The organism is Mesorhizobium sp. CA5, from assembly GCF_020165105.1.
Taxonomy (GTDB): Bacteria; Pseudomonadota; Alphaproteobacteria; order Rhizobiales; family Rhizobiaceae; genus Mesorhizobium.
On record NZ_JAIUHJ010000015.1, the window covers coordinates 57,672 to 162,804 of the forward strand.

General features: G+C 63.4%; 88 protein-coding genes and 1 pseudogene (1 of these 89 running past the window's edge). 40 read left to right on the forward strand and 49 right to left on the reverse strand.

Features of this window, described 5'->3' with window-relative positions; all coding sequences use genetic code 11:
• The 3 genes in view from tdh to LB529_RS19665 are tightly spaced (at most 46 nt apart) and all read right to left on the reverse strand, a layout consistent with a single transcriptional unit that may run on beyond the window.
• Positions 1-62: the beginning of an L-threonine 3-dehydrogenase gene (gene tdh / locus LB529_RS19655; protein WP_140840991.1), read on the reverse strand. Its footprint begins 973 nt before the window's first position; 62 of the gene's 1,035 nt are visible here — the first part of the coding sequence; the start codon lies at positions 60-62; its stop codon lies off the left edge, out of view.
• A gap of 46 nt (positions 63-108) precedes the next feature.
• A complete protein-coding gene (locus LB529_RS19660; RefSeq protein WP_224610922.1) occupies positions 109-552 on the reverse strand; it encodes an SRPBCC family protein in 444 nt (147 codons plus the stop codon).
• 28 nt (positions 553-580) lie between these two features.
• Entirely contained in the window at positions 581-1,768 is a 1,188-nt protein-coding gene (locus LB529_RS19665) for a glycine C-acetyltransferase (RefSeq protein ID WP_224712051.1), read from the reverse strand.
• A 287-nt stretch (positions 1,769-2,055) separates the two neighbouring features.
• Between LB529_RS19665 and LB529_RS19670 the strand changes: the two genes are divergently transcribed.
• Positions 2,056-4,125 (forward strand): putative bifunctional diguanylate cyclase/phosphodiesterase, encoded by a 2,070-nt coding sequence (locus tag LB529_RS19670; protein WP_224712052.1) that lies wholly within the window; start codon positions 2,056-2,058, stop codon positions 4,123-4,125.
• A gap of 169 nt (positions 4,126-4,294) precedes the next feature.
• Here LB529_RS19670 and LB529_RS19675 read toward each other — a convergent pair whose 3' ends face one another.
• Positions 4,295-4,732, reverse strand: coding sequence for a MarR family winged helix-turn-helix transcriptional regulator (locus LB529_RS19675; RefSeq protein ID WP_224712053.1), 438 nt, complete (start codon positions 4,730-4,732; stop codon positions 4,295-4,297).
• Positions 4,733-4,871: 139 nt separating this feature from the next.
• Here LB529_RS19675 and LB529_RS19680 point away from each other — a divergent pair, with 139 nt between their 5' ends.
• A complete protein-coding gene (locus LB529_RS19680; protein ID WP_224712054.1) occupies positions 4,872-5,279 on the forward strand; it encodes a hypothetical protein in 408 nt (135 codons plus the stop codon).
• Positions 5,280-5,374: 95 nt separating this feature from the next.
• Here LB529_RS19680 and LB529_RS19685 read toward each other — a convergent pair whose 3' ends face one another.
• Positions 5,375-7,420, reverse strand: a complete 2,046-nt coding sequence (locus LB529_RS19685) for an FAD-dependent oxidoreductase (RefSeq protein WP_224712055.1) — start codon at positions 7,418-7,420, stop codon at positions 5,375-5,377.
• On the opposite strand from LB529_RS19685, the gene LB529_RS19690 reads away from it, so the two are divergent.
• The gene (locus LB529_RS19690) at positions 7,410-7,613 is read left to right on the forward strand and encodes a hypothetical protein (RefSeq protein WP_140840977.1); all 204 of its coding nucleotides are present in this window, start codon (positions 7,410-7,412) and stop codon (positions 7,611-7,613) included. The two genes, LB529_RS19685 and LB529_RS19690, sit on opposite strands and share 11 nt — an antisense overlap.
• A 24-nt stretch (positions 7,614-7,637) precedes the next feature.
• Positions 7,638-8,099, forward strand: a complete 462-nt coding sequence (gene queF, locus LB529_RS19695; RefSeq protein WP_224712056.1) for a preQ(1) synthase — start codon at positions 7,638-7,640, stop codon at positions 8,097-8,099.
• Positions 8,100-8,167: 68 nt separating this feature from the next.
• On the opposite strand, the gene LB529_RS19700 is transcribed toward queF, so the two are convergent.
• The 4 genes from LB529_RS19700 to LB529_RS19715 all read right to left on the reverse strand — a co-directional run bounded on the left by LB529_RS19700 (position 8,168) and on the right by LB529_RS19715 (position 12,605).
• The gene (locus LB529_RS19700) at positions 8,168-8,776 is read right to left on the reverse strand and encodes a hypothetical protein (RefSeq protein ID WP_224709353.1); all 609 of its coding nucleotides are present in this window, start codon (positions 8,774-8,776) and stop codon (positions 8,168-8,170) included.
• A gap of 4 nt (positions 8,777-8,780) precedes the next feature.
• The gene (locus tag LB529_RS19705; RefSeq protein WP_224712057.1) at positions 8,781-9,254 is read right to left on the reverse strand and encodes a DUF3828 domain-containing protein; all 474 of its coding nucleotides are present in this window, start codon (positions 9,252-9,254) and stop codon (positions 8,781-8,783) included.
• Between the two features lie 92 nt (positions 9,255-9,346).
• Entirely contained in the window at positions 9,347-10,996 is a 1,650-nt protein-coding gene (locus LB529_RS19710) for an ABC transporter substrate-binding protein (protein ID WP_224712058.1), read from the reverse strand.
• A 58-nt stretch (positions 10,997-11,054) separates the two neighbouring features.
• Positions 11,055-12,605, reverse strand: a complete 1,551-nt coding sequence (locus LB529_RS19715; protein ID WP_140840959.1) for a trimethylamine methyltransferase family protein — start codon at positions 12,603-12,605, stop codon at positions 11,055-11,057.
• An 89-nt stretch (positions 12,606-12,694) separates the two neighbouring features.
• Between LB529_RS19715 and LB529_RS19720 the strand changes: the two genes are divergently transcribed.
• Positions 12,695-13,597 (forward strand): LysR substrate-binding domain-containing protein, encoded by a 903-nt coding sequence (locus tag LB529_RS19720; protein WP_095767813.1) that lies wholly within the window; start codon positions 12,695-12,697, stop codon positions 13,595-13,597.
• Positions 13,598-13,867: 270 nt separating this feature from the next.
• Positions 13,868-15,736: a DNA mismatch repair endonuclease MutL gene (gene mutL, locus LB529_RS19725; RefSeq protein ID WP_224712059.1), complete on the forward strand. Its 1,869-nt coding sequence runs from the start codon at positions 13,868-13,870 to the stop codon at positions 15,734-15,736.
• A 50-nt stretch (positions 15,737-15,786) separates the two neighbouring features.
• On the opposite strand, the gene LB529_RS19730 is transcribed toward mutL, so the two are convergent.
• Both LB529_RS19730 and LB529_RS19735 read right to left on the reverse strand, forming a co-directional pair.
• A complete protein-coding gene (locus LB529_RS19730) occupies positions 15,787-16,545 on the reverse strand; it encodes a hypothetical protein (RefSeq protein WP_224712060.1) in 759 nt (252 codons plus the stop codon).
• A 119-nt stretch (positions 16,546-16,664) separates the two neighbouring features.
• Positions 16,665-17,558, reverse strand: a complete 894-nt coding sequence (locus tag LB529_RS19735; RefSeq protein ID WP_224712061.1) for a DMT family transporter — start codon at positions 17,556-17,558, stop codon at positions 16,665-16,667.
• Positions 17,559-17,648: 90 nt separating this feature from the next.
• Between LB529_RS19735 and LB529_RS19740 the strand changes: the two genes are divergently transcribed.
• Positions 17,649-18,575 (forward strand): LysR substrate-binding domain-containing protein, encoded by a 927-nt coding sequence (locus tag LB529_RS19740; RefSeq protein ID WP_224712062.1) that lies wholly within the window; start codon positions 17,649-17,651, stop codon positions 18,573-18,575.
• Between the two features lie 38 nt (positions 18,576-18,613).
• Here the strand turns inward: LB529_RS19740 and LB529_RS19745 are convergent, their stop codons facing one another.
• Positions 18,614-19,183 carry a hypothetical protein gene (locus LB529_RS19745; protein ID WP_224712063.1) on the reverse strand — a complete coding sequence of 190 codons (570 nt, stop codon included), beginning with the start codon at positions 19,181-19,183 and terminating at the stop codon, positions 18,614-18,616.
• Between the two features lie 112 nt (positions 19,184-19,295).
• Between LB529_RS19745 and LB529_RS19750 the strand changes: the two genes are divergently transcribed.
• The 3 genes from LB529_RS19750 to LB529_RS19760 all read left to right on the forward strand — a co-directional run bounded on the left by LB529_RS19750 (position 19,296) and on the right by LB529_RS19760 (position 21,478).
• A complete protein-coding gene (locus LB529_RS19750; protein WP_040986608.1) occupies positions 19,296-19,529 on the forward strand; it encodes a DUF2093 domain-containing protein in 234 nt (77 codons plus the stop codon).
• 132 nt (positions 19,530-19,661) lie between these two features.
• Positions 19,662-20,426, forward strand: a complete 765-nt coding sequence (locus tag LB529_RS19755; protein ID WP_224712064.1) for a glycosyltransferase family 92 protein — start codon at positions 19,662-19,664, stop codon at positions 20,424-20,426.
• Between the two features lie 113 nt (positions 20,427-20,539).
• Positions 20,540-21,478, forward strand: a complete 939-nt coding sequence (locus LB529_RS19760) for a UDP-glucuronic acid decarboxylase family protein (RefSeq protein ID WP_224712065.1) — start codon at positions 20,540-20,542, stop codon at positions 21,476-21,478.
• An 80-nt stretch (positions 21,479-21,558) separates the two neighbouring features.
• Here LB529_RS19760 and lpxK read toward each other — a convergent pair whose 3' ends face one another.
• The 6 genes from lpxK to LB529_RS19790 all read right to left on the reverse strand — a co-directional run bounded on the left by lpxK (position 21,559) and on the right by LB529_RS19790 (position 27,223).
• Complete coding sequence (gene lpxK, locus LB529_RS19765; protein ID WP_224712109.1) at positions 21,559-22,587, reverse strand: tetraacyldisaccharide 4'-kinase; 1,029 nt, start codon at positions 22,585-22,587, stop codon at positions 21,559-21,561.
• 74 nt (positions 22,588-22,661) lie between these two features.
• Positions 22,662-23,978 (reverse strand): lipid IV(A) 3-deoxy-D-manno-octulosonic acid transferase, encoded by a 1,317-nt coding sequence (gene waaA, locus LB529_RS19770; protein ID WP_224712066.1) that lies wholly within the window; start codon positions 23,976-23,978, stop codon positions 22,662-22,664.
• A complete protein-coding gene (locus LB529_RS19775; RefSeq protein WP_095767821.1) occupies positions 23,975-24,754 on the reverse strand; it encodes a lysophospholipid acyltransferase family protein in 780 nt (259 codons plus the stop codon). The genes waaA and LB529_RS19775 overlap by 4 nt, the downstream gene beginning before the upstream one ends.
• 5 nt (positions 24,755-24,759) lie before the next feature.
• Entirely contained in the window at positions 24,760-25,005 is a 246-nt protein-coding gene (locus LB529_RS19780; RefSeq protein ID WP_041002569.1) for a DUF4170 domain-containing protein, read from the reverse strand.
• Positions 25,006-25,080: 75 nt separating this feature from the next.
• Positions 25,081-25,890, reverse strand: coding sequence for a 3'(2'),5'-bisphosphate nucleotidase CysQ (locus LB529_RS19785; RefSeq protein WP_224712067.1), 810 nt, complete (start codon positions 25,888-25,890; stop codon positions 25,081-25,083).
• Positions 25,877-27,223: a TldD/PmbA family protein gene (locus LB529_RS19790; RefSeq protein WP_224712068.1), complete on the reverse strand. Its 1,347-nt coding sequence runs from the start codon at positions 27,221-27,223 to the stop codon at positions 25,877-25,879. The genes LB529_RS19785 and LB529_RS19790 overlap by 14 nt, the downstream gene beginning before the upstream one ends.
• A 284-nt stretch (positions 27,224-27,507) precedes the next feature.
• Between LB529_RS19790 and LB529_RS19795 the strand changes: the two genes are divergently transcribed.
• Positions 27,508-29,328, forward strand: coding sequence for a glycosyltransferase (locus tag LB529_RS19795; protein WP_224712069.1), 1,821 nt, complete (start codon positions 27,508-27,510; stop codon positions 29,326-29,328).
• Positions 29,325-30,431 (forward strand): glycosyltransferase family 2 protein, encoded by a 1,107-nt coding sequence (locus tag LB529_RS19800; protein ID WP_224712070.1) that lies wholly within the window; start codon positions 29,325-29,327, stop codon positions 30,429-30,431. The genes LB529_RS19795 and LB529_RS19800 overlap by 4 nt, the downstream gene beginning before the upstream one ends.
• Before the next feature lie 2 nt (positions 30,432-30,433).
• On the opposite strand, the gene epmA is transcribed toward LB529_RS19800, so the two are convergent.
• The gene (epmA, locus tag LB529_RS19805; RefSeq protein WP_224544754.1) at positions 30,434-31,474 is read right to left on the reverse strand and encodes an EF-P lysine aminoacylase EpmA; all 1,041 of its coding nucleotides are present in this window, start codon (positions 31,472-31,474) and stop codon (positions 30,434-30,436) included.
• Positions 31,475-31,603: 129 nt separating this feature from the next.
• Here epmA and efp point away from each other — a divergent pair, with 129 nt between their 5' ends.
• The 8 genes and pseudogenes from efp to LB529_RS19845 form a co-directional block, all read left to right on the forward strand.
• Entirely contained in the window at positions 31,604-32,173 is a 570-nt protein-coding gene (gene efp, locus LB529_RS19810; RefSeq protein WP_095767917.1) for an elongation factor P, read from the forward strand.
• A 413-nt stretch (positions 32,174-32,586) separates the two neighbouring features.
• Positions 32,587-34,290, forward strand: coding sequence for a type I secretion system permease/ATPase (locus tag LB529_RS19815; RefSeq protein ID WP_224712071.1), 1,704 nt, complete (start codon positions 32,587-32,589; stop codon positions 34,288-34,290).
• Positions 34,291-34,316: 26 nt separating this feature from the next.
• Positions 34,317-35,648, forward strand: a complete 1,332-nt coding sequence (locus LB529_RS19820) for an HlyD family type I secretion periplasmic adaptor subunit (protein WP_224712110.1) — start codon at positions 34,317-34,319, stop codon at positions 35,646-35,648.
• 151 nt (positions 35,649-35,799) lie between these two features.
• Complete coding sequence (locus LB529_RS19825) at positions 35,800-37,068, forward strand: calcium-binding protein (RefSeq protein ID WP_224712072.1); 1,269 nt, start codon at positions 35,800-35,802, stop codon at positions 37,066-37,068.
• Between the two features lie 447 nt (positions 37,069-37,515).
• Positions 37,516-38,724 carry a calcium-binding protein gene (locus LB529_RS19830; protein ID WP_224712073.1) on the forward strand — a complete coding sequence of 403 codons (1,209 nt, stop codon included), beginning with the start codon at positions 37,516-37,518 and terminating at the stop codon, positions 38,722-38,724.
• Positions 38,725-39,101: 377 nt separating this feature from the next.
• Positions 39,102-40,556: a winged helix-turn-helix domain-containing protein gene (locus LB529_RS19835; RefSeq protein WP_224712074.1), complete on the forward strand. Its 1,455-nt coding sequence runs from the start codon at positions 39,102-39,104 to the stop codon at positions 40,554-40,556.
• A gap of 228 nt (positions 40,557-40,784) precedes the next feature.
• On the forward strand, positions 40,785-41,168 hold the full coding sequence (locus tag LB529_RS19840; RefSeq protein WP_224529348.1) for a VOC family protein: 384 nt from the start codon (positions 40,785-40,787) through the stop codon (positions 41,166-41,168).
• A gap of 37 nt (positions 41,169-41,205) precedes the next feature.
• Positions 41,206-41,331 (forward strand): annotated as a pseudogene (locus LB529_RS19845) (DUF899 domain-containing protein); the annotation flags it as partial.
• A 145-nt stretch (positions 41,332-41,476) separates the two neighbouring features.
• Here the strand turns inward: LB529_RS19845 and LB529_RS19850 are convergent.
• Positions 41,477-42,142, reverse strand: coding sequence for an ArsR/SmtB family transcription factor (locus LB529_RS19850; RefSeq protein ID WP_224712075.1), 666 nt, complete (start codon positions 42,140-42,142; stop codon positions 41,477-41,479).
• Between the two features lie 108 nt (positions 42,143-42,250).
• On the opposite strand from LB529_RS19850, the gene LB529_RS19855 reads away from it, so the two are divergent.
• The 3 genes from LB529_RS19855 (at position 42,251) to LB529_RS19865 (ending at position 45,437) form a co-directional block, all read left to right on the forward strand.
• Positions 42,251-42,982 (forward strand): MBL fold metallo-hydrolase, encoded by a 732-nt coding sequence (locus tag LB529_RS19855; protein WP_224712076.1) that lies wholly within the window; start codon positions 42,251-42,253, stop codon positions 42,980-42,982.
• Positions 42,979-44,241, forward strand: coding sequence for an MFS transporter (locus LB529_RS19860; RefSeq protein ID WP_224712077.1), 1,263 nt, complete (start codon positions 42,979-42,981; stop codon positions 44,239-44,241). Before LB529_RS19855 ends, LB529_RS19860 begins: the two co-directional genes overlap by 4 nt.
• A gap of 107 nt (positions 44,242-44,348) precedes the next feature.
• Positions 44,349-45,437 carry an acyltransferase family protein gene (locus tag LB529_RS19865; protein ID WP_224712078.1) on the forward strand — a complete coding sequence of 363 codons (1,089 nt, stop codon included), beginning with the start codon at positions 44,349-44,351 and terminating at the stop codon, positions 45,435-45,437.
• Positions 45,438-45,462: 25 nt separating this feature from the next.
• Here LB529_RS19865 and LB529_RS19870 read toward each other — a convergent pair whose 3' ends face one another.
• From LB529_RS19870 to LB529_RS19880, 3 genes are all read right to left on the reverse strand, one after another.
• Complete coding sequence (locus LB529_RS19870) at positions 45,463-46,104, reverse strand: DUF5074 domain-containing protein (protein ID WP_140840907.1); 642 nt, start codon at positions 46,102-46,104, stop codon at positions 45,463-45,465.
• Positions 46,105-46,200: 96 nt separating this feature from the next.
• A complete protein-coding gene (locus tag LB529_RS19875; protein ID WP_224712079.1) occupies positions 46,201-47,205 on the reverse strand; it encodes a zinc-dependent alcohol dehydrogenase family protein in 1,005 nt (334 codons plus the stop codon).
• A gap of 33 nt (positions 47,206-47,238) precedes the next feature.
• Entirely contained in the window at positions 47,239-48,459 is a 1,221-nt protein-coding gene (locus tag LB529_RS19880) for a helix-turn-helix domain-containing protein (RefSeq protein ID WP_224712080.1), read from the reverse strand.
• A 120-nt stretch (positions 48,460-48,579) separates the two neighbouring features.
• On the opposite strand from LB529_RS19880, the gene LB529_RS19885 reads away from it, so the two are divergent.
• From LB529_RS19885 to LB529_RS19910, 6 genes are all read left to right on the forward strand, one after another.
• On the forward strand, positions 48,580-49,329 hold the full coding sequence (locus tag LB529_RS19885; protein ID WP_224712081.1) for a DUF899 domain-containing protein: 750 nt from the start codon (positions 48,580-48,582) through the stop codon (positions 49,327-49,329).
• A gap of 103 nt (positions 49,330-49,432) precedes the next feature.
• Positions 49,433-49,675 carry a hypothetical protein gene (locus tag LB529_RS19890; RefSeq protein ID WP_411962551.1) on the forward strand — a complete coding sequence of 81 codons (243 nt, stop codon included), beginning with the start codon at positions 49,433-49,435 and terminating at the stop codon, positions 49,673-49,675.
• A gap of 119 nt (positions 49,676-49,794) precedes the next feature.
• Positions 49,795-50,853, forward strand: a complete 1,059-nt coding sequence (locus LB529_RS19895) for an aminopeptidase (protein ID WP_224712082.1) — start codon at positions 49,795-49,797, stop codon at positions 50,851-50,853.
• 38 nt (positions 50,854-50,891) lie between these two features.
• Positions 50,892-51,539: a class I SAM-dependent methyltransferase gene (locus tag LB529_RS19900; protein ID WP_224712083.1), complete on the forward strand. Its 648-nt coding sequence runs from the start codon at positions 50,892-50,894 to the stop codon at positions 51,537-51,539.
• 149 nt (positions 51,540-51,688) lie between these two features.
• The gene (locus LB529_RS19905) at positions 51,689-53,149 is read left to right on the forward strand and encodes a phospholipase D-like domain-containing protein (RefSeq protein WP_224712084.1); all 1,461 of its coding nucleotides are present in this window, start codon (positions 51,689-51,691) and stop codon (positions 53,147-53,149) included.
• A gap of 24 nt (positions 53,150-53,173) precedes the next feature.
• Complete coding sequence (locus tag LB529_RS19910; RefSeq protein WP_181170758.1) at positions 53,174-53,980, forward strand: endonuclease/exonuclease/phosphatase family protein; 807 nt, start codon at positions 53,174-53,176, stop codon at positions 53,978-53,980.
• A 12-nt stretch (positions 53,981-53,992) separates the two neighbouring features.
• Here LB529_RS19910 and LB529_RS19915 read toward each other — a convergent pair whose 3' ends face one another.
• The 8 genes from LB529_RS19915 to LB529_RS19950 form a co-directional block, all read right to left on the reverse strand.
• A complete protein-coding gene (locus LB529_RS19915) occupies positions 53,993-55,972 on the reverse strand; it encodes a glycoside hydrolase family 127 protein (protein ID WP_224712085.1) in 1,980 nt (659 codons plus the stop codon).
• Positions 55,973-55,990: 18 nt separating this feature from the next.
• Positions 55,991-56,848 carry a carbohydrate ABC transporter permease gene (locus tag LB529_RS19920; RefSeq protein ID WP_140840884.1) on the reverse strand — a complete coding sequence of 286 codons (858 nt, stop codon included), beginning with the start codon at positions 56,846-56,848 and terminating at the stop codon, positions 55,991-55,993.
• On the reverse strand, positions 56,848-57,768 hold the full coding sequence (locus LB529_RS19925) for a carbohydrate ABC transporter permease (RefSeq protein ID WP_224544736.1): 921 nt from the start codon (positions 57,766-57,768) through the stop codon (positions 56,848-56,850). The genes LB529_RS19920 and LB529_RS19925 overlap by 1 nt, the downstream gene beginning before the upstream one ends.
• 330 nt (positions 57,769-58,098) lie before the next feature.
• Entirely contained in the window at positions 58,099-59,346 is a 1,248-nt protein-coding gene (locus LB529_RS19930) for an ABC transporter substrate-binding protein (protein WP_140840878.1), read from the reverse strand.
• 74 nt (positions 59,347-59,420) lie between these two features.
• On the reverse strand, positions 59,421-60,470 hold the full coding sequence (locus tag LB529_RS19935; protein ID WP_224712086.1) for a LacI family DNA-binding transcriptional regulator: 1,050 nt from the start codon (positions 60,468-60,470) through the stop codon (positions 59,421-59,423).
• Between the two features lie 210 nt (positions 60,471-60,680).
• The gene (locus LB529_RS19940; protein WP_140840874.1) at positions 60,681-61,568 is read right to left on the reverse strand and encodes a restriction endonuclease; all 888 of its coding nucleotides are present in this window, start codon (positions 61,566-61,568) and stop codon (positions 60,681-60,683) included.
• 108 nt (positions 61,569-61,676) lie between these two features.
• Positions 61,677-62,561, reverse strand: a complete 885-nt coding sequence (locus LB529_RS19945; protein WP_224712087.1) for an HNH endonuclease — start codon at positions 62,559-62,561, stop codon at positions 61,677-61,679.
• A 126-nt stretch (positions 62,562-62,687) separates the two neighbouring features.
• Entirely contained in the window at positions 62,688-63,893 is a 1,206-nt protein-coding gene (locus LB529_RS19950) for a DUF6161 domain-containing protein (RefSeq protein WP_140841082.1), read from the reverse strand.
• A 617-nt stretch (positions 63,894-64,510) separates the two neighbouring features.
• On the opposite strand from LB529_RS19950, the gene LB529_RS19955 reads away from it, so the two are divergent.
• Both LB529_RS19955 and LB529_RS19960 read left to right on the forward strand, forming a co-directional pair.
• On the forward strand, positions 64,511-65,818 hold the full coding sequence (locus LB529_RS19955) for an outer membrane protein (RefSeq protein ID WP_224712088.1): 1,308 nt from the start codon (positions 64,511-64,513) through the stop codon (positions 65,816-65,818).
• A 118-nt stretch (positions 65,819-65,936) separates the two neighbouring features.
• The gene (locus LB529_RS19960; protein WP_224712089.1) at positions 65,937-66,476 is read left to right on the forward strand and encodes a dihydrofolate reductase family protein; all 540 of its coding nucleotides are present in this window, start codon (positions 65,937-65,939) and stop codon (positions 66,474-66,476) included.
• A 192-nt stretch (positions 66,477-66,668) separates the two neighbouring features.
• Here LB529_RS19960 and LB529_RS19965 read toward each other — a convergent pair whose 3' ends face one another.
• From LB529_RS19965 to LB529_RS20000, 8 genes are all read right to left on the reverse strand, one after another.
• Entirely contained in the window at positions 66,669-67,970 is a 1,302-nt protein-coding gene (locus LB529_RS19965) for an HlyD family type I secretion periplasmic adaptor subunit (RefSeq protein ID WP_095767855.1), read from the reverse strand.
• A 1-nt stretch (position 67,971) separates the two neighbouring features.
• The gene (locus tag LB529_RS19970) at positions 67,972-69,984 is read right to left on the reverse strand and encodes a type I secretion system permease/ATPase (protein WP_224712090.1); all 2,013 of its coding nucleotides are present in this window, start codon (positions 69,982-69,984) and stop codon (positions 67,972-67,974) included.
• Positions 69,985-70,015: 31 nt separating this feature from the next.
• The gene (locus tag LB529_RS19975) at positions 70,016-73,924 is read right to left on the reverse strand and encodes a beta strand repeat-containing protein (protein WP_224712091.1); all 3,909 of its coding nucleotides are present in this window, start codon (positions 73,922-73,924) and stop codon (positions 70,016-70,018) included.
• A 527-nt stretch (positions 73,925-74,451) separates the two neighbouring features.
• Positions 74,452-75,309, reverse strand: coding sequence for a patatin-like phospholipase family protein (locus LB529_RS19980; protein ID WP_224712092.1), 858 nt, complete (start codon positions 75,307-75,309; stop codon positions 74,452-74,454).
• Entirely contained in the window at positions 75,306-76,706 is a 1,401-nt protein-coding gene (locus LB529_RS19985; RefSeq protein WP_140840860.1) for a M16 family metallopeptidase, read from the reverse strand. The genes LB529_RS19980 and LB529_RS19985 overlap by 4 nt, the downstream gene beginning before the upstream one ends.
• Positions 76,706-78,067: a M16 family metallopeptidase gene (locus tag LB529_RS19990; protein ID WP_224712093.1), complete on the reverse strand. Its 1,362-nt coding sequence runs from the start codon at positions 78,065-78,067 to the stop codon at positions 76,706-76,708. The genes LB529_RS19985 and LB529_RS19990 overlap by 1 nt, the downstream gene beginning before the upstream one ends.
• A gap of 84 nt (positions 78,068-78,151) precedes the next feature.
• A complete protein-coding gene (gene rsmD, locus LB529_RS19995) occupies positions 78,152-78,706 on the reverse strand; it encodes a 16S rRNA (guanine(966)-N(2))-methyltransferase RsmD (protein ID WP_224712094.1) in 555 nt (184 codons plus the stop codon).
• Positions 78,687-80,669, reverse strand: coding sequence for a pseudouridine synthase (locus tag LB529_RS20000; protein WP_224712095.1), 1,983 nt, complete (start codon positions 80,667-80,669; stop codon positions 78,687-78,689). The genes rsmD and LB529_RS20000 overlap by 20 nt, the downstream gene beginning before the upstream one ends.
• A 181-nt stretch (positions 80,670-80,850) precedes the next feature.
• Here LB529_RS20000 and LB529_RS20005 point away from each other — a divergent pair, with 181 nt between their 5' ends.
• Positions 80,851-81,306, forward strand: coding sequence for a nucleoside deaminase (locus LB529_RS20005; RefSeq protein WP_224712096.1), 456 nt, complete (start codon positions 80,851-80,853; stop codon positions 81,304-81,306).
• A gap of 85 nt (positions 81,307-81,391) precedes the next feature.
• Here the strand turns inward: LB529_RS20005 and LB529_RS20010 are convergent, their stop codons facing one another.
• The 4 genes from LB529_RS20010 to LB529_RS20025 form a co-directional block, all read right to left on the reverse strand.
• Positions 81,392-82,066, reverse strand: coding sequence for a hypothetical protein (locus tag LB529_RS20010; RefSeq protein ID WP_224712097.1), 675 nt, complete (start codon positions 82,064-82,066; stop codon positions 81,392-81,394).
• Between the two features lie 191 nt (positions 82,067-82,257).
• Complete coding sequence (gene ileS / locus LB529_RS20015; protein ID WP_224712098.1) at positions 82,258-85,221, reverse strand: isoleucine--tRNA ligase; 2,964 nt, start codon at positions 85,219-85,221, stop codon at positions 82,258-82,260.
• 307 nt (positions 85,222-85,528) lie between these two features.
• Positions 85,529-86,326 (reverse strand): MipA/OmpV family protein, encoded by a 798-nt coding sequence (locus LB529_RS20020; protein ID WP_224610669.1) that lies wholly within the window; start codon positions 86,324-86,326, stop codon positions 85,529-85,531.
• 120 nt (positions 86,327-86,446) lie between these two features.
• A complete protein-coding gene (locus tag LB529_RS20025; RefSeq protein WP_411962553.1) occupies positions 86,447-87,637 on the reverse strand; it encodes a glycosyltransferase family 4 protein in 1,191 nt (396 codons plus the stop codon).
• Positions 87,638-87,721: 84 nt separating this feature from the next.
• Between LB529_RS20025 and LB529_RS20030 the strand changes: the two genes are divergently transcribed.
• The 4 genes from LB529_RS20030 (at position 87,722) to LB529_RS20045 (ending at position 91,966) form a co-directional block, all read left to right on the forward strand.
• The gene (locus LB529_RS20030; protein ID WP_224712100.1) at positions 87,722-88,723 is read left to right on the forward strand and encodes a hypothetical protein; all 1,002 of its coding nucleotides are present in this window, start codon (positions 87,722-87,724) and stop codon (positions 88,721-88,723) included.
• Between the two features lie 110 nt (positions 88,724-88,833).
• The gene (locus LB529_RS20035; protein ID WP_224712101.1) at positions 88,834-89,799 is read left to right on the forward strand and encodes a glycosyltransferase; all 966 of its coding nucleotides are present in this window, start codon (positions 88,834-88,836) and stop codon (positions 89,797-89,799) included.
• The gene (locus tag LB529_RS20040) at positions 89,799-91,226 is read left to right on the forward strand and encodes a glycosyltransferase family 4 protein (protein ID WP_224712102.1); all 1,428 of its coding nucleotides are present in this window, start codon (positions 89,799-89,801) and stop codon (positions 91,224-91,226) included. The genes LB529_RS20035 and LB529_RS20040 overlap by 1 nt, the downstream gene beginning before the upstream one ends.
• Positions 91,227-91,411: 185 nt before the next feature.
• Positions 91,412-91,966, forward strand: a complete 555-nt coding sequence (locus tag LB529_RS20045; RefSeq protein WP_224544708.1) for an HdeD family acid-resistance protein — start codon at positions 91,412-91,414, stop codon at positions 91,964-91,966.
• A gap of 158 nt (positions 91,967-92,124) precedes the next feature.
• On the opposite strand, the gene LB529_RS20050 is transcribed toward LB529_RS20045, so the two are convergent.
• Both LB529_RS20050 and LB529_RS20055 read right to left on the reverse strand, forming a co-directional pair.
• Complete coding sequence (locus LB529_RS20050; RefSeq protein ID WP_224712103.1) at positions 92,125-93,108, reverse strand: bifunctional riboflavin kinase/FAD synthetase; 984 nt, start codon at positions 93,106-93,108, stop codon at positions 92,125-92,127.
• Positions 93,109-93,140: 32 nt separating this feature from the next.
• The gene (locus LB529_RS20055) at positions 93,141-94,001 is read right to left on the reverse strand and encodes a TIGR01459 family HAD-type hydrolase (RefSeq protein WP_224712104.1); all 861 of its coding nucleotides are present in this window, start codon (positions 93,999-94,001) and stop codon (positions 93,141-93,143) included.
• Positions 94,002-94,307: 306 nt separating this feature from the next.
• Here LB529_RS20055 and LB529_RS20060 point away from each other — a divergent pair, with 306 nt between their 5' ends.
• From LB529_RS20060 to LB529_RS20070, 3 genes are all read left to right on the forward strand, one after another.
• Complete coding sequence (locus LB529_RS20060) at positions 94,308-96,203, forward strand: pilus assembly protein TadG-related protein (RefSeq protein ID WP_411962555.1); 1,896 nt, start codon at positions 94,308-94,310, stop codon at positions 96,201-96,203.
• A gap of 198 nt (positions 96,204-96,401) precedes the next feature.
• The gene (locus LB529_RS20065; RefSeq protein ID WP_224712105.1) at positions 96,402-98,375 is read left to right on the forward strand and encodes a TadE/TadG family type IV pilus assembly protein; all 1,974 of its coding nucleotides are present in this window, start codon (positions 96,402-96,404) and stop codon (positions 98,373-98,375) included.
• Between the two features lie 299 nt (positions 98,376-98,674).
• On the forward strand, positions 98,675-99,307 hold the full coding sequence (locus LB529_RS20070; RefSeq protein WP_140656967.1) for a LysE family translocator: 633 nt from the start codon (positions 98,675-98,677) through the stop codon (positions 99,305-99,307).
• A 224-nt stretch (positions 99,308-99,531) separates the two neighbouring features.
• Here the strand turns inward: LB529_RS20070 and LB529_RS20075 are convergent, their stop codons facing one another.
• Complete coding sequence (locus LB529_RS20075; RefSeq protein WP_095767874.1) at positions 99,532-100,356, reverse strand: DUF2189 domain-containing protein; 825 nt, start codon at positions 100,354-100,356, stop codon at positions 99,532-99,534.
• Between the two features lie 168 nt (positions 100,357-100,524).
• On the opposite strand from LB529_RS20075, the gene LB529_RS20080 reads away from it, so the two are divergent.
• Positions 100,525-101,031 (forward strand): CAP domain-containing protein, encoded by a 507-nt coding sequence (locus tag LB529_RS20080; RefSeq protein WP_224712112.1) that lies wholly within the window; start codon positions 100,525-100,527, stop codon positions 101,029-101,031.
• Between the two features lie 30 nt (positions 101,032-101,061).
• Here LB529_RS20080 and LB529_RS20085 read toward each other — a convergent pair whose 3' ends face one another.
• The 3 genes from LB529_RS20085 to LB529_RS20095 all read right to left on the reverse strand — a co-directional run bounded on the left by LB529_RS20085 (position 101,062) and on the right by LB529_RS20095 (position 104,672).
• Positions 101,062-102,594, reverse strand: coding sequence for a DHA2 family efflux MFS transporter permease subunit (locus LB529_RS20085; protein ID WP_224544701.1), 1,533 nt, complete (start codon positions 102,592-102,594; stop codon positions 101,062-101,064).
• Between the two features lie 384 nt (positions 102,595-102,978).
• Positions 102,979-104,199 carry an HlyD family secretion protein gene (locus LB529_RS20090; RefSeq protein WP_224712106.1) on the reverse strand — a complete coding sequence of 407 codons (1,221 nt, stop codon included), beginning with the start codon at positions 104,197-104,199 and terminating at the stop codon, positions 102,979-102,981.
• Positions 104,196-104,672, reverse strand: coding sequence for a MarR family winged helix-turn-helix transcriptional regulator (locus tag LB529_RS20095; RefSeq protein ID WP_095767923.1), 477 nt, complete (start codon positions 104,670-104,672; stop codon positions 104,196-104,198). The genes LB529_RS20090 and LB529_RS20095 overlap by 4 nt, the downstream gene beginning before the upstream one ends.
• Between the last annotated feature and the right edge of the window lie 461 nt (positions 104,673-105,133).

Consider the following 105,133-nt stretch of genomic DNA (forward strand, 5'->3'; position numbering starts at 1 on the left):
TCTTCCATCCAGATGCCCGGCTCGGCCTTGGCCTTCACCAGCGCCTTCATCATGTTCGACATCAGACGCTCCTCAAAAATCTTGCCTGTCTCGATGGGATCGGTTTCATCAGTGCGCCGCCTCCAGAATGTTCTTCAGCCGGAGCAAGTCTCGATCGGTCGAACGCCGAACGGCCAGGGCGATAAACGGCGCCACAAGACGGGAAAAGCCTGTCGGGGTACCGCGGTTCCGGAGCGCCATATGGGTAGCGCCTTCTCGGGTATCGCGCCATGCATAACTCGTTTCCATGGGAAACGGTCCTTCGGCGGTTCGCATCACCAGCCGCTCGCCCTGCACGAGATCTACAATTTCGTAGGTGTAAACAAGCCGCCGTCCGAGGAACTGCGCTACGAACGCAATTCTCGATCCTACCTGGACCGGTCGGGGCGTCTTCCATTCGACCGATTTGATATTGACGTACCAGCGGGGCACGTTGTCCGGATCGGCGGAAAAGGCGGCGACGACCGCGCGGGGCCTGGCGATCTCGATCCTGCTCGTGACATCGATCGTCATGGCCGACTTCTGTTTTCCTCGGCGTGGGTCAAGCGATTACACCCAGTTCTTTTCCCACGTCGCCGAAGGCCGCGACGGCCCTGTCGATGTCGGCGCTGGAATGGGCGGCAGACATCTGCGTGCGGATGCGCGCCTGGCCCTTCGGCACCACCGGAAAGGAGAAACCGATGACATAGATGCCGCGCTTCAGCATGCGCGCGGCCATCTCCTGCGCCAGCGCCGCGTCGCCCAGCATCACCGGAATGATCGGATGATCGGCGCCAGCCAGCGTGAAGCCGAGCTTGCCCATCCTGGAGCGGAACCTGTCCGCATTGGCATATAGGCGCTCGCGCAGCGCGTCGCCATGGCGGATCAGGTCGAAGACCTTGATCGAGGCGCCGGCGATCGCCGGCATCAGCGTGTTGGAGAAGAGATAGGGGCGCGAGCGCTGGCGCAGCCAGTCGACCACCTGGCTTTTGCCCGACGTGTAACCGCCCGAGGCGCCGCCCAGCGCCTTGCCAAGCGTGCCGGTAATGATGTCCACCCTGCCCTCGACGCCGCAATGCTCGGCCGAGCCACGGCCGTTCTTGCCGACGAAGCCGACCGCATGGCTGTCGTCGACCATGACCATGGCGTCGTATTTCTCGGCGAGGTCGCAGACGCCCTTGAGATTGGCAATGATGCCGTCCATCGAGAACACGCCGTCGGTGGCGATCAGCCGAAAGCGGCAGTCCTTGGCCTCCTTCAGCCGGACCTCGAGATCGGCCATGTCGTTGTTGGCGTAGCGGAAACGTTTGGCCTTCGAGAGCCGGACACCATCGATGATCGAGGCGTGGTTCAGCGCATCCGAGATGATGGCGTCCTCCTCGCCGAGCAGCGTTTCGAACAGGCCGCCATTGGCGTCGAAGCAGGAAGAATAGAGGATGGTATCGTCCATGCCCAGAAATGAGGAGACGGTCGCCTCGAGCTGCTTGTGTTCCTCCTGCGTGCCGCAAATGAAGCGCACGGAGGCCATGCCGTAGCCGTAGCGGTCGAGCGCGTGCTTTGCCGCATCGCGCAGATCCGGGCTGTCGGCGAGCCCGAGATAGTTGTTGGCGCAGAAGTTCAGCACCTTTTCGCCGCCGACCTCGATCTCGGCGGATTGCATCGAGGAGATCACCCGCTCGGACTTGTAGAGTCCGGCCGATTTCAGCCCTTGAAGCTCGCTGTCGATATGGGAAAGGAATGCTTTGCTCATGGTCGGCCCTGTTCGGTTCGAGGCCGGACTGTCGCGCTACGGGCACGAAAAATCCATCGCAAAAGCGACCGCTTCGGTGGCGCTGCGAAAGCCCGGTCGCAATCCCTGCGATGGCGTGGCGGCAATAGGATCAAAAAAGAGATGTGCGAGAAAGGACGTGATAACCATCTTGCGAGCTTTTCCGCGCTGCCGCGATCACCTTGCCGACCCGTTAACCCTTTCAAGTTAATCGTTTTCCCGCCACGAATCCTTGGCAGGTATCCGTCGACCGGAGGGGTCACCCAGTTATGTCGCAGCAGCCAGTGCAGAGCGTTTCGCGCAAGCTGATCCTGCTCATCAAGACCGGCTACTGGCTGGCGCTGACGATCATCGCCGCCATGGTGATCGCCTCCTTCATCCTTCTGCAGCAGTTGATGGCGCAGCAACAGCACAATGATGCGCTGCTCGACATCGTCCAGACGCAGAAGGCGCTGTCGCAGCGCATCGTCTTCCTGGCCAGCGCCACGGGTGCTGCCGCGCGCGACAAGCAGCCGGCGCTGGTCACTGCGCTCAAGCAAGCGACGGGCGAGTTCGAGACCAATTACGACCGGCTGCTCACCGAGACCGGCGCCGATCCGCTGTCGCCGGCGCGCAACGATCCCAGGTCGATCGAATACGTGCTGTTCAGCAAGCCGTTCCATCTCGACTATTTCTCAGTCGGCCTGGTGGCCAACGGAGAGCGACTGGCCTCGTCCTTCGGATCCCAACTCGGCATGCAGAGCGACGGCTATAAGGGCGGCGGCGACCGCGTCGGCCTCGACGCTTCCGTCGCCAACGCCACCATGTCCGGCTATGCCGCGCTCGGCCAGCGCATCAGCGCCTTCGCCGACGAAAAATCCAGCAACATCCTCGACTTGCACCGCACGCTGTTTTTCGCCACGCTCGGGGTAATCGTTCTGGTGGCGCTGTTCATCTTCCGGCCGATGTCCAACGCCATCCTGCGCAAGACGCGCGAGCTCGTCGACGCGCGCAATTCGATGGCTTTCATCGCGGTGCATGACGGCCTGACGGGGCTGCACAACCGCACCTTCCTCACCGACCATTTCGATACGCTGATCAAGGGAGCGCATCGCCGCCGCGAGCGCCTGGCGGTGATCCAGCTCGATCTCGACCGCTTCAAGCAGATCAACGACACGCTTGGCCATGCCGCCGGCGACTACGTGCTGGTGGTGACCGCGCAGCGCATGCGCGATTCCTGCCGCGCGTCGGATCTGTGCGCGCGGCTCGGCGGCGACGAGTTCGTCATGATTCTCAACGGCGCCGGCAGCACCGAGGACATCCATGCGCTGGCCACGCGCATCCTCGGCGAGATCAACGAGCCGATCACCTTCCAGGGCACGACCATCATGCCCGGCGCCAGCGCCGGCATCGCCGTCTATCCGGTCGACGCCGACAACGCGCAGGACCTGCTCGTCCATGCCGATCTCGCGCTCTATTCCGCCAAGAAGCTCGGCGGCGGCAACTTCTCCTTCTTCTCCGAGGAACTGCGCCGCGAGCTCGACTACCGCAAGCAGCTCGAACAGGACATCCGCACGGCGATCGCCAACAAGAGTTTTGAGGTCTATTTCCAGCCGCAGGTATCGCTGACCAGCGGCAAGATCAGCGGCATCGAGGCGCTGGTGCGCTGGAAGCACGCCACACGCGGCATGATCTCGCCCGGCGAATTCATTCCCGTCGCCGAAAAATGCGGATTCATGCCGGATGTCGGCCGCATCGTCATCGCCAAAGCGATCGAGGAAGCCGCCGAATGGAACCGCGCCGGCATCGATTTCGGGCGCATCGCCGTCAATGTCTCGGGCACGGAGCTGCGCGAGCTCGATTTCGACGCCTTCCTGTTCGGCACGCTGGAGCGGGCCGGGCTGCCCCCACAGAAGCTGGCGCTGGAGATCGTGGAATCCGTCATCCTCGACGACGAGAAGACCGGGATCGCCGCCAAGCTGCGCCACATCCGCGCCGCCGGCGTGCATCTCGAGCTTGACGACTTCGGCACCGGCTATGCCTCGCTCAGCCACGTCAACCCCAACGAGATCGACCGCCTCAAGATCGACCGCCGCTTCGTCCAGAACATCAACGAGAACGGCGACAACTCCAAGATCGTGCGCGCCATCACCGAGCTTGCCCGCGGGCTCGGCATCTCGATCGTCGCCGAGGGAGCCGAAACCGAGGCCGAGCTCGACTCGCTGATGGCGATCGGCTGCGACCAGGTGCAAGGCTATTCGATCGCCTTCCCGATGCCGCAGGACAAGGCGCGCGAATGGCTTTTGGCGCGTAGCCCGAAGAAGACGAAGCTGAAGGTGCTGCAGGGCAGCTTGGCCTAAGGTCAGTTGCTATTCGGGTGAGTCCGGCCCGTGAACAGCGGCCTTCTGCGCTTCCGGTGCTCACGTACGTTAAGCACGCTCCGCTCCGGTTCTCGCCGGCCGAAGCCCTCATAAGTGTCTCCGCCCTATGAAGGGTACGGCGACGCTACACCTTCGGCGCGATAGCCGGTTACGACTGAGGCGGCTCGGCGTTGCGCCTAAGGGCCGCAAGCACCTCGGTGAATTCGGCGAGCTGGTCATCGGGGATACCAGCCCGCAGACGCTTGTCGAAGGCGACCGCCGCGAGGCGCAACTTTTCGAACAGCGCTTCGCCGGCCTCGGTCAGCGCCACCTGATGGACCCTGCGGTTTTCGGGATCGCGGCGGCGCGTCAGCAATCCTTGCGCCTCCATGCCGTTGAGGTGGTGGGTGAGAGTCGCGCCCTGGATACCGATCATCCCGGCAAGCTCGCGCTGGTTCGCCAGTTCCTTCGACTTGACCGAGAGCAAGGTCACCCAGACCGGCAGCGTGCCGCCGGCCTCAACCATCGCGGCATCGAAAGCCTGCGCCACCACTTTCGAGGTGCGGGCGAGATTCATGCCGACGGGCGGACGGTCAAACGGTGTCATGACCTGACAGTAGAGCAAAGCGATTGAAACATGAAACCTGGCTTCATGATTGACATCTAACCGTTAGATATCTAACTTTGTCTTATTGATGGCGTCGACAGGCTGCGACGCGCGGCGGGCGGCAGAGAGGAATGCGGTCATGCAATATATCTATATCGTCACCATCGGCCTGCATGTCATGGCCGGCGTGTTTTGGGCGGGCACAACCATTGCGGTTGCCCGCGATCCTGAGATCAAGGCGGAGCGCTTCATCCGACCGCAGCTCGGCGCCTCCGGCCTGGCGTTCCTGACCGGCATACTGCTCTGGTATTTCTTCCACGAAGGTGCTTTCGGCTCAATGGAGAAGGTGCTGGCGCTGGGCATTTTGACGGCGCTGGTCGCCGCCGGCGTGCAGGGTGCGCTTGTCGCCTCCGCCAGCAGACAGCTGGCCGGCGCAGATCAAGCGAGGCAAACCCAGCTGCGGGCGAAAATGACCAGAGGCGAACGCATTGCCGGCGGGCTGCTGGTTATCACCGTGTTTTGCATGGCGTCTGCCAAGCTGTTTTGAAATCGCACGGCCGGCAAAACCGACCGGGCGCGGCGCGCAACGGACCAAAGCGGCAGGTGGCTCTCCTTGCAAAGGTCCGTTGCGCGTCACAACCCTCAGATCCTGATCCCAAACCGGATCCCGTCATAGATGGCGGCGTGGATGTTGCGCGAGGCGACAGCGTCGCCGATGCGAAACATCACGAAGCCGCCTTCGGCATTGCGAGCGGGGAAGATGTCGCCGCCGCTCACCAGCCGCTCATAATCGACCGCGCCGCCGTTCTTCGACAGAGGTCTGAGCGACAGATAAAGATCGTCGAGCGGCGCGGTGCCGTGCTCGACCACCACCTGGTCGATGCGCCGCTCGCCGCGCCAGCCGTCGGCGAAGTCCGACGCCAGCTCGGCGACGAGCTGGTTGCCCTCGCGGCGAACCGAACGCAGGCGGGTGTTGATGGTGACGGTGACGCCTTTCTCATGGAAGGCGCGCATATAGGGCACGTGGTTCAGGCCGCCCATTTCCGGCGCGAAGAAGCGCTCGGGCGAAACCAATTCCAGCTTCGAGCCACTGTTGGCGATCAGCTCGGCGGCGCCCATGCCCTGATGGCCGCCATTGTCGTCGTAAAGCAGCACGTTCTCGGCCGGCTTGACGCTCCCGGCCATGATGTCCCAGCTCGAGGTGACAAGATTGTCGCCGGCCGTCAGCGGCGGGTTCTGCGGCATGCCGCCGGTCGCCACGATCACCACATCCGGCGCCAACGCCAGCACGTCATCCTTCTCGGCCCAGGTGTCGTAGCGGATCTCGACGCCAAGACGGTCGAGCTCGGCCAATCGCCAGTCGATGATGCCGATCAGTTCCTTGCGGCGCGGGTTCTGGGTTGCGAGCCTCACCTGGCCGCCTGCCTGGCTGGAGGCTTCGAGCACAGTCACCTGATGGCCACGCTCGGCCGCCACGCGGGCGGCCTCCAGGCCGCCGGCGCCAGCGCCCACCACCACGACTTTCTTCTTCGGTCCCTCGCTCTTGGCGATGACGTGCGGAATGGTCGCCTCGCGGCCGGTCGCGGCGTTGTGGACGCACAGCGCCTCGCCGCCTTCATAGATGCGGTCGAGACAATAGGTGGCGCCGACGCAAGGCCGGATCTCGTGCTCGCGGCCCTCCATCACTTTGCGGACGATATGCGGATCGGCGATATGCGCGCGGGTCATGCCGACCATGTCGAGCTTGCCGGTGGCGATGGCGTGGCGGGCCGTTGCGACATCGGAAATGCGCGCCGCATGGAAGGTCGGGAATTTCGTCGCCGCCCTCACCTCACCGGCGAAATCGAGATGCGGCGAGGATCGCATGCCGGCCACCGGGATGACCTTGGTCAGCGACGCATCGGTCTCGATCGTGCCGCGGATGATGTTGAGAAAATCGACCTTGCCGGATGAGGCCAAGCGCCTGGCGATCTCGACCCCAACTTCCTGCGAGATGCCCTTTTCGACATCCTCGTCGGCGACCATGCGGATGCCGACGATGAATTCTTTACCGACCGCGGCGCGCACGGCGTCGAGCACCATGTCGGTGAAGCGCAGCCGGTTGTCGAGCGAGCCGCCGAACTCGTCGTCGCGATGGTTGGTGAGCGGCGACCAGAAGCCGTCCATCAGATGGCCATAGGATTCGAACTCGATGCCGTCGAGGCCGGCTGCCTGGCAGCGCTGCGCGGCGGAAGCATAGTCGGCGACAATGCGCTCGATATCCCACTCCTCGATGGTCTTCGGGAACGCGCGGTGCGCCGGCTCGCGCACCGGCGAGGCCGACAGCACCGGCAGCCAGTCGGCCTTGTTCCAGCCGGTGCGGCGGCCGAGATGAGTGATCTGGATCATCACCTTGCAGTCATGCTCATGGCAAGCATCGGCGAGTTCGGCCAACCACGGCACGATCCTGTCGTCATAGACATGTAGATTGCCGAAGGCAGCCGGACTGTCGCGCGAGACGATCGCCGAGCCCGCCGTCATGGTCAGCGCCATGCCGCCCTTGGCTTTCTCGGCATGGTAGAGCCGGTAGCGCTCCTTCGGCATGCCGTCCTCGGAATAGGCCGGCTCATGGCTCGTCGACATCACCCGGTTCTTCAGCGTCAGGTGCTTGAGCTGATAGGGTTGGAGAAGCGGGTCGTTGCTGGTCATTGTCTTCCTGCCGTTTCAAATTGTGCGGGAGCGGAGCGCTCCCGCTTCCATTTCACGCATCGGATTCATCCGAAAACCGCTGCGCACTTTTCGGTCCGATGCTAATGAGCGGTCAAACGCGCTGCGCCCGAGAGGACTGCAACGCTTCTTTCAACCTTCGTTTCGCGCCCGCCGCATTGAACTGCGCTTCTAACGGCCGGGAGCAAGGAGCCCGCCCATGACCGACGCCAAAAACCTCACCCAGCTCGGCAAGCACGTCGAGACGCCACAGAGCCCCGAACAGGCGGTCCTGGAGACCGTGCCGTTCAATCGCGGCGACGGCCCGTCGGCGATCGTGCGCTTCACCTGCCCCGAATTCACCTCGCTGTGCCCGGTCACCGGCCAGCCGGATTTCGCCCACATCGTCATCGACTACGCGCCTGACCGGACGCTGGTGGAATCGAAGTCGCTGAAATTGTTCATGACCTCGTTCCGCAACCACGGCGCCTTCCATGAGGAGTGCACCGTGATGATCGGCCGCCGCATCGTGGAGGCCACGAAACCGCTCTGGCTGCGCGTGGGCGGCTACTGGTTCCCGCGCGGCGGCATTCCGATCGACGTCTTCTGGCAGACCGGCGCGCCGCCCAAGGACGCCTGGCTGCCGGATACTGGCGTTGCGCCCTATCGCGGAAGGGGTTGAGATTTGTTGCGAAAGGCTGGCGGGACAGCGCGCGAAGGAACGCCAGCCCTGATCTTCAATCACCATTATCATTCGCACTGATACTGGCTGAGCGCCCACTCGCCGGTGACCGACAGAAGGTCGGAGACCTTCCAGGCGCCGCCGACCTTCTTCAGCTTCCATTCCAGCCGGTGCTGGTGGCCTTCGACGACGAAGGCGACGACCACCTTGGCCTCGTCGCCATTGACGGCTTCGATGGTGCGCAGGCTCCGGTCGATGGCGAGCTTGTCATAATCTACATTGTCGAGCGCCATGTTGGGGTCGAGGCACTCGCCCTGCCCCGAGACGCGTAGCGCATCGCTCTTGTCGAGCACGGTTTTCGCCGGATCGATGAAGTTCTTGCGCTGAGAAGGGTCGAGTTCCAACCCGACATGTTCGTAGAACGGCTTCACCACCGCGGTCGGCGATCCGGGCAGGACAGGTGCGACGGGCGCCGGTTCGGTCGGCTTGATTTCCGGCGCCGCGGCAGGCGGCGACTTGTCGACCGCTGGCGGCGACTTGTCGATCTCGGGCGCTTTGTCGCCTGAAGACGCGTTCGGGGGCGGCGAGCCGAAGAGCGCCTGCGCCGAGGCTCCGCCGCTCAGCCCCGCGGCCAGCATCGACAAGCTCGACAGCACGAGGACGGACCAGCGAAGCACGGCGTCACTCCGTCGAGGCGCCGCATTCCAGCGCGCTGAGCTTCCAGTCGCTGGTCTTGGAGGTGATATCGGCGATCTTCCACTTGCCGTCCACTTTCTTCAGCGACCACACCATTTCGCGTTTGGAGTCATCGCCTTCCGGGAAAAGATTGAAGCTTGCCGTCACCTCGGCGGTGTCGCCGTTGACGGCTTCGGTGAGCTTCAGCGTCTTCGACAGGGTCTTCTGGTCGAAATCCTGGGCGTCGAGGCCCGGGTCGAAGTCGATACAGGATACCTCGTCGGGCTTCTCCTTCTGCGCCTTGTCGTTGGCTTCGAACAGCTTGGTCACCGGCTCGGTGAAGCGGTCGCGGTATTTGGCGTCCGCCTCGAACCTCACCTCCGGCACGTAGAAGAACTTCACGGTGTTGGAAGCCGGCCCGGCAAGCGCGGCGCCGGGCAAGGCTATCGACATGGCAGCGGCAAGCATTGTCGGCTTCATGCAGGATCTCCGAGGTTCGGTGCGTGGCGGCAAGCTCGCTGCCACGCATCCTGCATACCGGCTTTTTTGCGGCTCATGAAGTCCAGTCGCGCTCAGGCATCCAGCCAGACGTTCTGGAAGTCCATTTCGTAGGTCTGGTGCATCGAATAGTTCTTCACCTTCTTGTTCATGTGGCAGTAGAGCTTCTGCCAGAAGGGCTGGATGATGACGCCGGAATCCTGCAGGATCGCCTCGACATCCTTCATCACCTCCTTGCGCTTGGCGACGTCGATCTGCGACAGCGCATCCTTGAGCTTGGCGTCGAACTCCGGGTTGGAATAGGCTGTCTCGTTCCAGGCCTCGCCGGTGCGGTAGCCGAGCGCCAGCACCTGCACGCCGAGCGGGCGCATGTACCAGATGGTCATGGAATAAGGATATTTCGTCCAGTCGTTCCAGAAGGTCGAGCCGGGCAGCACCGTGCGCTTCACCTTGATGCCGGCGTCGCGCAGCTGGCCGGCAATCGCATCGCCGGTGTTCTTCTGCCATTCGTCCTCGACCGTGATCAGCTCATGCTCGAAATCGGCCTGACCTGCCTCCGCCATCAGCTTCTTGGCGCCGGCGGCGTCGCGCTCCTTCTTGGGCAGCGGGTAGTATTCGGGATGGATCGGGGCGACATGGTGGTTCTCGCCGACCGTGCCGCGGCCATTATAGCCGAGCTGCATCACCTGGTTGTTGTCGACCGCCATCTGCAGCGCGTTGCGCACCCGCTTGTCGTCGTAGGGCTTATGCGTGATGTTGGTGCGGGCAACGAGCGTGGTCGCCGTCGCGACCTCCGACTTCACCAGATCCATCTTGTCTAGCGGGTCGATGTAGTCGGCCGGCGTTTCGAAGTCGAGGTCGATCTCGCCGGAATCGAAGGCATTCAGCGTGGCGTTGAAGTCGGTGCCGTAGTCGATGAACTCCACGCCGTCGAGCGGCGCTTCGCCGCCCCACCACTTGCCGTTCTCGCGGCGCTTGACGACCGCCTTCTGACCAACCGAATAGGACACCAGCTCGAAAGCTCCGGTGCCGATCGGCTTCTTGATCGGGTCGGCGCCGTCCTTGTCGAAGTCGCGGTGCACGACCAGGGCCGGATAGTCGGTGAGGCCGGGGATGATGGCGATGTCGGCTTCGTTGAGCTTCAGCTTGACCGTGTGGTCATCGACCTTGGTGATCGCGCCGTCCTTGGCCTTGCCAGTCTTGGCATCGATAAGCGCGCCGACACGAGCCGCCATGGAATTGCCGGACGCCCCCTTCTCGCACCAGCGGTTCAGATTGAAAACCACATCATCGGCGTTGAAGGCATCGCCATTGTTCCAGGTCACGCCCTTGCGCAGATGCAGCGTGTATTCGGTGGCGTCGTCATTGACGTCCCAGCTTTCAAGCAGCACCGGCTCGAAAGTGAACTGATGCGTGTAGCGCACCAGCGGCTCCAGCCACGTGCGGGTGACGTTCGCCATCTCCGTCCAGTCGTAGGTGCGCGGATCCTTCTGCGCCTTGACCGACATCGCGACATGCAGCGTACCGCCCTTCTTGGGCTCGTCGGCTAGAGCCTTGGTCGGCGCGGCAAGGCCGAGCATGCCATAGGCGAAAGCCGTCGATGCACCGAAGGCGCTTGCCAGAGCCAGGAATTCGCGCCGGTCGACACGCCCTGCCCGCGCCTCCTCGGCCATCGCTTCGATAGCGGCCGGAACCCGGTCGCCATTGCTTCTGAACAGTGTCATTCTCTTTCTCCCATTGGTTTGAGCGGGTCTTTTGCCCTTTTGCTTGAACTTTCGTCTATTAACTAACGCTGTCCGGCAGCTTTTCCTCACGCCGTGCGATCAAATCCCTGAGACCTTCGGCGATGCCTTCGTCGAGCTTCGGCTCCTGGTAGTCGGCGAGCATGGCGCGCGCCTTTTCTCGGCCGCGCGTGTCATGATCCTTGGCGCCTTCGGCGCTCCACTGCTCGAAGGAATTGAAGTCCATGATGTTGGGCATGAAGAAGGCGCTCTCGAAATGCTCGAGCGTGTGCTGCGTGCCGAGGAAATGCCCTTGCGGACCGACCTCGCGGATTGCCGCCATCGCTTCCTTGAAATCGTCGAAGGGAACGCCGCCGGCATATTTGTACCAGCCGACGAGCTGCTCGCAGTCGGTGGCGAATTTCGAATAGCCGCAGGTGAGTCCCGCCTCCAGCCAACCGGCGGAATGCCAGATGTAGTTGGCGCCGGAAAGGATCGCGGCATGCATCAGCATGTTCGCTTCGTAGCCGGCTTGGGCGTCGTTGAGCTTGGAGCCGACATGGAAGCCGGAGGTGCGCCAGGGCAGCTTGTATTTCCTGGCCAGGGCACCCATCAGATACATCATCTGTGCCGCTTCCGGCGTGCCGCCCATCGGCGCGCCGGTCTTCATGTCGACTGTGACCATGAATTGGCCGTAGAGCTGCGGCGAGCCGGGCCGGATGAGCTGAGTGAGCGCCACGCCGGCGAGCGCCTCGGCATTGACCTGCGCCACCGCGCCTACGGCGGAGGCCGAGGTCGAGGCGCCGCATAGCGCGAAAGGCGCCAGGATCAGCGGCTGGTTATGGCTCGCATAGACCCGCATGGCGTCGATCATGGTGGCGTCCCAGACCAGCGGCGAATTGCAGTTGGTGATCGCCACGAGCACCGGGTTGTCGCGCACGAAGTCCTCGCCGAAGACGATGCCAGCCATCGCCATCGTGTCCTCGGCGCGCTCCTTGGACGTGACGATGCCCATGAACGGCTTGTCGGAATGTTTCAGCGCCGAATGGATGATGTGGAGATGCCGCTTCGGCACGGCGATTTCCATCGGCTCGCAGATGACCGAGCTCGAGGAATGCAGCGCCGGCGCCATGTAGGCCATCTTGTGGAAATTGTTGAGGTCGGCCAGCGTGCCGTAACGGCGCTTGTTGTCGAGGTCGCGGATATAGGGAGCGCCATACATCGGCACGAAGATCGAGTTCTTGCCGCCGACGCGCACCGTGCGCTCCGGATTGCGCGCGTTGAGCGTGAACTCAGGCGGAACCTTCGAGACAAGTTCCATCAGGAGTGCGCGGTCGATGCGGACGCGGGTTTGCCTGACATCGGCGCCGGCCGCTTTCCAGAGCTCTATCGCCCCGTCGTCGCGGAATTCGCAGCCCACCTCCTCAAGGATCTTGAGCGATTCCTCGTGGATCAGCTCCACCGCCTCGTCGGGCACGATCTCATAGGCGGGGATCTTGCGCACAAGGGTCGGGAAAGACGCGATCGGCGCGCTTCTCAGCGCCTTGCGGCCAAGACGGCCGCCGCCGCGGCGGTGGGTCTGTTCGGTCAATTCAACGGCCGGTGCGTTCATGGAGGCTCCTTCTTCCCGCCACTCACGTTAGCGAGGCAAAATATGGCTGTGACGCTGGAAAATCCTGATCTTCTGTATAAGTTCACCTTATGCGAAGCCTGCGCCACCTCCTGCCCTCGGCCGGCAGCCTCATCGTCTTCGAAGCCGCCGGCCGGCTGTCGAGCTTCACCGCCGCCGGGCGCGAGCTCGGCATGACGCAGGCCGCCGTTTCTTATGCCGTGCGCGGGCTGGAGGAGCAGCTCGGCGCCAAGCTCTTCCAGCGGCGCCATCGCCAGGTGCTTCTGACGGAAGCCGGCGAGCGCTTCCATGCCGACGTCTCGCTCGGCCTGTCGCATATCCGCAAGTCGGCAGAGGACCTGCGCCTGCAGGCAACCGGCGGGCATGTGACTTTGGCCGCCTCGACGGCTTTCGGCTCGTTCTGGATGATGCCGCGCCTGCAGCAGTTCCGCGACGAACTGCCGGGTATCGACCTGCGCATCCAGACCGCCGACCGCGACCTCGACATCATCGCCGAAGGGATTCCGCTCGGCGTGCGCGGCGGGGTGCCGCGCGACTGGCCGGACTACCACTCGCTGTCGCTCTCCGACGAGGAGATCTTCCCGGTCGCGGGGCCGAACTACCTCGCCAAATTCGGCAAGCCGAAGACGGTCGAGGAACTGGCAACGCACCGGCTGATCCATCTCGAGGAACCCTATCGCGAGGCGCCGAACTGGGACGAATGGTTCGCGTCGGCCGGAACCAGCCTGCGCAATGCGGAGCGCGGGTTGCGCATCAACGATTATGCGCTGGTGATCCAGGCGGTGATGGAGGGACAAGGCATCTCGCTCGGCTGGCGGCATCTGGTCGAGCGGCTGGTCGCATCAGGGCTGCTGGTGCCGGTGACCGATCATGTGATGCGGACCGGCATCGGCTTCCACGTCATCTGGCCGAAGAACCGCGACCTCAGCGAGAATGCGCGCAGGGTCAGGGACTGGCTGGTGGCGCAGGCTTAGATTTGCATCATCGTCGGGCAATCGCCGTCGTAGCGATCCTTCACACCCCTCTCTGTCCTGCCGGACATCTCCCCCGCAAGGGGGGAGATCAGACTTGACGCAGGCCCTCGCCAATCTCGTACGTTGCAGAAGAGCAAGGCGATGACACAGCCAATCTCCCCCCTTGCGGGGGAGATGGCCGGCAGGCCAGAGGCGGGTGCTGTCCCGCTAGCCTCTCCATAATACGCGCAGCTTTTGCCCACGCCGGTCGAATCCGCCTATAATCGCCTCATGCCCATCCGCCAGCTTTCCGAAACGATGATCAACCAGATCGCCGCCGGCGAGGTCATCGAGCGTCCGGCGAGCGTGGTGAAGGAGTTGGTCGAGAATGCGCTCGACGCAGGAGCCTCGCGCGTGGAGATCGTCACCGCCGGCGGCGGGCTCAATCTCATCCGCGTCACCGATGACGGCTCGGGCATTCCGGAACAGGAACTGGCGCTGGCGGTCGCGCGCCACTGCACCTCCAAGCTTTCCGACAGCATCCACGACATCCGTTCGCTCGGCTTCCGCGGCGAGGCGCTGCCTTCGATCGGCTCGGTGGCGCGGCTGTCGATCCGCTCGCGCACGGCTGGCGGCGACAGCGCGGCCGAGATCGGCATCGACGGCGGGCGCGTCTCGGCGGTGAAGCCGGCGGCGGCAAACCGGGGCACCACGGTCGAGGTGCGCGACCTTTTCTTCGCCACCCCGGCCAGGCTGAAATTCATGAAGGGCGAGCGCGCCGAAAGCTCGGCCACCAGCGACGTGGTGAAGCGTATCGCCATCGCCTTTCCCGCTGTCCGCTTCACGCTGGCCGGCGCCGACCGCTCGACGCTGGAACTGCCCGCAACCAGCGACACGCCGGAGGGCCGGCTTGCCCGCGTCGCGCAAGTGATGGGCAAGGATTTCCCGGACAATGCCATTGCCATCGATGCCGCGCGGGAGGGAGTTCACCTTGCCGGCCACGTCTCGATCCCGTCCTACACGCGTGCCAATGCGCTGCAGCAATATGCCTATGTCAATGGACGGCCGGTTCGCGACAAGCTGATCGCCGGCGCGATCCGCGGCGCCTTCGCCGACGTGCTGCCGCGAGATCGGCATGCGGTGACAGTGCTCTTCCTGTCGCTCGATCCCTCGACGGTCGACGTCAACGTCCATCCCGCCAAGGCCGATGTGCGCTTCCGGGATCCCGGCCTGGTGCGCGGGCTGATCGTCGGCGCCATCCGCGAGGCGCTGGCCGGCGCCGGCATCCGCACGGCGACAACGGGCGCCGCCGGCATGATGGCGGCATTCCGGCCGGGCGCGGCGCCCTACTCGCATCCCGGCCCGGCCAACGGCCATCGCAGCTACGAGGCCGCTTATCACGCTTCCGCCTCCGGAGGCTTCGACCCGTTGCGCTCGGCGCAGCGGCCGCTCGACATGGGCGAAGCACGGGTGCCACGAAACGGCTTCGCCGAGAACGAGCAGGCGGCCTTCGACACCGGGCCCCTCGCCAGTGCCGATGTCCGCGCCGGCATGGCCGAGCCGACCGAAGCGCTGCTCGGCATGGTGCTGGGCGCGGCGCGCGCGCAGGTGCATGAGAACTATATCGTCGCCCAAACCAGGGATTCGCTCGTCATCGTCGACCAGCATGCCGCGCATGAGCGGCTGGTCTACGAGGCGCTCAAGAATGCGCTGCATTCTCGCGCCGTGCCGTCGCAGATGCTGCTCCTGCCCGAGATCGTTGACCTGCCGGAAGAGGATGCCGAGCGGCTGGCGATGCATTCCGAGACGCTCGCCAAATTTGGCCTAGGCCTCGAGCGCTTCGGCCCAGGCGCGGTGGCGGTGCGCGAGACGCCGTCGATGCTGGGCGAAACCAATGTGCAGCAGCTGGTGCGCGACCTTGCCGACGAGATCGCCGACAACGACACGGTCGAAACGCTGAAGGAGCGGCTGGACAGAATAGCCGCGACCATGGCCTGCCACGGCTCGGTGCGGTCAGGGCGCCTGCTCAAGGCCGAGGAGATGAACGCGCTGCTGCGCCAGATGGAGGCGACACCCGGCTCCGGCACCTGCAATCATGGCCGCCCGACCTATATCGAGCTCAAGCTCGCCGATATCGAAAGGCTGTTCGGGCGGCGGTGAGCGTCCCCTGGCTCGTTGCAACAGCAAGGGTCGGCGCCATACGCTAAATATCATTTCTTGAGGTGGTATTTTCCTGTCTTCGGGTTGAGAACATAGTCGTTCGCGCCTGCGAATTTGCCGCCTCCAAATTCCACCGAAATGATGTCCTTGCCTGCCTCCACCCATTTTTGCACGTTCATATAAATGGGGGTCGTCGACATACCGGCGTTGCAGTCCTCATCGTCGAAGCCGATCTCCTGAACGGCCTTCTTTTTCTTCTTGTTGATCACCAGCATTTTCGTCATGCAGATGCCGGCGTCGGACTTCGTGTAAATCCCCGCAAATCTGTCGCGGGTCGTCTCAGCCCAAAAGGGAATTTCGACGGTCCCGTCGATCTTCAGGTCGCCTGTATTGTCAAGACTCGCGACCTTCCTGAGCGTAACGGGAAATTTGTCCACGCCTTTGCTCCAGCTTCCCGCCGCGCCGCTTTCACTGATCTCGATAGAGAAAGGACATCCGGTGGTGTCGACGGGTGTTTTCGACCCCATGACGAGGACGCGTTGAAATTCCTGGTCGTCCGCAATCTCGCACAGCGTGAGCTTTGAGCCCTCCGCCTTGCCGTAGATCGCGATTGGGCTTTGCCTGGCGTCGTAGAAATAGCTTCCCTTGACACTGATGCCGCTGCCGAAGCTGGCATAGCGCTGCAGGGAGACGTGAACCGGGTTCGGTCCGATGGAGCCTTCGTAGTTTTCCACCTGGTACCAGCCCGCCAAGGCTTTCCCGCTCAGCATCAGCAGGCAGAAAACCGTGGCAATGAAGCCTCTTCCCATCCCGATCCCCTCCATCAAAGGCGGATCAGATAGCTTGCCTCACGTCCGCATCACAGGGGGCGCCCGGTTACCGAGTGCAACTTGTCAATTTGAGTCTGGAAACGATCGCAACCCTTGATTTACCGCTTCAAATTCACAACCATCACGCCGCTCAGCGCCAGCGCGCCGCCGAGGATGCCGAGCAGCGACGGCACTTCGCCCAGCCAGAAGAAGCCGATCAGAGCGGAGGTCGGTGAGACGAGATAGAGAAAGTTCGAGGCGCGCGCGGCAGGCAGGCGGGACAGTGCGGTCGCCCAGGCGGCATAGGCGATCAGCGAGGGAACGATGCCGAGATAGATGACGGCGCCGAGACCGGCGCTGTCGGCGACCGCTGCCTGCGAAAGGGCCTCCGGCAGGAAGGGCGACAGGCAGAGCGCGCCGAGCACCATGTTGGAAGCGGATATCGTCAGAGGATGATGACGGGCAAAGAGCGGCTTCTGCACAATGGTATTCACGGCGGAGCAGAGCGCGGAGCCCAGCACCAGCAGCGCGCCGGCGTTGAAATGAAGGCCGTGCCCGTCGGCCACCGCGATGATGCCGATGCCGGCGAAGGAAATGACAGTGCCCAGCCAGGCAAGCCCCGAGAAGCGCTCGCCGAGCAGCGCCATCGCCATGATGGCGGTGAAGATCGGGCTGACATTGATGATGAAGCCGGCCGCACCCGCCGAGACGGTCAGCTCGCCGAAATTGAGCATGGCGGTGTAGAGCGCGACGAAGATGGCGCCTCCGAAGCCGAAGCGCCACAGCTCGTCCACCCGGGGCAGTGCCGGGCGTTTCACCGCGAGGAAGATGGCGGCCGGAACCGCCGCGATGGCAAAGCGCAGCGCGCCGAGTTCCAGCGGCTGGAAGGCGGCAAGGCCGGCGCGGATCGCCGGGAAAGCCGAAGCCCAGCCGATGACCGTCAGCGTCACCGCGATTGCGGCCGCGGTGTCCATGCGCTGTGCCTCATTCAACGTGCCGGTGTAAGCGCTCATTGCCGTAGCCTCGTCTTTCTGCGTCATGGATGCAGAGAACGCCATTGCCGGCCAATTGACAAACGACCAATTCGAGGGTCAGCTGTGAGCATGGATCACAGCTCTGACCAGATACTGCCGCTTGAAACCCTGCGCGCCTTCGATGCGGCGGCGCGCATGGGGAGTTTTTCCGCGGCGGCTGAAAAGCTCAACCTCACCCATGGCGCGGTGAGCCGCCAGATCGCCAAGCTGGAGGACTGGCTTGGCTTGAAAGTGTTCGAGCGCAACGCGCGTGGCGTGACGCTGACGATCGAGGGCAACCGGCTGCATTTGAGGACCGCCGAGGCCTTCGCGCTGATCTCGTTCAACTCCGATCGCTGGGTCGAGCCGCGCGGTACCGCCGTGGTGCGGCTGGCCTCGATCCCGTCGGTGAGCGGGCTATGGCTGATGCCGCGCATGGCCGCGCTGGAGAACCATCCGACCAAGCTGCGCATCGTGCTTGACGTCGACAACCGCCAGGCCGATCTCGCCGACGAAGGCATCGACCTTTCGGTGCGCTGCGGGCGCGGCCGCATTCCGGGCCGCGTCTCGGTGCAGCTGTTCGAGGAGCATATTTTCCCGATCGCCTCGCCGGAGCTGGCGAAGGAGATCGGACGAGGCGACCCTGCCCGGCTGCTGAAATTCCCGCTGATCAACGATTCCGACGCATCCGCCTGGCGCGCATGGCTCGCGGCGCAGGACATGGACTATCGCCCGCGTCCGCAGGACCGGCGTTTCGAGGACTACAATCTGGTGCTCGATGCGGCCGCGCATGGGTTGGGCATCGCGCTGGCGCGGCCGCCGCTGACGGCGGACCAGCTCCAATCCGGCCGCATCGTTGCCGTCGACGATCGCGTTGCGCTCAATCCGGTATCTTATTGGATGGACCGCCCGGTCGGCCGGCCGCGCGCGGCGGCGGCGGACCTTGCCAGGCGCATTGCCGAACAGGCAGGGCTTGCTCCGGATAAGCTCGAAGCTTTCCTTCAGGACGACGTCTGAGCGCGATCAGCGAAGCAAGAGCACCATAATCGTTGCCGTCATCGCCGAGACGATGGCCGTGACGACCGAGATCGTCCAAAGGGATATCGGCGCGGATTCCGATCGCGGGGCATGACCAGCCGGACCGACTGCGGCACCGCGCGGCCGCGGCGCGTTGGCGTTGGCCGCGACCAGCATCGCGGCGGAACGACGGCCGGCGAAAATGTGGACAATGCAGGCGCAACCGGGGCCCTGGGCGCATTGTCGGCGACCGCTGCCGATGGCGGGGCGAAGCCGCGCGGTGCCTGATCGGTATCCGTCGCCGCCCTGCCCGTCGAAGGTCTTGCCGGCGCATCGCCTAAGGCGGCATCGGGCTCCATGACGGCCCGGTAAGCGTCCTCGGCCTCGGAGGACGACAGGCGTGGCGATGCCTGAGCTGCAGGGCGCGGCAGCGCGTTTTGCAGCGACTGGGCCGCGATTTGCGCCGCCTGCACCATTGATGGCACCGGCGGCTGGACCAGCGTCTTGATTAAAGCCGCCGTCGCCGGATCGGCCTTGGGCGAAGGCACCGCCTGCGGGGTGAGCGCCTCATTGATCAGCGTGTTCAAGCGCGTCGAGGTGATGTCCATGCCGGGTTCCCGGAACCATTTGCCGCTCAGCCATACTGCATGAGCATTGCGTCAAGCTTGACGTTGCTTGCGATTTGTGGCGATTGAACCCGATGAACTCAAGCGTCCTTTCATGATGAACCGTTTCGAAGGCCCGGGCGGCAGGGAAGCCCGGATCCGCTATCTCGACGGCGACTTCCAGGTCACCAGTCCCGGCTCTTTCGTGCGCTGTGCGGTGACGGGCGAGAACATTCCGCTCGACGAGCTCAAATATTGGAGCGTCGCCCGGCAGGAGCCCTATGTGAACGCCGCGGTGTCGCTTGCCCGCGAGATCGAGATGCACCCGGAATTGCGCAAGCGGGGATAAGCCTGGCGTGCCCATGGTGCCGCGGCCATCAACCTCGACCGCTTACGGACTGCAATGAAAAACTTCTGGAAATCTCTCAAAACTGTTCTTCGCATGCCGCTTGTCATGCGTGCGAGATGGCGCGATCGGGCGGTGTCGAGGGCGCCCCGATTCAAGCTGACGGCCTGCGCCATCTTCCGCCAGGAAGCGCCGTTCCTGGCCGAATGGATCAGGTTCCATCAGAATGTGGGATTCGAGCATTTCTATCTCTACAACAACTTCTCTACCGACGACTTCAAAGCCGTATTGAACCCGTTCATCCAGGAAGGCCTGGTTACGCTGGTCGACTGGCCGCGGCCGGTGGGACAGCTGTCGGCTTATAGGGACTGCATCCGCAGGCGCTGGCGCGAAGCGTTGTGGATCGGATTCTTCGACATCGATGAGTTTCTTTTCGCGCCCGACGGACGTGACGTACCCTCGGTTCTGAGGGACTATCGCGACCTGCCAGGCGTTTGCGTCTGGCAAGCTTTCTATGGCTCCTCCGGCCAAGTCGAGCGACCGGGACGGCCGGTGGTCGAGGCCTATACGATGCGAGCCGGGCCAGACATCACGACGGTCAAGACAATCCTCAACCCGCGCATGGTCTACAGAGTGGGCGTCCATCAATCGAAATTCCTGTCCGGTGAAGGAATGGACACCCGTCGACGGACCATCGCGCCTGGCATGCCTCCCCAGTTCGATATCCTGAGGATCAATCACTATTGGTCGCGATCACTTGCCGACCTCGACCAGAAAATCCGGCGCGGCGACGCCTCGACTTCCGCGCTGCGCGACAGGGATTGGCATTTCGACTTCGAAAGCAAGCTCAATGTCGAGCGCGACGAGGCGATCCTGCAGGCGATGCGGCGCGCAGGATAGCCGTAGCCACTTCTTCCCTTCCCATCGATGGTCCCACTCCGTCGTTTCAGTGCTGACACTTTCGCCTTTCTGGGGCTATAGACAGCAAAGGGCGACGGGTACGGGGGTTTGTTGTGAAGGTTCTTGTGACGGGTGGGGCCGGCTTTATCGGCTCGCATCTTTGCGACCTGCTGCTGGCACAAGACCGGCAGGTACTATGTGCCGATAATTTTTCCACCGGCTCGGCAGAAAATATCGGTCATCTTCTGGGCAATCCACATTTCGAGTTTCTGAGGCACGACGTTACCGTGCCTCTCAAAGTCGAAACGGATGAAATCTTCAACCTCGCCTGCCCGGCCTCGCCTGTTCACTATCAGCGCATTCCGATCGAGACCACCAGGACCTGCGTCTATGGGGCGATCAACATGCTCGATCTTGCACGCGCTTCCGGGGCCAGGATCCTTCAGGCATCGACATCCGAGGTCTATGGCGATCCGCAAGTCCATCCCCAGACCGAGGCCTATTGGGGCCACGTCAATCCGATCGGGCCGCGCAGTTGCTACGACGAAGGCAAGAGATGCGCCGAGGCGCTGTTCTTCGACTACCGGCGTCAGTCGAAATTACCCATCAAGGTGGTGCGCATATTCAATACATACGGGCCTCGCATGCACCCGTCGGACGGACGGGTGGTCAGCAATTTCATCGTCCAGGCCTTGCAGAACGATCCCATAACCATCTACGGCGACGGTAGCCACACCCGCAGCTTCTGCTATGTCGACGATCTCGTCGATGCGATGGTTCGGATGATGGCTACGCCCGACGATTTCGTGGGCCCCCTCAACGTCGGCAACCCGACGGAAGTCACGATCCTGGAACTGGCCGAACTTGTATTGAGCCTTGTGGGCGGCAAGTCCAAAATCGAGTTCAAGCCCCTGCCGCAGGACGATCCCCGCCAGCGCCAACCCGACATAGGTCTGGCGCGGTCGACGCTGGATTGGTCTCCTCGCGTCGCTCTCGAGGATGGGCTCGGCGAGCCGGTTCGCTACTTCCGCCGCCTCATCAACGGCAATTGACGGTGGGCGCGCCGCTTTAAGTCTTTGTCTTCATGCATGTCGTTATCGCAAAACCGCTGCACACTTTTGCGCGACATGCATTAGCCCCGCATCTTGCGCAGGCGCCAGGCGTCGAGCGTCTCGTCGACGATGCGTTCGGGCACATGATCGAGCTCGAACACGGCCTCGATGTCGAGCACGTCCAGCTGGGCGAGGAAACCGGCAGGCGTCTCGCCATGGCGCAGCCGCGCGGCGTCCTTTGCGGTGGTGACGAGGCGCAGCCCCTCCTGCCGCGCTAGCGCCAGCAGGTCGGCAAGCTCGTCCTGGGCGTAGAAATGATGATCCGGAAAAGCGCGCGACTGAGCCACTTCGCCGCCCGCGCCGCGCACCGTGTCGAAGAATTTCTCCGGATGGCCGATGCCGGCAAAGGCCAGGAAGCGGCCGCCGGCGAAGCGCGACGGATCGGCCGGCTCGACATGCGCCAGGAAGATCGGCCGGCCGGCGCGCGCCGCCTGGCGCACGACGCCGTCGGCGGCGGTCCCCTCGCCCATCTTCAGCAAGCCGCTGGTGAAGACCAGCTGGTCGACGACCTTGGCGCGGAGCGGCCCGCCCGGGATGACGCGGCCGTTGCCGATGCCGAAGCGGGCGTCGACCACGACCAGCGCATAGTCGATATGGACGCGCGCCGACTGGAACCCGTCATCCATGATCAGGAAATCGCAGCCACGTTCTTCGATGAGCAGCTTCGCACCGGCGGCGCGGTTGGCCGTCACCGCGACGGGCGCATGCTCGGCCAGGAGCAGCGGCTCGTCACCGACATGCTTGGCGGCGTCGTGATGCGCATCGACGACATGCCGCTTCGCGAACGAGCCGCCATGGCCGCGCGACAGGAAGCCTGGCGTGAGTTGCATGCGTCTGGCCTGCTTGGCCAATGCGATGGCGACCGGTGTCTTGCCGCTGCCGCCGACGGTAAGGTTGCCGACGCACAGGACCGGCGCTGCGACCTTCTCGCGCGGCGCGTGGCGCATGCGGCGGCCGGCGACCAGCCCGTAGATCGCCGATGCGGGCGACAGCGCAAGCACGCGCCAGTCCGGCTTTTCCCACCAGAAGGGTGGCGCTTCGCTGGTCATCGCGCCTGCCCCATGCGTCTCGGCTTCGCGCATGGACTTTTCCAAAAATCGGATCCGATTTCTGGGGTCATGATCTAGCGCCCGTTTGCGCCTTTCAGGCGCGCCTTGACGACCAGAGGCTGGATATAGGGCTCCAGCGATTTCAGCGTGCGGGCAAGCGCGCCGCGCATTTCGTCGACGGTGGCGGCACCCGCCGCCATCATCTCGTGGCGCGCCACTTCGTTGGTCAAAAGGAAATTGACGGCGCCGGCCAGCATGTCACGGTCGCGCACCAGCTTGGCGCCGCCGCTGTCGAGCAGGCGCTGATAGGCCTCGCGGAAATTCTGCACGTTACGCCCGGCCAGCACGGCGGTTTCGAGCATCGCCGGCTCGAGCGGGTTCTGGCCGCCTTGCGAAGTCAGCGAGCGGCCGACAAAAGCGATCTCGGTCAGCCTCAGATAAAGGCCCATCTCGCCGATCGTATCGCCGAGCAGGATGTCGGTATCATGGGAGATGCGGTCGCCCTTGCCGCGCCTTGCCACGGACAGGCCCATGCCGGAAATCTGCGCGGCCAGCGCATCGGCGCGATCGGGGTGACGCGGCACGACGATGGTCAAGAGCCCGTGATGGCGCCTATGCAGGCTGGCATGGACCTCCGCGGCCACGACCTCCTCGCCATCGTGAGTCGAGATCGCAGCCCAGGTCGGACGGCCGCCGATCTGGCGCTGCAGGGTGGCTAAGGCCCGCTCGTCGACCGGCGGCGGGTTGGTGTCCACCTTGAGGTTGCCGGAAACGGTGACCGGCCGGGCGCCGAGCGCGCGGAACCGCTCGCCGTCGACATCCGACTGGGCGATGACGTGGGCAAGATTCTCGAACAGCGCCTCGGCAACGCCGGCGCGCTTCTTCCAGGACATGAAGGAGCGGTCCGACAGCCGGCCGTTGACCAGAACCTGCGGCACGTTGCGGGCGCCAAGCTCCAGGATGGTCATCGGCCAGATTTCCGATTCGGCGATGATCGCCAGTTCCGGCCGCCAGTGATCAAGAAAACGGCTTACCGCGGGCTTCAGATCGAGCGGCACATATTGGTGGATGATGCGGCTGCCGAGGCGCTCGTCGGCGACCTTGGCCGAGGTCACGGTGCCGGTGGTCAAAACGATGTTGACGCCATAGTCGAGGATGCTCTCGACCAGCGGCACCACCGCGATCGTCTCGCCCACGCTTGCGGCATGGATCCAGATCACCGGTCCTTCCGGACGGGGACGGCCGGCGATGCCATAGCGTTCTCGGCGGCGGACACGATCCTCCTTGCCGCGCGAGGCGCGCCAGGCGACATAGGGGCCGATCAGCGGATAGGCGGCCGCCCCCGCATAGCGATAGGCAGTCAGGGCCGCACGCGCCCAGCGCTCGCTCATTTGCCGCCGTCCACGAGGCGATAAGCCTCAGCCGTCGCGGCGTTGAGGGACGCCGTGACCTCCTGGCGCTTGCGCTCCATCTCGGCATCGTCGGCATCGGCGGGCACGAAGACTGGCTGGCCCACGATGACCGCGGAGCGGCCGAACGGCAGGTTGATGGTGGTCTTGTCCCAGCTCTTCTCCAGCACCTTGCGGCGGCTGGTGGCGATGGCCGATGGCAGGATCGGCCGGCCGGAAAGCCTTGCCAGGAGAACGATGCCAAGCCCAGCGTCGCGCGGCGTGCCATTCGGAATGTCGGCGATCATGGCGACGTTCTTGCCGGTGGCAAGCGCCTTCCTCAGCGCGATCAAGGCCTTGGCGCCGCCCTTGTCCAAATGCCTCGAATTGTCGCGGCCGCCGGAGCCGCGCACTGCCTCGATGCCGAATTTCTCGATCATCAGCGCCTGGAGCTCGGCGTCGGCGCTGCGCGAAACCATGGCGACCAGCGGCCGGCCCTCGGGGTAATAGGCAGGGGTCAAAAGGTGCTGGCCGTGCCAGAGCGCGATGATGCCCGGCTCAAGATGCGCATAAGCGCCGCCGGCTACCCGGGTCGAGCCTTCGACGAGCGGGCTGGTGACGCGAATCAACCGCAAGAACCAGGCGAACAGGCTGGCGATGAAGTTCTTGACGAAACTCGACTGCGCCAAAGGCTCGCGGATGCGCCGCCACAGCGTGCGCGTTCCGCCGCGTCTGGCGGCGCGCGGCCGGGTCGCCCCTTTCACCGCTTCATGCTCCATCGACGTCAACCGCCGACCTTCGATTCTGGATCGAGCAAGCGGTGCAGATGAACAACGAAATAGCGCATATGAGCATTGTCGACACTTGCCTGCGCCTTCGCCTTCCAGGCGGCGTGCGCCGATTGATAGTCGGGATAGATGCCGACAATGTCGAGCGCGTCCAGGTCGCGAAACTCGGTTCCACCCAGCTTTTTCAGCTCGCCACCGAACACCAGGTGCAAAAGCTGCTTCTTTCCGTCTTCCACGGCCATGCCGATCCTTCGCAGATTCATGAATTTTGTGAAACGTTTAGCCCAAAGCAGCCGATTTTGGAACTGCGGGCCGACTCACGCTTGGTCAATCCCAGCGATCACCCTGGCGAGCACGCCGAGCAGCTCGCCGCTGCCCGCGGCGAGCGCACCATGGTTGATCACCTCGCCGGCATAGCGCGGCGGCTTGCCGGTGCGGTCGAGCAATGCTCCGCCCGCCTCGGCAAGGATGAGGTCTGCGGCGGCGATGTCCCAGTCATGCGCGCTCGGCTTGACGAAGGTCGCATCGAGCTTTCCGGCGGCGATCATCGCCAGCCGATAGGCAAGCGAAGGGATGTAGGCCGTCCGCCGCAGCCTGTCCTGCCATGCCGGCGGCATCAAGTCGACCAGCGGCTTGGGTCCGCCGATATCGACGCTTTCGCCCAGCGGGCGCACATAGATGCGCTTGTCGTTGAGATAGGCGCCCTCGCCCGGCAGCGCCCAATAGGTCTCGCGTTTGGCCGGGCATTCGAGCACGCCGGCGAGCGAGCGCCCGTTCTCGACCACTGCGACGCTGACACACCAGGAATGCAGGCCGTCGAGAAAGCCGCGCGTGCCGTCGATCGGGTCGACCACGAAGGTGCGGCGGGCCGACAGCCTGGCATGGTCATCGGCGGTCTCCTCCGACAGCCAGCCATAATCCGGACGCAGCCGGAGCAAGGTCTCGCGCAGGTAGGTATCGGCGGCGTGATCGGCCTCGCTCACCGGCGAGGTGCCGCCCTTCATCCACACCTGCGGATTCTTGCCGAAATAGCCCATGGCGATGGCGCCGGCCTCGCGGGCGGCGTCGCGCAGCAAAGCGAGGTCGTCGCGGGCCTCGCTCGAGGTCAATTGGTCAAGCGCCGGCAAGGGTCATCCCTTCGATCAGGAGCGTCGGCGCCGCGGTGCCGAAATTGCGGTCGAGATCGTTCGCCGGAACCATGTTGAGGAACATGGCCTTCAGGTTCGAGGCGATCGTCACCTCGGCGACCGGATAGGTCAATGCGCCGTTCTCGATCCAGTAGCCGGAAGCGCCGCGGCTGTATTCGCCGGTCACCATGTCGACGCCCTGGCCGAATACCTCGGTGACATAGAAGCCGCTCTTCAACGACGCGATCAGATCTTCCGGCGAGCGCTCGCCGGGCTCGATGGCAAGGTTGGTCGAGGACGGCGAAACCGACGAGCCGCTGCGCGAGCCGCGCCCGTTCGTGACAAGGCCGAGCTCGCGCGCGGCCGAGGTGGACAGGAACCAGTGATTCAAGATGCCCTTCTCGACCATCAGCAGCTTCTCGCCCTCGATGCCCTCGCCATCGAAGGGGCGCGAGGCCTGGCCGCGCCGCCGCAAAGGCTCGTCGGTGACGGTGATCGCGGCCGACGCCACCTGCTTACCCATCATGTCGCGCAGGAAGCTGGTCTTGCGGGCGACCGCGGCGCCGTTGATGGCGCCGGCGAGATGGCCGGCAATGCCGCGCGCGACGCGCGGATCGAACACTACGTCGACCGGGCCGGTCTTCGCCTTGCGGGCGCCGAGGCGGCGAACGGTACGTTCGCCCGCCTTGCGGCCGATCTCTTCCGGCGTGTCGAGGTCGGCGAAATGCTGGCGCGACGAGAATTCGTAGTCGCGTTCCATCGCCGTTCCCTCACCCGCAATGACGCTGGTCGAGCGCGAGAAACGCGAGGCGACGTACTGGCCGACAAAGCCATGCGATGTGGCGAGAACCATACCGCCCAGGCCGGCGCCGGCGCTGCTACCCGAGGAATTGGTGACGCCCTTGACGGCCAACGCGGCCGCTTCGGCGGCAAGTGCAGCTTCCTTCAGCTCGTCTGCCGATACCTCTGTCGGGTCAAAGAGGTCGAGATCGCGCAAATTGCGGGCAAGCAGCGCGGGGTCGGCGAGGCCCTGGAACGGGTCTTCGGGCGAAACCCTGGCCATCGCCACGGCACGCTCGGCGAGCGCTTTCGGGTCGGATGCGGCGGCGGTGGCCGAGACGCTCGCCACACGCTGGCCGACGAAGACGCGCAGCGACACGTCCTCGCTCTCCGACGATTCGGTGCCTTCGACCTTGCCCAGCCGAACCGACACGCCGGCCGAACGGCCGCGCACCGCCACCGCGTCGGCCGCATCGGCGCCGGCGCGCCTGGCGGCCTCGACGAGCGCCGCGACGCGATCGGTCAATTTCGCTGCGTCGAGCTTATCGGTCATGCGTTTGTTCCTGTCTGTTCACGCAGTCTGTCAGGTCGGGATCACGCCCGCACCCATGCATTGATGCTCACGCACCGTCTGCGGATGCTCACGCACTATCTGCTGGATGCTCATGCACCATCTATTGTTCCATTGCCGCTTGTGCAATGGGCTCAGGACAATCAGGATACCGCGGCCAAACCGTCCAAAGCGACCGGAAGGGGTTCCGATCGCTGGAACAGTGTCTCGTTCTGACGAAATGGGCTTGGCCGCGCGCGCTTCAGCGCCGGGCTAATGGGGGAAGGATGGATTATTTTGTCGACGGAGAGTTTACCCATGACTGGACCTCCCATCACCTGAAGCTTTGGGAGGAGCTTCTCGGCGACAAGGCCGACACGGCGACGGCTGTGCTCGAAATCGGCTCGTTCCAGGGGCGTTCCGCGCTGTTTTTCCTGCAATTCCTGCCAAAATCCCGCATTACCTGCGTGGACAGCTTTCAGGGCAGCGAAGAGCATCTCGAGCCTGGCTCGAAGCATGAATCTGATATGGCCGAGGTCGAACGACGCTTCGACCGCAACCTAAAGCCCTTCGCCGGCCGGGTCGAGAAACGCAAAGGCCATTCATTGACGATCCTGCCAAGCCTTGCCGGCGAAGGACGGCTGTATGACGTGGTCTATGTCGATGGCGACCATTGCGCCACGTCCGTTTACAGCGATGCCCGACTGGCCTGGGACCTGCTCGACAATGACGGTGTCATGATCCTGGACGATTACCGGTGGGGGCCGGATCTGCCGATGGCCAGGCGTCCCCAGGCAGGGATAGAAGCCTTCCTGAGCCAGGTCGCCGGGGAATACGAGCTGTTGCACCGGGGCCAGCAGATCGTCATTCGCAAGAGCGAGATCGTCGCGGCCAAGTCATTCACGATCGCCGGCCGGGACATTGACGGGCTCGCCGGCGGCGCGCTGTCGCCGCCGCTGGTCAGCTTCGTCGTCATCAACTGGAATTACGGCAGCTATGTCGGCGCGACGATCGATTCCATACGCAGACAGGACTATCCGCATTTCGAGTGCATCGTCATCAACAACGGCTCGACCGATGACAGCGCGCAGGTGATTGCCCGGCATGTCGAAGGCGATCCACGTTTCCGGGTCGAGACGCTGGCGCAGAACCACGGCCAGCTCGGCGCCGCGCTATGGGCTCTGGACAAGGTGAACGGCGGATTCGTCACCTTCGTGGACGCGGACGACGTGCTGTTCGACAACTACGCTTCAACGCACATCCAGGTGCATATGGCATTGCAACGCAGCGTCGGCTTCACTTCGGCCAACGTCGCAGAGATGGACTCGACAGGCACAGCCCTGACGGCCTCGTACCAGCAACTCCGGCTGAACAGACCGGGCGCGCAGCGAGGCCTGCGAGGTGAGCGGACCGTGCTGCGGCTGCCGACCGTCTCCCCGTCGCAATACCGGCTCCTCGACGCCAGCACGGCGACCATACCGCGTGCGCACGTCGGCTGGTTCTGGGCGCCGGGCAGCGCCAACATGTTCCGCACCTCGGTCCTGCATCTGCTGCGGTTGGACGATGGCAGCAAACCCTGGATGACGTCGGCCGACGGCTATTTCAATACAATATGCCATGCGGTTGCCGGCAGCGCGCTGATCGACATGCCCTTGTCCGGCTATCGTCTGCATTCAAGCAATTATTTCGCCACCGGCGAAAGCGTGGAGGGCATTCGCACCGGGACCAGGGAATACGCGGCCAAATTGCGGAAATTCACATATGAAAGCGTCAAGTATCTGATCGAAGGAAGCGAAAGGTTCGACTGGCTTTTAGGGGGCGAGTTCTGGCCGGTCGTGGACCGGGTCACACGAGAAAACCCCGACAGGTTGCGCGACTATTTCAGCGACGAGATCGCGGTCGAGATATTCAAGCGCAACGCGCTGCAATTGAGGTCTGTTTTCGGTGCCAGGAGGTTCAGCAGAGAGGTGCTGGCCCGGTTTTCCGGAGCCCAGGCAAGATCCATCCTCAGAGCCGGTTTCGGAGGCCGAATTCCAATGCGCGTCCTCTCGAAGTCGCTGTTGCGCGATGTCCGCATCTCTCTGAGGATCGGACGGAAGCGACAATGACCGCGCCGAAGATCAGCTTCGTCATCATCAACCACAATTACGGCCAGTATGTCGGCCAGGCGATATCGAGCGTTCTGTCGCAGGATTACGCCGAGTTCGAATGCGTTGTCCTCGACAACGCCTCGACCGACGACAGCCGCGATGTCATCGCGCGATTCGAGAATACCGACCCCAGGCTGGCGTTTGAATATCTGGATGACAACCTGCACCAGATGGGCGCGTTCCTTCACGTTCTGGATCGCCTGGCGGGCGAATTGGTCTGTATCGTTGACGCCGACGATTTCCTGTTCGCGAACTTCGCGGCCTTTCACGCTCAGCTTCATTGCGATTGCCCGACGATCGGCGCCACGTCGGGCGGCGTTCTTGAAACCGATCATGCCGGGCGGCCGCTGTCTTCTGGTTTCGCATGGTTGCTGCACCGCAGAGTGGGCAGCCCCCTTGATCCCGACCGTTCACACTCAGATCACATGATTCTGGGACGACGGGAGCGCGAGCTGCTCTGGCAACAGTCCACGGTGATAGAGCCTCACGAAGCCGGCTGGCACTGGTCGCCTGGTACGGCGAATATGTACAAGCGGCATTATCTCGTCCGATGCAAGCCATCCCTGGCTGTGGTCGGCAATGCCGCGACCGACAATTATTTCATGCCGTTCGTGCATGCCTTGGCTGGCTCGGCCTGCATAGACCTTCCACTTTCGGCCTACCGAATTCACGGGAGCAACGTGCATGGCGCGCAGCCCTCCTTGCCGAACTTGAGGACATTCAGCAAAGCCGCCCATCAGCGTTCGCGCGTGCGGCGAAGTGCTATGGTGCGCGAACTGGCCTCACGTGCCCGGGATTTTGTGTCGACCCACGGACGTGCTTTCTGGACCCTGATGGATGCACCCAGCGTGCCGGACGGGATTTCGTTGAAGGCATATTTCAACGACCCTGCAATTCAGGATATTTTGGCCGATCACTTCGACGAGATCCTGGCGGCGTGCGGGGAAGCCGAGACGCGCGAGGCTTTACGCGCTCGCATGGGGCGCAAAGGCTACAAGCAATTCCTGGCCTTGCAAGGTCAGAGAAAATCCCGACCTGACTCAAGGGCCGACGGCGGCTAAGATCACGCCACCGGCGCCCAGATCACATCGTCGACCCTTGCGGCTCCCGTCGCCAGCATCACCAGCCGATCGAAGCCGAGGGCCGAGCCGCTGGCTTGCGGCATGATGGCCAAAGCGGCGAGGAAATCCTCGTCCAGCGGATAGCGCTCGCCATAGACGCGCTCTTTCTCGTCCATCTCGGCGGCGAAGCGGCGGCGCTGCTCGGCTGCGTCGGTGAGCTCGCCGAAGGCGTTGGCAAGCTCGACGCCGCAGCAATAGAGCTCGAAGCGCTCGGCGACGCGCGGATCTTCAGCGCTCGGCCGGGCGAGCGCCGCTTCCGAAATCGGATAGCCGTATAAGATGGTGGCCCGCCCCTGCCCAAGCACCGGCTCGACTTTTTCGACCATCACCCGGCTGAACAGGTCGGCCCAGTTGTCGTCGGGCGCAGTGCGCAGGCCGGCGCGGACCAGTGCCTCGTGAAGGGCGTCGCGGTCGGTGCTGCCGTCGGCCGATACGGTCGCGAGCAGGTCGATGCCGGCATGGCGCAGGAAAGCCTCCGCCACGCTCAGCCGCTCCGGCTCGGCGAACGGATCGGCCTCGCGGCCGCGAAAACGGAAACTCTTGGCGCCGGCTTTTTCCGCGGCGAGCGCCAGGAATTCGGCGCAGTCGGCCATCAGACGCTCAACTGTATCGCCGACGCGGTACCATTCAAGCATGGTGAACTCGGGGTGATGCAGCGGCCCGCGCTCGCGGTTGCGCCAGACCGGGCCGAGGCTGAAGATGCGTTCCTCGCCGGCGGCGAGCAGCTTCTTGCAGGCGAATTCCGGCGAGGTGTGGAGATAGAGCTGCCGGCGCGATGCGTCGGGCCCGATCGCCTCGGTGGCGAAGGCGGCGAGATGCGCCTCGTTCCCCGGCGAAACCTGCAGGGCCGAGGTCGTCACCTCGACGAAATCGCGCTGCGCGAACCAGCCGCGCAGGGCGGCGGCGATGGCATTGCGCGCCATCAGCCGGGGCCGGCGGTCGGCATGAATATGCGGCGTCCACCAGGGCGAAGCGGCGGTCATGGGCAGGAAAATCGCCCGACAGGCTGGCGGTTCGGCGCAAGATGCGCTAGGGCGCACGCGATGGCCGCCGTCGCCGCTTCGCGGAAATCGACGCTTGCAGGCCGAAAAACTCGAACGGGATCGAATATCGTGGTCAAGGTCATCGCCAGTTCCTTACGCAAAGGCAACGTCGTCGATAAGGACGGCAAGCTTTATGTCATCCTCTTTGCCGAAAACATCCACCCTGGCAAGGGCACGCCGGTGACCCAGCTCGACATGCGCCGCATCGGCGACGGGGTGAAGGTCTCGGAGCGCTACCGTACGACCGAAATGGTCGAGCGCGCCTATGTCGAGGAGCGCGAGCACACCTTCCTCTATTCCGACGGCGAAGGTTTTCACTTCATGAACCCGGAAAGCTACGACCAGGTCGTGGCCTCGGAAGCCGTGGTCGGCGACATGGCGCCCTATCTGCAGGAAGGCATGGCCGTGCAGCTCGCGCAGTTCAACGGCGTGCCGATCTCGCTGGTGCTGCCGCAGCGCGCCACCTTCGAGGTGGTCGACACCGAGCCGGTCACCAAGGGCCAGACGGCGTCTTCGTCCTATAAGCCGGCGATACTCTCCAACGGCGTGCGCACGGCCGTGCCGCCACATATCTCGGCCGGCACGCGCGTGGTGGTGATGACCGCCGACGGTTCTTACGTCGAGCGCGCCAAGGACTGAGATTTTAGGGCGATTGAAGTGGCTCGCCTGAGCACAGGCGGGCCTGCAATTACACATAGTTGGCTTTTTTGACCCGTATCCGCCAGTTTCGCCTGCGGACGATCGCTTACGCCTCACTTCAGCCGCGCGAACCACGAATGCCGACACCCGAAAGCTGAAATAGTGTTGGCACCAAAGGCCCGCGCCGCCGCATGTGCATCTGCTGATTGCCCAAATACCCAGCGCACGCTGCGTTTTATCAAAGGCAGTTACCCTCCGAACGTTTAGCGAAAGGCGAGGCACGCTTGTATCGCCGCATCATTCCTTTGATGGATTTCAGAGGCCAAAAAGCAAGATAGCGTGCGGCGCGCGGAACGGGCGCGGTCGCCGTCATGCAAATAAGCAACAAACAGGCTCCTGCTTTGCAGGCAGTGATGAAAGAGGCCAAACGCGCCATAACGCCGCTTATCTGGTTCAGCGGCGGCATCAATATACTGATGCTCACCGGCTCGTTCTACATGCTTCAAGTCTACCACCGGGTTCTGTCCAGCCACAGCGTGGAAACTTTAGCAGCGTTGTCGTTGATCGCCTGCGCGGCGATCCTGACAATGGCAGGGCTCGAAATGGTACGCGCCCGCCTGCTGTCAACCGTAGGCGCCTGGATGAACTCGAGGCTGGCCCCAGTCCTGTTGACCGCGTCAGTAGAGCAGTCGGCCGCCACGCCGGGTCAAGGCAGCACGCGGTCTCTGCGCGATCTCGACCAAGTGCGGAATTTCTTCACCAGCCCGAGCATCTACCCAATCCTCGACGCACCGTGGGCGCCAATCTTCTTCATCGCCATCTTCTTCATGCATCCGTGGCTCGGCTGGTTGGCGCTGGCCGGCGGGTGCGTGTTGTTTGCGCTGGCATTGCTCAACGAACTCACCACCCGCAAACCGCTGACAGAGGCCGGCAACGCGCAGGCACGGGCTTTCACCCAAGCCGAGTCGGCAGTCCGCAACGCCGAGGTCGTCCAGGCCATGGGCATGCTGCGGCCGTTGCTCGACAGTTGGCAAGAGCAGCAGGATGAAGCGAGCGCCGGACAAGTCGCCGCCGGCAACCGCGCCAGCGCCATCGCGTCTATCGCACGTTTCTGGCGGATGGCCTTGCAAATGGCGGTGCTCGCCCTCGGCTCTTACCTGGTGCTGCAAAACGAGGCCTCTCCCGGCATCATGATCTCATCCTCAATCTTGATGGGCCGCGCGCTGGCCCCCGTGGAGCAAGCGATCAGCACGTGGAAGGCGACACTTGGGGCACGCGCCGCTTACAAGCGTCTTACCGCGTTTGTCGGCCAGCGACCCGAGGCCAAAGCAGTGTGGTCTTTGCCGCGCCCACAAGGAAAGGTCGAGGCAGAGAGTATTGTCCTCGCCCGGCAGGGTGGCGGCGAGCCTGTCTTGAAAGGTGTGAGTTTCCAACTCAAGCCCGGTGAAGTGATGGCGCTCATCGGCCCGAGCGCATCCGGCAAGACAAGCCTGGCCCGCGTTCTCGCCGGCGCTTGGCGCCCATCAGCCGGTCGCGCTTTGCTCGACGGCATGGACGTCGCCGAGTGGCCCGCCGAGGACCGTGGTCGGCACGTCGGGTATTTGCCGCAGGACATCGAGTTGTTCGCCGGCACGATCACCGAGAACATCGCCCGCTTCGCGAAGCTCAGTCCCGCGGTCTTCAACAGCGTGATCAAGGCCGCGCAACTGGCGGGCGTTCACGAATTGATCAAGGGCTTGCCGAAAGGCTACGAAACTCAAGTAGGGGATTCAGGCGCATCGCTGTCAGGCGGACAGCGCCAACGAATCGGGCTGGCGCGGGCACTCTACGGCGATCCGACACTCATCATCCTGGACGAGCCGAATTCCAACCTCGATCGCGAGGGCGAAGACGCCCTGATGGCCGTGATCGGCGCGGTCAAGGCGACGGGCACTACGATGATCCTGATCGCACACCGCCCAAGCATCATGGAGAAAGTCGACAAGGTGCTGGTGCTCAATCAGGGCAGACAAGAATTATTCGGGGCGCGTGACACGGTCTTCAACGAACTCGCCGCCCGCGCCAGGAGAGTGGCTCAGCTGCCCAACACCACTCACGTCACGGCGGTCACGTCATGACCCGCGCAAACCCAGCAGACAACGATATGAACATAGTCGCTCTCCCCCAGCCACTGCCACCCCCGCCGACGTTGCAACCGCTCCGTCTCAGAGCCGTCACGAACGCCGGTTTCTCAATCATGTTCCTGTTCTTCGGCGTGGCCGGCGGCTGGGCGGCCCTGGCACCGCTCGACAGCGCGGCGGTGACGACCGGAGTGGTCAAGGTCGACGGCGACCGCAAACTCATCCAGCACCTCGAGGGCGGCATTATCGCCGAACTGGACGCCGTCAACGGCGATGTCATCAAGAAAGGCAAAGTCCTCGTCCGCCTCGACCACACCCAAGCCAAGGCTCAACTGGACTCGATCCAAAACAAGATCGCCACACGCGAGGCGCTCGTCGCCCGTCTCCGGGCCGAACGCGACGGCAAGGACACGATCGAGTTCGACCAGGCATTGCTCGACAACCCGGACCCTGCCGTCAAGGACGCGCTGGCCACTCAACGTGACGTCTTCAACGCGAAGCACCGCAACCTGAAAGACGAGAAGGCAATCCTCGACGAACGCCGCCAGCAGACCGCCGAGCAAATTGCCGGACTGCAACAGCTTATCGCGACCGAGGACAAGCGGATCGCGGCATTCGCGAATGAGAACAAAGACCTCGAGACTTTGCTCAGCAAGGGGCTCACCACCCGCGAACGCAACCTGACGCTCACCCAGCAACAACGCCAGACCGAGGGAGAACGCGCCACGAATGTCGCATCGATTGCCCGCGCCCGCAGCTCTATCGCCGAGATCGACATGCAAGTCCTCAACCTTACAACTCAACAGTTGAACGAGTCAGTTGACGAATTGAGCAAGGTCGAAGCGGAGCTGTTCGACTTCCGGCAGCAAGCGCGCGCGGCCGAGGATGTCCTCAAGCGCACCGACATCACCGCGCCCGTCGACGGAATCGTAATGGACGTGAAAGTCCACACGGCGGGCGGAGTGGTGAAACCCGGCGACACGCTGATGACGGTCGTGCCGCTCGGCGAGAAGCTGGTCATCGAGACCATGGTCAAGCCTGAGGACGTCGAGACGATCGCCCCCGGCCAGACAGCCTATGTCAGCTTCCCGGCCTTCGCCAAATACAACCTGCCGCAGCTAGACGGCATCGTGGAAACGGTGTCGGCCGACCGGTTGGTGGACGAGCGCACCAACGCTCCTTACTTCGCCGCGACGGTGGTGATCGACAAGAGCGAACTGGCCAAGCTCGACGGTCGCAAGCTGCTGCCCGGCATGTCGAGCGAGGCCATGATCAAGACCGGCACCCGCACGGTCCTGGCCTATCTCGCCGAACCGCTCACACAAAACATCCGTCGCTCATTGCGTGAGAAATGATGCAAACATCAGTGGCTCACGTGCGTATCCATGTCACAACAAGGGAGGATCCAGATTAAAGACACAAGTCTACACCTCGCTCATTTATGTCCATACCCACACTATAGAGTTATAAATCGCACAATTGTGTGTGCAGTAGGGAGGAAATACCGTGGCGAAAAATCCAGTAATTATAACAATCGGCCCCGATTTCTCACTGTCAGCGGCCAGCGTCGACCTGAACTTGCATAACCACACAGTGCAGCTCGAAGAGAACCCCCCGAGCGCGACAGTCGTCGACGAGTCCGCTTACTTCGCCGGCAGTAACGGCATCGCCTACACCACCGACTTCACCAACCCCACCGGGGATTATCTCCGTGTTTACACCGGCTCGGAATTCTCAGACCGAATGATCGGCGACGATCTCCTCAACCATCTTCTCGGCGGCGGCGGCAACGATTTCATGTACGGCGGCGGCGGTGACGATTGGATTGAAGGCGGTGACGGTAGCGATTCTATTGCCGGTGACGCCGGCGACGATTCCCTCTACGGCAACGCCGGCGACGACACCATCAAAGGTGGTGACGGTAACGACTTTATCAGAGCCGGTGACGGTAACGATATCATCAACGGCGGGGCCGGTGATGACGCCATTTATACCAGTGACGACAGCCAAGCCCACTACTCCCCCGGTGTCGACATAGTCAATGGCGGTGGCGGCAACGATTTTATCAGGGCCGGCCGTGACGGCGGCATATTCAATGGCGACGCTGGCAACGACACCATCACCGGCAGCGAGGGCCAGGACACTATCAACGGCGGGGCCGGCAACGACACCCTCTACGGCGACAACGGCGCTATGAATCACAACAGCACCGACACCATCCACGGCGGTGCCGGTGATGATTATATCGAAGGTGACGTCATGTTTCTCCCGTCCGGCAGAGCTAACTTCCTGTACGGTGACGGGGGCAACGACACCATCGTCGGGTTTATCGGTGACGACACCATCAACGGTGGGGCCGGCAACGACACCATCGAAGGGGGTAGGGCAAATTTCTCGATCAATTCCGGCAGCGACACCCTGACGGGCGGCGGGGGTAACGACACCTTCGTCTTCCACAGCCACACCTTCGTCGCCGGCCAACATGATGTCATCACCGACTTCAAACACGGTGACGATAAGTTCGACCTGAGGGACACTCACGACACCGCGTTCCTGCAAGGCCCCAACTTTGACTCGGCACAGTCGGCTATCGATTATCTCCACGCGCACAATCTCTCTGTCGAGAGTACAGTAGTAAAGGTCATCGACGGTTCTGCCGTCGACCTCGTCAGTTTTAGCGACGACGCCGGCACTCTCGACCTCAACGTGTCGGTAAGCGCGTCGGCGGCGGCGCATATCACACAGGCGGACTTCCTCTTCGGCGCTCTGGTGTAACCTACAGTGAGGGGCGGCGCACAAGTCGCCCCCCAACACCTGATAGTGAGACACACGTATGCGGACAGAGGTAGGGAGTGCGCGGTTTAGAGGGTGCCCGAAGCGGTATCAGAGTCGACCTGGCCGCCTCCATACACCTCGGCCTCGGGCGGCGATAATACAGACGGCTTCCAAATCTCCGACGGGCTCGGCGGCGTGGACAAAGTCTGCTGCCGGGTATGTCGAGCGAGGCCATGATCAGGACCGGCACCCGCACCGTGCTGGCATATCTTGCCGAACCGCTCACGCAAAACACCCGCCGCTCATTGCGCGAGAAATGAAATCTTCGACAGCTCCATACGCATCCGTCTCACAACAAAGGAGAACCCAGACCAAGGACTCATGGTTGTATCCGCAGTGTAGCATCACAACGCGCACAATTTTGTGCGCAACAGGGAGATGAATACCATGACTAAAAAGCCAGTCTTAGTATCAGTCGGCCCGGATTTCTCGCAGTCGACGGCGAGTGTCGATCTGAACCTGCACACCCACACAGTCCAAATCGAAGAGAACATCCCGCCGAGCGCGACAGTCACCAACGAGGCCGCTTATTTCGCGGGCGGGACCGCATACACCACCGACTTCACATACACCGGCACCTGGTTCGGTTCGGCTTTCTCCGACCGAATGATCGGTGACGATCTCACCAACCTATTTTCCGGTGGCCCCGCCAACGATTTCCTCCACGGCGGCGCCAGTGCCGACGCTCTCAACGGCGACGACGGCAACGACTTTATCACCGGCGGGGCCGGGGATGATCTTCTCGACGGCGGTGCCGGCAACGACACGATCAATGGCGGCGCTGACAACGACACACTCCGAGGCGGGATCGACAGCGACGTGATTTACGGCGGCACCGGGGACGACACTATCTACGGCGGCAGCGGGATTCGCCCGAGCGACGGTCAGGATCACACTCCCGGCGACACGAACGACACACTCTACGGCGGTGCCGGCAACGACACGATCTTCGGCAACGCCGGGGACGACTATATCGAGGGCGGTGCCGGCAACGATACCCTCTACGGCGACGACACCGCCACCTCCCCCACCAGCGGTAACGACACCATCCACGGCGGTGCCGGCGATGACGTGGTCGAAGATAGTCGCGGTACCAACACCCTATACGGCGATGCCGGGAATGACTTGATATTGGGTGGAGACCAGAACGACACCATCTATGGCGGCAAAGGCGCCGACATCATCCTCGGCGGCGCAGGCGCGGACTGGATGTCGGCGAACAATGGCATCACCACCGGGGACGGCGCCCGGGACACCTTTGTCTTCTTCTCGGGCGAATCATCGGCGACCGTTCAGGACACCATCCAGGGATTCAAGCATGGCGAGGATAAAATTGATCTGCATGAGTCGCGGCACGTCGCTTTGATCCTTAACGACTCTCCCGGTACTAGCGGAACTTTCGCCTCGTCTCAGGCAGCTCTCGACTATCTTCACGCACACAACATATCCGCCGAAGGAGCAGTGGTGAAAGTCAACACCGGAAGCAGCGGGCTCATTGTCGGTTTCAGCGACGACGCCGGTACAATCGACCTAAACGTGGCGGTGGGCGAGACGGCGGCAGCTCACATCACCGAATCAGACTTCCTCTTCGCGTAGAAAAGCTGCGCCTGTAAAACTTGCAGTGGAGTACGAGCGCCAATTCTCGGTTACTGAGGTCAGCCCATTTGGAACGCGGCGCTCTGGGGAGGCGGCTGCATAATGCCGATAACAGAGACCCTCCCGACGCCGATCGAGAAGGCTGGCTGGCTGGCTGCGCGACTATCCCGCCCTTGAACCGAACCCAAAGGCGGGCATCGGCAGCGCCCGGCGCCATGAGCAGAGTTGCGCCATAGCAAATTGATGACGCACTTTCCCGGAAAGTTCGCCGTTAGATTTGCGCGGCGCCGGAACTGTTCCGAAATTTCCGAAACGTCTACTATGCCTGCATGCACGGGACTCGCATCGCTTTTGGTCCGTTCGTACTCGACCCCGACATGGGGACGCTCCTTAGAGAGGAGATCCCGGTCGCTGTTGGGCATCGTGGACTGACGCTGCTTGCTGCGCTTGCGGCACGGCCTGGCGAGATCCTGACCAAGGCCGAACTGCTGGATGCTGCCTGGCCGGGAACCGCCGTCGAGGAAGGCAACCTTACCGTTCAAATCGCGACACTAAGAAAGGCTCTCGGTCCGGCTGATAATGGCGGTGAGTGGATCGCCACGGTGCCTCGCGTCGGCTACCGCTTCACCGGGACTGTCAAGCCGGTGGCGAGCGCATCCTGCAAACCGATACCGCCGTCCGGCAAGCCTTCGATCGCGGTGCTGCCTTTTGCCAATCTGGGCGGCGATCAGGACCAGCAGTATCTCAGCGACGGCATAACCGAGGACATAATCACGGAGCTGGCCAGGTTTCGCTCCCTCCTCGTCATCGCGCGCAATTCGTCTTTTCAATTTCGCCATCCGGCAATGGACATTGCCGAAGTACATCGCAAACTCGGAGTTCGCTATCTCGTCGAAGGCAGCATAAGAAAACTCGGTGATCGCATTCGGATCACCACACAGCTGATCGACGCCGCCACCGGCACCCATCTATGGGCCCAACGCTACGATCGGGCCCTTAACGACATCTTCGCGTTGCAAGACGAGGTTGCGGCGCTTATCGCCTCGATGGTCGAAGGGCAAGCGGAGGCGGAATCGGCGACCCGTACCAGACGCAAGCCACCCGCCGATTGGGATGCATACGACTACTACCTGCAGGGGCGCGCGCACTTTTACCGATATGAACTGGAAAAGTCCGAGCCCCTCTTCGTTCGGTCCGTGGATCTCGATTCGTCGTTCGCTCAAGCCCACGCCTTCCTCGCGCAGGCCCTCGTCGGCAGATTTTGGTACGACAATGATCCGCGGACGCTACAGAAGGCCTGGGACTCGGCACGGACGGCGCTCTCTCTCGACAGAAGCGATGGCGTCTGTCACCAGAGCATGGGGCTGGTGCTTACACACATGCGCCAGCATAGCGATGCAGGAGTGCATTTTGAGCTCGCGCGCTCGTTGAACCCGCTAGACGTGAATATAGCGGGGGATTACGCAAGCTGGCTCAACTACGGCGGACGGGCCGAGACGGCACTCAACGTGCTCGAAACCGCGCTCCTGCGCGAGCCATTACCTCCGGTGTGGTTCTGGGAGGTGAAGGGCAGCTCTCTGTTCCTGCTTGGAAGGTACTCGGAAGCTGTCGCTTCGTATCGGAAGGCCGGTGACCAATTCTTCATCCATGCCTTCCTCGCAGCATCATACGCACATTTGGGCGAGATGGAGAAGGCGCGCGCTGAGGTTGAGGAAACACTGACAAGGAAACACGAGCTGACCATCCGGCTGATTTCAGGTCTCCCGTTCACCGATCAAGTCGCCCTTGAGCTTTTCACGTCAGGCTTCAGAAAGGCCGGTTTTCCCGTGTGAACGTATCTACGATCCCAGCCTATCTCGATTTTTGGTAAACACGCGGACGATCCTGATGCCCCGCAGGACAGCAGGTCCGCCTGCAACCAAGCGAGCTACGGTCAGCACGGTTGCCCGCCGTCTGGATGTTAGGCTCTCACCCGAAGCGATAAGGCTATCCTGCCCGCGATGACAGATACAAAGTGGGTGACCTTGGCCCCAAAGCCCGGCTTGGCTAGACTTCGAAAGATGCTGGACGCCATTCACCACGTCGCGCTTATCTGCACCGACTACGATCGGTCGCGACGGTTCTATGTCGAGCTGCTTGGCCTGGACCTGATCCGCGAGGTCTATCGGGAGGAGCGGCAGTCCTGGAAGGCCGACCTGCGGATCGGATCCGCCCAGCTGGAATTATTTTCCTTCCCGGCCCCAGCGCCGCGGCCGTCTTATCCAGAGGCGACAGGACTGCGGCACTTGGCGTTTGCTGTGGGGAACCTTGACCTCGTAGTTGCGCGCCTGGAAGCCGCCGGCGTTGCCGTAGAGCCAATCCGGATCGACCCATATACGGATCGGCGCTTCACCTTCTTTAGCGATCCGGATGGATTGCCGTTGGAACTCTACGAAGCGCAATAAAGTGCCGTTTATACGACAGTCTGCGTATGCGGAGCCGGGTTTCGAGTCAGCCGATCCAGGCAAAGACCCGACAACCGAGCCGGACCTGATGATGCTGTGGAACGTCCTGGATTGGACGCCGGAAGGTCGCGGGACCGACTGGTACCCGAAGATCACCTACTAAGCGGTCGAGATAGTTTGCCAAGGTCTGGCGTTGCGGAAAAGGGTGGAGAACCGCTCACGGCCCCGCTCAACGCATTCGCCAGGTTGTCACCAAGCGTCTGCAACTGGCGCTCGGTGGCTTGTCGGCGCGGTCTAATTAGTCACGATCAGGTAACCACTTCCACCGGCAGGCCGGCGGCTTTCCATTCCGGCATGCCGTCCTCCAGCCGGCGCGCGGAATGGCCGAGCGCGCGCAACGCCGCGACAGCCTCGAAGGACATCACGCACCACGGTCCGCGGCAATAGGCGACGATTTCGCGGCCGATAGCGGCGTCGGCTGACCAGACCCTGACTTTCCCCAGCGGGACATTGATGGCGCCCGGCACATGGCCGAGCGCGAACTCGTCTGCCGGGCGGACGTCGATCAGCGTCACCAGTCCGTCGCGCATCAGCCTCTGAAGCTCGTCGCGCGTGACCGGCCGCATGTCGTCGCGCGCGTCGAAATAGCGGCGCACGATGCGGTCGACCTCGGCGAGCTGCCGCTCGGCAACGCCGCGCACGGCGGCGAAGGCGGAAAGCACGCTGTCATCGGCGAGCGAATAGCGCACGAATTTTCCATCGCGCTCGGCCGAGACGATGCCGGCGCGGCGCAGCGCCTGCAGATGCTGAGAGATGTTGGCGACGGGCAGGCCGAGCTTCGCCGCGAGCGCCTCGACGCTGCGCGCGCCTTGCGCCAGATGCTCGATCATTTCCAGGCGCAGCGGATGCCCGAGCGCCTTGGCGACGATCGCGAACTGCTCGTACAGCGCCTGTTTCGGATTGCGGATTGACATCGACCTTTCTGCCGTCATTCAATGGAATAATTGAATGACGGTTTCGACCATTGCTGTCAAGCAGAGCGGCTCCCCGGGCGCGCAGCCGCTCGTTCGGAGGAAAAAGCGATGATTCTCAGGCAGTTCCTGCACAACGATCCGGTTGCCGCCTCCTATCTGTTCGGCTGCGGCGGCAAGGCTTCCGCGGCCGTGGTCGATCCGCTCGGCGACATCGCGCCCTATGTCGATGCGGCGCGCGCGACCGGCATGCGCATCCTCTATGTCGTCGACACGCATATCCATGCCGACCACATCTCGGCCGGACGCTCGCTGGCCGAGGCGACGGGCGCGGAATACGTGCTGTTCGAGGGGGCCGAAGCAGGCTTCCCGTTCCGGCGTGTCAAGGATGGCGAGGTGCTCGAGCTCGGCAATGTCACGGCGACGGTCTTGCATACACCGGGCCATACGCCGGAGCATCTGAGCCTGTTGGTCACCGACCGGACGCGGTCGGCCGAGCCTTGGTTCGTGCTCACCGGGCACACGCTGATGGTCGGCGATCTCGGCCGCACCGAGCTTGCTTCAAGCGCCGAGGACGGGGCGCGTGCGCTTTATGCCAGCGTGCGCCGCCTGAAGGAGTTGCCCGACCATATCGAGGTACTGCCCGGCGCCTATTCGGGCTCGGTCTGCGGCCGCTCGCTGAGCGGCAAGCCTGCATCGACCATCGGCTTCGAGCGACGCTTCAACAGGGCCTTCCGCATCGAGGACGAGGGTGAGTTCGTCGCCGCCATGACCGCCGACATCCCTCCCCCGCCGCCGCAGGCCGCCCGGACCCGGGCCGTCAACGCCGGAGCGAAATCTTGAACATAGCGGCGTCTGCCGTCGCGCTCGGCCTCAAGGCCAACTGGAAGCAGTTTTCGCTCCTGGTGCTGATCAACGCCTTCGTCGGCGGCATGGTCGGCATCGAGCGGACCGTGGTGCCGCTGATCGGCGCGGAGGAGTTTGGCGTGGCGTCAACCACGCTGGTCGTCTCCTTCATCGTCAGCTTCGGCGTGGTCAAGGCCTGCGCCAACCTTGTCTCCGGCCAGCTTGCCGACAGATGGGGCCGCAAGCGGGTGCTGATCCTCGGCTGGCTGTTCGGCCTGCCGGTGCCCTTCATCATCATCTGGGCGCCGAGCTGGGGCTGGATCGTCGCCGCCAACGCGCTGCTCGGCATCAACCAGGGCTTCGCGTGGTCGATGACCGTGATCATGAAGGTCGACCTGGTCGGACCGAAGTCGCGCGGGCTCGCCGTCGGCCTCAACGAATTCGCCGGCTACCTCGCCGTCGGCGTCACCGCTTTCCTGACCGGCTATCTTGCGAGCCGCTACGGCTTTCGTCCCGTGCCGATCTATCTCGGCGCCGGCTACGCGATCCTGGGTGCGGCGCTGTCGATCCTGCTCGTGCGCGACACGCGCGAGCATCTGCGGCTGGAGCTGGCCAACCATCCAAGACAAGCTTCCCCGCTCAGCTTCCGCGAGATCTTCATGCTGACCTCGTTCGGGGATCGCAATCTGTTCGCAGCCTCGCAGGCCGGCCTGGTGAACAACCTCAACGACGGCATGAGCTGGGGGCTGTTTCCGCTCTTCTTCGTTGCCAATGGGCTCGGCATCGAGCGCATCGGCATTCTCAAGGCGGTCTATCCGGCGGTGTGGGGCATCCTCCAGGTCGCGACCGGGCCGTTGAGCGACCGCTGGGGCCGCAAGGGGCTGATCGTCGCCGGCATGTGGGTGCAGGCGGCGGGGCTTCTCACCACCGCCATGACGCGCGAATTCGGCTGGTGGCTGCTGGCCAGCCTTTTGCTCGGCCTCGGCACGGCAATGGTCTATCCGTGCCTGATCGCGGCGGTGTCGGACGCATCGCACCCTTCCTGGCGGGCGCGCTCGCTCAGCGTCTATCGCTTCTGGCGCGACCTCGGCTATGCGATCGGGGCGCTGTCCGCCGGCCTGATCGCCGACTTCTTCGGCTTCGTTGCGGCGATCGCGGCCATTGCCGCATTGACCTTCCTGTCGGGCGCGATCGTCGCGGTGACGATGCGCGAGCCGCGTTCCGCCACCGTGGTTCCGACATCGGGCGATCGTTGAGACCGCCTCGGAAACGAAGGCCGTGTTTACGTTAATGGAAGCTTGATGCTGCGCGGGATGTGCCTGTCCGCTACAATCTGATCAGGTACATTTCCTCGAGATCGTTCATGAGCAACCCGAACCGCATGCCGTGGGTGGATACGGCAAAAGGCCTTTCCATTATCCTGGTGGTAATGATGTATGCCGCCTACAACACCGGTGAATACACCGGCGGCGTCGGCTTCCTGCATTATGTCATCGGCTTCGCGACGCCGTTCCGGATGCCGGAATTCTTCCTGATCTCGGGCCTGTTCCTGTCGCAGGTGATCGACCGTCCATGGCGGCGCTATATCGACCGCCGCGTCGTCCACTACCTCTATTTCTACGTGCTTTGGGCGATCATCTCGATCGGACTGAAGATCGGCATCTTCAGCCGCGACCCCGCCGGCATGCTGCATGATCTCGCGATGGCCGCCGTCCAGCCATACGGCGTGTTGTGGTTCATCTACATGCTGGCGGTGTTCGGGATCGTCATCCGCGTGCTGCGCGAGCTTCGCGTGCCGCACTGGGTCGTCATCTTGGCTGCGGCTGCGCTGCAAATGTGGGCGCCGAAGCCGGACAGCTACGCGCTTGAGCAGTTCGCGGCCTATTTCGTGTTCTTCTATCTCGGCTTCGTGCTCGCGCCGCCGATATTCCGGCTGGTGGAGTGGACGCAGGCACGGCCGGCGATCGCCGTTCTCGGCCTGCTCGCCTGGGCGATCGTCAACGGCCTGCTCGTCTATTCGCCGGGCTATGCGATGCAGCCGGTCGGCATGCAGATGGGATTGGCGGCATGGCCGCCGCTGCATCTGTCGCTTGCCGTCGCCGGCGCCGTGGCGCTCTGCGTTGCCGGCGGTTTCCTGTCGAAATTCGCTTCCATGGAATGGCTGCGCTGGCTCGGCGAGCATTCGCTGGTCGTCTATGTCGCCTTCACCATCCCGATGTCGATCTTCCGGGGCGTCATGCTGGCGAGCGGTCTCCTGACCGATACCGGCATGCTGAGCCTGGCGGTGCTGCTGGTCTCGGTCATAAGCCCGGTGGTGCTCTACTTCATCGTCCAGCGCGTCGGCTTCGGCACCTTCCTGTTCGAGCGGCCGGCCTGGGCGCATTTCGACAGGCCGACAGCTGCCAAGGCCTCCAGCAAGCCCATGACCCGGCCGGCACGCGAGGCGGCCTGACCGGGCCGCCCGTTCCGGCCATCCGTTATTTGCCAGCGTCGTATCCCGGCCGGCGCACGGCCCTGATCTTGCCGCTGCTGCCGCCGCCGCAGAAGAAGCAGCCGTCGCCATCGGATTCCAGTCCCGACACACCGGAGGGCATTGCTACCTCCTGCAGCACGTCACCCGTCTCGGGATCGATGCGCAGCAGATCGCCCTCCTCACCTTCCCAAGTGGCATGCCAGAGTTCGCCGTCGATCCAGGTGACGCCGGTGACGACGCGTTTCGACTCGATGCTACGGATCACCTCGCCCGTTTCAGGATCGATCTGGTGGATCTTATGGGCCCTGTATTCGCCGACCCAGAGCGAACCTTCGGCCCAGGCCATACCTGAATCGCCGCCATTGCCCGGCGCGGGAATGGTGGCGACGACCTCGCCGGTCTTTGGGTCGACCTTGTGAATGCGATCCTCGGCGATCTGGTAGAGGTGCTCGCCGTCGAAAGCGGTTCCGGCATGCGAGGCGACGTCGATCGATTGCACGATGGTGCCACTCTCCGGGTCGAGGGCCTTCAACTTGTCGCCGGTGGCAAACCAGACATTCTTGCCATCGTAGGTGACGCCATTGACGCGCTCGGCGTCCGGAAAGGGTCCATATTCGCGCAGGATCTCGGCAGCGGCTCTTTTCATCTTCCAATCCTCATCGGTCTCTTGTGTCAGCTTCGACTTTAGCCGCTCTGCGGCAACCCTGGGAGCAACAACACAGGCGGGAATTTATGAACCGCCTCAGTGCTCGACGCAGATCTTGCCGAAATGCTTCTGGCTCCCATACGCCCGGAAAGCCGAGGCAATATCGCGCAGCGGAAAGCTACGGCCGATAACAGGCCTCAGGCCGTTAGCCGTTATCGCCCGGATCATATCTTCCTGGTCAGCTCTGCTGCCGATGGAAATTCCATTGATGCGGATCTGATTGGAAAACAGCGCCGGGATCGACACTTCTGCGGCAAAGCCGGTCAACACGCCGATCAGCGCGATGTGGCCGCCCATCCTGCAGGCCGTTATCGACTGCGCCAGCGTGCCGGGGCCGCCGACCTCGACCACATGATCGACACCGCGTCCATCGGTCAGGTCCCTGGCCTTCCGGCCCCAGTCCGGCACGGCCTTGTAATTGATAAGATGATCGGCGCCGAGCCGCCTGAGCTTTTCGAGCTTGTCATCGGAGGAAGATGTCGCGATGACACGGGCGCCCGCCATCTTGGCGAACTGCAGCGCGAACAACGACACACTGCCCGCGCCGAGGACCAGCACCGTATCGCCAGCCCTCACCTGACCGCACACCACCAGTGCCCTCCAGGCGGTTACCCCGGCGCAACTGAGTGTAGCCGCCTCCACATGGGTGTAACCCGCCGGCGCCTTCGTGAAAGCATGCCACGGCATCGAGGCATATTCCCTTGCATAGCCATCGACATCATCGCCCAGTTCGCCCTGCTTGGTGGCGGGCGTAGCCTCGCCACCCAGCCAATTGGGCCAATAGCAGCTGACAACGGCATCGCCGGTCTCGAATGCGTCGACGCCCTCTCCGACGGCAATCACCTCGCCAGCACCATCGGACAGCGGAATGCGGCCGTCGGCGCAGGGCTTCTTGCCCGTTGCAACCATGCTGTCGTGGAAGTTCAGCGAGCATGCCCGGATTCGGACCAGCAACTCGCCCGGTCCGGGCTCGGGCCGATCCTCCTCGACCAACGAGAGTTGTTCCAGGCCGCCGGGCGCTCTTAATCTGATCAGTTTCATGACGTCTCTCCCTCGATGCCGAGTACCGGCAAACTAGTCGCTCGGCAGCGGACCGGGGAGTAACAAGACAGTCGGGAATCCGGTGACCGGCGGCATCATCCAGCGGCGCGCCCGGCCGCGGCCCACCGCCTGCACCTTGTGCTCGGCCGACAACTGCTCCAGCGCCCGCTGCACGGTGCGCGCGCTGGCGCCAAGCGCGATCGCCAGCGCCGAGCTCGACCAGGCCTCGCCATCGGTCAGGAAGGCAAGCACCGCGCCATGCTCATCCTCGACCGGCGGCGTCAGCACGACGATCTCGGCGGCGTTCAGCGGCGTCAACGCAAAGCCGCCGGCGGTCGCATTGATCTCGGCCAAGTCGGCGAGCTCGGCGCGCAGCCGTCCCATCTCGACCCTCAGCCGTGCGCGATGCGATTCATCGACATGCCTCGCCCGGAAGGCGCGCCTCAGCAATGTCTCACGCGAGGCATCCGCCGGCCAGGTTTCGGCGAGCGTGCGCGCCAGCGCAAACAGCACCGGCCGGGTCGCCAATGAGACCACGGTGCCGCCTTCGCGCACGACGTTGCGGCAAGCATCGATGACCAGCGCGCCGGACCCCAGCAGCGCCTCGACCTCGTCGAGCAGCAATTCTTTCTCCGCGCCGCGCGCGATCAGCCGGCCCACCGGCGTGTTCAGCACCAGGGACGCCGCTTCGATTTCGGCCTTCAATGCCGGGATGTTGGCTTGATAGGCGGCAAGCGATGCCCGGCCGAATGCCGAGCGCGCCGCCTTTGTCCTCAGGCGCCGGACGGCGATGCCGGCCGCGGCCAGTTCATGCGCGACGCGCGCCACCGGCGGCAGCGGCGTCGGATCGAAGTCCGCAAGCAGGCGCTCGGCCTCGTCGAGGCGGCCGACCAGGATGAGGCGGCGCGCCTCGAGGCTGCCGGCATAGGCGGCGTTCAGCCGGTCGCCATGCGCGGCGAGCGTCGCGCGGGCGGACCGCAGCGCCTTCTCCGGCCAGCCGAGGTCGCGCGAGACCAGCGCGATCTCGGCCTCGGCGACGACGCAGCGGGCGCGCGCCACCGCTTCCCTCGGACTGAAGGCGCGGGCGGCGTCCTTCAGCAGCGCCTTGGCCTTGGCGAAATCGCCGAGCTGCGCCATCGCGATGCCGCGCAGGGCCAGCGCCGGCGCGTCGTCGCGCAGCGCGACGCGCTTCAAGGCGCCGAGCGGATCGCCCGCGGCGAGCGCGCGGCCGGCGGCATTGATCAGCGAATCCATGCCACCGTCTCAGCGCCCGCCGCAGCAAATCGCGTCACACTTGTAACTCTCACCATTGCAGGGCGCTGTCCTATGTCTGTCCTCGTCACCCCAACCAAACCCAAGAACGGGACAAGAGCAATGACCCAACACATGAAGACACCGCCGGTCGTTTCGCAGGAAGCGTGGGAAGGCGCCTATGAAGAGATGCTCGTGAAGGAAAAGGCGCTCACCCGCGCCCGCGACGCTTTGGCCGCCGAACGCCGCCGCATGCCGTGGATGGAAGTCACGAAGGACTATGTGTTCGAAGGTCCGAACGGCAAGATGAGCCTGCTCGACCTCTTCGAAGGCCGCCGCCAGCTCGTCGTCTACCGCGCCTTCTTCGAGCCCGGCGTCTATGGCTGGCCCGAACATGCGTGCCGCGGCTGCTCGCTCGGCGCCGACCAGGTCGGCAACCTCGCGCATCTCAACGCCCGCGACACCACGCTTGCCTATGCCTCGCGCGCGCCACAGGCCGACATCCAGCGGCTGAAGCAGCGCATGGACTGGAAGATGCCCTGGTACACCATCACCGACGGCTGGGATAAGGATTTCGGCGTCGACGAATGGCATGGCCACAACGTCTTCATCCATGACGGCAAGCGCATCTTCCGCACCTATTTCGTCAACAACCGCGGCGACGAAGCCTTTGGCACCGTCTGGAGCTATCTCGACGTCACCCCGCTCGGCCGCCAGGAGGTATGGGAGGATTCGCCCGAGGGCTATCCGCAGACCCAGACCTACAAATGGTGGAACTGGCACGACAATTACGAGGAAGGCGCCGCCCCCGACCAGAGGTGGGTCGAGGTCTCGGATGCCGGCGAAGCGGCGTTCCGCAACAAGAACGCCTGAGCGTGAAGCGGTTCCGGCGGCGCAAACCGCGCGCCGCCGGAGCCGATCGCCTCGCGCTTGTTCCAACGGGCTCGAACCCTGCCCGCATCAGAAGGTGGATATCATGAGCATCGACAATCCTGCCCCTCGCCCAAACGGCCTGATCGGCTTCAGCCTCGCCGACTGGCTCTGCCTCGCCGCGACGCCGACCTTCGCCACGATGGCGCTGCTCACGGCGGCCTATGGCGGCCAGGACATGATGTGCATGTCGGGCGCCTCGGCGCTCAGCGGCATGGTGCCGATGTATCTGTTGATGGCAGCGTTCCATCTGGCGCCGTGGCTGCGGCTGGCGGCGCGGCGGGGGTGATGGCCGCTGAGCAATCTAAAGTCCGACCCTGCCCCTCCAGGTCTTGACGAAAACAGGCGCGCCTGAGACACGGGAGCAGGCATTTGCTCCATGGGAGACGGGCAGGCGGTGGGCAGGCTGTGAAGCGCGTTTTTCGATTGCTTGCCGCGGCGATCCTGGCGTCCGGCGTGACTGGATGCACCAGCATTTCCTACTACGCGCAGTCGTTGGAGGGCCATGTCGAGATCATGGCCGCGCGCAAGAACGTTGGAAGACTTATCCGCGATCCGTCGACGCCACAGGCGTTGCGCGCCAAATTGACCTCCGCCAGCGCCATACGCCGCTTTGCCACGGAAGAGCTGGCGCTGCCCGATAACAACAGCTACCGCAGTTATGTCGACGTCGGTCGGAACAATGTGACCTTGGCCGTGTTTGCTGCGCCGCAATTCTCGCTTGCGCCGATAACTTGGTGCTTTCCAGTCTTCGGCTGCGTTCCCTACAAGGGATATTTTTCGCGCAAAGACGCGCTCGAAAGTGCCGCTGAACTGCAGCGGCAGGGGCTGGACGTCTATGTGTCGGGCGTCACCGCATATTCCACGCTGGGCTGGTTCAGCGATCCGCTGCTCAGCACCATGCTGCGTCAGGACGACACCTACCTCGCAAGCCTTATTTTCCATGAGCTGGCGCATCAGAAAGTCTATGTGAACGGCGACTCCGCATTCAACGAGGCTTTCGCGGTTTCCGTCGAAACCACCGGTACGAGGAAATGGCTCCGCGCCACCGGCAATCGCGCCGGATTGCGCAGCTACGAAATCGATCGCAAGCGCAAGGCCGATTTTCTCGGACTGATATCGAAAACCCGGGATGAGCTGAGGCAGGTCTATGGAAGTCCCCGCAGCCCGCAGCAGATGGCGGCCGCCAAAGCAACCGCCATCGACAGGCTGCGGATGCGCTACCGGCAAATGCGCGACAGGCGATGGGCTGGATACCGGGGATATGATGCCTGGTTCGATAGCCCTATCAACAACGCAAAGCTCGCCGCGACCGCTGTCTACGGCGAACAGGTCCCGGCGTTTCTTCGCTTGTTCGACTTGTGCTCCGGCGACTACCCGAGGTTCTACGCTTCTGTTCGACGGATCGGAAAGTTGCCCGCACCTTCCCGAGCCGAAGCGCTTAGAACCGTGGCTGCGTGCAATTGACCTTATAAGGAATTCGGCATCCGGAGGCCGCGCGGACAATGTTGGATAATTATGAGGTGGACAGGTTCGGCGTGATCCACCAGATCGACTTCACACCGATCAAATACGACAAGAAATACATCTCCTATTATGAAGACCTGAGCGACCGGACCATCAAGCTCGGTTATCAGCGGCTTGGCTGGGTGCTTGGCATCACCGGCGAGATTCCTCGTTCCGTGCTGGAAATCGGATATGGCACGGGCACGTTCATCGAAGCCGCGAAGATAACCGGCGTCGGCGATTGCGCCGGCTGCGATATCGCTGAATTCCCACTGCCCAAGGGTGTCCGCTTCGTCGATTGGGATGAGGCGCTCGCCGGCGCCTGGGACCTCGTCGCCATGTTCGACGTGCTGGAGCACATCCCCGATCTCGGCTTCCTTTCCCGGCTTCAGGCCCGCCACCTGGCTGTCGCCGTCCCCTATTGCCGCTGGCGCGAGCTCGGCACCGAGGGCGACGCGTGGTTCGCCAAATGGCGCATGCGTCTGCCCAACGAGCACCTGCATCACTTCGACCGCGACTCGCTGGTGGCGCTCCTCGCGGCCAACGGTTTCGAATGCGTGACGCTGAACTGCTTCGAGGACGGGATCAGGCTGCGGCCAGGAGAAGCGGGTCCGAACATTCTGTCGGGTTTTTTCAGGAAGCTTTAGGCCGGCGGCCTTGCCGATGTATCGCTCGATCGCGGTCACGGAACCGGCCGAGCGGATGAGCGCGGTTCTAGCCTGCCAGGCATCCGAATGAATCCGGGAATAACCCGTCCGCATTGCCTTCCGCGCCGGCTCGCACAATAGTCGGGCCGATGTTCGAGGCGATTGCGAGTCACTGGTCGACGCTTATCCTGATCCTGTCGCTGGCGATGGCGGCGGTGGGCATCGTCCACGCCATCATGACGAAGGAAGACGTGCGCGCGGCCACCGGCTGGGTGGGCGTGATGCTTCTGTCGCCTTTCCTCGGCGCGATCATCTACGCCATTGCCGGCATCAACCGGATCCGCCGCGCGACGATCAGCGCCATGCGGCCGGTCTCGCCCGAGGCCGCTGCCGCCAGGCATGACCGGGACGTCGCGCTGGAAGCCTTGATCAACGCCGAATTCGGCCAGCGTTTCACCGGGCTGAAGACGCTTGGCGACAGAGTGGCGCGGCGCCCGCTCACCTCGGGAAACACCATCGCCGTGCTCAAGACAGGCGACGAAGCCTATACGGCGATGTGCCGGGCGATCGATGCGGCGCAACGAAGCGTGCTTCTGGAAACCTATATTTTCGACAATGACGCGGTCGGGGCGCTTTTCGTCCAGTCGCTCGGCAACGCCGTCAAGCGCGGCGTCACCGTGCGCGTGCTGATCGACGCCGTGGGCGTGCGCTATTCGGTGCCCAGCATCCTGAAGCAGCTGAGGGAGGCCAACGTCACCGTCGATCTCTTCAACGGCAACATCGTCATGGGCCTGAGACTTCCCTATGCCAATCTCAGGACCCACAGGAAGATACTGATTATCGACGGCACGGTGGCGTTCACGGGAGGCATGAACATCCGCAAGGGATTCTCGGCCGAGCTCGCCGGTTCCGACAGTTCGCGGGACACCCATTTCGAGGTCACCGGGCCGGTGGTGGCCGATCTGTTCTCGGTGGCCGCCGAGGACTGGCGCTTCGCCGGCAACGAAGCCCTGAAAGACGGACCTTGGCAGGTCACGCGTGTCGTGCCGCCGCCGGGGCAGCCGATGCTGGTGCGCGCGGTCGCGACCGGGCCGGACGCGTCCAATGAAACCAATCTCAAGTTGCTGATGGGAGCGTTTTCGGTCGCCCGCAAGTCGATCCGCATCATGTCGCCCTATTTCCTGCCGGACCGGGAGTTCATCAGCGCTCTGACCACGGCCGGCCGGCGCGGCGTCGAAATCGACATCGTCGTGCCGGCGGTGAACAACCTCTTTCTCGTCGACCACGCGATGACGGCGCAGTTCGACCAGGTTTTGAAGCACTATTGCCGCGTCTGGCGCCATGAAGGCGCGTTCGATCATTCGAAGCTGATGGCGATCGACGGCGTGTGGGCCTATGTCGGCTCTTCAAATCTGGACGCCCGCTCGCTGAGGCTGAATTTCGAGATCGACTTGGAAGTGCTGGATAAAAATTTCGCCGCCGAGATCGACGCCCGTATCGCGGCCGCCATCTCGACCGCGCAGCCGGTGACGCTGCAGACGCTGAAGGCAAGGCCGTTCGCAATCCGCGTCTTCGACCGTTTGCTGTGGCTGGGATCGCCCTATCTTTAGAGCAGGAAATCGAGCATCGGGATCATGGAGATAGACGACATCAAAGGACGCAGCCTGCCCGAGACCGTGCTGCTCTCGATCCGCAGCAGAAGCGCACGCAAGGCGAAGGCGACCCCGCGCAAGCGCGTCAACGACACGGAAATCGTCGTTGCCTCCTACAACGTCCACAAATGCATCGGCACCGACCGCAGATTCGACCCCGAACGGACGGCGCGCGTCATCCGCGAAATGAGCCCCGACGTGATCGCGCTGCAGGAGGCCGACAACCGCTTCGGCGACAGGGCCGGGCTGCTCGACCTGGCCCGCCTGGAGCTGGAAACGGGGCTGGTGCCAGTGCCGGTCAGCGGCAACGGCAAGGGGCATGGCTGGCGCGGCAATGTGCTGTTGTTCAAGCGCGGCACCGTGCGCGACGTCCACCAGCTCAAGCTGCCCGGACTGGAGCCGCGCGGCGCGCTGGTCGCCGAGATCGATCTCGACGAGAAACGGTCGCTGCGCGTCATTGCCGCCCATCTTGGCCTGCTGCGCCGCTCGCGCTCGGAACAGGCGCGCGTCGTGCTCGACATCATGAGCAGCGCCGACGAGAGGCCGACGCTCTTGCTCGGCGACCTCAACGAGTGGCGGCTCGGCAACCGCTCGGCACTGAACACGCTGCACACCACCTTCGGCCCGACGCCGGCGGTGCCCACTTTCCCATCCGGCCTGCCGGTGCTGGCGCTCGACCGCATCATGGGCAATCGGCACGACCTGGTTTCAGGCGTCGAGGCGCATGACACGCCGCTGTCGCGCGTCGCCTCCGACCACCTGCCGCTGACGGCCTTCGTGCATCTTTGAGAGAAGCCGCTTTCAGCCTTCCCTCAGCCACACCAGCATCTCGCCGGGATCCCGATTATCCCAAGCGAAATAGGGAATGGCCTTGAGTTTCGTCTCCTCGGTCGCCGGCGGCTCGGGGCGGTAGAGATCGGCGCCCCAGTTTTCCGCCTCAGCCCTGCTGCCGATGGCCGAAAGGGTGACGACGCCGCCGAGCAGGTTCGGCTCCTTATGGGCCTCGAGCTTTGCCTCGCGCGGCAAGGCGATGCGATGCAGCCCGCCGCCATTGTCGGTTTCCTCGACGCAGTAGATCAGCGGGCCGCGGGTGAGCGCCACGCGGCCGATGTCCTGGCGCACCTGCGGATTGGCGAAGAGGCGCGCCATCGACATTTCGAGGTCGAGCTCGACCTTGTCGCCCTGGCGCCATTCGCGGCGGATCGCGGCATAGCCGTCGACCGTCGCCGCTTCCAGATCGACGAGCTTGCCGTTGACACGCAAAGCCGCCTTGCGGCACCAGGCGGGTATGCGCAAGTGAAGCGTGAACTCTACGGGCGCCTCCGGCCCGATCTCGATCGCAATCGCGCCGTCCCAGGGATAGCTGCTGGTCTGGACGAGCGTCACCTGCCGGCCGGCGATCTCGAAGCGCGCAGTCGAATCGCCATAGAGATGCACCGCCAGCGCATCGTCGGCTAGGCTGTAGAAATAGCTGCCGATGGAGGCCACCATGCGGCCGATATTGGGCGGGCAGCACGGGCAGCGGTGCCATTTCCAGCGATGGTGGCCACCGCGACTCTCCAGCGGGTTCTCGTAGAAGAACAGCGAGCCGTCGAGCGACAGGCCGGAGATCGAGCCGTTGTAAAGCGCCCGTTCCATCATGTCGGCGTAGCGGGCGTTCGGACCCATGCCGAGCATGCGGCTTGCCCAGAACACCAGGCCCACCGAAGCGCAGGTCTCGGCATAGGCGGTGTCGTTGGGCAGGTCGTAGTCGCTCGTAAAACCTTCATTGTGCGCCGACGGACCGAGGCCGCCGGTGACGTAGAGGCTCTTGGTCATGAGATCGTCCCACAGGCGGTCAAGCGCGACCCTGAGCGTGTCGTCGCCATATTCCGTGGCGATGTCGGCCATGCCGGAATAGAGATACATCGCCCTCACCGCATGGCCGACGACCTTGTCCTGCTCGCGCACCGGCTTGTGCGACTGGTTGTATTCATAGGTCTTGAAGTGATAGGCCTTGGGATCGGCGCCGCGGGCGCGCGCCTCCTCGTCGAAATAATGCGGCTGCTGACCGCGCTGGTCGATGAAATATTTCGCCAGGTCCATGTACTTCTTCTCGCCAGTCACCCGAGCGAGCTTGACCAGCGCCAGCTCGATTTCCTCATGGCCGCAATAGCCATTTTTCTTGCCAGGCTCGGGGCCGAACATCGAGGCGATGTGGTCAGCGTAGCGGCACATGATGTCGAGCAGCTTGCGCTTTCCCGTCGCCTGATAATAAGCGACCGCGCCCTCGATCAGGTGGCCGGCGCAGTAGAGTTCGTGGCAGTCGCGCAGGTTGGTCCAGCGCAGGCCCGGCTGGATGCGCTGGTACCAGCTGGAGAGATAGCCGTCCTCCTGCTGCAGTTTTTCGTACATGTCGATGACGGCGTCGATCTTCTTCTCGAGCTCGGGATTGCGGCGACGGTAGAGCGAATAGGCCGCGGTCTCGATGGTCTTGCCCCAGTCGGAGTCCCAGAACATCTGTGTCGTCACAGTCGAGCCGGTGAAGGTAGGATTGGCTGCCTCGTCCGGCGACGGCGAATGGAAGGGAATGACGACGCCCGGCGACGGCACGTCCGGATCGATCTGCTCCAGCATGCGCGCCTCGACGCAGCGGTCGTAGAGGATCTCGGCGGTGCGCGTCGCGACCGCGTCGACACGGTCGCCCCAGAAGCCGCGGACATCGACCTGCGGTACTGGCAACGGGCGGAAGGCGAGCTTCGGCCTGGCGGAGGGCTGCGCGGCGGGCTGCGATGCGGTCATGATTTCACTCCATTCGAATTACTTGACGGCCCCGGCCATGAGGCCGCGGATGTAGAAGCGCTGCAGCGCCAGGAACAGGATCAGGCAGGGCACCATCATCACCGTGACGCCGGCCTGCACCGCGCCCCAGTCAATCGCGCCGAAGCGGCCGGACTGAAGGGCGGTCATCATCACCGGCAGGGTGAATTTGGACTGGTCGGTCATCAGCACAAGGGCTGCCAGGAACTCGTTCCAGGCGCCGAGGAAGGCGAACAGCGCGATGGTGACGACGCCGGGCCAGACCAGCGGCAGCATGACTTTGATCAGCATGGTGACATTGTTGGCGCCATCCATGCGCGCGGCCTCCTCGATCTCGCGCGGCACGGCGTCGAAAGCGTTGCGCATCATGAAGATCGAGAAAGGCAGCTGCAGCGTGACGTAGACGCAGACCAGCCCGGTCAGCGTGTTGTGCAGACCGAGCTTCGTCAGCACCAGGAAGATCGGCGTCAGGATCGACTGGAACGGGATCATGATCGTCGACAGGATCAGGATGAAGAAGAAATCCCGGAACGGAAAGCGGAAGCGCGAGAAACCGTAGCCGGCGAGCACGCTGACCAGCACCGAGAGCAGCACCGTCATAACCGAGACATAGATGCTGTTCTGCGCCGAGACCCAGAGCCCGTCGCCGAAGGAGTTCAACGTCTGATAATTCTCGATCGAGAAACCGGTGGTCGGCCAGGGCGGCAGCGGCGGCTGGCGCGCTTCCTGCGCCGGCTTGAAGGTCGACAGCACGGTCCAGACGATCGGCGCCAGGAACAGCACCGAGGCGATGGTGCCGGTGGAGTGCCTGGCGAGGCTGAAGCCGACTTTCCGATTTTGCGACATCGCCTCGGCCATCAGTCGAGCCCCTCCGGCTTGCGCAGCAGCCAGAGCTGGATGAGGCTGAGCGCCACCAGGATGACCAGCAGCACCATCGAGAGCGCGGCGCCGTAGCCAAGCTTGAACGAGACGAAGGACTGGTTGAAGATCCAGTAGACCGCCGTCAGCGTCTGGTTGCGCGGGCCGCCGCGCAGGATGATGTAGAACTGGTCGAAGGCGAGGATCGAGCCCGCCACCGACAGGATCAGCGCCAGCGCCAGCGTGCGGCGCATCAGCGGCAAGGTGATGGCCCGGAACCTTGCGAACGGCCCTGCCCCGTCGATGACCGCCGCCTCCTGCAGGTCCTGCGGGATCGATTGCAGGCCGGTCATCAGGATGATCATGGTGAAGCCGGCGACCTTCCACACCACCATGGCGATGATCGACCAGAAGGCCGGCTGGAAGGTGGCGAGCAGATTGACCTTCTTTTCGGTCAGGCCGAGGTCGTAAGCGGCCGGGCTGAACAGGCCGGAATCGACGTTGAGCAGCCAGGACCAGAGCAGGCTCGCCGAGGCGAAGCCGACCACCGCCGGCATGAAGAAGGCGGTGCGGTAGAGATTGGTGAGCGGGCGCGGCTTTTCGATGAAGATCGCCAGCGGGAAGGCGACGGCGAAGATCGCGATGGTGACGATCACCGTATAGTAGAAGGTGAATTTCAGCGCATTCCAGAAGCGCGTGTCGCGCAGGATGGCAAAGTAGTTGTCGAGGCCGATGAAGGCATGCTCGCCCATCAGCGGCCAATTGTGGAGCGACATCCAGGCGGTCATGCCGAGCGGGATGACGAAGAAGACGGTGACCAGGGCGACGGCCGGCAGGACATAGAGCAGGCCCACCCATTGCCGGCGGCTGACGCCGATGCGTGAGCGGGCGGGAGCGGAGGTTGCGGTGATGGCGGTCATGGCTGGGCTCCCCCTTCTCCCCTTGTGGGAGAAGGTGGATCGGCGCGTAGCGCCGAGACGGATGAGGGGTGTTCCAGGGAACGCCAACGCATCACTCCGCTGGAACACCCCTCATCCGTCGCCTTCGGCGACACCTTCTCCCACAAGGGGAGAAGGGGGAGCGAACCTCGCGGCGCCGCAAATTGGTGAGCGTGCTTTCTCAACGCGATAAAACCCTGCCATTCAGCGATGCAGTCCCCGGCCGCCCGGCCAGGGAGACGGGGCGGGCGGCCGGTCAGAGCCTTGGCGGCGAGGCGTTGCGCTATCCTCGCCGCCGGCTGGCCCTGGTGTCTACTTGTTCGGCGCCTGGTCGATAATCGACTGCATCGTCTCCTGCGCGTTCTTGATGGCGCCGTCGACATCGTCACCGAAGAACACCTCGTTGATCATCTGCGTCCACGGCCCGTTGGCCGAGTTGATCAGGTCGTTGAACACCACCGAATAGGGCGTCCTGCCCTTGGCCATCGCCTCGGCCGCCACCTGATAGCGCGGGTCGAGATCCTTCAGCGCGTCCTTGGCGATGTCGTTTCGCACCGGCAGGCTGCCATATTTGGCCAGAATGGTCTGGCCTTCCAGCGAATAGGCGAAGTCGAGGAACTCCTTCACCACGGCGATCTTCTTGGTGCCCTTGGTGACGACGAAATTGTCGCCGCCGGCGAAGGACGACCAGCCGCCATCCTTGCCCGGCAGGAAGGTGATGCCGTAGTCGACGTCCGGGTATTGCGTGTTGAGCGCGCCGATGGCGAAGGCGCCGGACGGCGAGATGCCGATCTTGCCGCCGGCGAAGGCGGCGAAGAAGTTGGCGCCGGTGTCGGTCTGCGCGCCCTCGGGCACCAGGCCCTTCTTGACCATCGAACGGTAGAGATTGATCGCGCCGCGCAGCTGCGGGCTGTCCAGCGTCGCCTTCGAGCCGTCCTCGGACAGGATGTCGCCGCCGGAGGCCCAGATCAGCGGCGTGAAGGTGAAGATGTTGCAGCCGCCGCAATTGCCGGAGAAATAGAAGCCCTTGATGTCGCCGCCGAGCGCGTTGACCTTCTCGGCGTCGGCCTCGATCTCGGCCCAGTTGGTCGGTCCCTTCTCGGGGTCGAGCCCGGCCTGCTTGAACAGCTTCTTGTTCCAGATCAGCACCGAGGCGTCGGCCGAGAACGGCAGGCCGTAGATGCGGTCCTTATACGTGCCGGTCTTCACATGCGCCGGCGACAGGCTGGCGAAATAGGGCAAGGATTTCGCCCAATCGGTGATGTCCTCCAACTGGCCGGCGGCGGCGAAGGACGGCGTGTAGATCAGGTCAAGCGAGAGCGCGTCGGGCGCGGTGCCGCCGGCGGCGGCGGCGCCATATTTCGGGATGATCTCGGCGTTGGGAATGATGTCTAGCTTGATCTGGTCCTTGTTGGCCTTGTTGAAGGCGTCGACGATGCGCGGCATGAAATTCGAGCCGTCAGCGCGCACCCAGATGTTGGCGGTCTCGGCGGACGCCGCCTGCAGGCCGCCGCCGATGACGGCCGCGGCCAAAGCCAGCTTGGCAAACATGGTCTTCATTTTACTCCTCCTCATGGTTCTCCTCCCTGTTTTGGCCACGCCGCCCGGTCTAACCGGCGCGTAGCCTTGTTGCTTCATTGCGGCGGACTGCCGCATGACTGACGCACCACCAGCCGGCACGGCAGTTTCCTGATGCCCGGCGCGGCCGGGTGGCCGTCGACGAGCGAAAGCAGGGCAAGCCCGGCCTCGCGGCCGAGGCTCGCCAGGTTCATGTCGATCGAGGTCAGCGGCGGGCGCGTCGCCTCGGCCACGATCTCCCAATTGTCGAAGCCGATGATGCCGACATCCTCGGGCACGCGGATACCGCGCTCGCGCAGCGCATCGATGACGCCGCGCGCAATCTGGTCGTTGCCGCAGAAGACGGCGTCCGGCCATCCTTCCCTGCCCGCCTTGCCGAACAGTCTTGCCACCGCATCGTGGCCCCAGGCCTCCGACCAGGCGCCGAGCAGCGGCTCGGCTGCGGGCAAGCCGTTCTCCCTCAGGACGTCGCGGTAGGCCCCTGCCCGCGTGTGCACCACCGCGAAGCTCGCCGGGCCGCTGACATGGGCGATGCGGCGGCGCCCGAGCCGCAAGAACTGCTCCACCGCCAGCCGCGCGCCGCCGGCGTCATCGGAAACGAGCCCAACCGCGCCGGGATCCGGCTGGGTGAAGGCGTAGACGACCGGAATGCGCAGGTTGGAGAGATCGACCGGCAGATGGCGGTCGATGCGTTTTCCGGTGGCGACGATGCCGTCGACGCGCTTGTCGAGCATGGCCTCGACATGCAGCTGGCCGAGCCGCGGGTCGTCCTCGACATTGCACAGGAACACCGAGACGCCCTTGTCGACCAGCGCATCCGAAACGCCGGCCATCAGCGGCAGCGAGAAGCGGCCATAGGTATCGTTGGTCAGCAGCCCGACGGTGAAGGAGCGTTTGCGCAAGAGACTCTGCGCCAGGCTGTTCGGCCGGAAGCCGAGCAGCCGCGCCGTCTCGCGGATGCGCTCGCGCGTTTCCGCCGTCATGCGCCCCTGCCCGTTCAGCGCCTTGGACGCCGTCGCGACGCTGACGCCGGCGGCGGCAGCGACCTCGCGCAGGGTCACCGGCGGCTTGGCGGAAACTGGCGCTGGCTCGGCGTCTGAAGGCATGATCGCGGCGAATTCCCCTAGTTGGGAAAAGGTTTTCTCTTATCGCCCTGCGCGGTGATGACGGGTAAGGTCAGCGTACGCGAGGTGGTTTGGGAAAAGGTTTTCTCAGAGGGAAGATTAGGGGAAGGTGGCGGGATTGGCAAGGGGGTTGAGACACACTGGTGCCAAGCGGAGGTCGCAGGTGCGTAGCAATAGCTTCAGTATCTCATCTCACGCTGAAAATAGGTCGGTCACCCGTGCGAAAGGCTGTCGCCGCTCGGAGTGGTACCGCACCTTCTTGCGGATGACCTCCCCCAAGTCTAACCGCCGGTTGAGTGCGTGATAGACGTCAGCACCGTCCATCATGATCAAGCGACGCGCGGTGAAGGCTTCGAAGCTCTGACCGGAAAAACCGCCATATGAGACATAGAGCCCCCTAGTCCAGTCCGGACGTTCAAGTAGCTTGCCTTGGAAGCCGTGCAGCGATGCGGCGTCGACCGGACGTGTATGCCACTTAGCCTCGACCAGATAGGTGCTGCCCTCGTGTTGAAATGAGCCGTCGATCTGTTCAGTGGCTGTCCGGAAAGAGGCGTGTGCATCCAGACCCCACACGTCGCACCAGCGTTTGAGAAAGCGCTCGAACGCATAGCCTCGCTGCTGCGGCGCCTCGTCCATCGCTGCCATCGCCAAAAATTCCTGCTCCAATGCCGCCAGAACACCATCGTTTGGCCCTTTCGGCTCAGGTGCAGATGGTTGCACGGCGCTTGGATCTGCCAGCAACGGTTTGCCTCCGAGTTTGATAAGCAGGTTGCTGAGGCGTTGCCGGGCATTAGGGACATTCTCAGCCTCGCCGCGATCGAGCATACCGGCTTCGCGATATTCCCACAGAGCCGTGAGCGCCCGCACTACGTCGGCGTTGGGCGCAATCTCAATGAAGGCGCGGAAGTGTTTTCCCTTCGACGTTCCATACATTGCGTAGCGGTCATGGTAGATGTCGATCTTTAGATCGCGATTAAAAAACGCTGCGAACCGATCGTTACTGAAATCCAGCACATAGCCGCTGTACATTCCGAAAATGCCGTCAATCAACGCCATCTCAGTGGTCGTCAGTTGCGCCATGGAATCGCCCAATCAATTTATGATGACTTGTAGCAATTGTAGGCTAGTGCCTCCGACGTTCGCAATCCAAACGTGGTGGCGAGAGGAAACGAGCCCGGCGGCCCCAGCCTATTGCTTGAAACAATGCTCCCGGTGCCATTGCAAGAACCGAGGATGCGGTCGTTCAGACTGCCGGCTCGGCTGAAGCGCGCGACGCGTCTTGTTGATGAACCCATGCACGCTGTCGAGGTCGTTGACCTGGCGCGAGATCAGGATCTCCAGGTCATCGGATAGGCTGATCAAACCGCGGTCGAACATCCAATGCGCTGTGCCCGACAGCGAGATGCCGTTGTTGATGACGTCCGGGCCGCTATTTTCGACCGGCCGGATATGAGCGGCGGAGACCTCGGCTCGGCCGCCGCCATTGATCAGCTTCAGCCCTGTGATCGCGCAGCGCTCGTCATACGCGCGCAAAACGATGCGGCGAAAGATGCGATCCCGGACTATCCGCGATCCGATGTAGTTCACCCGGTCGCGGCTCTGCTCAAACTGAAACGGCGCCTGCTCCTCTTTAAAGCCCACGCCGATGCGCGGGAGCACCACCTCACTCGTGTCGAAAGCCAGATCGATGATGCGGTTGAAGTCGGCAGGACTGAGTGCGCGGACGGCGGATTGGGCACGGCCGGATATTCTGCCCTCGTTATTGAGCAGACCTCGTTCGACCAAACCGTCTGCCCCGTTGAATGGAACAGGATTGACGAAATCGAGGTAGGTTCCGGGTTCAATCAGAGCGAGGTACATGTCAGGCGCCGCGGGATCGGGAATGACCTGCTGGACCTTGGCCATCGCGAAGTAACCGCGCGTCTCGGCCACTTTGCTGGGTTCGTAATAGATGATCCAATCGCCGACGCAGGCTTCGACACGGCGCAGATACTGGCGAGGGAATTGGTACTGCTCAGCGGGGCTGTCGTGGTAGATCGAATCGGAGCGGTGAATGAAAACCCCAAATGCCATGATCTTCTATAATGCTTTCCTGGAATTAACTGCCGAACCGTACGGCACAAAATCGAGAACTCAGTCCAGGCCGGCTCCGATTCCCCAGTTTCGAGGGGGATGAACGACCGTTGGCATCTGCAGTATCTATTTCTTCGCTAGCTCCATCAGGTCGGCCAAATTGGGCGGAGCAATTTCAGAATGAGTACTGCCATCCACCGGCCGGAACAGTGCATTGAAAACGATCGCCAACTCAGCGGGTGTCGCAGCTTGGTCGACCGTGAGTGCGCTATATGTCGTTGCGATGGTTCCTCGAAGCCTCGCATCGGCACCCAGGGCCAGATTCTGCACTATCACCCGGCTGACGTGCCGCAGCAGCCATGCGAAGGCCAGCGTAGGGAGTGTAATGAACGCCAGTGGTACAAGGGCGAGCAGACCCGGGTCCTGAGCGTCTCCGACGATGCGTCGATGGGCGTCTGCCACCAGATCAACACCGTAGTGCGTAAGCCAATATATTCCGCCTCCTAACCCGAGCAGAAACAACGCACCGAATCCGAACGCTATCGAAACGTGGCCGTTTGCCTTTTTTGACCAGTATGTCGTCGGTGCCTCCAAAACGAGGCGCCTTCGCACCTTATCTTCAAGTTCCAATATGCGCGTGCTGGAGTCAGCTAACGCCTGGGCCAATTGGGCCTGTGCAAATTTTACAGCATCGGCCGAGCGTTGCCGGAAGGTTTCGATTTCTGTTCCTGTATCGCTTTGAGTTTTCGAGCTCCAGGTCTCGAAAGCGTGCTTCATTTCCTGCACTTCGTCTCTATGGGCGAGAGCGTCCGACACGACGCTAGCCAACTGATCCGCTTCCGGCTTTGCCGCCCGTAATGGCACCAGTTCTAAGAGCGCGCCCAAGCCCGATAGCCACACGGCCCAGGGGAATGGCTGACGATTGCCCTGGTCGGGCCACGCATTCTGTGGGCCAAGCGCGGCAGCAATGGCTGCTACGGCGCCAGGATACAGCTTAGGTTTCTCAGATCGCAGCTTGGAAAGGAAGCGGCCATACAACCCCTCACTTAGTATGGCACCTCGCTCCTCAAGAATCCTGAGCGCATCTTCCGCATGAGGACCTGTGTTCATGGATTCGCTGAAGATTGCGGTTGTCAGCGGATCTAGGAAGGCAAGGCCTTGTGAGCCACCCGGAAGCGGGAATTCTTTGGGCTGATTTTGTTCCTGCCAGTGTCTGATTTCAGACGTTAAGAACGAACGCAGTTCGTCCTGGCTACGAAATTTTTTACTCCAGCGCTGGCCTGGAACACTGAATCTAACCGGATATCCGCCATCCTTAGATTTGATTGGCATACCATACCCCGCCCAAATAACGATCATAACCCAACTTTTTCGATGCTATTTTCACACCACACAGTTGTGCAAGTGAGCCGTGGTGGACGCCGTCATTATCCCCCACTTCTGGCAATCACGATTTCACCTGGCCCGCTTCTGCCAACGTATCCCCACCCGCTACGCCGGCCAGCCCGCGGGCGAGGATCAAAGCGGATGCGGCAATCCCTCGCCGGCTGTCCCTTCTGGCATGGATGGAAACTCGCCTACCCGCCTCCTAAGAAACTGACAGAATATTCGAACCCGATTCATCCGTTCAGCGTCCCCGAGTCGCAGCCTCCACCAGCGAGACCCGGCTCAGAGTGGTGAAGGTGCTCGTTGGGGAGACGCATGCGCGCCTGGTCCGAAACCACGCGTCGCGATCGCGCAAGGCCTATTTCGTGAAACTGGTCCAGCGTCGAACAAGTGGCCGGACCAGAAACCGCGCCCTCCCGCAGCCAAACCGACCTTTTCTGGGTGCGCACCGGGTTTATACCTGCCGTTACGGGAGTTTACCCCCGGGTGTGGCATTTCTGCCACGACAAAATTCGACAACCCCTGCTAGAACCTCGTCGGGTTTTAACTTGGGGTTATGGGCTATGCTTCTTCGTATTTCTGCGAAATCCGTTTTGCTGGGCGCCGTTTCGGCCGTCGCTTTGATGTCGGCCGCGCAGGCCGCCGACGTGGTCCAGGAGCAGGCGGCTCCGGGCTTCAACTGGAGCGGCATCTATGTCGGCTTCGGCCTCGGCGCCGGCGCCAATGTGCACAAGCTCAGCAGCGATTTTGTGCCTGTTTCGCTGAACGGTATCGGTGGCGAAGGCGTCTACGGCCAGGTGACTGCCGGCTATGATTACATGGTCTCGCAGCGCTTTCTGCTCGGCGGCCTGATCGACGCGCATGTCGGCACGATCAAGACTTCGCTCGATGCCGGCGGCCTCAATGCCGATATCAAGGAAACTTACGGCTTCGATGTTGGCGTTCGCGCCGGCTACCTGTTGACGCCTACCACGCTGGGCTATGTCCTGGGCGGCTATGCCTGGCAGAAGTACAAGCTCGACAGCAATGCCGGTATTGGATTCGATTGGGACCAGGGCGGCTACTTTGTCGGGGCTGGTGTCGAAACGGCGATCAACAGCAACTGGACGCTGAAGGGCGAGTACCGCTACACCCGCTTCAGCACCAACGACAGCCTGCTCTCGGACGCCGGATTCCCGGCACCGGACGGCACGCTCAACCTGGACACCTCGCGCCATACGTTCGAGGTCGCCGCCAGCTATCGCTTCAACGCCAATGACGGCGGCGGCGCCAGCTTCGAGACGCCTTCCTACAACTGGACCGGCTTCTATGTCGGCGGTGGGCTCGGTGCCGGCGCGGTCGTGCACCAGATCGAGATTCCGCCGCTCGCCGGCGCCAAGTTCAATGGCCTCGGCGGCGAAGGCGTGTTCGGCGAAGCCAGCATCGGCTACGACCAGGACATGGGCAGCTGGGTGGTCGGCGGCCTCGTCGACGCGCGTCTCTCCGGTATCAAGTCGAAGCTTGAGCTGGGCGGGTTCCTGGGTGTCGATTCGATCAACCTCAATACCGATTATGGTTTCGACGTGCTCGGCCGCATCGGCATGAAGGTCAACGAGGCGACGCTGGCCTACGCGCTCGCTGGCTACAGCTGGCAGCACTTCAAGCTCGATGCTCCGGCACCGCTCGACGCCGATTGGGGCTCCAGTGGCTTCTCGGTCGGCGCAGGCCTGGAAACTGCCCTGTCGGACAAGATGACCGTCGGCATCGAATACCGTTACTCGCAATTCGAGAAGGAAGACTTCTCGGATGCATTGCCGATCCCGAGCGGTCTCGCGATGGCGACCCCGTCCTTCCACACTGTGCGGATCGACGCCAAGTACAAGTTCAACTAAGCCAAGGCCTCCAGCCAAAGCGAAAGCCCGCCGGTCATTCCGGCGGGCTTTTTTATTTTGTCGGGAACGCGCCGGCGTGGCCGTCCTATGGTGCGAGACGTAACCAACAGAGGATGCCATGAGAAAGCTCATCGTCACCGAATTCATCAGCATCGACGGCGTCGCCGAGCACGAGAGGCTGCCGAACGTCGCCTGGAACGATGAGATGCAGGCATTCAAGGAGGATGAGCTTGCCGACAGCGGCGCCATGCTTCTCGGACGCGTCACCTACGAAATCTTTGCCGGCCACTGGCCTGCCGAAAAAGGCGACTTCGCCGACCGCTTCAACGCACTGCCGAAATATGTCGCCTCGACGACCTTGAAAGCGGTCGATTGGCATCCGGCCGAATTGCTCGAAGGCCCCCTTACCGATGCGGTCACCCGGCTGAAGCAACGAAGCGGCGGCAACATCTATGTGCATGGCAGCGTGAATCTCGCCCGGCAACTGCTCGGCGTTGGCCTTGTCGATACCCTCAGACTGCTCGTTTATCCGGCAGCCGCAGGCCAGGGCGAACGGCTTTTTCCTTCGGACAAACCGACAGCACTCGAGCTTGTCTCGGCCGTGCCGTTCAGCAATGGCGTGGTGGCGATGGAATACAGGGCGGTCGCGAAAGCTTAGACTAGATCAGGATGACGTTTCGTTGAATCGCCATCCTGATCTAACTCTTTGTTGGAGCATGATCTTCTCCGAAAACCGGTTCCCACTTTTCGGGATCATGCTCTAGAGGAGCGGTTTTCCGTCCGGAATTGCGTCAAAACAAAGAGATAGGCGTTTCGCCGTTTCCGTGAAACGGTGAAACGTACTGGTGGCCTACTGTCTAAATGCCCGGCTGATCTGATCCTGCAGCGGCTTGACCAGATAAGACATCACCGAGCGATCCTCGGTCCTGATGAAGGATTCCACCGGCATGCCGGGAACCAGCTTGACCTCGCCGAGCCGCGCGACCTCGGCGGCCGTCGTGGTAATGCGCACCGTGTAGTAGCTGACGCCCGTGCGCTGGTCGGTGGTGATGTCGGGCGAGGTTCGCTCGACGACGCCGTTGATCTGCGGCGTAGTGCGCTGGTTGAAGGCCGAAAAGCGCAGCGAAGCGGGCTGGCCAACCCACAGCTGGTCGATGTCGCTCGGCGCGATCTTGGCTTCCACCGCAAGGCTGTCATTGTCGGGCACGACCTGCATGATCGTCTCGCCCGGCTTCACCACGCCGCCGATCGTATAGGCGATCGACTGCTGCACGACGCCGTCCTGCGGCGCGCGGATGTCAACCCGCTTCAGCTGGTCCTCGGCGGCGACCTTGCGCTCCAGAAGCTCGCCCATCTGGCCGTCGACGTCGCGCAGATCCTTGTTCACTTCGGTGCTGAGGTCGAGATCGATCTGGATGATCTGCAGCTTGATCTCGGCGATCCGTCCCTGCGCCTGAGCCTGGGCCGCAATCAGCTGGCCGCGCTCGCCGTCGAGGCGCGTGGCCTCTCGCTCGGTCTGGGTCAGCCGGTCGATGGAGATGAGCTTCTTGGCCCAGAGCGTACGCACCGAGGCAAGCTCCTTCTGCACCAGCTCTATCTCCTTGCTCTTGGCCTCAGCCTGCGCTGTGTCGCCAGCGATCTCCTTCTCGAGCTGGGCGATGCGTTCCCCAAGCTGGCTCTTCTGGCCCGCGCGGGACGTGCGCCGCGTCTCGAAATGCTGCTTTTCGCCTGCCACCGCCTCGGCGACGTCAGGATCGGCAATGCGGTCCAAAAGCTCGTTCGGAAAGATGATGGCGTCGCTGCCGCGGCGCTCCGAATCGAGGCGCGCCTTGCGCGCGGCGAGCTGGTCGAGCGCCTTGCTCACCACGCCAAGGTTGGCTGCCGGCACAGTGCGGTCGAGACGGACCAGAAGATCTCCCGCTTTCACGTGGTCGCCGTCCCGGGCATCGATCTCCGCAACGATGCCGCCGGTGGAATGCTGCACGTCCTTGACGTGGGAATCGACGACGAGGGCGCCGGGGGCGATGACCGCGCCGGCGATCTCGGTGACCGATGCCCAGCCACCGACGCCGCCCGCAAGCAGGAGCACCACGCCGACGCCAAGCCGCGTGTAGAAGCGGATGGATAAATGCGAGGCGCCTGATATAGCCATGTCAGCGCCCTGCCTCGGTTCCGTCGGCAACGGCCAGATGGGGACCGTCGGAAGCCACTCTCAGTTGCGGGGCGCCGGTCGGCACCGGCCGCAGCGTCGGGAACATCTTGGCGAACACCTCGTCCTTCGGGCCAAAGGCATGGACGCGTCCCTGATTCATCGCCAGCACGAAATCGACGGCCGCCAGCACGTTCGGCCGGTGCGCGACGAGCACGACAACCCCGCCCCGTTCGCGGACACCCAGCATGGCCTTGATCAGGGCTTGCTCGCCGTCCATGTCGAGGTTGGAATTCGGCTCGTCCAGGACCACGAGGAAGGGATCGCGATAGAGCGCGCGCGCCAGCGCGATGCGCTGGCGCTGACCGGCCGAGACCGCCTCGCCATGCTCGCCTATCTCGGTCTCGTAGCCTTCGCGGAAACCGACGATGAGCTCGTGCGCGCCCGCTGCCTTCGCCGCGGCGATGATGGCGCCGGCGTCCGCGTCCGGCTCGAAGCGCGCGATGTTCTCGGCCACGGTGCCGGCGAAGAGCTCGACATCTTGCGGCAGGTATCCGATATGGCGGCCGCGCTCCGCCTGCGACCATTGATCGAGGTCGGCGCCGTCCAGCTTGATGCGGCCGGCGACCGGTTGCCAGGCGCCGACGAGCGCGCGCACCAGCGTGGATTTTCCCGACCCGCTCGGTCCGATGATGCCGACGCCATGGCCCGCCTCCAGAGCGAAGCTTGCATCGTGGACCAGCAGTCTCTGGGTGCCCGGGGCGCCGACCGAGACGTTTTGCATGCCGACATTCGCGCTCGGCGGCGGCAGCAACATCGGCTCGGTCTCAGCCGGCAGCGCCGCCAGCACCCTGTTCAGCCGCTGCCAGCCCTGGCGCGCGGTGACGAAGCCCTTCCAGTTGGCGATCGCAAGATCGACCGGAGCCAGCGCGCGGCCGCTGAGGATCGAGGCGGTGATGATAATACCCGCCGTTGCCTGCCCCTCGATGACCAGCCAGGCGCCGAGGCCGAGCATCGACGACTGCAGCAGCATGCGCAGGACCTTCGATATCGCGCCGAAGCCGCCGGCCACGTCGCTCACCTTGCGCTGTTCGGCGATGTAATCGAGGTTGGCGTCTTCCCACCGCGCGGTCAGACCGCCGGCCATGCCCATGGCGGCAACGACTTCGGCGTTGCGATTGGCGGCGCTGACCAGGCCGTTGCGGCGGATGCCGCTCGACGTTCCGGACGAAACCGGCTTTCGCGTCAGCCGTTCGGCCATGATCGTCAGCGCGACCAGCACGATCGCGCCGACCAGCGCCGTCACGCCGAGCAGCCAGTGGAACATGAAGATGATAAACAGGTAGAGCGGCAGCCATGGCAGGTCGAAAAGCGCCGTTGGCCCGCTGCCCGACAGGAAGACGCGGACGCTGTCGAGGTCGCGCATCGGCTGCAAGCTGTCGCTGTCGCGGCCCGTCCTGAGGGGCAGACGCAGGATTGATTGATAGACTCGGCCGCCGAGCGCCTCGTCAAGAGCCCCGCCGATGCGGACGAGCACGCGTCCGCGCACGAATTCGAGCACTCCCTGTCCGCTATAGAGAATGAGGAGCAGGATGGAGAGGCCAGCCAGCGTCGGCAGGCTGCGGCTCGGCAGCACGCGATCATAGACCTCGAGCATATAGAGCGAGCCGGCGAGCATCAGAACGTTAAGGATGCCGCTGAACAGCCCGACCGCAAGGAAAGCGGAGTGGCAGGCGCGAAGGGCCTCAGCAAGCTCTGAGCCATGCGGGCGCTTAGTCGGCTTTGCGGCCGGCCGGGTGGACTCGGCAACTTTGGCAGCCGCGTCACGCTCGCCGAAATCAGCAGGACGGGCACGAAGCAAAACCAGACCACCGAAACCGGCGATCGCCGTTGCGCCCAACACCGTGCCCCCCGAGAGCGATCCGGCCGCAACAATCGCCACGCCAAGGACGAGAAGGACGAGGCCCGCCAGCCTCGCCCTCGCCTGCCCTGTGCCGAACATGCCGGTTGTTGCCATGTCGGTTTTTCGCCAGGCCTGATTGTTCCGCTCAGCTGATGCCCGTCAGCCCGCCCACCTCATGGAGGGTCACCCAGAACTGGTCGAGCGTATTGGGATGCTCGTCGACGATGCTGGTGCCGTTGAACCAGGCGACATGGCCGCCGGGGCCGGAGGTCACCAGCTGGCCCTGGTTGAACCACATCAGGGCGTTCTTCAGCCCTTCGCCGTCGGCTTCTTTGCCCCCATTCCAGTCCGTGATGCCCGTGCTGGCGTCGGTAACGTCGACATATTTGGTCCAAGCCGTGGAGCTGGTCTTTACAGCACTGCCCCCTAGCGCCGAGCCGTTCTGGTCGACGATGCCGTCGCTATTGGTGTCGACATTGACGCCGAGGTTTGCCCAGGCGCCCTGACCGGTCAGCCACATCACTGCCTCGCCGACCAGATCGTTAGGCTGGGCGACGTGGTTGTCGATATTGAGCTGAGCGGCAATCGCCTGCTGCAGCATGATCACTCTGGCGTCACCGCTGGTCGAGGACGATTCAATGGATTTCGCCAAGCTTATCGAAATCAGCAGGGTGTGTTCGTTAGCGTCTGCCGTGCCATTGCCGTTACTGTCACCCAGCAGCAAATAGCCATCGCTGCGCGGATTGATATCCAGACTGGACAAAACGTGACTGGCGAAGGCGCTCTTGGTCGGATTGCCTTCGTTGTTGGCGACATTGTCCCAGGCATCGGAGTGACTTCCCCAGAAGCCCTGCGTCAGGGCCTTGTTGGAGAAACCCTCATAGTCGCTGCTGTCGGTGGCGCTCGGCGTGCGCGAATGGCCGGCGGTGTCCGTATACGCGTCGGTCGTGGCCGTCGCGTTGTTGACGTAGCTGCCCAGTTGCGCCGTGCCGGTAGCCTTGTAGTGCCAAGTCTCGCCGACATCGAGCAGACCGTTGCCGTTGGTGTCGCCGGTATTGAACCCGCCGCTGGTGATTGCCGAAGCATTGAAGTCGTCACCAGGATTGAGCGGAGTACCGTTGTCATCCTTCACGACCACATTGGCGAGCGCGACATTGCCGTCATTGGCGACATCGTAGGTCCAGGTGACCGCCTGACCCTGGAAGATGTTGAGGCCGTGGTCGACGCCGTTCGTCTTCTTGTCGAGCGTAATGTGAGGATCGGCGCCGAAGTAGCTGGAATCATCATGGGCGGTAACCGGCACGCTGTGGCCGGCGTCGTCCTGATAGGAACTGGTGGCCGTGCCGGTGTTCTCGTAGGCCCCGGCTTGCGAGGTGCCACTGGCCGTGAAGACCCAGGACTCGCCGATGTCGAACACGCCGTCCAGATCGGTGTCGCCGATGTTGTGGGTGGCATCGGCAAGCACCGCGACCGGGGTAACGCCGGCATCGCTGTCGCTCACCGCCACGCCGGACAGCGCCACGTTGCCGGTGTTGGTGACCGTGTACTTCCACGAAATCGCCTCGTTGGCCAGGATGGTGTGGCCGTCGCCCTCGCTGCCGCCATCCACCGTCACCTTGTTGATGGTGATCTCAGGATCGGCGCCGAAGTAGCTGGAATCGTCATGGGCGGTTACGGGAACGCTATGACCGGCATCGTCCTGATAGGAACTGGTGGCCGTGCCGGTGTTCTCGTAGGCCCCGGCTTGCGAGGTGCCACTGGCCGTGAAGACCCAGGACTCGCCGATGTCGAACACGCCGTCCAGATCGGTGTCGCCGATGTTGTGGGTGGCATCGGCAAGCACCGCGACCGGGGTAACGCCGGCATCGCTGTCGCTCACCGCCACGCCGGACAGCGCCACGTTGCCGGTGTTGGTGACCGTGTACTTCCACGAAATCGCCTCGTTGGCCAGGATGGTGTGGCCGTCGCCCTCGCTGCCGCCATCCACCGTCACCTTGTTGATGGTGATCTCAGGATCGGCGCCGAAGTAGCTGGAATCGTCATGGGCGGTTACGGGAACGCTATGACCGGCATCGTCCTGATAGGAACTGGTGGCCGTGCCGGTGTTCTCGTAGGCCCCGGCTTGCGAGGTGCCACTGGCCGTGAAGACCCAGGACTCGCCGATGTCGAACACGCCGTCCAGATCGGTGTCGCCGATGTTGTGGGTGGCGTCGGCAAGCACCGCGACCGGGGTAACACCGGCATCGCTGTCGCTCACCGCCACGCCGGACAGCGCCACGTTGCCGGTGTTGGTGACCGTGTACTTCCACGAGATCGCCTCGTTGGCCAGGATGGTGTGGCCGTCGCCCTCGCTGTCGCCATCCACCGTCACCTTGTCGATGGTGATCTCAGGATCGGCGCCGAAGTAGCTGGAATCATCATGGGCGGTAACCGGCACGCTGTGGCCGGCGTCGTCCTGATAGGAACTGGTGGCCGTGCCGGTGTTCTCGTAGGCCCCGGCTTGCGAGGTGCCACTGGCCGTGAAGACCCAGGACTCGCCGATGTCGAACACGCCGTCCAGATCGGTGTCGCCGATGTTGTGGGTGGCGTCGGCAAGCACCGCGACCGGGGTAACACCGGCATCGCTGTCGCTCACCGCCACGCCGGACAGCGCCACGTTGCCGGTGTTGGTGACCGTGTACTTCCACGAGATCGCCTCGTTGGCCAGGATGGTGTGGCCGTCGCCCTCGCTGTCGCCATCCACCGTCACCTTGTCGATGGTGATCTCAGGATCGGCGCCGAAGTAGCTGGAATCATCATGGGCGGTAACCGGCACGCTGTGGCCGGCGTCGTCCTGATAGGAACTGGTGGCCGTGCCGGTGTTCTCGTAGGCCCCGGCTTGCGAGGTGCCACTGGCCGTGAAGACCCAGGACTCGCCGATGTCGAACACGCCGTCCAGATCGGTGTCGCCGATGTTGTGGGTGGCATCGGCAAGCACCGCGACCGGGGTAACGCCGGCATCGCTGTCGCTCACCGCCACGCCGGACAGCGCCACGTTGCCGGTGTTGGTGACCGTGTACTTCCACGAGATCGCCTCGTTGGCAAGGATGGTGTGGCCGTCGCCCTCGCTGCCGCCATCCACCGTCACCTTGTCGATGGTGATCTCAGGATCGGCGCCGAAGTAATTCGAAGGATCGGAATCGGTTACCGTGCCCGTGCCCGTTGAAGCCGTCACAGTACCGATATTAGAATAATTCCCGGAGATCGCCGTACCGGAGCCAGTGAAAATCCAGGTCTCGGTCGTGTCGAGCTTGTTGTCATGGTTGGTGTCGCCGACATTGAAGCCGCCGCTGAGCACCGGTGAGACGACGACGTTGTGGTCGTCGGTCACGACGACGTTCGACAACGCAACGTTGCCGGTATTGGTGACCGTATACCTCCAGGAGATCGAATCGCCTGCAAGGACGTTTAGGCCGTCTCCGGAGACCGCACCGTCGACCGTCTGCTTGTCGATGGCGATTCCGGGTTGGGTCGAAACGCTTGGGACCGTCGTGGTGCGCCACTCCTCGAAGCCGCCATCCGAGCCTGAGAAGCTCGAGTAGAGCGTGACGTAGGAGCTGGACGTCGCGCCGGCACTGAGGAAGGAGCTGACCGGGACAAGCACGCGGTAGTCATCCGTGCCGGAACCGTGATTGGAGTCCGTCAGCACCTGCGTGCCGGGCATGTCGAAGACCGAGACGAAGCCGGAGAAGCCGGCATTATAGTCCGTAAGGGTCGCGTCGTGGTTGGAAATATAGACCCTGAGATCGGTCAGCGTGATGTTGGCATTGACGTTTTCGTTAAGGTCCAGCCGGAACTCGATATATTGGACGCCGTTGACGGTGATCGGCTGCAGATTGCCCCATTGCAGGCTGTGCGTGAACGAGGCCTTGTCGTCGAGGACGCTGCCATTCTGATCGGTGTTGAAGCCTTGCTCGACACCTGTCGCCTGCAAGCGGAAGAAGGAATCGTAGTTACCTGTACCGGAACCAATCGACGTGGCCTCGAGAAGCACACCACTGCCAATGTCACTCATCGTCATTTCCTCCACAGACGCTCGCGCGCCTTTTTGGCCGCCGCGGCGGCTCACTACCCCATGCAACGACGCCAAGATCGGCATCCAAATTCCGTTCGGGGAGGAGGATTGGCTTAGCACCCGGCGCGCCGCACCTGCCCGTCCCCGGCCCGAGCGCACCAAATACAACATGGTGCCTCATGGCGGGTGGCGGCTCGATAGCGACGGCTAAAAGCGACGGCGATCGCCGCGCTGCGTTTCCCCTACCCCAGTAGCGCAGTATCTCGTTGTTGCCGGTCTCAAGACGATTCACGCTACTATATTAGGATATTATTAACTCTACCGCAGCGTGCGTCAACGGGCAATTTGATGAAGAGTTAATGACAAACCTCAAACCAAGGCGCGAATTCGGTTATTCAGCATAAAGAATACTTCGCTCTATTCTTAAGTCTTATTTTATAAGGGACCTTTGCGCCGACCGTTCAGACTTCGGTGTCAGACCTCTTGCGCAGCCATGGCACCTGAACCGAGGCGGCTGGAGGAGGCTCTCAGACCACCTTTTTGTTGCCCCGCCTGCCGCCATGCGCTTCCACGGCCTTCTCCACGGCGCGCTTCAGTTCGTCCTTGATCTCCGCCGTCTCGGCCATCAGCGCCTCGATCTTGAGAAAATCGAGCACGCGGTACTTCGAGACTTTCGGGCGGATCAGTATGTCGGGGCTGGACTGCTGCAGCTTGTTGGCGATGATCGACTGCATCATCAACTGCGAGGCGCCATACATCAGGTCGACCGTGGTCGGATGCTTGCGCTCGGCATCGCTCGGCGCGCCGACCACGTCGATTGCGATGACGATATCGGCATCCTTTTCGAGGAGATCGAAAGGAACGGGATTGTAGATGCCGCCGTCGATCAGCAGGCAATCATTGCGCACCACAGGGCGGAACACCGCCGGAATGGCGGCCGAGGCCGCGAGCGCCGAATGCAATTCACCCTCGGCGAACACGGCGAGCTTGTGGCCGAAATAGTCGGTCGCCGTAACCTTGAGCGGAATCTTCAGCTCTTCGAAGGTGGCGGGGATATCCTGGGGCAGGAACGCCTTCAGGATGCGCTCGATATTGAACTGGCCGACGCGGATGCCGCCCTGCATGGCTTCGGCGATCGTGCCCGGCCGCGACCGCCACATGCGCGCCGCCACTTCGGCCCGGCTGCCGAGGATCGACCGGACATAATCGTGAATCTCGGCACCCTTCATGCCCGCGGCCATGCCGGCGCCCATGATGGCGCCGATCGACGAGCCGGCGATCGCCGCCGGCTTGATGCCAAGCTCGTCGAGAGCCTCGACGATATGGATATGCGCAAGACCGCGCGCGCCGCCGCCGCCGAAGGCCACCCCGAAGGTCGGGCTCATCCCTTGCGGCCTCCCGCCACCTGAACCAGCGGCGGCCCGATGACCATCACCGCCGGATCGGAAGACAGGAGCTTCTTTGCCGCCGCCTTGACGTCGGCCAGCGTCACCGCGTTGATGAGAGCCGCGCGCCGCTTGATATAATCGATGCCGAGATGATCGATCTGCAGCTCCACCAGCGTCGCGGCAATGGAGCTGGACGAATCCAGATTGCTGATGGCGTAGGCGCCGACCATGTATTTCTTGGTCGCCGCGAGCTCCTCCTCCGAGGGGCCGTTCTCAGCCATGTCCTTCACCACCTGGCGCACGATCGCAAGCGTTTGGGCCGCGCGGTCGGAACGCGTCGCCGTCGTCACCAGCAGCGCGTTGGAATGCTCGTGATCGACGAGATCGGAGCTGACGCTATAGGCAAGGCCGCGCTTCTCGCGCACCTCTTCGTAGAGACGCGACGTGAACGTCGAGCCGCCGAGTATCTCGTTCATCAGCGCGGCGGCGTAGAAATCGGGATCGCTTCGCTTCACGCCCGGCCAGGCAAGCTGCAGGGAGGTCTGCGGCAAGTCGTAATTCACTTCGAGCTGCTGGCCGAGCTTGGGCGTGACGTCGACAATCGGCGCCAGCGCCTGCTTGTCCGGCAGGTCGCCGAACACCTCGTCGAGCCTGCTGCTCAACGTGGCGGCGTCGATATCGCCCACCACCGCCACATGCAGGCCGCCGCGGGCGAAATTTGCTTTGTGGAAGGCCCTGAGGTCGTCCGCAGTGATGGTGGCGAGGCTGTCTTTGTTGCCCTCGTCCGGCCGCGCATAGGGATGCTGGCCATAGATCGCGCGGAGCCAGCGCTGCTGGCCGATCGTGTTGGGATCCCGTTCGTTGGCGAGGATCCCGGACAGTATCTGGGCGCGGATGCGGTCGATCGGCGCCTGGTCGAAGCGCGGACTGTTCACCGCCAGCTTCAGTAGGCCGAAAGCCTCGTCCTTCTGCTCGGACAACATGCGCATCGAACCATAGGTGCCATCGCGGGCGGCCTGAAAACTCATCTCGGCGCCGGCATCGTCGAGCTTCACCTGGAAGCCCTCGCTGTCGAGGTCGCCGGCGCCCTCGTCGAACAGCCCGGTCATCAGGTTGACCAGGCCTTCCTTGCCGGCCGGATCCTGCGCCGTGCCGCCGTCGAAGACGAAACGGATCGCAACCAGCGGGATCGAATGGTCTTCCACCAGCCAGGCGGTGACGCCCTTCTTGGACTTCACCTCCTGGATGTTCATTTCGGCGCGCGCGGCAAGCGCCGGCAAAAGCAGGAAGAACAGGGCGAAGCAAAGTATGGCAACGGCGCGATAGACGCGTCCACCTTCTCCCCTTGTGGGAGAAGGAAAGGTGCTCGTGCGGCCAAGAACCATGCTCATCATCAATTCCCCGCCTGCTGCTGCGGCAAGAGATAGCCACTGGTTGAGCGATCGAGCACCAGATAGCGGGCAGCGACCGCCTTGACTTCATCGGCGGTTACCTTGCGGATGCGGTCGGGCCATTCCTGGACGTCCTTGACATTGCCGCCCGTCGCAAGCGTCGAGCCGTACATGTTGGCCATGTCGTCCTGCTTGTCGCGCGCAAAGATCATGGAGCGCACATAACGGGTCTTGGCCCGCTCCAGCTCATCGTCGCTCACGCCGTCCTTGACGATGCGGGCGATCTCGGCATCGGCCGCCGCCTCGATATCGACAAGCTTGGCGTCGCCGCGCGGGGCGCCATAGACGGTGAAGTTGGTGGCGTCGAGCATGGTGCCCTGGAAATAGGCGCCGGCCTCGGAAGCGATACCCTGCTTGACGACGAGCTGCTGGTACAACCTGCTGCGGTTGTCGCCGCCGAGGATCTCGGCAAGCAGGTCGAGCGCCTCGGCTTCGCCGGGCTTGGCCGTGTGATAGGACGGCACCACCCATTGCGTCGAAAAACTCGGCACCGAGACGCGCGCGTCGGTCAGCGTCACCGTGCGCTTCGTGTTCTGCTCGGGCTCGACGGGACGGATGCGCGGCCGCAGGTCCGGGCCGCGGGCGACCTTGCCGTAGGTCCTTTCGGCCATCGCCTTCACCGCGTTGGGATCGACGTCGCCCACCACCACCAGCACGGCGTTGTTCGGCCGATAATAGGCGTCGTAGAAGGCTTTCGCGTCCGGACGGTTCAACTGCTCCATCTCCTGCATCCAGCCGATCACCGGAATGCGGTAAGGCTGGTTCTGCCAGAGCGTCGCGTCGACCTCCTCGTCGAGCACCGCCTGCGGGTTGCCGTCGATGCGCGAGCGGCGCTCCTCCAGGATCACGTCGCGCTCGGTCTTGATGACATCGTCGGTCAGGATGAGGTTACGCATGCGATCGGCCTCGAAGCCCATCATCTGCTCGAGCGCCGAAGGCGGCACCGTCTCGTGGAAGGCGGTGTAGTCGTAAGAGGTGAAGGCGTTGTTGGAGCCGCCGATCTCGGACACGGCGCGGTCGAACTCGCCGGCGGCGTGATTTGTCGTGGCCTTGAACATCAGGTGCTCGAAGAAATGCGCGATGCCGGATTTGCCGGGCGGCTCGTCGGCGCTGCCGATCTTGTACCAGACCATGTGGGTGACGATCGGGGCGCGATGGTCCGGGATGATGACCACTTCCATGCCGTTGTCGAGCAGGAAATCCTTGACCTCGCCGTCATCGGCCGCGCGGGCCGGAGCAGCCGCGGCAAGCGCCAGCGCGCCCGCCAGAAGCGCTGGGCGCAGCCCAATCCCTGTTTGTCTCATCAAGTTCTCCGGTCGCGGTTGCGCGACGATAGGCAAGGTTCGCTGGTGAGGCAAAGTGATTTGTTCGGCATTTTCGAGGCGAGGCTAGTTGGCCTCGACGAAGCGGATGATCGTTTCGCCGTAATTGCGCTCGTCCATCACGGAAAAACCGGCGCCCGGCTCGAATGGCGCCGAGGCAGCCTCCTCGACGACGCAGAGCGCGCCAGGCAGAAGCCAGCCGCCGGCTTTGGCCGAGCGCAGCGCGCGCTCGCCGAGCCCTTTGCCATAGGGCGGATCGGCGAAGACCAGGCCGAAGGGCGAGATCGTGCCGGCTTCGCCCAAATGAGCGGCGTCGCGACGAAAAATCTTGGTGCGGCCGGTGAGCCCATAGGCCTCGACGTTCTCGCGGATCAGGCCTCGCCCTTCGGTCGATTCTTCGATGAAGACGCAGTAGGAGGCGCCGCGCGACAGCGCCTCAAGTCCGAGCGCGCCGGTACCGGCGAAAAGGTCGAGCACGCGGCCGCCCTCGAGCTTTTCCGCGTAGCGATGCGCCAGGACGTTGAACACCGCCTGGCGGGTGCGGTCGGTGGTCGGGCGGATTGCGTTGCTTTTCGGGGTCGCCAGCGGACGCCCGCGGAACTCACCGCCGACGATCCGCATCGCCGCCCCTCTTCGGACCGCGCGGCCTGTCGCCGCCATCGCCTTCAGGACGCTCGCCGCGAGGCTTGCCGAACGGCTTCGCGCCCGGCTTGCCCTTGCCGCCCGGCTTGTAGGATGCCTTGCGCGCCTTCGCCTCGGCGGCCTTGGCGGCATCGGCCTCCGCCCTGCCCTTGCCGATCGGCCGGGCGCCCGGCGCCATCCAGACATTGGCCTTGCGCTGGCCCGGCGGCTCGATCGGCCGCTGCTCGCGCTCGGATTTCTTGCCCCCAAACCGCGGCTTGTCGCCGAAACCGCCGCGGTCGGATTTCGGGCCGCGCTCGCCGAACGCCCTGTCCGGCCCAAATGCCCTGTCCGGCTTTGTCGAGAGCTTGCTCAGCGCCTCGTCGCGGCTGCCTTCGCGGCGCTTGCGCGCCTTGATCAGCCCGCCCTCGCCGATCGGTCGATGGTCGCCGTCGCGCGTGAATTTCGGCCGGTCGGTCTCTTCACGGCGAGGCCCGCCGCCGCGCACCGGCCTGTTGGAGAACGGCTTTTGGATTTCGGCATCGAAATTGGCGCCGGATTCCTCGATCAGCCGCTCGCCAAGCTGCTCGCGCAACACGCGGCCCTTGATCTCGAGCACATGGCCCTCCGGCAGGTCCTCGAGCTGGAACGGCCCGTAGGAGATGCGGATCAGCCGCGTCACGTCGAGGCCAAGCGCGCCGAGGATGTTCTTCACCTCGCGGTTCTTGCCTTCGCGCAGGCCGAGCGTCAGCCAGGCATTGGTGCCCTGCTCGCGATCGAGCGAAGCTTCGATCGAGCCGTAGAAGACGCCGTCGACGGCGATGCCTTCGCGCAGGCCGGCGAGCGCGCTCTCCTCGACCTTGCCGTGGACGCGCGCACGATAGCGCCGCAGCCAGCCGGTCGCGGGCAATTCGAGCACGCGGGACAGCCCGCCGTCATTGGTCAAAAGCAGCAGGCCCTCGGTGTTGATGTCGAGCCGGCCGATCGTCATCAGCCGCGGCAGGTCGGGCGGCAGCACGTCGAAGACGGTCCTGCGGCCTTCCGGATCGCGGTTGGTCGTGACGACGCCCGCCGGCTTGTGGAACAGGAAGAGACGCGTGCGCTCGATCGGCGGAATCTCGGTGCCGTCGAGATGGATGATGTCGTCAGCGCCGACATTGAAGGCCGGCGAGTCCAGCACCTTGCCGTTGACCTTGACGCGGCCGGCGGCGATCAGCTCTTCGGCGTCGCGGCGCGACGCGATGCCGGCGCGCGCCAGCCGCTTGGCGATGCGCTCGCCGCTTTCCGGCGCGGCTTCCGAGGGCCGCGGCCGCGGCTTGAAGCCGCCTTCCGGTTTTCTTGCGACGCTATCGCGCTGCGGACGATCGCTGAAGTCTCGCTTCGGCCGGTCGGCGAAGTCGCGTACCGGGCGATCACCGAATTCGCGCTTGGGACGGTCGAAACGTCTTTCTTCCCGCTCACCGTCGGCGGCCACCGGCCGGTCGCCACGCGGTGTGTAAGGCTTGCGTGTCTTCTCGAAGGGCTTGCCGTCGCGTGGCGGACCTTTGCGGAAAGGCCTTTCGCCGCGCTCAGCGCCCTCGCCCGCTTCGCGTGGCTTGTAGCTGCGCTGGAAATCCCGGGCTGGGCGCTCGCCGTCGGCAGCCGTCGGCCGGGCGCCGCGCGGTGCGTAGGGCTTGCGGCCCTCGCGCTTCTCAAACGGCTTGCCTTCCGGACGCGGGCCTTTGCGGAAAGGCCTTTCGCCGCGCTCAGCGCCCTCGCCCGCTTCGCGTGGCTTGTAGCTGCGCTTGAAGTCGCGGCGTCCGCCGTCGACATCGCGGCGCTCGCCTTCGGCGGCCATAGGCCGCTCGCGCTTCACGAACGGTTTCTTGGGACCGAAGCTCGGCTTGCCGCCGCGGCCTCGCTGGTCCGCCGGTTTCGAGCCGCCTTTGCGAGGCCCGCGTGGAGATTTCTTGTCGTCGTTCATTACTTTGCTCGTCTTTGCCTGCTACGACGCCGCGCGCCCTTGCGGACGCCCAACGCAGGCAGTGTCATTCTTGATTTTGCGCATATGCCAGCGCGGCAAAAACCGATTCCGGTTTTCAAGGTCTCGCGCTAGATAACAGGATCGCTGTCGGGTGGCGAGGAGTAATCGGAATGGAGACCGCTTGAAACGACCGGATTTCATGGCCCTGGCGCTTGAAGAGGCCGAAGCGGCCGCCGGCCGCGGCGAAGTGCCGGTCGGCGCCGTGATCGCCAATGGCGGCACGGTGGTCGCGAAAGCCGGCAACCGCACGCGCGAATTCTCGGACCCGACCGCGCATGCCGAGATGCTGGCGATCCGCGAGGCCTGCCGGAAGCTCGCAAGCGAGCGTCTCACCGGCCACGATCTCTATGTGACGCTGGAGCCCTGCGGGATGTGTGCCGGCGCGATCTCCTTCGCCCGGCTGCGGCGGCTCTATTTCGGCGCCGCCGACGAGAAAGGCGGCGCGGTGGTCAACGGCGTGCGCTTCTTCGCCTCGCCCACCTGCCACCACGCGCCGGATGTCTATGCGGGGATCGGCGAAAGCGACGCCGCCCTCATCCTCAAGGATTTTTTTCGCGAGAAACGGGATGGCGGGTGAGGTGTAGTGAGTAGTGGTTAGTGAGTAGTGAGTAGGTCACTACTGACTACTGACTACTGACTACTGACTACTGACTACTAACTATTCAGAGACCCAGCCAGTCGAACCAGCCGCCCTTCTTGCCTTCGGCCTGCGCCTTGAGACGGCGCTCCTTCTTGTACTCGTCCTCGCCGAGCTCGTTCTGCGGCGCGGTGGCGGCCGCCTGGCGATAGGCAAGCGGCGGCTCGCTCAGATATTTGCGAGTGGTCGGATCGCCCTGCTTCTGTTCGGCCAGCCGGCGCTGAACCTCGGCGCGGCGCGTGGCGCTGGAATCATCCGGCGACCAGCGCGGCGGGTGGCTGGAACCCGAATCCGCCATCGCCTTCTTCACCGCTTCGGGATCGGTCTGGACATCCTCGGCCGCTTCAGGCTGGTAGTTCGGATCGTTCTGGTGCGCGGTGGCGTCGGCGCGGATGCGGGCGCGGCGCGCCTCCGGCGATTCGGGCCAGTCGGCGCTCGCCGTCTGGATGCTCTCCTGCGGCGCGGGCAAGCTTTCCTTCTGCCCAGGAGCTGGCTTCACCAGTTCAGGACGCGGCTTGTAGTCGATCGGATCGCGACGCTTCGGCGTGATCGCGGCAGCGCCGGAAACATCATCGAAGAGCTGCGCGGCAGCGGTCTTGCCGGTCCCGTAGGTGGGCGAGCTCACGCAGCCGGACATTGCGATGGCCGATACCACAAGCGGCACCATCAGCGCGGCGCGCGCAAACGTTCTGTCGGTCATGCCAAAAAGTCCCACTCTAACAGCCTTTCGGTCGCCACCGGCCGAGGGCACGGTCCCCTGCTTCCCCGCATTTGCGATGGAAATCCGGCGACAATTTGTCTGCCGGAGTGTCGCGTGTTTACCTCAACCGCTCGTCAAGGGCAACGCACGGGCGGGTTTCCGGCCACCCGGCGCGCTGCTTTTGCACCGGCTTATAAACGGCCAAGCGCCTTCAGCTCGTGCAGCACGGCCGCATCGCGGGCCGAAACGTCCGGGAATTCCGGGTCCTGGCCGACATCGGCGGTGTAGCGCCAGGAGCGCGCGCATTTGATCAGACCGCGATCCTCGGCTTTCTCCACCACCACCGCCACGCCCTTGACGTCGTCGAGCGTGAAGGCGCCTTCCGGGGCTTTGCCATGCTTGACGACGAGGTCGCTGGTGATCGCCATCTCGGCCATGTCGACATCGGCGATCGCTGCTTCCAGCACCGCGTCGTCGAGCGTCACCACCGGCACCGCTTCGAGCGACGAACCGATCAGCTTCTCGGCGCGCGCGATCTCAAGCGCGCCGGTGACGACACGGCGCACTTGCCTTACCTTGCGCCATTTCTCGGCCAGCGCCTCGTTGCGCCAGTTCTGCGGGATCGACGGGAACTGATCGAGATGCACCGATACGGCTTGCGGATGGCGGTCGAGCCAGGCTTCCTCGGTGGTGAAGGGCAGCATCGGCGCCAGCCACTTCACGAGGTATTCGAAGAGGTGGCGCACCACCTGCACGGCAGCCCTGCGGCGCAGGCTCGACGGCGCGTCGCAGTAGAGCGCGTCCTTGCGGATGTCGAAATAGAAGGCCGAAAGCTCCACCACCATGAAGTCCAGCAGCGTGCGGGTGATGCGCTTGAACTCGAACGCGTCGTAGCCCTGGCGCACCACCTCGTCCAGCTCGGACAGCCGATGCAGCATCAGCCGTTCCAGTTCCGGCATCGCCTCGACCGGCACATCCTGGCCGTCGTCATGAGCGAGCGTGCCTAGCATCCAGCGGATGGTGTTCCTGAGCTTGCGGTAGGCGTCGATATTGGTCTGCAGCACGTTCTTGCCGAGGCGCTGGTCTTCCCAATAATCGGTCGTCACCACCCAGAGCCTCAGGATATCGGCGCCGGACTGTTTGATGACGTCCTGCGGCACGACAGTGTTGCCGAGCGACTTCGACATCTTGCGGCCTTCCTCGTCCATGGTGAAGCCATGGGTGATGACCGTGTCGTAAGGCGCCCTGCCCCTGGTCCCGCAGCTTTCGAGCAGCGAGGAATGGAACCAGCCGCGATGCTGATCCGAGCCCTCGAGATAGACGTCGGCCGGCCATTTGAGATCCGGACGGTCTTCCAGCGTGAAGACATGCGTCGAGCCGGAATCGAACCAGACGTCGAGGATGTCCATCACCTGGTGCCATTTCGAGGCATCGTGATTGCCGAGGAAGCGCGCCTTGGCGCCCTCAGCGAACCAGGCGTCGGCGCCTTCCTTCTCGAAGGCATCCATGATGCGCCGGTTGACGGCCTCGTCCTTCAGCACATTGCCCTCCTCGTCAGCGAAAACGGCGATCGGCACGCCCCAGGCGCGCTGGCGCGACAGCACCCAATCCGGGCGCTCCTCGATCATGGCGCGGATGCGGTTCTGGCCCGCCGCCGGCACGAAGCGGGTGTCGTCGATCGCCTTCAGCGCGCGGCCGCGCAGCGTCGTGCCGTCGCCAAGGTCCTTGTCCATATAGACGAACCATTGCGGCGTGTTGCGGAAGATGACCGGCTTCTTGGAGCGCCAGGAGTGCGGATAGCTGTGCTTCAGCCGGCTGCGCGCGAAGAGCGCGTTGCGCTTGATCAGCTCGTCGATCACCGCCTGATTGGCGTTGCCCTTCATGCCGTTGTCATCGATGACGCGCGCCGCACCGCCCTCGCGCCCGGGGCCGAAGCCCGGCGCGTCCTTGGTGAAGAAGCCGGCATCGTCGACCGTGAAGGGGATCGCGGTATCGACGCCGCGCGCCCTCAGTTCGCTCGCGGCTTCCATCCAGGCGTCGAAATCCTCGCGGCCATGGCCGGGCGCGGTGTGCACGAAGCCGGTGCCGGCATCGTCGGTGACATGCTCGCCGGCAACCATCGGCACCGGGAATTCATAGCCGCCGCCGAGCCCTTTGAAAGGATGCGAAAGCGTAAGCTTCCCAAGCTGTTCGGCCGAGACGCTATGAAGCCTGTTGAACGTGACCTTGGCCTTGGCCGCACAGTCCTCGGCCAGCGCGTCGGCAAAGATCAGCTTCTCGCCGGGCTGCGGACCGAAGGCGTTCTCGGCCGCCGTCACCCCATAGAGGCCATAGGCGATGCGCGGCGAATAGCTCACGGCGCGGTTGCCGGGGATGGTCCAGGGCGTGGTCGTCCAGATGACGACATGCGCCTCGACCAGATCGAGCGCGGCCTCGTCCAGCGCCGGCGCGGCGCCGGCGACCGGCTGGGCGAGACTCGCGACGGGGAACTTCACCCAGATCGTGTCGCTCTCATAGTCCTGATACTCGACCTCGGCCTCGGCGAGCGCGGTACGCTCGACCACGCTCCACATCACCGGCTTCGAGCCACGGTAGAGCTGGCCGGACATGGCGAATTTCAGCAGTTCGCCGGCAATACGCGACTCGGCATGGTAAGCCATGGTCGTATAGGGATTGTCGAAATCGCCGATAACGCCGAGGCGCTGGAACTCGTCGCCCTGTACCTTGATCCAATGAGCCGCGAAGTCGCGGCATTCCTTGCGGAACTCGTTGACCGGCACCTCGTCCTTGTTCTTGCCCTTGGCGCGATACTGCTCCTCGATCTTCCATTCGATCGGCAGGCCGTGGCAGTCCCAACCCGGCACGTAGTTGGCGTCATAGCCGCGCATCTGGAAGGAGCGGTTGATGACGTCCTTGAGGATCTTGTTCAGCGCATGGCCGATATGGATGTTGCCGTTGGCGTAGGGCGGGCCGTCATGCAGCACGAATTTCTCGCGGCCGGCGGCCTCCTCGCGCAGCTTTCTGTAAAGGTCCATGTCCTGCCAGCGCTTGACCAGGCCAGGCTCCTTCTCGGGCAGGCCGGCGCGCATGGGGAAATCCGTCTGCGGCAAATAAAGCGTTTTGGAATAGTCGATCGTCTCAACAGTGTCGGTCATTGATCTGCCATCTCAGGGGTACCCGACGACAAAAGCCGGGCGTTCAGGTCTTGCCTTGACGCATATCGTTTTCCCAAAACCGAAGCCACCTTCGGGCGATATGCGTTGATGTTCATGAAAAAAACGCGAGGGGCGCGCGCGAAAACTCCCGGCGGCTCCAGCGGCGCTCAGGCCGCCCGGAACACCGGGCCCGTAATTCGTATCGCGATCGCGAAAAGGCGCGAAAAGCTCATCATGGCGTGGCTTTTAGCGGATGGCGCGGCAGGAATAAAGCGCGGATTTCAAGGCATGAGGCCGCTTTCGCGACCTACATCGTGAAATTGAAGCGGTAAGTGGTCGAGACACCGAAGGTCCACTGGTTGCGGTCGCCCCGTTCCTTGACCAGGCTGGAATCGGCAGCCGGCCCCATCAGGCGCGAATATTCGGTGAAGACGCTCGCCGTCATCGGCTCGGTCACCTTCCAGGTGATCGCGCCGCCGAGGCCTGTCGACTTCACACCGCCGACCGGATGGTACTCGCTCAAGCCCGAAGCCGCCGCTTCCTTGGCATTGACGCCGTAATAGGCGTCGAAATAGTCCGACGAGGCGAAGGAAACGCGCGGACCGCCGGAGATGCGAACGGTCGGCGTGATGTCATAGAAGGCGTCGGCCGCGATATCGGCGACGAAGCCGTTGTGGGAGCGTATGCCATGCCGCAACTCGGCCCGCGCGCGCAGCCAGTCCAGCGGATAAAATTCGAAGAAGCCGCCCACCTCGCCGCCGAAGCGCACCGGATCGAGCCCCTTGAGCTCATCCTTGCTCTCGCGCGAGAATATGAATTTGCCGGTCAAGCCGGCGCGAACGGAACCGTCATCGATCAGCGCCAGCGAGATGTTGTCGTTGCGCGAGGTGAAACGCGCCTCCGGACCGACCTTGCCGAGCGAAATGATCGGCTGGGCGCTGAGCATATATTTCTTGCCGCCCTCGAAATTCGGCGCGACCAGTGCTGTGGCGCCGAGCGTCAGATACCAGTCGCCGGATATCCAGCTGCCCTCGCCCGCCTGGGCGACGGGCGCGGTGGACAGGCCCATGGCAACGGCCAGCGGAATCGTCCCGACAATACGCATCGTCACCCCTTACGCGAAACGCGCCGGCAGCACCACCTGCCAGCGCTCAAGCCATGCCGTGCGTTCGGTAAAATTTGACTTAAAGTCATGACGTCGGAACCAGCGGAATCGACGGACGAATTAGGCGACACGCCGGGTGCGGCGAGACGTCTCTATCAGATCGCAGGCCGCTTCCAGTCCGCCGGTAAGCGGATTTGATGCCCCGTAGGCAAGAGCCGCCTTGTGCCATTGCGCGGGGACCGCCGGGTTGCCGGCCTTCAGGATTGCCTGCCGCCAGATTTCAGGATCGTCGCGGTTGGCCACAACCAGCCCCGCTCCGCTGGCTTCGACATAATTTGCATATCCGCAGGCGTCCGATGCGATGACGGGCAAGCCGTTTGCGAGTGCTTCGAGGATCACCGTGCCTGTATTTTCAAGACGAGCCGGATGCAGCATGAAATCGCTTGCAACCACAATCGCCGGAATGTCTTCCTGGATGCCCAGCAGGGTAACCCGTTCCGACATGCCGGATTTGGCAATCAGGGCGCGAAGTCGCGTTTCCTCCTCGCTGCCTTTTCGAAGACCGGCGATCAGCCAATGGATATCCGGGAACGGCTGCAGGCCCTTTACCGCCCGATCGAGACCCTTCACCTTCAATCTGTTGGCGATGGTCAAGGCAATGACGGATTTGCGGGGAAGCCCAAAACGATCGCGGATCTCATTGCGGTCGACAGTGAGCAGTTCCGGTCTGCGGCGTTTCGGATCGAGCGTCGGGCCGACGACGTGAATGCGCGATTCCTCGGTTCGCCAGAAGTCTCGGTAAAGCGCTGCCTGGTTTTCGCTGAGCGCAATGATCTGCACGGTGTTGCCAGGGGCAAAGATCATCGATTCGAGATTCTGCTGGCGCATGAAGCGGGGCGAAAACGGCCGCCACCATCCGAGCTTCGACACAAAATAGGGCGGATCGCCGGCATAGTAGATGTCCAGACCCGCCATCTTGTTGAAACCGACCACGCAGTCGAAGTCGCGCCTGGCCGTCAGCACCGACCTTCCCAGCGCATATTCGGTGCCCGGATTGGAGAGAACCCTTGCCGGCTGGATTTTTATCGTAGCCGAACTCTCGACATGACCGACCTGGCGCGTCGTCAGGATCGTCACGCTGTGGCCGCGCCCGACCAATCGGTCGCTGATATTGAGACAATCCCTCTGCAGACCCCCATTCATGAAGAGGGTAGAGATTGCGCAGCAGATTCTCATCGCGTTTTCCGGAGCGCCACCCCACCCCCAAGTCAGATCGGAGAGAGACCCCGGGTGCGCCCCAGACTTCCCCATTCAAACAAACACGCCGGGCGCTCAAATGTTGGTCGTGTTGAAAAGACGCATATGCTGTATATAGCCCGTTATCAAGAGACCTGGATGCTGTTGCATTCGAGCTTTTTCAAAAAACTCAATTGGAGCGCGCATGAAAATTCCACGGGGCGATCGTGGCTGCCAAGCCGGGTCCGACTGAAAGCCGCGGCGGCCGTGCCAAAGGCCCTGCGCGAATATGACTTGCGGCAATGGCTGAGGCTGCAGCCGCTGCTGCATGCCGTCAAGAGTGCCCGTTACCGGAAAATCGACCGAAGGTTTCTGCGTCAGCCGCTCAAGAATGGCGACATCCAAGGGATCCGTGCCGCCGCCCGCGATCGCCATGTCCTGATTACCGTCGCTTTCGGCGATGCTCAGTGCCTGGAATTGCAGTTGCGGCTGACGACACGATTCGTTCGCCATGATCTCCACATCGTTGCCGACAACAGCATCAGCGAAGCTTCCGCACGCGACAACAGGCAGGTATGCGCAACCCATGGCGCCGCCCATGTCACGCTGCCGACCAATCCGTGGACCGCAAGAAGCCCGAGCCGGTCCCATGGCGCGGCGCTCAACTGGATGTGGCACAATATTCTGAAGCCTGCCGCGCCGGCCGCGTTCGGATTCCTGGACCAGGATCTTTTCCCGACGCAACCATGCGACCCTTTCGAGCCTCTTGAAGTTGCGCCGTTTCACGGCGACCTCCGCAGGGCAGGCTCGCGATGGTATTTGTGGGCTGGCTATTGCTTCTTCCGATTCGACGCCGTCGGCCGCAAGCCTCTCGATTTCGGGCTCGACTGGTTCGCCGGCCTCGACACCGGCGGAGCCAACTGGGAGGCGCTCTATCGGTATGTGGATCCGAGCACGGTTCCGCAACGGCCGATAACCGCATTCGCGGCCTTGCCTGGGGTTGAGCTCAGACGGGCCTATTGCGAATGGCGGGGAAGCTGGCTTCATGAAGTCGGCCTCGATGGCGACCTCTCGTTGAAGGCGAAAAAGCGCGAGGCGGTGCTGCGGCTGCTCGCGCCCGCATTTGAGGTCCCGCTCGGATCGGCGCGACAAGGAAATTGACGGTCGACAGACCGAGGAAACTTTGGAATTGGAATTTTTAAGCTAGGCTGCCGACATCCGAGAATTCAACGGCCATTCGGTCGCGGCCGATCATCGCAAGGAAAGTTCCATTGCCGACAGTAAGCGTCATCATTCCGGTGCGAGACGGCGCGCAATATGTCGGCGAGGCCCTGCAAAGCATCCTGGACCAGGATCTGGCGGATATCGAAATCATCGTTGTAGACGACGGATCTTGCGACGACAGCGCCGCGATCGCGGCATCGATCGGCAACCGTGATGGCCGCGTCAAAGTTGTCGCCAACCACGGCAAGGGGATCGTCGATGCGCTGAACATGGGGATTTCGCTCGCGCGGGCCCCTCTTGCCGCGCGCATGGATTGCGACGATATCTCGCTATCCGACAGGTTGCGCCTGCAGGTGGCGTGTTTCCAGGCCGACGCCGATTTGCAGTTGCTCGGCACGGCGGGATTGCAGATCGACCGGGACGGAAACCCGTTGGGGCCGATAGACGTTCCGGTCGGCAACGACCAGTTGCGGGACGCGCTTGCCAGGTACAATCCGATGCTTCATCCGACGGTGATGTTCCGGACCGAGGCCGTCCGGCGCGCGGGAGGCTACCGTCGGGCGTTCACCTATGCCGAGGACTACGATCTTTGGCTGCGGCTTTCCGAGACCGGAAAACTGGCCAACATGGATGCGCAGCTCGTGAAGCTGAGATCGCATCCGGGACAGGTATCGCGCATGAAGCAGGATCAGCAGAAGGCGGCAGCGGCCTTGGCCAGGCAGTCGGCGCTGCTGCGTCGCAATCGCGCCGAGCCGTTCGACACCAACGGCCAACCCGCCGAGGCCATCGCGAGCTTTCTAGCATCGCGCGCCGCCACCGGGGTCGGCATCTCCAGCCTGGAAAGACGCGACATCGAGTTGCTGTTACGAACCGCGGGCATACCCATGGCCGTCACTTGCAAGCTGCTGTTCCTGGCGGCTGTCGGCGCCCCTTCCTTCAGGACGCTTGCGCTGGGACCTCGACTGGCCTGGCGCAGGATGATCGCGCGCCCTGCAAGAATTCGGCCCAGCTGATGCGGCTTGTCGTCGATCTCTCCAGCATGGTGCGCTGGCTCGGCCCCCCGGTCGGCCTGGTCCGCGTGCAACGCCACTACGCAGCCGCGGCGGCCGCATTCAAGGCCTCCGAGGTGGCATTCACGGTGTTCGACCCGATCGAGCGGGTGGTTAGACAGGTTTCGCCGACCATGGCGGCGGAGATCATCGCCGGCAACATTTCGTGCGACATGAGCTTTTACCCAGACCCTGCCCGCTTCAAGATGCGTTTTTACGATCGCTGGCCGAACTGGGCACGGCGGTCGCTGATGGCGATCATCAGACCGCGCCGGATCCTGATAATGGAAATCGGCGCGTTCGGCCTGCGCAATCCCGGCAGCCCTTTGCTTCGTTTCCTCGAGCGGATCGAAAATCGGCTGATGAAGGAAACCGAGCGGCGGCAAGTCGCTGGCGTGGGCGGTTCACGCGCCCGGATCGTCCCGCTCAGGACCGTGGCCGGCAACAAATACGACCTTTCGCCCGGCGACCATCTGCTCTTGATGAACAACGACTGGGCGCACACCGATATCGAGGTCATTTCGCACGAGGCGCGCTTGGCCGGCGCAAAGCTGATCGTGCTGTTGAACGACATCATTCCGATCCAGTTTCCCGAATGGTACAAGCCGCACGACGTCAAGAGATTCACGGACTATGTGGATCTGGCGATGAGGCTGGCAGACCGTTTCATCCTGACCTCGAGGCGCGTCACCACCGATGTCGAGGAATATGCCGCCAAGCGCGGCATCCACCTGCCGCAGCTGGAGCATGTCCCTCTCGGCTGCGACAGTGCCCGCAAATCGAAGGCGGACGGCCGCCTGCCGGATGGGCTTGAGACGGATCACTACGTGGTCTTCGTTTCCACCATCGAACCGCGCAAGAACCATTCGCTGCTCATGGATGTCTGGACGCGCCTCGTCTTGGACGGAACAGTCGCGCGTAGCGGCATGAAGCTGGTTTTCGTCGGCCGCAGCGGCTGGATGGTCGACGGCATCCTGGCCAAGCTTCACGGCCATCCTGCCTACGGCAAGAGCCTCGTTCATCTCGACAACGTCGATGACGGTACGCTGTCCCTTCTTTACCGCAACAGCGCGTTCTGCGTGTACCCGTCGCTCTATGAGGGATATGGGCTGCCGCCCGTCGAGGCGCTGGCCTACGGCAAGGCGCTGATCGCCTCGACGGGCGGAGCCATTGCCGAAGTGGTCGGTTCGTCGGGACTCTGCCTTGATCCGCTCGACGTCGAAGGATGGGAAAACGCGATGCGGGAGTGGATCACTTCGCCCGCGGCCCGTGCTCCGTACGAAGCGAAGGCCACAGATTTCGTGGCGCGAAGCTGGGGGCAGGCCGGCCGGGAGACGCTGGAGGCGACGCTGGCGCCCTTCCCGGACGAAATCCAGCCGCCGCCAGGTTGACGATCTCTGCACGCCCGCCGATCGCGGTCATCCGGCCGACGCCGGCCAAGTCGGTTCGTCGGCAAATGGCGGGCTGACGAAGGCGGCGCTTCGCACGCGCCGCGCTGCTCGCTGGACGCTTAAGTTCATCGGGACTACCTTCCTTTCACCCGCAAGCGGCGCGGCGACATCGGAGGGAAAAGATCATGACCTTGCAAGGCGATGCTCTGAAAGACGCGATCGGCCAGACGCGGGACAAATGGGGATGGTTCGTGGCGCTCGGCGTGTTGCTGCTGATCTTCGGCGGCATCGCTTTCGGCAATCTGTTCATCGCCACCGTCGCTTCCGTCTATGTCGTCGGCTGGCTGATGCTGATGGCAGGTGTCATCGAGATCATCCACGCCTTCGGGGTCAAGACCTGGGGACGTTTCTTCTACTGGCTGCTGAGCGGCCTGCTCTACGCCGTCGCCGGCTTCTTCGCCTTCGACAACCCGTTGCTCGCCTCGGCGGTGCTGACGCTGCTATTGGCCATCGCGCTCGTCGCTTCGGGGCTTTTGCGGTCCTGGGTGGCCTTCCATCATCGGCCGCAGCAAGGCTGGGGATGGCTGCTGGCGGCCGGCATCATCACCATTCTGCTCGGCCTGATGATCGCCATGGGCTGGCCGGTGAACAGCCTTTGGGTTCTTGGCATCTTCCTGGCGATCGACCTGGTGTTCCAGGGATGGAGCTTCATCGCCATCGGGCTGGCGCTGAAGCGGTAGGCCGCAAGCGGCGATCCAGGTGTGTTGAGATTCAGGTCAGGCCGAGCCGAGAACGGCGGTTTCCGAGAACCGGAGCGGAGCGTACTTCTCGTACGTGAGCACCGGAAGCGCAGGAAACCGTCGTTCGCAGGCCGGCATCACCTGAATATCAACGCAGCCTAGAACGCGATTTCGGCGTCCAGTTGCGAAAGCGGGCGCACGCCCTTGAGCAGCGCTCTCGCCTCGGCCTCGTCTTGTTTCATCTGCGCCACCAGCGCGTCGAGACCATCGAATTTGAGCTCCGGGCGCAGGAAGCCGAAGAACGACACCTGGCAGGTCTCGCCATAGAGATCGCCGGAAAAATCGAAGACGTAGGTTTCGAGCAGCGGCGCGCCATTGTCGTCCACGGTGGGACGCCGGCCGAAGCTGGCAACTCCGTCATGAAGCGCGCCGTCGGCGCGACGGAAGCGGACGGCATAAATCCCTTCCTTCAAGGCCGCTTCCGGCGAAAGCCGCATATTGGCGGTCGGGAAGCCGAGAGTGCGACCAAGCCGCTGACCGCCAATCACCTCAGTCTCGACGGTGAAACGGTAGCCGAGCAGGCCGGCGGCCTCCTCCACCTTGCCTTCGGCGAGCAGGTCCCGGATGCGGCTCGATGAAACCACCTCCGCGCCTTCATCGCGGAAGGCGTCGACCAGCGTCACGCCGAAGCCGTGCCGTTCGCCGGCCGCCATCAGAAAGGCCGGCCCGCCCTGGCGGTCCTTGCCGAAATGAAAGTCGAAACCGGTGACGGCGTCGCGGATGCCGAGGTTCTTCTCCAGCACATCGGTCACGAAAGCCTCGGGCGAGAGCGAGGCAAAATCGCGCGTGAACGGCTGCTCGACCAAAGCGGCAAAGCCAAGTCCGGCGAGCAGCCGCGCCTTCATCGGCGGCGGCGTCAGCACGAAGAGTGGCACCTGTGGCCGGAACACCTTGCGCGGATGCGGCTCGAAGGTGAGCACCAAAGCGGGCACGCCATTGCGGGTTGCTTCGCTCAGCGCGCGCTCCAGGACGGACTGATGGCCGCGATGGACACCGTCGAAATTACCGATCGCCACGACGCCGCCGCGCAGATGCGCGGGCAGCGGCGCGACAGCCGAAAGACGTTGGAAGGCTTGGTTCATGTCGAGGCGCCCGTCATGGCCAGACCTCCAACCTATTGCAGACGCGCAATGACGGCGACCGGCCGGTAGCCGTGCTTTTCAAGGAAGCCGGCCAGCCTTTCAGGATCGGGGCGGAGCGGATCGCCATAATCGCGAGCGTGAATACCGCCCGAGACATAGAGCACGTCAAAGCCGTTGTCGGCCGCGCCCTTGACGTCGGTCATCATGCCGTCGCCGATGGCGAGGACCTCGCTTCGCTCGACGGCGCGGCCAAGAAGGCCGGCGACCTCCTTCATGGCGACATCATAGATCGGCGCGAAGGGCTTGCCGGCAATCAACGTACGGCCACCCAGCTGCGCGTAATCTCGCGCGAGCGCGCCGGCGCACCAGATGGTGCGCTCGCCGCGCTCCACCAAGATATCCGGATTGGCGCAGATGAACGGCAGATTGCGGGCACGCAGCCGCCGCAGCAGCTCCGCATAGTCGGCGGGCTTCTCGACCTCGTCGTCATAGAGGCCCGTGCAGACGATGCCCGAGGCCTCGAATTCCTCGACGAGATCGACGTCGAGCCCATCATAAAGGGTGAAATCGCGCTCGGGACCGATGTGAAAGATCTTCCTCGGTCCTTCTGCGATCAGGTCGCGGGTCACATCGCCTGATGTGACGACGTGGTCAAAGGCGTCGGCGGGTACCCCGATGACCTTCATCTGGGCGACGACATCGGCGCTGCGGCGCGGCGAATTGGTGATGAGCACGACCGGCACATTCGCCGCGCGCGCTCTTGCAAGCGCCGCGGCAGCGGCCGGAAAGTGCCATTCGCCATTGTGCACGACGCCCCATACGTCGCACAGTATGGCGGCGTAGCGCCCTGCAAGATCGTCGAGCGAAGCGATAATGTCAGGCGAATCCGCCATGCCGTGTCCCTGATTTCGATCCTGACAAGACCGCGACAGCCATTCTTCAGTTCAGAGGACGCCACGGCCGGTCCCGCATAACCGAAGCGCTTCATCCTGTCACCAGCTTTCCGGCATCGGCCTTCGACGGCGCGTCGGTGCACAGGGTTAATGCCCAGTCAAACGACCGTGCGATCTTGACGCTTCGAGGGAGCTAAAATTTAACGATTCATGGATCATGCTAAACGAGAAACTATAGGATCCTGGCGGGGGCTAAGGGCATTGATCCGCAAATTCCTACGCGACAGACGAGGCAACTATGCCTTGATGACGGCCGTCACCATGATACCGCTGATGGGCGGGGTGGCGCTTGCGGTCGACTATACCGAACTCATAAGAGAGCGGCAGGAGACGCTGAACGCGCTGGACGCCGCCGGCATCGCGACGGCACAACATATCGTCGCCGGCGCCACCGACGCCGAAGCCAAGGCCTATGCCAAGACATTTTTCGAGGCCAATCTCAGGCACGTCCTTCCGGCGAACACCACGCTGACGGTCACCTTGCCCAACAACAATGCGGGCGGCGGCACGCTGGTGCTCGAAGCCGCCCTGAAGTACCAACCTTACTTCCTGCCGGCCGCGGTCGCATTGCTTGGCGGAACGCCGGGCCAGACGAACGTCAACTTCTCGGCCAGATCTGAAATCCGCCTTAAGAACACGCTGGAAGTGTCGCTGGTGCTCGACAATTCTGGCTCGATGGCCGAACTCGGCCACGGCTCGAATCAAGTACGTTTCGACCTTCTGAAGAGTGCCGCCAAGCAGCTTGTCGACCAGTTGTCGGGGCAAGCGCAGCTGATGAAGCAGATTTCCAAGCCGGTTCAGTTCAGCCTAGTTCCGTTCGCCGCCTCGGTGAATATAGGCCCGGCCAACTCGACGGCGGCGTGGATGGATCAGGATGGCATCTCGCCCATCCAGCACGAGAATTTCGACTGGACGACGATGACCCAGGGAAATTCGCTCTGGCCACAGAGATATGTCGAGAAGGTCGGCAGCATCTGGTATGCGCGCGGCACCGATTGGGATCCCACCCAAAAAGACAAGCCGCTGACGCGCTTCTCGCTCTACAAATGGATGCAGCGAATTTCGGCTTGCACCAAAGATTCGAACAATGTTTGCACGTCCAATATAACCTACGCGCCGATCGCGAGCTGGAGCGGCTGTGTCGAGTCGCGTCCTTATCCGTACAATATCCAGGATACGGCCGCCTCGACCTCCACGCCGGCGACGTTGTTCGTGCCGATGTTCGCGCCTGACGAGACCGACTATACCGACGGCTACTCCCGGCCCGCAAACAACAACTGGCATCTCGACGTGACGTCCAGCAGCGACAGCCCGACACCGACGCGCCAGAAATACATGCCGAAATATTTCAACTACGGCAACAAGGTCACCCCCGCCTACGGCAACAATGCCGGCCCGAACACCAGTTGCAGCACGACCGCGATCACGCCGCTGACCGATGTCTCCACCTCTGCCGGCGCCACCACGGTCAAGAACGCGATCGACGCCATGGTCGATGTCGGCGCCACCAACGTGCCGGAAGGCATGGCTTGGGGCTGGCGGACGCTTTCCAGCACCGCGCCCTTCACCGAGGGACGCCCGGAAACACAAAAAGGCAACGACAAGGTTCTGATTGTGCTGACCGACGGGGCCAATACCTATTACACGCCGGATTCGGTGAGTGCCCAGTCGTACTCCGGCACCTACTACAGGAGCGGCGGCAACGATCTTTCCGGCAACAAGGCCATCTATTCCGCGCTTGGATATCTTGCCTACGGCAGCCAGACCAAGCCGTTCGGAAGCACCTACACCTATGGCCGGCCATTCCTCGGCACCAGCATCAACGTCAGCAAGAGCGATTATTCGAACGCCAACTACACCAAGGCCATGAGCGAGCATCTGGCAACGCTATGCGACAACGCCAAGGCGGCCAACATCATCGTTATGACCATCGCCCTCGATCTCGATTCGACCAACACGGCCGAAGCGGCGCAGATGGCAGCGCTGAAGACCTGCTCGTCGGATTCGCGCTACGCTAAGGATCCAGCGGACCCGACCGGCAAGACGCCGAAGAAACTGTTCTGGAACTCGACCGGCGCCACGCTGTCGGACGACTTCAAGGCGATCGGCAACGAATTGTCGAACCTGCGCATCGTCAGCTGATCTGCTCGGACAAGCAATCGATGACGCCCGCCCTCCAGGCGGGCGTTTTCATCGTGCAGCGCACCATCGGAAATGATTTGGTTAGCGGCTGGTGAAGTCGCCGTTAAGCAATCGAGCGGTTTGCCAAACCGGTCCTTCAGCGTTTTGTGGAAATGTCGCCCGACAGAGAATCCGCCGGCGGGGGGCCGCTCGATAAAAATGCGCAAATTCTGGCATCAATTCTGCCGTGACCGCCGCGGCAACTATGCGTTCATGACCGCGATCGCCATGGTGCCGCTGATGGGGGCGGTGGCGATGGCCGTCGACTTCAGCGAGCTCAACCGCCAGAAGCAGATGGTGCTCAACGCGCTCGACGCCGCCAATTTCGCCGCGGCGCGGCGGCTTGCCGAAGGCGCCACGGATGACCAGATCAGAGCCTATGCGGTCGACTTCTTCAACGCCAATCTGAACAACATCGACCCCGCCGACATCTCGCTCAACATCACGCTGCCCACCAGCCAGGCCGGCGGCGGTCTGCTCACGATGAGCGCGACGCTGAACTATCACCCTTACTTCTACCCGTCCTCCTCGCTGCTAGTCGGCGCATCCACGGTCGATGCGAACAAGTCGATCAACCTTGCCATGGACTCCCAGGTGCGGCTGAAGAACACGCTGGAAGTGGCGATGGTGCTCGACAATTCGGGCTCGATGACAACACCGGGCACAGGCACGGGCCAGAAGCGCATCGACCTGCTCAAGCAGGCGGCCAAGCAGCTCGTCGACACGCTGGGGCAGCAGGCGGCGCAGATCAAGCAGATCGACAAGCCGGTCCAGTTCAGCCTCGTGCCGTTCGCGGCGTCGGTCAATGTCGGGCCGAACAACGACAACGCCTCCTGGATGGACACCTATGGGCTGTCGCCAATCGCCAACGAGAATTTCGATTGGTCGACGCTGAACGCTCCCGCCAAATACGCTCAGAAAATCAACGGTATCTGGTATAAAAAGGGCACCGGCTGGGGCGCGGAGGAAGGGCAGATACTGACCCGTTTCGAGCTCTATCGGGATATGAAGGTCGTCACCAGCCACGAACGCATCGCCGGCAGCAAGCGCGTCGTCTGCGACGAATATCGCGACAACCATACCTGCGAGCGCAGCCACAACGAATATGATTACAACGACACCTATGGCCCGTTCGCCAGTTGGCAGGGTTGCGTGGAAGTGCGCCCCTATCCCTACAATGTCAACGACACGCCGGCCTCCGGCGGGCCCAACAACACGGGCATCGGCGTCGGCGATCCGGCGACCATGTTCGTGCCGATGTTCGCGCCCGACGAGCCCGGCAACCATTGGTATGTCACACAGGATCCTGACGAACCGAGGCCGGTGACCTATGGCGCCGCCAACAGCTGGTGGAACGACGATCCGTCGAGCACCACCGGCAAGACCAGGCAGTCCAATATGGCCAAATACTTCATGCCACGGCCGATCAATGCTCCGGTATTGAGCTCGGGCGCCGGGCCGAATTACAGCTGCACCACCACACCGATCACGCCGCTCACCGACGTCACCCAAACAGATGGGCTCGCCGCCATCAAGGCGGCGATCGACCTGATGCAGCCCAACGGCAACACCAATGTGCCCGAAGGCATGGCCTGGGGCTGGCGCACGGTTTCGAGCGCCGAACCCTTCACCGAAGGCCGTCCGGAATCCGAGCGCGGCAACGACAAGGTCGTCATCGTGCTCACCGACGGCGAGAACACCTATTCGACGGTCAGTTCCGATCCGGCCGGCAACAGGTCGACCTATGCCGCCTACGGCTACACCGGCGTCGGCTATAACGGCACATCGGTCACCCGCCTGTTCGGCGGCACGTCGAGCGCCATCGGCCAGTTCAACTATTCGTCGAGCAACTACACCGCGGCGATGAACGAGCAGATGGCGAAGCTGTGCGACAATGCCAAGGCGGCCAACATCATGGTGATGACGGTGGCGCTCGACATGTCGTCTATCAGTTCAAGCGACCAGAAGGCGATGGCCGCGCTGAAGGCCTGCTCTTCCGATTCCCGCTTCCGCAAGGATCCGACCGATCCCAGCAAACCGGCCAAGCTGTTCTGGAACGCCACCGGCGCAACGCTCTCCGACAACTTCAAGGAGATTGCCAACGAGCTTTCCAATTTGCGCGTGGTTGGGTAAGGGGGGCCGGCGCTGAGCTGCCATCTCCCCCTTTGCGGGGGAGATGGCCGGCAGGCCAGAGGGGGGTGTGAAGGAACGCCATCCCTTGTCAAATCGGCCACTGCTTAGACCATATGAAATTGTTGACGCCGGCGGGACAGCACCCCCCTCTGCCTTGCCAGGCATCTCCCCCGCAAGGGGGGAGATTGGCAGCTTCGCCGATTTCGCCAATTGTCCGCGCTGGCGCAAAAGCTCCCGCAATCATGCTCTTGCGAACGGCGAGGCGCGTGATGATTGTCACGTCGCCACCGGAGACTCCGATGCCCGACGCCGCCAATCATCTTACCTTCGCGCTGATCTGCCTCGGCATGGTGCTCACGCCTGGGCCAAACATGATCTACCTGATCTCGCGCTCGCTGTCGCAAGGGCCGAAAGCCGGGCTGATCTCACTCGGCGGCGTGGCGCTGGGCTTCCTGTTTTATGTGGTCTCGGCAGCGTTCGGCATCACGGCGCTCATCTTCGCCGTGCCATACGCTTACGACGCGCTTCGCTTCGCCGGCGCGCTCTATCTGTTGTGGCTCGCCTGGCAGGCGCTGAAGCCCGGCGGGCGCTCGCCCTTCCAGGTCCGCGAGTTGCCGAGGGACAGGCCGCGCAAGCTCTTCGTCATGGGGCTGATGACCAACCTGCTCAATCCGAAAGTGGCCGTGCTCTACCTGTCGCTGCTGCCGCAGTTCATCAATCCGGCCAAGGGCCATGTTCTGTCGCAGCTTCTGGTGCTCGGCGTGACGCAGATCTCGATCAGCCTCACCGTCAACGCCATCATTGCGGTGACGGCCGGCTCGATCGCGAATTTCCTCGCCGGACGGCCGTTCTGGCTGGTCGTGCAGCGCTGGATGATGGGCACGGTGCTGACGGCGCTGGCCTTGAAGATGGCGACCGAGGCGCAGCGCTAGGGCACATTGATATTCAGGTGAGACCGGCCTGCAAATGACGGCTGTCTGCGCTTCCGGTTCTCACGTACAGCAATACGCTCCGCTCCGGCCTTCGCCGGCCGAAGCCCTCATAAGTGTCTTTGCCCTATGAAGGCTACGGCCGGCGTAGGCCGGTTCTCGAAAGCCATCATTCTCGACCCCGCCTGACCTGAATCTCAACGCACCCCAAGGGCGAGCCATCAGATCTACATCGGCCGGCGTACAGGCCGGATCTGCTCCGGCTCGACCACCTTGCGGTAGAGATGCCAGGTCGCGTGGCCGAGGATCGGCATGACGACGGCAAGCCCGGCAAACAGCGGGATCGAGCCGACCACCAGCAACACGGCGACCGTAAGCCCCCAAAGCGCCATGGTCAGCGGATTTGCCATGACGGCACGGGCCGAGGTTTCAATTGCCGAGACGGCGCCGACATCGCGGTCAAGCAGCAGCGGAAAGGCAATGACGGTGGTGGCCAAAACGACGGCGGCGAAAACGAAACCGACGGCGTTGCCGACGAGGATCAACGTCCAGCCCCTGCCGGTCGTCAGCACATCGCGCAAAAAGGCGCCGACCGAAGCGGGTGGCTCGGCGCCGAACAGGCTGGTGTAGAGCGACTGCGCGGCGAACAGCCACAACAGGAACAGCGCGAAGAGCAGGACGCCGATGACAGCGATCGACGGCAGCGCCGGCGAATGGCGCACGTCGAGCGCATGGTGCCAGCGGCTGCTCATGCCGAGCTCGCGCCGGCGGCTGATCTCATACAGGCCAATGGCCGCGAAGGGCCCGATCAGCGCAAAGCCCGACATCAGCGGATAGACGAGTTGGATGGCATTGGAGCCGGAGCTCCACCGCGTCAGGATCAGGCCGACGATCGGATAGATCAGGCATAGGAACACATAATGCGACGGCTTGGCCCAGAAATCCTCGGCGCCGAGCCTCAACGCATCCCAGAGATCCGACGTGGTGATGTGGCGCACCGTGGGCTGCACATGCATCCCGCGCGCGTCCGCCATGACATGAAAACCAGCCATAACCGTCCTCCGTTTTATACCGGGGGCGGTCACCGCCTGGGTGGCCGCCCGTGGCTGCCACTTTCAAGAACGCCGGGATGATAACCGATCTTCCGGGGAATGTCGCGCGTCATGCGATTTTCATCGCCCTGCCCGGCAAAAGCCACGATCGCCGGTATCAGAGGCCGCATGACCACCTCGATCACCACCTCCCCCGATTTCAACCGCCGCACGTTGCTCGCGGCCGCCGGCCTAGTGGCGCTTGCCGGCATAGCCGCCTGCAGCACCGTCTCCGTGCCGACCGGCGAAGGCGCGGGCGTCTCTTCGTCCGCAACAGCGACGTTGGCCAGTATCCGCAGCTCCGCCGGTCTGCCGACGCTGACGCCGGACGCGCAGCTCGAACAGGCGGCGCTGCAGCAGGCCGGCTATATGGCCTCGCGCGAGCGCGTGAGCCACACCACTGGCTGGGGCAAGGATTTCGCCTCGCGCATGAAGGACAATGGCGTGCGGGGTGCTGCGGCCGAAAACATCGCCGAGGGCCGCTTCGACCTTGAGAAGCTGTTCGACATCTGGATGCATTCGGCCGGCCACCGCCGCAACATGCTCGATCAGGATTTCAGCCGCTTCGGGCTGGCTTACGTGCGCGACGGCCGCGATCCGGCTTTGCGCTATTGGGCGCTGGTGCTGGGCCGCTGAAAAGGCGGCCGGCTGAGAGCAGCGACTTTATCAATCCATATGCGCGGCCGGCGCCCCGCCCGCCGGTGCCGCTTTTGGCTTGCGCAGCAGAATGACGAAAGGAATGGCGGCCAGCGTCATCACCATCAGGATCTTGAAGTCGTTGATATAGGAAATCATCATCGCCTGGGCATTCACCGCGCGGTCGACCTGCGAAAGTGCTACGGGATCGCCGGCGGCGGCCGCCGGAGAAGCGGCCCACAGATTCGGGTTGTATGGATTGATGAAGGCCGACAACTCGGTGTGGTTGACCTGGGTGTTGCGCACCATCAGCGCCGCGACCACCGATACGCCGATGGAGGAGCCCAGATTGCGCACCAGGCTGAACAGCGAGGTGGCGTCGGTGCGGTAGCGCGCGTCGAGCGTGGCGAAGGCGACCGTCGACAGCGGCACGAACACCATGCCCATGCCGAGGCCCTGGATGACGCCCGAGGAGATGATCAGCCAATTATCCATCTGCGGCGTGAAGCTCGCCATCGTATAGAGCGACTGCGCGGTGAGCAGGAAGCCGATGGCGACAAGGATCCTGGCATCGATCCTGTGCATGATGCGGCCGACGACCAGCATCGAAATCATCGTGCCGATGCCGCGCGGACCCAGCACGACGCCGATGGTCACGGTCGGATAGCCGAAGATGTTGGCCAGCATCGGCGGCAACAGCGACATCGAGGCCAGGATCAGCACGCCCATGACGAAGATGAAGCCCAGCCCGGTCACGAAATTGCGGTCGAGGAATATCTTCGGATCGATGAAGGGATGCTCGGCCGTCACCGTGTGGATGATGAACACCCAGAAGCCGGTGAGCGACAGAGCGAGCTCGATCCAGATTTCGGCCGAGTTGAACCAGTCGACCTCGCCGCCGCGGTCGAGCAGAAGCTGAAGCGCGCCGACACCGAGCGACAGCATGGCGAAGCCGAAGAAGTCGAAGCCGCGCACGCGCTTGGCGATGACCGGCAGGTAGGCGGCCATGCCGAGGAAGGCGAGGATGCCGACCGGCAGGTTGATGAAGAACACCCAGCGCCAGTTGAAGTTTTCCGTCAGCCAGCCGCCGAGCGTCGGCCCCAGGATCGGCCCGAGCATGATGCCGGCGCCCCAGATCGCCATTGCCTGGCCATGGCGCTCCTTCGGGTTGATGTCGAGCAGGAAGGTCTGCGACAGCGGCACGATGGCCGCGCCGAACACGCCCTGCAGCAGGCGGAAGAGCACTATGGTCTCGAGGCTCCAGGCAAGACCGCAGAGCATGGAGAAGATGGTGAAGCCGACGACGGCGGTGAGGAACAGTTCCTTGCGGCCGAGCCTGTCGGCGAGCCAGCCGGTAACTGGCGTCATGATCGCCGCCGCCACGATATAGGAGGTCAGCACCCAGTTGATGTTGTCGGGCGAGGCGCCGAGGTCGCCGGTCATGGTCGGCAGCGCGACGTTGGCGATCGTGGTATCGAGCGCCTGCATGATCGTCGCCAGCATCAGCGCGACTGTGATCAGTCCGCGGTGCGGCACTTCCTTGAAAGGTTCGGGCGTGCTCATGATGCTGAACTTCCAGCAGGTAACAAAAACATGTACGCTAGAGCATGATGCTGAAGTATCCTGCTCTATCTCTTTGATTAGAGGCGGATTCAGATTTCAGGTCGAACAGGCCCGAAATCATCCGGCTCTAGGTTTCCGGGCGGCAAGCCTTCGTTGAGAGACCTTCATCGCGGTGGGACGCGACTTATCGATGTGGGGGTTACATCGACTGAAAGTCTCTGTTGGAGCGGATGCCTGCCGCCCGGAAACCTGAGGACCAACGGGTCCGTGGCCGGGCCTCAGCTTTCGAACGAGCCGCCATGCGGCTTGCCTTGCTGATCCCTTGCCACGTCTCCACCGGACCAATCCCCTCAATGCCCGACGGATCGCGACGGGCTCGCTGTCTTACCGCGCCTGCTCCCCTGCCGTGGCGTGACCGAAGATCGACGGCAGGCCGCGCGCCACGCCGGTGTCGACGGTGACGGTGGCGCTCATGCCGGTGCGCAACGCCATCTTGGCGTCGGGGTCGGTCAATTCCAGGCGCACGGGAATGCGCTGCGTGACCTTGACCCAGTTGCCGGTGGCGTTTTGCGCGGGCAGCAGCGAAAACTCCGCGCCCGTCCCGGCGCCGATGGCTTTCACGGTCGCCTCGAAGGTGCGGCCCGGATAGGTGTCGACGACGATCTCGGCCTTCTGGCCCGGCTTCATGTTGGTGAGCTGGGTCTCCTTGAAATTGGCGTCGATCCAGGTGTCGCCCGTCTCGACCAAGGCGAACAGCGGCGTGCCGACGCCGACATACTGGCCGACCTTGAACGACGCGGCCTGGTAGACGATGCCGTCCGCCGGCGCCTTGACCGTCGTCTGCGCCAGATCGTAGGCGGCCTTGTCGCGCGCAGCGAGCGCCGCCATCACGGTCGGATGCTTGTCGGTCTCGATATCCGGATTGCCACCGAGCGCTGCCTTGGCGCTGACGATGCCCTGCTGTGCGACGGCGAGCTGCTGCTTGGCCTTGTCGAGATCGTTGCGGGCCTCGTCGAGCGACGACTTGGCGTTGATGCCTTTCTGCGCGAGATCGGCGGCGCGGCCATATTGCGACTGCGCATAATCGACCTCGCTGGAGGCGGACTTTTCCTGCGCCATCGCCTGGCTGTAAGCGGCGCGCAGCTGCTCGACATTGAGGCGCGCGGCGGCGACCGCCGCATCGGCCTGGGCGAGCGCAATCTTGTAAGGCTCGGGGTCGATAACGAAGAGAAGGTCACCCTGCTTGACCAACTGGTTGTCGGCTATGCCGACCTGGACGATACGGCCGGCCGTGTCGGAGGCGACCGAAATCCTGGCCTGCTGCAGGTTGGCGTTCTCGGTTTCCTGATAGCGGCCGCCCGTGATCCAGACATACGCGCCGCCGGCAAGCAGGGCCAGCGGCAGGGCGACCATCAACAGGAAGCGCCCGGGGCGGCGCTTCTTCTTCGGCGCCGGAGCGAGCCGCGGCTCGGCAGCCGCCGCAACCGGAGCGGCCGCCGGCTGGGCCGGCGCTTCAGCGACCGGCTGCGCCGGCGCATTAACGACCGGCTGGGCCGGCGCAAGCTTGGTGACGTTGTCGTCTTCTATCTTGGCTGCCGCGTTCATGCTGCTGCCCCTTCCGTATTCTTCATCTTTTCCAGGGACGTCTCGGCGTCCGTCAAATTCTGCACGATGGCGTCCAGCACTCGGATCAGGACGCGGCGCTCTTCCGCCGACACGCCGGTCAGCGATTCCTCATAGACCTCGCCGGCAAGGCTCTTGACGTCGGCATAGGCCGCGTTCGCCTTCTCGGTCGGGAAGATCATGCGCACGCGCCGGTCGGTCGCGTCCTGGCGGCGCTCGATCCAGCCGCCCTCCTCCATGCGGTCGACCAGGCGCGAAACGCTGATCGGCTCGATTTCGAGGAGCTCGGCAAGCCGCGCCTGCGCGACGCCCGCCTCCTTGGCAACGCGCACGAGCAGCCGCCATTGCGCCGAGGAAAGACCCAACCCGCTGGCGCGCGCCTCGAAACGCTTGCGCATCAGGCGCTGCACGTCGTGGATCAAAAATCCCAATCTGTCGATACCGTCGGAAACCATGAGCGGCATATATAATAAGCGTGCTTACTATTCAAGAGGCTGCGTTGTTTCAGAAGCCGGCAAATCGAGGTTGCAGCAAAGCAAGCTCCCTTACGGTTAGCGATCGATGAACGTGCAGGGGTCGGTGCCGGTAGTGTGGCAATCCGCAGCTCCTCGTCCTGTTCGATTATCAGGATGGGCCGGCTACAAGAAACTACTCGATTTCCTCAAGGCGCATCTGGCGATGAGGGGTGTTCCAGCGGACTGAGACGTTGGCATTGCCTGGAGCACCCCTCATCCGTCGCCTTTCGGCGGCACCACCCAGCCCTTCGCTGGCTCAGGGCGTTCGAAGTTCGAAAAGCAATTGGCTTTTCGTTCGCTACGCGGAGCCCTTCTCAGCCCACAAGGGGCCTGTTGCGCAGTTAGCGAGAACAGGCTCGCAGAGGGGTTTTGGCCGCGAAGTCTATTGTGCTTGGTGGGCG

What these genes read in the sequence shown, in the direction of transcription:
- LB529_RS19660 (WP_224610922.1), bottom strand. Translation starts at nt 552, where the DNA reads ATGACGATCGATGTCACGAGCAGGATCGAGATCGCCAGGCCCCGCGCG.
- LB529_RS19665 (WP_224712051.1), bottom strand. Translation starts at nt 1,768, where the DNA reads ATGAGCAAAGCATTCCTTTCCCATATCGACAGCGAGCTTCAAGGGCTG.
- LB529_RS19670 (WP_224712052.1), top strand. Translation starts at nt 2,056, where the DNA reads ATGTCGCAGCAGCCAGTGCAGAGCGTTTCGCGCAAGCTGATCCTGCTC.
- LB529_RS19675 (WP_224712053.1), bottom strand. Translation starts at nt 4,732, where the DNA reads ATGACACCGTTTGACCGTCCGCCCGTCGGCATGAATCTCGCCCGCACC.
- LB529_RS19680 (WP_224712054.1), top strand. Translation starts at nt 4,872, where the DNA reads ATGCAATATATCTATATCGTCACCATCGGCCTGCATGTCATGGCCGGC.
- LB529_RS19685 (WP_224712055.1), bottom strand. Translation starts at nt 7,420, where the DNA reads ATGACCAGCAACGACCCGCTTCTCCAACCCTATCAGCTCAAGCACCTG.
- queF (WP_224712056.1), top strand. Translation starts at nt 7,638, where the DNA reads ATGACCGACGCCAAAAACCTCACCCAGCTCGGCAAGCACGTCGAGACG.
- LB529_RS19705 (WP_224712057.1), bottom strand. Translation starts at nt 9,254, where the DNA reads ATGAAGCCGACAATGCTTGCCGCTGCCATGTCGATAGCCTTGCCCGGC.
- LB529_RS19710 (WP_224712058.1), bottom strand. Translation starts at nt 10,996, where the DNA reads ATGACACTGTTCAGAAGCAATGGCGACCGGGTTCCGGCCGCTATCGAA.
- LB529_RS19715 (WP_140840959.1), bottom strand. Translation starts at nt 12,605, where the DNA reads ATGAACGCACCGGCCGTTGAATTGACCGAACAGACCCACCGCCGCGGC.
- LB529_RS19720 (WP_095767813.1), top strand. Translation starts at nt 12,695, where the DNA reads ATGCGAAGCCTGCGCCACCTCCTGCCCTCGGCCGGCAGCCTCATCGTC.
- mutL (WP_224712059.1), top strand. Translation starts at nt 13,868, where the DNA reads ATGCCCATCCGCCAGCTTTCCGAAACGATGATCAACCAGATCGCCGCC.
- LB529_RS19730 (WP_224712060.1), bottom strand. Translation starts at nt 16,545, where the DNA reads ATGGGAAGAGGCTTCATTGCCACGGTTTTCTGCCTGCTGATGCTGAGC.
- LB529_RS19735 (WP_224712061.1), bottom strand. Translation starts at nt 17,558, where the DNA reads ATGAGCGCTTACACCGGCACGTTGAATGAGGCACAGCGCATGGACACC.
- LB529_RS19740 (WP_224712062.1), top strand. Translation starts at nt 17,649, where the DNA reads ATGGATCACAGCTCTGACCAGATACTGCCGCTTGAAACCCTGCGCGCC.
- LB529_RS19745 (WP_224712063.1), bottom strand. Translation starts at nt 19,183, where the DNA reads ATGGACATCACCTCGACGCGCTTGAACACGCTGATCAATGAGGCGCTC.
- LB529_RS19750 (WP_040986608.1), top strand. Translation starts at nt 19,296, where the DNA reads ATGATGAACCGTTTCGAAGGCCCGGGCGGCAGGGAAGCCCGGATCCGC.
- lpxK (WP_224712109.1), bottom strand. Translation starts at nt 22,587, where the DNA reads ATGACCAGCGAAGCGCCACCCTTCTGGTGGGAAAAGCCGGACTGGCGC.
- waaA (WP_224712066.1), bottom strand. Translation starts at nt 23,978, where the DNA reads ATGAGCGAGCGCTGGGCGCGTGCGGCCCTGACTGCCTATCGCTATGCG.
- LB529_RS19775 (WP_095767821.1), bottom strand. Translation starts at nt 24,754, where the DNA reads ATGGAGCATGAAGCGGTGAAAGGGGCGACCCGGCCGCGCGCCGCCAGA.
- LB529_RS19780 (WP_041002569.1), bottom strand. Translation starts at nt 25,005, where the DNA reads ATGGCCGTGGAAGACGGAAAGAAGCAGCTTTTGCACCTGGTGTTCGGT.
- LB529_RS19790 (WP_224712068.1), bottom strand. Translation starts at nt 27,223, where the DNA reads ATGACCGATAAGCTCGACGCAGCGAAATTGACCGATCGCGTCGCGGCG.
- LB529_RS19795 (WP_224712069.1), top strand. Translation starts at nt 27,508, where the DNA reads ATGGATTATTTTGTCGACGGAGAGTTTACCCATGACTGGACCTCCCAT.
- LB529_RS19800 (WP_224712070.1), top strand. Translation starts at nt 29,325, where the DNA reads ATGACCGCGCCGAAGATCAGCTTCGTCATCATCAACCACAATTACGGC.
- epmA (WP_224544754.1), bottom strand. Translation starts at nt 31,474, where the DNA reads ATGACCGCCGCTTCGCCCTGGTGGACGCCGCATATTCATGCCGACCGC.
- LB529_RS19815 (WP_224712071.1), top strand. Translation starts at nt 32,587, where the DNA reads ATGAAAGAGGCCAAACGCGCCATAACGCCGCTTATCTGGTTCAGCGGC.
- LB529_RS19820 (WP_224712110.1), top strand. Translation starts at nt 34,317, where the DNA reads ATGAACATAGTCGCTCTCCCCCAGCCACTGCCACCCCCGCCGACGTTG.
- LB529_RS19830 (WP_224712073.1), top strand. Translation starts at nt 37,516, where the DNA reads ATGACTAAAAAGCCAGTCTTAGTATCAGTCGGCCCGGATTTCTCGCAG.
- LB529_RS19835 (WP_224712074.1), top strand. Translation starts at nt 39,102, where the DNA reads ATGGGGACGCTCCTTAGAGAGGAGATCCCGGTCGCTGTTGGGCATCGT.
- LB529_RS19840 (WP_224529348.1), top strand. Translation starts at nt 40,785, where the DNA reads ATGCTGGACGCCATTCACCACGTCGCGCTTATCTGCACCGACTACGAT.
- LB529_RS19850 (WP_224712075.1), bottom strand. Translation starts at nt 42,142, where the DNA reads ATGTCAATCCGCAATCCGAAACAGGCGCTGTACGAGCAGTTCGCGATC.
- LB529_RS19855 (WP_224712076.1), top strand. Translation starts at nt 42,251, where the DNA reads ATGATTCTCAGGCAGTTCCTGCACAACGATCCGGTTGCCGCCTCCTAT.
- LB529_RS19865 (WP_224712078.1), top strand. Translation starts at nt 44,349, where the DNA reads ATGAGCAACCCGAACCGCATGCCGTGGGTGGATACGGCAAAAGGCCTT.
- LB529_RS19870 (WP_140840907.1), bottom strand. Translation starts at nt 46,104, where the DNA reads ATGAAAAGAGCCGCTGCCGAGATCCTGCGCGAATATGGACCCTTTCCG.
- LB529_RS19875 (WP_224712079.1), bottom strand. Translation starts at nt 47,205, where the DNA reads ATGAAACTGATCAGATTAAGAGCGCCCGGCGGCCTGGAACAACTCTCG.
- LB529_RS19880 (WP_224712080.1), bottom strand. Translation starts at nt 48,459, where the DNA reads ATGGATTCGCTGATCAATGCCGCCGGCCGCGCGCTCGCCGCGGGCGAT.
- LB529_RS19885 (WP_224712081.1), top strand. Translation starts at nt 48,580, where the DNA reads ATGACCCAACACATGAAGACACCGCCGGTCGTTTCGCAGGAAGCGTGG.
- LB529_RS19890 (WP_411962551.1), top strand. Translation starts at nt 49,433, where the DNA reads ATGAGCATCGACAATCCTGCCCCTCGCCCAAACGGCCTGATCGGCTTC.
- LB529_RS19900 (WP_224712083.1), top strand. Translation starts at nt 50,892, where the DNA reads ATGTTGGATAATTATGAGGTGGACAGGTTCGGCGTGATCCACCAGATC.
- LB529_RS19905 (WP_224712084.1), top strand. Translation starts at nt 51,689, where the DNA reads ATGTTCGAGGCGATTGCGAGTCACTGGTCGACGCTTATCCTGATCCTG.
- LB529_RS19910 (WP_181170758.1), top strand. Translation starts at nt 53,174, where the DNA reads ATGGAGATAGACGACATCAAAGGACGCAGCCTGCCCGAGACCGTGCTG.
- LB529_RS19915 (WP_224712085.1), bottom strand. Translation starts at nt 55,972, where the DNA reads ATGACCGCATCGCAGCCCGCCGCGCAGCCCTCCGCCAGGCCGAAGCTC.
- LB529_RS19920 (WP_140840884.1), bottom strand. Translation starts at nt 56,848, where the DNA reads ATGGCCGAGGCGATGTCGCAAAATCGGAAAGTCGGCTTCAGCCTCGCC.
- LB529_RS19925 (WP_224544736.1), bottom strand. Translation starts at nt 57,768, where the DNA reads ATGACCGCCATCACCGCAACCTCCGCTCCCGCCCGCTCACGCATCGGC.
- LB529_RS19930 (WP_140840878.1), bottom strand. Translation starts at nt 59,346, where the DNA reads ATGAAGACCATGTTTGCCAAGCTGGCTTTGGCCGCGGCCGTCATCGGC.
- LB529_RS19935 (WP_224712086.1), bottom strand. Translation starts at nt 60,470, where the DNA reads ATGCCTTCAGACGCCGAGCCAGCGCCAGTTTCCGCCAAGCCGCCGGTG.
- LB529_RS19940 (WP_140840874.1), bottom strand. Translation starts at nt 61,568, where the DNA reads ATGGCGCAACTGACGACCACTGAGATGGCGTTGATTGACGGCATTTTC.
- LB529_RS19945 (WP_224712087.1), bottom strand. Translation starts at nt 62,561, where the DNA reads ATGGCATTTGGGGTTTTCATTCACCGCTCCGATTCGATCTACCACGAC.
- LB529_RS19950 (WP_140841082.1), bottom strand. Translation starts at nt 63,893, where the DNA reads ATGCCAATCAAATCTAAGGATGGCGGATATCCGGTTAGATTCAGTGTT.
- LB529_RS19955 (WP_224712088.1), top strand. Translation starts at nt 64,511, where the DNA reads ATGCTTCTTCGTATTTCTGCGAAATCCGTTTTGCTGGGCGCCGTTTCG.
- LB529_RS19960 (WP_224712089.1), top strand. Translation starts at nt 65,937, where the DNA reads ATGAGAAAGCTCATCGTCACCGAATTCATCAGCATCGACGGCGTCGCC.
- LB529_RS19965 (WP_095767855.1), bottom strand. Translation starts at nt 67,970, where the DNA reads ATGGCTATATCAGGCGCCTCGCATTTATCCATCCGCTTCTACACGCGG.
- LB529_RS19970 (WP_224712090.1), bottom strand. Translation starts at nt 69,984, where the DNA reads ATGGCAACAACCGGCATGTTCGGCACAGGGCAGGCGAGGGCGAGGCTG.
- LB529_RS19975 (WP_224712091.1), bottom strand. Translation starts at nt 73,924, where the DNA reads ATGAGTGACATTGGCAGTGGTGTGCTTCTCGAGGCCACGTCGATTGGT.
- LB529_RS19980 (WP_224712092.1), bottom strand. Translation starts at nt 75,309, where the DNA reads ATGAGCCCGACCTTCGGGGTGGCCTTCGGCGGCGGCGGCGCGCGCGGT.
- LB529_RS19985 (WP_140840860.1), bottom strand. Translation starts at nt 76,706, where the DNA reads ATGATGAGCATGGTTCTTGGCCGCACGAGCACCTTTCCTTCTCCCACA.
- LB529_RS19990 (WP_224712093.1), bottom strand. Translation starts at nt 78,067, where the DNA reads ATGAGACAAACAGGGATTGGGCTGCGCCCAGCGCTTCTGGCGGGCGCG.
- rsmD (WP_224712094.1), bottom strand. Translation starts at nt 78,706, where the DNA reads ATGCGGATCGTCGGCGGTGAGTTCCGCGGGCGTCCGCTGGCGACCCCG.
- LB529_RS20000 (WP_224712095.1), bottom strand. Translation starts at nt 80,669, where the DNA reads ATGAACGACGACAAGAAATCTCCACGCGGGCCTCGCAAAGGCGGCTCG.
- LB529_RS20010 (WP_224712097.1), bottom strand. Translation starts at nt 82,066, where the DNA reads ATGACCGACAGAACGTTTGCGCGCGCCGCGCTGATGGTGCCGCTTGTG.
- ileS (WP_224712098.1), bottom strand. Translation starts at nt 85,221, where the DNA reads ATGACCGACACTGTTGAGACGATCGACTATTCCAAAACGCTTTATTTG.
- LB529_RS20020 (WP_224610669.1), bottom strand. Translation starts at nt 86,326, where the DNA reads ATGCGTATTGTCGGGACGATTCCGCTGGCCGTTGCCATGGGCCTGTCC.
- LB529_RS20025 (WP_411962553.1), bottom strand. Translation starts at nt 87,637, where the DNA reads ATGGGGAAGTCTGGGGCGCACCCGGGGTCTCTCTCCGATCTGACTTGG.
- LB529_RS20030 (WP_224712100.1), top strand. Translation starts at nt 87,722, where the DNA reads ATGCTGTTGCATTCGAGCTTTTTCAAAAAACTCAATTGGAGCGCGCAT.
- LB529_RS20040 (WP_224712102.1), top strand. Translation starts at nt 89,799, where the DNA reads ATGCGGCTTGTCGTCGATCTCTCCAGCATGGTGCGCTGGCTCGGCCCC.
- LB529_RS20045 (WP_224544708.1), top strand. Translation starts at nt 91,412, where the DNA reads ATGACCTTGCAAGGCGATGCTCTGAAAGACGCGATCGGCCAGACGCGG.
- LB529_RS20050 (WP_224712103.1), bottom strand. Translation starts at nt 93,108, where the DNA reads ATGAACCAAGCCTTCCAACGTCTTTCGGCTGTCGCGCCGCTGCCCGCG.
- LB529_RS20055 (WP_224712104.1), bottom strand. Translation starts at nt 94,001, where the DNA reads ATGGCGGATTCGCCTGACATTATCGCTTCGCTCGACGATCTTGCAGGG.
- LB529_RS20060 (WP_411962555.1), top strand. Translation starts at nt 94,308, where the DNA reads ATGACGGCCGTCACCATGATACCGCTGATGGGCGGGGTGGCGCTTGCG.
- LB529_RS20065 (WP_224712105.1), top strand. Translation starts at nt 96,402, where the DNA reads ATGCGCAAATTCTGGCATCAATTCTGCCGTGACCGCCGCGGCAACTAT.
- LB529_RS20070 (WP_140656967.1), top strand. Translation starts at nt 98,675, where the DNA reads ATGCCCGACGCCGCCAATCATCTTACCTTCGCGCTGATCTGCCTCGGC.
- LB529_RS20075 (WP_095767874.1), bottom strand. Translation starts at nt 100,356, where the DNA reads ATGGCTGGTTTTCATGTCATGGCGGACGCGCGCGGGATGCATGTGCAG.
- LB529_RS20080 (WP_224712112.1), top strand. Translation starts at nt 100,525, where the DNA reads ATGACCACCTCGATCACCACCTCCCCCGATTTCAACCGCCGCACGTTG.
- LB529_RS20085 (WP_224544701.1), bottom strand. Translation starts at nt 102,594, where the DNA reads ATGAGCACGCCCGAACCTTTCAAGGAAGTGCCGCACCGCGGACTGATC.
- LB529_RS20090 (WP_224712106.1), bottom strand. Translation starts at nt 104,199, where the DNA reads ATGAACGCGGCAGCCAAGATAGAAGACGACAACGTCACCAAGCTTGCG.
- LB529_RS20095 (WP_095767923.1), bottom strand. Translation starts at nt 104,672, where the DNA reads ATGGTTTCCGACGGTATCGACAGATTGGGATTTTTGATCCACGACGTG.